The following is a 111,930-nucleotide window of genomic DNA, read 5'->3' on the forward strand; positions in this document are numbered from 1 at the left end:
CCCGTGGAGTAGAGCAGACATGACGATTTCGACGGACGTACTGGTCATCGGCGGCGGCAACGCCGCCCTGTGCGCGGCGCTCGCCGCGCGCGCGCAAGGCGTGTCGGTGATGGTCCTCGAGCGCGCGCCCGAAGACGAGCGCGGCGGCAACAGCCGCTTCACCGAAGGCTCGATGCGCTTCGCGTTCAACGGTCTCGACGATCTCCTGAAAGTCGTGCCCGACCTCACCGACAAGGAGAAAGAGGAGACCGATTTCGGCCGCTATCCCGAAGACGAGTTCTTCGACGACATCGCGCGCTGCACCGATTACCGCAGCGATCCCGACCTGGCGGAGATGCTCGCGAAGAGAAGCTTCGAGACGGTGTGCTGGCTGCGCTCGCTGGGACTGCGCTACGTGCCCAAGTACGGCAAGCAGGCCTACAAGGTCGGCGGGCGCTTCACGTTCTCCGGCGGCGTGGTGGTGGAAGTCGTCGGCGGCGGGGCGGGGCTGGTCGATGCGCTCTACAAGCTCGCGGCCGACCGCGGCATCGACGTGCGCTACGACGCGCGCGCGCTTTCGCTCATCGCCGACGACACCGGCGTGCACGGCGTGACCGCGCGCATCGCCGGCGTGACGCAGGAAGTGCGCAGCCGCGCGGTGATCCTCGCGTGCGGCGGTTTCGAGGCGAACGCCGAGTGGCGGGCGCGCTACCTCGGACCGGGCTGGGATCTCGCCAAGGTGCGCGGATCGCGCTTCAACACCGGAGACGGTCTGCGCATGGCGATCGACGCCGGTGCGCTGCCGTACGGCAACTGGTCGGGCTGTCACGTGGTCGCCGGCGACCTCAACGCGCCCAACTACGGGGATCTCAAGTTCGGCGACGCCTTTCAGAAGCACAGCTATCCGTTCGGCATCCTCGTCAACGCGGAAGGGCGGCGCTACTTCGACGAAGGCTACGACTTTCGCATGTACACGTACGTCGAGTGCGGCCTCGCGCTCGCGCGCCAGCCCAAGCAGCTCGCCTACCAGGTGTTCGACGGCAAGGTGCTCAAGCTCCTGCGCGACGAATACCGCCTGCGCAGCGTGACCAAGGTGCGCGCCGATACGCTCGAGGAGCTCGCCGCGAAGCTCGAAGGCGTGAACGGGCAGCAGTTCCTCGCGACGGTGAAGGAGTTCAACGCCGCCGTCGCCAGGGACACGCCGTTCGATCCGAACAGCAAGGATGGCCGCCGCACGAACGGGCTCGCGGTGGACAAATCGAACTGGGCGAACACCATCGACGAGCCGCCGTTCGAAGCCTATCCCGTGACGACCGGCATCACCTTCACGTTCGGCGGGCTGAAGGTGAATACCGCGGCCGAAGTGCACGACGTCGATTCGCGCGTGATCCCGGGACTCTACGCCGCCGGCGAGATGGTCGGCGGGCTGTTCTACAACAACTATCCGGGCGGCAGCGGGCTCATCTCGGGCGCGGTGTTCGGCCGCGCGGCCGGCACGTCGGCGGGCGAATTCGCGCGTTCGGCCTGACGCGTACGAACCACATCCTAGGAGGAACCATGAGCGCCGTTCTGGAGAAGAAGGAAGCTGCGGTCGATTCGCAATCGGTGTCGGAGCGGCTGGCGCGCCACATCGCCGCAATGGATTACACCGCGCTGCCGGCGAGCACGATCGAGGTGTCGAAGAAGCTCATGCTCGATACGCTCGCGTGCGCATGGGCCGGCCGCGACGCGCCGGGCGCGCCCGAAGCGCATGCGCTGGTCGCCGCCGACGGCGGCACGCCCGAGTGCACTGTCTGGGGTTACGGCGGGAAGCTTCCGGCTTCCGCGGCGGTCTTCGTGAACAGCCTTTTCGGCGCGGCGCTCGACTACGACTCCGTCAACACCGTCCACGCCGACGTGTGCGTGCTGCCCGCGGCGCTCGCGCTGGCGGAGCGCCAGCACGCGAGCGGCAAGGCCTTCCTGACCGCATACGCGCTCGGCGCCGATCTCGCGTGCCGCATGGGCGGCGCCATCACGGGCGCGCACAAAGGCTGGTTCACGACCTCGATCTACGGCGTGTTCGGCGCCGCGGGCGCCGCGGCGAGCCTTCTGGAGCTGGACGCCGCGGCGACCGCGCACGCGTTCGGCATCGCGCTCAGCCAGGCCGCCGGAACGCAGCAGGCCAACATCGAGCAGGCGCTCACCAAGCGGCTCCAGGGCGCGTTCTCGGCGCGCGCAGGCGTGTTTTCCGCGCTCCTCGCGTCCAGAGGCATCACCGCGCCGCGCGAATCGCTCGAAGGCAAGTTCGGCCTGTTCACGCTCTACCAGGAGGGGGATCCGCTCAAGCTCTTCGAAGGTCTCGGCAAGACGTACGAGCAGGAGAAGACGAACCTGAAGAAGTATCCGACGTGCGCCTGCGGCCACGCATCGCTCGACGCCGCGTTCGCCCTGATCCGCCAATACGACCTCAAGCCCGAGGACGTGACCGCGATCGAAGTGAAGCATTCCCCGTTCATGCACCGGCTCGTCGGCGCGCCGTTCGACCCGACGACCAACCCGCAGGTCACCGCGCAGTTCAGCGTCCAGTACGCGCTCGCGAGCGCCCTCATGCGCCGGCGCGTGAGCATCGAGGACATCCAGGACGCCGCGGTGCTCGATCCCGCGATACGCGAGATCACGCGGCGGATCACGATCGTCGTGGACGAATCCAACAGGAGCGGTCGCGCTCCGTCGACGGTGAGCATGGAGACCCGCAAGCACGGGCGCGTCACGCACACCGCCGAGCGCTTCCCCTGGGGCACCGAAGCGCCGCCGACGGCGGAGGAATTTCGCGGCAAGCTCGATGCGTGCTTCGGCTACGGCGCCGAGCCGCTCGAAGCCGCACGGCGCAATCGCCTGATCGAACGTGTACAGTCCATCGAGGCAGTCGAAGACATGTCGAAGTTCTTCGACGGCATCCTGTGAGGCGCTCGACGACAATGCGCGCCGCGTTCTGTGCGACGCTCGCCCTGCTGCCGTTCGCCGCGTGGTCGCAGGCCTATCCCGCGAAGCCCATCCGCCTCGTCGTGCCTTTCGGGCCGGGCGGCACCACCGACATCCTCGGCCGCGTGATCGCGGACCGTCTGGGCGCCCGCCTCGGACAGCAGGTCATCGTGGACAACCGGCCAGGCGCCGGCGGCAACATCGCCGCCGAGGCGGTCGCGCGCTCAGCGCCCGACGGCTACACGCTGTTCCTCGGCTCCATGGGCACGCAGGCGATGAACGGTGCGATCTATCCGAAGCTCGCCTTCGATCCGATCCACGATTTCGCGCCGATCACCCGCCTCGTAAACAGCGCGAACCTGCTCGTCGTTCATCCGTCGATACCGGTGACGAACGTGAAGCAGCTCATCCAGCTCGCGAAATCGAAGCCCGGCCAGCTCAACTATTCGACATCCGGAATCGGCAGCTTCAACCACATGTCGGCCGAGCTCTTCCAGATGATGGCCGGCGTGAAGATGGTGCACGTCGCGTACAAGAGCGGCGGACAGGCGCTCACCGCGGTGCTCGTCGGCGAGAGCCAGCTTCTCTTCCAGACGATTCCGCCGGCCGTGCCCTTCGTCGAGTCGGGAAAGCTGCGCGCGCTGGCGGTGTGCTCCGCGGAGCGCCACCCGCTCTTTCCGAAGCTGCCGACCGCGAGCGAATCCGGGCTGCCTGGATTCGAAGTGAGCACGTGGTACGGCATCCTCGCGCCGGCCGCGGCGCCGCGCGAGCTCGTCACCCGGCTGAACGACGCGCTGGTGCAGGTCGTGAAGGTGCCCGCCACGCAGAAGCGCCTGACCGAGCTCGGACTCGATCCTGCGCCCAATACGCCGGGCGAGTTCGCCGCGCTCATCAAGGCGGACGCGCTGAAGTGGGGAAAGGTCATCAAAGCAGCGCAGCTCAAGGCGGAATGATGGCGGCGCGAGCATACGGCCTCGAAGATCGAGTCGCGTGGGTGATCGGAGGCTCGGGGTCGCTCGGACAGGAGATCGCCGCGGCGCTGACCGAAGCGGATGCTCGTGCGATCGTGTCGTCGCGCAGCGTCGCGGCGCAATGGCGCGAGCGTGACGGCGCCGGTGCATGGCCGCCGAGCGCGGTGAAGGTCGAGCTCGCGTCAGCCGCATCGGTCGACGCCGCCGCGCGCGAGATCCTGGAGCGCTGCGGGCGCATCGACCTGCTCGTCAACTGCAGCGCCGCGCCGATCTTCGGCGATTTCCTCGAGCTGGACGACGCCGGCTGGGACGCCGTCCTGCAGTCGAAGCTCCTCGGGTACATGCGCTCGATGCGCGCGGTGATCCCTTCGATGCTCGAGCGCGGCGAAGGCGCGATCGTCAACGTGAGCGGCCGCGGCGGCCGCCAGCCCACCGCGGCGCACTTGCCCGGGTGCTGTGCGAATGCCGCGGTCAACGTGCTGACCAAAGGGGTCGCCGATCTGTATGCCGGACGCGGCCTGCGCATCAATGCCGTCGCGCCGGGGCCGATCGACACGCCGCGCCATCACGCGATCGACAGCAGCAATGCGGAGCTGAAGTCGGCGGCTGCCAAGAAGCTGCCGCCGATGGGGCGGCTGGGCGCGCCGCGCGACATCGCGGACGCCGTGCTGTTCCTTGCGAGTCCTGCTGCGTCGTACGTGAGCGGCATCACGCTCGCGGTGGACGGCGGCGGTACCGCGACGGTCTGACACTACAAAGAGAAACGAGGAGAAGATCAATGCGCAGGATCCTGTCAGCAGCAGCACTGTGCCTCGCCGCCACCGCGGCTGGCGCTCAGTCGTTTCCCGTCAAGCCTCTGCGTATCGTCGTCGGCTACCAGCCCGGCGGCGCAGCCGACATGGTGACGCGGGTCGTGGCCAAGGGCCTCGGCGAGCGTATGGGCCAGCAGGTCGTCGTGGACAACCGCCCCGGCGCCGGCGGATTCATCGCCAACGAGCTGGTCGCGAACTCGCCGCCCGACGGCTACACGCTGCTCCTCGCGAACTCGTCATTCGCCTACATCCCCGGCATGTTCGCCGGCACCAAGCTCAAGTTCGACACGCGCGCCGACTTCATCCCGGTCGCGCTCGTCGCCACCACGCAGAACGTGTTGGTCGTCCATCCCGCCGTGCCTGCGAAGAGCGTGCGCGAGCTCGTCGCGATCGCACGCGCTCACCCCGGCAAGCTCAGTTACGCGTCGGGCGGTATCGGCGGCTCGACCCATATGGCGACCGAGCTCTTCAAGAGCATGACCAAGACCAACATCCTGCACGTGCCTTACAAGGGTAACGGACCTTCGATCGTCGATCTCATGTCGGGCCAGGTCGACATGACCATCGCGCCGATTCCCGCGATGCTGCCGTTCATCAGCGGCGGCGCGCGCAAGCTGCGCGCCCTCGCTACGACGGGTCTGAAGCGCAGCGCGATGCTGCCCGACCTGCCGACCATCGCCGATTCGGGCGTGCCGGGCTACGACGCGGGCTCGTGGTACGGCTACATGCTGCCGGCCAAGACGCCGGCGGCGATCGTCTCGACGCTCGAGCGCGACATCATGGCGTTCGGCAACTCGCCCCAGTTCGCCGAGCAGCTCAAGAACGGGGTGGGCTGCGAGCCCTCGGTGCTGTCGTCGGAGAAATTCCGCGAGCTCATCGCGGCCGAGACGCAGAAGTGGGGCAAGATCATCAGGGAAGCGGGCATCAAGGGCGAATGAGCGCCCATCTCAAGGACGGCAGGACGGTCAAAGGAGAACGCAATGAGTGACGGCACTGCGGCGAACCGGCCGCGCAACATGTTCGAGAAGATCTGGGATCGCCACGTCATCTCGAAGCGCGACGACGGCGAGTCGCTGATCTACATCGACCGCAACTTCGTGCACGAAGGTCCGTTCTACGCCTTCGATGCGCTGCGCCTCGAGAACCGCCGCATCCATCGGCCGCTGAAGCAGTTCGCCATCGCCGATCATTACGCCCCGTCGCTCAACCGGGCGGCGGGCGTCGCGGCCATACGCGACGTCGACATCCGCCGCATGATCGAGCAGCTCGAGAAGAACACGCTCGATTTCGGCGTTCCGTTCATCGGGATGGACGACCCGCGGCAGGGCATCATGCACGTCGTCGCCGCGGAGCTCGCGGTCGTGCAGCCGGGCATGGTGACCACCGCCGCGGATTCCCACACCACGAGCATCGGCGCGTTCGGCGCGCTCGCGTTCGGCGTGGGCGCATCCGAGATCAAGCACATCCTCGCCACGCAGTCGCTGTGGTTCCGCAAGCCGAAGACGCTGCGCGCCACCGTCAACGGGGACCTGCCTCCCGGCATCACGGCCAAGGACGTGATCCTCGCGATCGTCGGGAAAGTCGGGTTGTCGGGCGGCAACGGGCACGTGATCGAGTATGCGGGCTCGGCGATCCGCGGCATGACCATGGATGAGCGCATGACCGTGTGCAACATGTCGATCGAGATGGGCGCGCGCTCGGGCATGGTCGCGCCCGACGAGACGACCTTCGCGTATCTCAAGGGCCGCCAGTTCGCGCCCGGGCCCGAGCACTGGGAGCGGGCGCTCGCGTTCTGGCGCAAGCTCCCGACCGACGAAGGCGCCGCCTTCGACAAGGAGGTCACGCTCGCCGCGAAAGACATCGCGCCGATGGTGACGTGGGGCAACCTGCCGGAGCATGCGCTGCCGATCACGGCGCGCGTGCCGCACCCGGACGACGCCAAGACCGCCCAGCAGCGCGGCCACATCGAACGCGCGCTCGCTTACATGCAGCTCACGCCGGGACAGGCGCTGACCGAGATCGCGGTCGATCGCGTATTCATCGGCTCGTGCACCAATGCGCGCTACGACGACCTGGTGTCGGCCGCGAAGATCCTGAAAGGACGGCGCGCGGTCGTGCCGGCGATGGTCTCCCCGGGCTCGAGCGACGTGAAGCGGCGCGCCGAGGCGGCGGGGATCGACCGCATCTTCAAGGACGCCGGCTTCGAATGGCGCGACTCGGCGTGCTCGATGTGCGTCGGTTCGAACGGCGACTTCGCGCAGCCGGGCGAGCGCTGCGCGTCGACGTCGCCGCGCAATTACGAGAACCGCCAGGGCCGCTGGGTGCGCACCCACCTGGTGAGCCCCGCGATGGCCGCGGCCGCGGCCGTGACCGGACATCTGACCGACGTACGCACACTCGACTAGGGGCGATTCATGGAACCGTTTACCCGACTCACCGCCGTCGCCGCGCCGCTCGAGCGCGCCGACATCGACACCGACATGCTCATCCCGCAGCGCTACCTGCGCCAGCCCCTGACGGTGGGCTATCGTAATTTTCTCTTCTACAACGACCGCTACGACGCCGACGGCAAGCTCAAGGGCGATTTCCTGCTCGACCGCGAGCCTTACAACCGCGCGAAGATCTTCGTCGCGGGGCCGAACTTCGGCTGCGGCTCGACGCGCGAAGGCGCGGTGTACGCGGTCGTCGATTTCGGCATACGCGCGGTGATCGCGCCGAGCTTCGGGCCGTTCTATGCGAGCAACTGCTACCAGAACGGGCTGCTGCCGGTGGTACTGCCCGAGGACACGGTGCGCGCGATACTGAAGCAGCTTCACGACAAACCCGGCGCCGAGATCACGATCGACCTGCCCGGCCAGACCGTCACCGATCCGGCGGGCGGTCAGCATCGCTTCGAGATCGAGCCCGCGCGCAAGGAGCGTATGCTCGAAGGCATGGACGATATCGCCGCGACGCAGAAGCTCGCCGGGCAGCGGGACGCGCTCGAGCGCAAGCTCGAAGCGGAGACGCCGTGGCTCACCGGCGCGAACATGCAGGTGCTGGTGCGATGAGCGGGGCCGGTCTCACGGCCGTCCTCGGCGAGTTCATCGCATGCACGCGCATCAAAGACGTCCCGGAGGCCGCGCGACGCATTGCGAAGCAGGGCATCGCCGACTGTATCGGTGCGATGCTCGCCGGCTCACGCGAGCCGGCGGTCGCGGCGGTTCAGAAAGCCTTCGAGATCGATGCGCCCGCAGGCGGAGCGGCATCGCTGTATTTCAGCGGCAGGCATACCACCGCGCCGATCGCGGCATGGGTGAACGGCACCGCCGCCCACGTCCTCGATTATGACGACGTGGCGCTCAAGGGCAGCCACCCCAGCGCCGTGCTCGTTCCCGCGATCCTGGCCGAAGCCGAGACGCTCGGCTCGACCGGCGCCGATATGCTCCTCGCGTACATCGCCGGCTACGAGACGTGGGGCGAGCTGATCTCGCGCGAGCGCGGCAACTACCAGCGCAAGGGCTGGCATCCGACCGGCGTGTTCGGGGCGCTCGGCGCGGCCGCGGCCTGCGCTTCGCTGCGAAGGCTCGACGCGGTGAAGGCGAGGAACGCGCTCGGCATCGCCGCTTCGGAAGCGAGCGGCGTCATGGCGAACCTCGGCTTCATGACCAAGCCCATGCATGCGGGCAAGGCCGCGGCCTGCGGCCTGCTCGCCGCGCGCTTCGCGAGCGAAGGCGTGACCGCCGCGGCCGATGCGCTGGAGCACGAGCAGGGTTTTCTTGCCGCGTTGTCCCCCAGGGGCGAGCTGGACCTCAGAGGCGCAGCGGCGCTGCCGCCCTCGCGCTGGCGCATCGTCGACCAGGGTCTCGCGATCAAGCAGTATCCGGTGTGCTATCGCGCGCACCGGGCGATCGATGCGATGCTGGGACTCGCGCGCGAGCACGATCTCGCGGGCGAAGACGTGCACGCGATGACCGTGCGCTTCAGCGCGTCGCACAACGTGATCCTCAAGAACCACCGGCCGCAGAGCGCCATCGACGCGAAGTTCAGCATCGAGTTCGCGCTGGCGTGCGCGCTGCTGAAGCGGCGCGTAGGATTGCGGGACCTCACCGACGAGTTCGTGCAATCCGCGGCCGTGCAGCAGCTCGTCGAGCGCGTGCAGATCGACATCAACCCGGAGGAGATGGCCGGCACGTCCGGCTATTCGCCGTACGACGTGGTGCGCGTCGTCCTCGCCGACGGCCGCGAGCTGGAAAGCGAGCACGTCAGGCACGCCCGCGGAGACGCGGAAGCGCCGCTCGCGCCTTCCGAGCTGTGGGCGAAGTTCGAGGACTGCGCCGCGTGGTCGGGGCTGCCGCTCGATGCGCGCGCGCTCTTCGAATCGATCCAGGCGCTCGAACAGTGTTCCAGCGTGGCGGCGCTCGCCGGCGCCGCGCGTGCGAAGCCCTCGCGGCAAGCCGCCGTCGCAGGTTGATCATCCACACAACGAAGAAGGAGCCCTCATGGCCAAGCTGAGACACATCGCAATTACCGTGGACGACATGGAACAGACCGCCCGGTTCTACGAACAGGCATTCGACATGAAGCGCGTGCGCCAGTCCGACGTGGCCATCATGATGTCCGACGGGGTCATGAGCCTCGCGATCATCCATTCCGAGAACATCAACGCCGAAGGGCGTCGGGGCCTGCACCACATCGGCTTCCAGATCGACGAGATGGAAGACGCCGCGGCGAAGGTGGAGGGCAGCGGCGGCGTGTATCACGGCCAGATCAAGGGCGTAGGCGGCGGGCCGAAGTCGGAGCGCAAGTATCGCGACCCGAACGGCATCCACTTCGACATCGCGACCGCGGAGCACGTGCAGCGGGTGTGGTGCATCCCCGCGGACGTCGAAGAAAAAGTCTAAAGGTCGCAGGCGGCGGAGCGCGCGTCCGCCGCCTCGAAAATCCGCGCGGACTCCGGATAGAGCCGCACCAGCGTTTCGGCCGCCAGGCGCGTCATGATCGGTTGCAGCCATTGCGCGACTTCATTCGGCGACGCCCCGCGGTGTGCGGCGCCCCACGCGTCTTCGAGCGCCTGCGCGTTGCGCGATACCAACCCGGATACGCGCGTCTGCCAGTGGGGCGGATACTCGCCTTCGATCCAGTCGCCGCGGCCGCGGCCGAAATGCGCGATCGCGAGATAGCGCAGCAGCGCCGCCTGCACGCGCTGCGTGAGGAATTTCCCCGACCATCCGACGTGCAGCTCGTCCGCCTCGCGCGCGAGGTTGTAGGCGTGCGCGGCGCCGGCGCCGCCGAAAGCGCCCACGATGCCACCGATGAGCGCGCCGGCGCCGAGCGACATGCCGCCGGCGACGAGGTCGGCCGCAAGCCCGGTGGCGGCGCCGGTGACGAAGCCGCCCAGCACGCCCGTCGCGCCGACGTCGACCGGCTCTTTCACGACAGCCGCGTCTCCGGCGAGACGCTCGAGGATGAGCTTCTCGCTGCGGCCCGACAGCCCGTGCAGCGCGATGAGCTCGTCGGTTGCTTCCTTCACCGACACCGCCAGCCGCTCGCCGAGCGAGTTCATCGCGGCCTCGACCTCGGGCTCGAGCTGCGCCGGTCTCGTGCGCCACTGCTTCAGCCAGCGCGTGAGCCGGTGCGCGAGTCCCGGGGCGCTGCGCGCTTCGCGATCGGTCGCTGCCAGCGCCAGTTGCTTCGCGAGGATCTCCATCGATCGCACGAAGATCGTGAGGTTGCCCGTGCGCCACGTGGTGCGGATGCGATCGAACGCAGCCGCCTTGCCCCCTGCGAGCAGATCCGCCACCGCGGCCAGCAGCCGGTCCTCCTGCACCCAGCAGCGCGCGAATGCGTCCATCGCGACCGGTCCCACCGCAGCGGGATGCCGCGCGATGTGCGCGCGCCACAGCTCCTCTTCCGCCGCTTCCTGGTCGCGAGGCCGCGGCGCGCCCATCTGGTTGAGGAGCACGAGCACCGGCCTCTTCATCCAGTCGAGAATACGCAGCTCGACGTCGACGTAGGCCGCCGAAGCCGGGTCTTCGGCGGCGTTCACCAGGTACAGCACGACGTCGGTGCGCTCGCGGACGTTGCGGATCGCGATCTGGCTGTTGAAGAAAGGGCGATCGGTATAGCGGTCCCAGACTCGCGTGAGGAACCAGCCGATCGGATTGGAGCTCATGCGCAGGCGCTTGAGCAGCCGCACGCTGTCGCCGAAGCCCGGAGTGTCCCACAGGCGCAGCACGTCGCCTTCGGGAGTCTCGACCAGGACGTGCGCGTCGGCACGCGAGGTCACGTGGGCGCGGTCCGCGACTTCTCCGACGTCGCGCCGCACGAGCGTGCGCAGCAGGGTCGTCTTGCCCGCGTTGGTGTGCGACACGAGCGTGATGTCGATCGCGGTCGTCATCGCCGTAACACCGCCGCCTTGAGGCGCTCGGTTTCTTCCGCCGGCGGAGGGTCGTCGGCGAGGTTGATGAAGCACGGCTGCGCTCCATGCCGCTCCACAAACGCTTTCCACGTGCGCCGGCGCTCGTTCATGCGCTCCGCCGCGCCGCCGAGCGCCTGCATGCGCGCCGCGTAAGGCCCTTCGTCGACGAGCACCAGACCACCTCCGGAGGTGTGGTGCGCGAGGCGCGCCTGCAGCCGTCCGATCGCCGCGCCATGGTTCTCCTCTTCGGGCGTCGCCGCGAGATTGACGAGCAGCGCGAGCGCTACGCCGTCGCGCGCCTGCCGCGCGTCACGCAGCAGGCCGTCCTCGTCTCCATAGCGCACGGCGGCTATGCAGTCGATCGCGACGCCTTCGCCGAGCGCGGAGCGCAGCCGCTGCGAGAGCCGCGCCGGCGCATCGCCCGCGGGCTCGTACCCGTACGGCGCGACGGTCACCGCACGAAGGCCCCCGGCCTGTCCTTCGCCGAACGTCCTGGCGAAGTACGCCGCGAGCCCCTGCGGCAACGGAATGTTCAGCGCGTGCCGCCAGACCGCGAGCATGCCCGCGAACGCAAGCACCAGACGCGGCGCCACGACATAGATCGCGACGGATGCGGCGAGCAGATGTATCCAGTAGTCGGCGCGCTCGCCGCCCGCACCGTCGGCCCACCGGATCGCCTCGAGGTGCGGCGCGTCGGGCAGGGCGATTCCGGAGAGCGCGGAAGCCGGGCCGTAGAAGACGGACACGAACGTGCGCACCCGTTCCGCATCCAGCAGAGTGCTTTCCCAGCCTGCCGAATAGTCGATGGTGAGGCCGCGCAGGTAGAGCGCGCCGATGAAGCCGAGCCCCGCGGCCGCCGCGCACAAGTGAAAGAGACGCGTGGCCCGCGCCACCAGCAGCGGCTTTGCGACTTCGGTCCATTGACGCACGAAGCTCTCGAGCGCTCTTGCGAGCGCCGTGTCGTATCGCGCCGAGCGCGCGACCATATGCCGCACCCTGCGCAGCACGCTCTCCGCCGCGAGCGCGCGCAGGACCGGGCGGTTCGCACGGCGCCCGGCGGTCGAGCCCGCGGCGGTTGCGATCACTACTGCGTACACCAGCAGGTTCCACAGGACGAGCGCGAGGAGCGGACGCGACAGGATGTCGATGCGGCGCGTGCCGTCGAGCACCGACAATGCGCCGCCGAGCACCACGCTCGTCAGGACGAGGAGCCAGCCGGCCGTCGCAGACCCGCCGGCGAGGCGCAAGACCGAATCGACGAAACGGTGGTCGCGGAGCACCGGCTCGATCAGAAGCTCCGCTCTCGCGGCGAGCATGGCCTGCGCACGCCGCGTCAGCGCGCCGCCCTCCCGCGCGGCATCGCCGTTCGGCGGGTCGCCGGTGTTTCGGGCGGCTTCGCGCGTAGCGCTCCTGCGCTCGGCCTCGGGGATCAGACGCGCGGTCCCTTCGGCTTCCTCTACGGCTCTGACCAGCAGTACTTTTCGAAGCTGAGCTTCTCGCATCCGCGACGTTCTTGAAATTCGTTGCTCGATTTCAGCAGGCGGCGCGGTGCCCGCGGCCTTCGCTCCTCGCTCCTCGTGTGCCTGATGATACCCGCGCCACGGTCAGCGACGGCGCGTGGCGAAGGACGCTCGCCCGCTCAGTCCGAGCCGGGCCATGCACAGCCGGCATGCCATGAATACGGCACGTCGACCCCGTGACCGAACGGGATCGTGACCTCGCTGCCCGGCGCGATCTCCTTCACCTGTTCCAGCCTGCCGCGCAATCGATACGCTTCGGGCGGCGGAAGGAACGCCATCGGATCGCGGTGACCCAACGCCATCGCGGCATGCACCGGCCAGTTCGGGTTGTACATGAGCTCGCGCGACAGGGCGATGAGGTCGGCGTGCCCATCGCCCAGTATGCGTTCGGCGTGTTCGGGCTCGGTGATGAGCCCGACCACCATCGTCGGCACTTCGCACTTGCGCCGGATCGTGCCCGAGTAGCCGACGTGATAGCCGGGCACGCGCGGTATCGCCGGCAATTCGCTGTCGCCCATGACGCCGCCGGAAGAGATGTCGACGACGTCGACGCCGTGATCCTTCAGCGCCTTCGCGAGCGCGAGCGTGTGCTCCAGCACCCATTCGCCGCCGGCGCCTTCGACCGCGGACGTTCGGAAGAACAGCGGCCGATCGGCGGGCCATGCCGCACGCACCGCGTCGACGATCTCCAGCGCGAAACGCATGCGGCCCTGGAGGTCGCCGCCGTATGCGTCGGTGCGTTTGTTCGACAGCGGCGAGAGAAACTGGTGAATGAGATAACCGTGCGCACCGTGGATCTCGCAGAGATCGAAGCCCGCGTCGGCGCTGCGCCGTGCGGCTTCCTTCCATGCGGCGATGTTCGTGCGGATGTCGTCGAGCGTCATCTCCAGCGGCACTCGCGCACCGGGGCGCGTCGGCACCGCGCTCGCCGAGATGCCGGGCCATGGCGGCCGGCCCGCGCGCGCGTCTTCTTCGGTGAGCGGCTTCCAGTTCTGCATCGCACCGTGAGTGCCGGCGCGACGGCCGCAATGGCCGAGCTGGATCGCGGGCACCGCGCCCATCGCCTTGATGAAGTCGGTGATGCGCACGTATTCGCGCGTGTGCCGGTCGTCGTAGATGCCGGCGCACTCGTAGGTCTTGCGTCCGCGCGCTTCGACCGCGGTCTCTTCGCCGAACACGATGCCGGCGCCGCCCGCGGCGAACTTGCCGAAGTGCACGAGATGCCAGTCGGTCGGGCTGCCGGCGACCGATGCGTACTGGCACATCGGGGATACGACGATGCGGTTGCGTGCGATGATCGAGCGCAGCTTGATCGGCTCGAACAGCTTCGGCGGCGCTGCGCCGGCATCGGTGTGCAGTCGATCGTCGTCGGCCATCGGCGGGTTCCCTTTCGTCGAAAAGCGCAGTTTATTCGATGCGAATACCGGCGGACCTGATTACCGCGGCGAGCTTGTCCCGCTCTCGTCGAACGTATGACGCGAACGCTTCAGGCGACCCCGCCGCGATCTCGGCGCCGTCCGTGGCCAGCCGTCGTCGAGTATCGGCAAGCGACAGTATGCGTGCGATCTCGCCGTTGAGCTTCGCCACGATCGGCTGCGGCGTTCCGGCCGGAACGAAGAAGCCGTTCCAGGTCATGAGCTCATACTGCGGAAGGCTCGACTCCGCCACGGTCGGAACTCGAGGCAGCGTCGCGGAGCGCTGGCTGCTCGTGACCGCCAGAGCCCTGAGCCTGCCGTCCCTGATGAACGGCATGGCCGACAGCATGGTGTCGAAGAACACAGTGACGCGGCCTGCCATGAGGTCGATCTCGGCCGGGGCCGACCCTTTGTAAGGCACGTGCACCAGGTCGAGCTTCGCCATCGCCCTGAACATCTCGCCGGCGATGTGGTTGGGACTGCCGTTGCCTGCCGAGGCGTACAAGAGCTTGCCGGGCTCCCGTCGTGCCGACGCGATCAGGTCGGAGACGGTGTCCATCTTCGAAGTGGGCGGCACGACCAGGACGAGCGGTTGCGTAATCGTCTGGATCACGGGAATGAAGTCCCGGGCCGGATCGTACGGCAGCCTGGCGTAGAGGCTGGGATTCGCCGCCTGTGTGCCGACGTGCCCGAGGAACAGCGTATGACCGTCGGGAACCGCGTGCGCGGCAATCTCGGCGCCGACGATGCCGCCGCCGCTGGCGCGGTTCTCCACGATCACCGGTTGCCCCCATGCCTCGGTGAGCTTCTGACCGATGACCCGGGCCTGGATATCGGAGCTGCCGCCGGGAGCGAACGGAACGATGAAACGGATCGGTTTGGCGGGGTACTGCTGGCTTGCCGCCGGTGCCGCGGCTGCAACCGCAAGAAATATCGTCAGTACCAATCGAATCTTCATGTTTCCTGCCTCGCGGCGCGCGTTGCGGCGGCGCGCGCGTGGCCGCGTGATGCTTCGATCGTAGAGAAGTTACGAGACGCGTCGTCGTGAATTCGGGACGAACCGCGACGACACGCGTACGGTGAAGCTACGCGAGGGAAGGCGGATGCAGAAGACGCGCGAGAGGAGTCACGGCGCGGATTGTAGCGCGAATGCGCTTCGTCATAACCGCTCAGCCACGCACGGTGCGCGCGCGCATAACTCGGTTACGATCGAGAGAGTTACCAAGAGCACATGAATGAAGATGAATGGATTTATCGGACTATTCGTGCTGGCTGCCGCGGCCGCTCTGCCGAGCGCATCGGCCCAGACCTATCCCACCCGACCCGTGCGCTTCGTGGTCCCGCTTTCGCCCGGCGGCGCGGGCGACATCGTGGCGCGGACCGTCGCGGCCAAGGTCTCGGAGCAATGGGGCACCCAGGTCATCATCGACAACCGCAGCGGCGCGAACACGATCATCGGCACCGAGTACGTCGCGAAGTCGAAGCCGGACGGTTATACGTGGCTGCTCGGCGTGCAGGGCAGTCTCGCCATCAACCCGGTCTTCTATACGAAGCTTCCCTACGATCCTCTGACCGATTTCGTGCCGGTCACGCAGATGACGCGCTACGGCTACGTCCTCATCGCGCATCCGGCCTTGCCGGTGAGGCGCGTGAGCGATCTCGTGGCGCTCGCGCGCACCCGGCCGGGCGAGCTCTCTTACGGCACCTCGGGCACCGGCGGCTCGAACCATCTCGCGGGCGAGATGTTCAGGCTGATGGCGAAGGTGAAGATGAGCCATGTGCCCTATAAAGGCAGCGCACCGGCGCTGACGTCGCTCCTGTCGGGCGAGATCCAGCTCATGTTCGACACGCTGATCACGTCGATCCCGCTGGTGAAGAACGGTCGCGTGCGTGCGCTCGGTGTCACGCTCCCGGCGCGATCGCCGTCGCTGCCGGAGGTGCCGACGATCGCGGAGAGCGGCGTGCCCGGCTATCGCTTCGACGCATGGCAGTCGGTCGTGCTGCCGGCAGGCACACCGCGCGAGATCGTCAACCGGGTGCACAACGAGGTGGTGAAGGCGCTCGCCGCCCCCGATGTGCGGCGCGTTCTCACGGAAGGTGCGAACGAGATCGTCGGATCGACGCCGGAGGAGTTCGGAAAACACATCCGCGCCGACATCGAGCGCTACCGCAAGCTCATCGCCGATGCCGGTATCGCGAAGCAGTGAGCGTCATGCTAGTCGTCGTCCCGCGGAAACTGCATGACCAGCGCCTCGAGGCCGTGGCGGCCGGCGCGTATCTCGAATTTGTCTTCGCTGGTGTCGACGTAAAGCATCGACCATTGCGGCAGCGTCTCGCCGTTCAGCTCGAGGCTGCCGTTCGCGACGAAGAGGTAATAGCCGCCGCCGGCTTTCGGGTCGGGACCCATGGCCGACATGCCGCCGCCGAGCCTCACCAACTGAGCCGAGAGCTCGTCGACGATCTTCGAAGGATCGAACACCGGTTCCCACGCGACTTCCCTGCGGTACTGCAGCACCGGCCGCGTCGACAGCGCGATGTGCGACGAGATCCAGTTGCGGCGCTTGCTCGGCTTGAGCTTCTGCGGCTGCGCCGACGCTTCCGCGGTGCTGTAGCGCGGCCCGAAGTAGGACGATCCCCAATGCTCGACGCCGGTTCCGGGCGATTTCACCGGCTGCAGGTTCTCGAGTACTTCGGTTCCGTCTTTCGCATGAATCATCGTGACTGTCTCTGGCGGTATGGGCCGGGATCGTGCTCGTGAAGTCTAATCCACGTTGATCTTCGCGTCCTTGGCGAGCTTCGACCACTTCTGGAGATCGCGGCCGATGAGTGCGTGCAGCTGCTCCGCCGTGCTCGGCGCGGGGTCGTTGCCCTGATTGACGAAGGTGCGCGTGAGCTCGGGATTCTTCAGCGCTTGCTGCAGCGCTGCGTTCAGCTTCGTCACGACGGGAGACGGCAGCTTCGCAGGTCCCATCAGCCCGTAGTACACGCTCGCCTCGTAACCGCGCAGCCCGGCTTCGGACAGCGTGGGCAGGTCGGGCGTCGCTGCGGCACGCTTCGCGCCCGTGACCGCGAGCGCACGCAGCTTCTCGCTCCTGATCTGCGGCAGCATTCCCGACAACCCCGAAAAGGCGAAGTCGATACGCCCGCCGATCGCATCGACCATCATCGGGCCGGCGCCTTTGTACGGCACGTGGAGCAGGTCGACGCCGGCCATGCTGTTGAAGAGCTCGCCCGCGAGGTGCCCGATCGTGCCGCGCCCGGGCGAGCCGTAGGTGTGCTTCTTCGGGTTCGCCCGGGCGAGGTCGACCGCGTCCTTCACCGTGCGCACGTTCAGCGACGGACGCACCGCGAAAGCGTACTGCGAGAAGATGATCTGCCCGACCGACGCGAAGTCGCGCAACGGGTCGTAGGGCAGCCTGGTGAAGATCGGCGCGACGCTCATGCCGCTGCTGCTCGCGAGCAGCAGCGTGTAACCGTCGGGCAGCGCGCCTGCGACGATCTGCCCGCCTACCACGCCGCCGGCGCCGCCGCGGTTGTCGACCACGATCGACTGGCCGAGCCGCTCCGACATGAGCTGTGCCACAGGGCGTGCGACGAGGTCGGAGCTTCCGCCCGGCGCGAATGGGATGATGAGGCGCACCGGCCTTACCGGATAGTCCTGAGTGGTTGCGGCGCCGGCCGTCATGGACGACAGAGCGAGCGCGGAGGCGGCGGCGGCCGCGAATATCATTTTCGACATGGATTTCTTCTCGAGGAGTTTCTCTGGAGCCAGCGGATTATCGCGCAGCTTCAGGCTCTACAATCGGTGAAAAACCTACGCGAGGAGAACCATGCACCGAATGGTACTGTCTACGATCGCAAGCGCGTTCGTGCTTGCGGCTGCGCTGACGAGCCCGATCGCAACGGCGCAAAACTATCCGACGAAACCCGTGCGCATCATCGTTCCCGTCGCCGCGGGCGGCGCGACCGACATCATCGCGCGCACGCTGGCGCAGCGGTTGACGACGACGCTGGGCCAGCAGGTACTCGTCGACAACCGCCCGGGCGGAGGCAGCAACATCGGCTTCGACATCGCGGCGAAGTCGCCTGCGGACGGCCACACGCTCTTACTCGCGCAGCCGGCGTTCACGGTCAACGTGAGCCTCTACAGGAAGCTCGCGTACGACCCGCTGCGCGATTTCGCGCCGATCACCCTTGCAGTCAGCGGCGCGAACGTGCTCGTCGTGCATCCGAGCGTGCCGGTGCGCTCGCTCAAGGAGCTGATCGCGCTGGCGAAGGCGAGCCCCGGCAAGCTCTCCTACGCCTCGTCGGGCAACGGCACCACGCCGCATCTCTCGGGCGAGCTCTTCAAGTCGATGGCCGGCGTCAACATCGTGCACGTGCCGTATCGCGGCGCGTCGCAGTCGGTGACCGATCTCATCGGCGGCCACGTCGACATGGCGTTCGTCAGCCTGTCTTCCGTCGTGCCTCAGCTCAAGGCGCATCGCCTGCGCGGCATCGCGACGACGAGCGCGCAGCGTTCGGCGCTGATGCCCGAGCTTCCGACGTTCGCCGAAGCGGGGCTCAAAGGCTACGAAGTGCTCGGCTGGTACGGCTTTCTCGCGCCGGCGGGCACGCCGCGCGACGTCATCATGAAGCTGCACGGCGAGATCACGCGCGCGCTCGCTCAGCCCGAGGTGCTCCAGGCGCTGCACGGCGTCGGGCTCGAAGCGGTGAAGCCGAACTCGCCGGAAGAGTTCGCGGCTTTTCTCAGGAACGAGATCGGGAAATGGGCGAAGGTGGTCAAGGAATCCGGCGCGAAGGCGGAGTGACACTCCGTCACAGCTCGCGTATCACCCGGCACGGATTCCCCGCGGCGAACACGGCGTCGGGCACGTCGCGCGTCACCACGCTGCCTGCGCCGATCACCGCGCGATCGCCGATGCGCACCCCGGGGAGGATGATCGCGCCGCCGCCGACCCAGACGTCGGAGCCGATCGTCACCGGCTTGCCGTACTCCTGCTTGCGCCGCAGCTCGGCCTCGAAGGGGTGCATCGGCGTGTAGATCTGCACCGCCGGTCCGAACAGGGTGTAGTCGCCGATGGTCACGCGGCAGACGTCGAGCACGACGCAGTTGAAGTTGAAGAAGACGCGCTCGCCGAGCTCGATGTTCGCGCCGTAGTCGCAGAAGAACGGCGGCTGCATCCAGACGCTGTCGCCGCCGGCGCCGAACAGCGCTTTCAGGAGGCGCCGGCGCTCGTCGGCATCCGCTTCGCGCGTGGCGTTGAGGTCCTGGCAAAGATCGCGCGCCCGATTCCGGGCCTGGACCAGCTCCGCATCGAACGGGTCATACAGCTCGCCGGCCAGCATTTTTTCGCGTTCGGTCAAGGTCACTCCCCGGTTTCGATTCCACTCGCAGACGCAAACCGCGGGCCGAGGTCCATAATGGACGCGCAGTCAGAGACAGGAGGGCCGACGATGAATAGCGTCCGGTTTGTTGTCCTGGCAATGCTGACACTCCCGGCCGGCGGCGCGGCCGCGGCGACCGCGCCCACGGGGGAATACCCGAGCCGCCCGATCCGGTGGATCTCGGCGAGCGCCCCCGGCGGCGCGTCGGACCTGATTGCGCGCACCGTAGGCACGGCCATGGCGGACGCCCTCGGCGTCCAGATCGTCGTGGACAACCGGCCCGGCGCCGGCAACACCGTCGGCGCCGAGATCGCGTCCAAGGCGGCGCCCGACGGCTACACGGTCTTCGGCTGCAACATCGCCTCGCTCGCCGTCGCGCCTTCGTTCTACAGGAAGCTCGCGTACGATCCCGATCGCGATTTCGCGGCGATCGGCATGATCGCCAGCAACCCGAACGTGTTCACGATCCACCCGTCGCTGCCGGCGAGGAACATCCAGCAGTTCATCGCGCTCGCCAAGGCGCATCCCGGCAAGCTCAATTACGGATCGGCCGGCCTCGGCAACTCGCCGACGCTGTCGATGGAGCTCTTCCGGATGCAGGCCGACATCCGCATCGTGCTCGTCGCCTACAAGGGCGTGAGCGCGGCCGTGCTGGACCTCATCGCCGGCCGCATCGAGGCGATGACCTCGACCGTGCCGTCGGTGCTGCCCGCGCTGCGCGGCGGCAAAGTGCGGCCGCTCGGCGTGACTTCACTCAAGCGCGATTCGGATGTGCCCGAGGTGCCCACCGTCGCCGAGCAGGGCTTCCCGGGTTTCGAGGTCGTGTCGTGGCAGGGGCTGTGCACGCAGGCGGCGGTGCCTCCCGCGGCGCTCGCGCGCCTGCGCGCGGTGTTCAACGCGGTCGCGGAACACCCGGACATCCGCAAGCGTCTCCAGGACCAGGCGTTCCAGCCTCACTACCTGCCCGCCGACCAGTTCGCCGCGTGGGCGCGCGCCGAGCGGGCGAAGTGGGCGAAGGTGATCAAGGCGATCGGGATAGAGCCGCAGTAGGAACAAACCAGGGTCTGACCCCGATGAAGCCGGGGGTCAGACCCACACATTGCCGCGACCACACCCGCATGAGGCGGCCGCTTGGCGCCCTTGCCCTTCACCTTGGTCTTTTTGCTTTTTGCCGATTAGCTTTTTCTTCGCGTCCTTTCTTTTCCTTTGCGTCCTTGTTCTCCCCCTGCTTTGAAAGCCCCTCACTCGCTTTGCCCTTGCCGGAGTGGTAGCTTCATCGGCGGTTACCTCGACTGCAGGCGAGGGCGCCTGCGCTACAAGAACGACACACGGGAGGAGCGGATATGCTGAAGCTTGTGTTGCGCGCGGCGGCGTTCACGGCTGCGCTTGTCGTCACCCCGCTAGCGTGCGCGGCGGAACCCCGGTCCTATCCCGTCAAACCGGTGCGGCTGCTGGTCGGCTTCGCGCCCGGCGGCGGGGTCGACCAGACCGCGCGGATCCTCTCCGCCAAGCTCAACGAGATCTGGCACCAGCCGCTGGTGATCGATAACCGCTCGGGCGCGGGCGGGACCATCGCGACCGACATCGCGGCCAAGGCCGCGCCCGACGGCTATTCGCTGCTGTTCTGCGGCATCTGGTCCCACGGCGTCGCGCCGGCGCTCTACAAGTCGCTGCCGTACGACCACTACAGGGATTTCGCGCCGGTGACGATGTTCGGCACGACGCCCAACGTGCTCGTGGTCAACCCCACGGTGCCGGCAAAATCGGTGAGCGAGTTTCTCGGCTACCTGAAGACGAACGGCGGCAAGACGACCATCGCCTCGCCCGGCGTCGGCAGCTCGCCGCACATGACGATGGAGCTCTTCCGCCTCACCAGCGGCGCCGAGTTCGTGCACGTGCCCTACAAGGGCAGCGCACCGGCGCTGGTCGATCTCCTCGGCGGCCACATCCCCGCGATGTTCGACAACATGACGACGCAGCTCGCGCTCATGAAGAGCGGCCGCACCCGGCCGCTCGCGGTCACGTCGCCCAAGCGCACCGTCCATCTGCCCGACGTGCCGACGATGCGCGAATCGGGCGTGGCGATCGAGGTCACGGTCTGGTACGGCCTCTGCGCGCCGTCGGCGGTGCCCAAGCCGATACTGGCCAGGCTCAACGCCGATTTCCATCGCGCGCTGAACGCGCCCGACACCCAGAAGAAGCTGGTCGAGATCGGCGTCGACGTGACGCCCACGACGCCCGAGCAGTTCGCCGACTTCATCAGGCGCGAAACCGAGACGTGGAAGCGCGTGGTGCGCGAAGCGAAGGTGCCGCAGCAGACGTTCTAGTCAATCCACGGAGGAGCCATGAAGCGTCTGTCGTGCGTGCTGTCGATGCTCTTCGCAGGTGTTGCTTACGCTCAGGAGTACCCGGCGAAGACGGTGAGGATACTGGTGCCGTTCGCCGCGGGGGGATCCACCGACGTGCTGGCTCGCCTCGTCGCGGATCACTTCAACAAGACGAAGACCGGCTCGTTCATCGTCGACAACCGCCCGGGCGCGACCGGCACCATCGCCGGCGCGATCATCGCGAACAGCGCGCCCGACGGTCACACGCTCATCATGCATTCGGTGAGCACCTACATCGCGGGCTATCTCTATCGCAAGATCGGCTACGACCACGCGCACGCGTTCGCGCCCATCATCAATCTGTCGGTGAACCCGTTCATCCTGGTGTCGGCGTCCAGCCTGCCGGTGAAGAACGTCAAGGAGCTCGTCGCGCTGGCGAAGCGCAGGCCGGGCGAGCTCACCTACGGCACGGTCGGCGTCGGCAGCGGCTCGCATCTCGTCGCCGAGATGATCAACGTGGCCACCGGCATGAAGACGGTCCCGGTTCCTTACAAGGGTTCGTCCCCGACGATGATCGCGCTCGCCACCGGCGAAGTCGTGTTCACCGTCAACAACATTCTCGATACCAAGCCGTTCGTCAATCAGGGGCGGATGCGCGCGCTGGCGGTGACCGGGCCGAAGCGCTCGCCGGCGATGAGCGACGTGCCGACGCTGCTCGAATCGGGCGTGAACGTCGAAGCGAACCTCTGGACCGGTCTCTTCGCGCCGGCCGGCACGCCGCCGGCGATCCTCAACAAGCTCAACGGCGAGATCGCGAAGATGATGGATACGCCGCAGATGAAGGAGTGGCTGCTGACGAGCCTCGGCGGCGAATATCCGCCGAACACGCCGGATCAGTTCGCGGCGTTCGTCGCGACCGACAGCGGGCGCTGGCAGAAGATCGTGAAGGAGCTCAACCTCAAGCTCGACTAGAAATCCGGGTCGGAGTCACATTTCGCCTGATTAATCTGACTCTGACCCGGATTTTCAGGCGCCGTAGGGGCGGGTGATGATCTCGAGCAGGTTGCCTGCCGGGTCCTCGAAGTAGCAGCCGCGGCCGCCGTCGCGCGTGTTGATGCGGCCCGGCTGCGAGCGCATCGGATCGGCCCACCAGGTGAGCCCGCGGTCCTTTACGCGCGCGAAGATCGCGTCGAACTCGTCCTCGCTCACCAGAAACGCGTAGTGCTGCGTCTGGATTTCGTCGTCGGTTTCGAGGAAGGCGAGCGTCACCTCGTTGGCGGTCTCGACGTCGAGAAACGGTCCGAAGGCGACGGGCGCGCCGAGGCCGAACACCTGCGAGAAGAAGTCGGCGGAGGCGCGCTTGTCATGCGCGTGGACGATGGTGTGATTGAGCTTGACGGTCATGATGAGATACCCCGACGACGTTTATCGGGCTAATCTACGCCGTCCGAACAAAAGGGGGGAGTCATGGCATCGATCAGCCGGCAGCTCGCGCAGTGGATCGCGAATCTCAAATACGAGGACCTACCGCCGGCGGTCGTCGACCGCGCCAAGGGCGTAACGCTGCACGGCATCGCGTCGGCGCTCGTGGGCTCGCAGAGCAAGGCCGGCAAGCACGCGGTCGATTTCGTCACCGAGGAAGAATCGACGGCGAAGAACGGCGCGACGCTCCTCGTGTACGGCACCAAGGTCACGCGCGGCGGCGCGGCTTACGCCAACTCCGAGATGCAGATGTCGGGCGGCAAGCTCGACTCGTTCCGCATGCTCACGCATCCCGGCACGAGCATCATCCCCGCCGCGCTCATCGCGGCGGAGACGGCGGGTGCGAACGGCAAGGACACGCTCACCGGCATCGCGGCTGCGTACGAGACGACCGAGCGCCTCGCCGCCGAGTTCATCCCGACCGTCATGGCGCGCGGCTTCCACCCGAGCCCGGTGTTCGGCATCTTCGGCGCGGCGATCGCCGCGGCGAAGGTGATGAAGCTCAATGAAGACCAGATCAACAGCGCGATCGGCCTCTGCGCGAGCCTCGCCGGCAGCAACCCCGAACTGGGCCGCAGCGGCGGCAAGATGCTGCGTGAAGGCGCGGCGGTGCGCAACGCGATGCTCGCGGTGTCGCTCGCACAGCGCGGGCACGACACCGGCGACACCGTGCTCGAAGGCGACGCGGGCTTCTATCACGCGTATGCGGGCAACAACGCCGGAAACCTCACTTACAGCTTCACCGGCGACGTGAAAGCGAGCCTGGCGAAGATCACCGAGGGACTCGGCAAGGACTGGATCTTTCTCGAGACGCTGTATCGCATCTACTCGACCGCGGGCTACAACATCGCGCACGTCGACGTGACGGCGCAGGTGTGCCGCGAGAACGACATCGAGCCGGCGGACATCGACCGCATCGAAGCGGTCGTGAACTGGCTCGAGACGCAGTATCCGAGCCCCGCTTTCCCCGCGCGCAAGGAGACGGGCAAGGCGAGGGCGGGCGGCACCGCGTATTTCACCGCCTACGGGGCGGTCGCGCGCGGCTATCCGGTCGAGCGTCCGCAGACCGCGGACATGTCCGGCCCCGACGTGCCGCGCGAAGTGCTCGACCTCATGAACCGCGTGACGATCATTCCCTCGAACGAGATGACGCTGTTCGGGCCGCGCATCACCGTCTTCACGAAAGACGGCAAGAGCTACACGCGCCAGGGCACGGGACGCGAGTTCGTCTGGGATTTCGACGAAGAGGTGAAGCGCATCCGCGGCGTGCTGCCGGTCATACCGATACCCGCGTCACAGTTCGACCAGATCATCGAGACCTGCCGCACGCTCGACAAAGCCGAGCGGGCGGACAAGCTGGTTCAGCTCACGCTCAGGTAGCCCGTGCGGCACGGGATTGCTTCGTCGCTGGCGCTCCTCGCAATGACTGTCATCGCGAGGAGCGCGAAGCGCGACGTGGCGATCTCGTGGCGCACGATCGTATTCGCCGTCGCGGCGTTCGCGCTGGTCTCGTCCGTACACGCTCAGCCTTTCCCCCAGCGCCCGGTGCGCATCATCGTCGCGTTCACGTCGGGCACCGCCGCCGACATCGTGGCGCGCCAGCTTGCCGAGAAGCTGACCGGCAGCTTCGGCAAGCAGGTGGTGGTCGAGAACCGCGACGGTGCGTCGGGAACGATCGGCGCGGGCCTTGCGGCCGGCGCGACGCCCGACGGTCACACCATGCTCATCGCGTCGACGTCGATCGTGGTGAGCCCGCTCCTCATCAAGAACCTGCCGTACGACGTCTTCCGCGATTTCGCGCCGGTGGCGAGCATCGCGACGTTTCCGACGGTGCTGGTCACCGGCACGCAGGTCGCGGCGTCGTCGCCGTCGGAGCTGATCGCGTACGCCAGGGCGAACCCGCGCAAGCTCAACTACGGCACCGCCGGGCGCGGCTCGGCGAGCCACCTCTCCGCCGAGCTCATGCGCTCGATGGCGAACCTCGAGATCGTCGAAGTGCCGTACCGGGTGACGGCGCAGGCGCTCGGGGACACGATCTCGGGCCAGGTCGCGATGTACTTCCCGAACCTCGCCGCGGCGGTGCCGAACATCAAGGCGGGACGCCTCAAGGCGCTCGCAGTGACGAGCGCCAAACGCACCCAGGCCGCCCCCGACATACCGACCATGGCCGAGACGCTCCCCGGCTACGAAGCGGCCAGCTGGTACGGCCTCATCGTGCCGTCGCGCACGCCGAAGGCCGTCGTCGGCACGCTGAACACCCACGTCGTGAAAGCGCTCCAGCTCCCCGACGTGCAACAGCGCTTTCTCAACCTCGGCGGCGACATCGCGAGCGGTAGCGCGGACGAATTGGCCCGCACGATGAAGAACGGCGCGCAGAAATGGGCGAAGCTCGTGCGCGAGATCGAAACGCAGGGCCGCTGACTTACAATCGACCGAGTCGTTCATCCAAGGAGGGACCCATGGGTAAGCTCCGCCACATCGCGATCGCCGTTCCGGACACCGACGCCGCCGCGAAGTTCTACGAGCAGGCGTTCGGCATGCAGCGCGTGCGCGAGTCGACGAGCGCGATCCTGATGTCCGACGGCGTGATCAGCCTGGCGATACTCGACAACAAGAACAGTCACGAAGCGCTCGGCGCGACCGGCCTGCACCACTTCGGCGTCATCGCCGAGAACGTCGACGACACCGCGGCCAAGGCCGAGGCCGCCGGCGCGATCTACGCGGACAAGGACGAGAACGTCGCCAAGCGCTTCGCGAATCGCGGGCAGGTCCAGCAGAACGGCGAGCTCACCGCCGAAGCGCGCCGGCAGGAGCAGCGCAAATACGTCGATCCGAACGGGGTGAAGTTCGACATCGTCAACGACATGCACGCGCGCAACTCGTGGCGGCTGCCGGTTTGAACGCCACCGCGGATACGGCGCCCCGCAGCCGCTATGTCGACAGCGGCGGATTGCGCCTGCACCACCTCGACTGGGGCGGCAAAGGGCGGCACCCGATCGTGCTCGTCCACGGCAGCCGGCTGCATGCGCACGTCTGGGACGATTTCGGGCGCCGGTTCCGCGACCGCTATCACGTCATCGCGGTCGACCAGCGCGGTCACGGAGACAGTGCGTGGTGCGGGCCGGCCGACTACCAGCTCGAGGCGCTCTATCGCGACCTGCGCTCGGTGGTCGAAGCGCAAGGCCTCACGCGCTACACGCTGATCGGCCATTCGCTCGGCGGCCGGGTGTCCATGCTCTACGCGAGCCGGCACCAGGCGGACATCGAGCGGCTCGTGCTCGTCGACATCACGCCCGGGCGTGCTTCGGTGCCGGCCGCGACGCAGAGCGGCAACGGCGCACAGCCTCGGGACTTCGCGACCGTAGAAGCGGCGGTCGATTATCTCTCGCGTGCGATGTCGCGGGCGCCGCGCAGCCTGGTCGAGGAAAGCGTGAGGCACGGCCTGCGCAGGAACGACGAGGGTCGCCATGTGTGGAAATACGACCCGGTGCTCTTCAGGCAGCGTGTGCCGCTGCCGCCCGGTGTCGACCTGTGGGACGCGATGAGCACCGTGAACGTGCCGACCTTGCTCCAGTACGGCAGCGAGAGCGACGTGGTGAACGCCGAGCTCGCGGAGCGGCTGCGCGCGACGATGCCGCGCTGCACGGTCGAGCGCATCGAAGGGGCGGGACACGGGCTCTTCACCGACCGGCCCGACGCCTTCAGCGAAAGCGTCGAGCGCTTCCTCACGCGCTCGTGACCGGTTCCTCGACGCGGGCCTTGGGCTTCTCGCCGTAGAAGCTGTAGGCGTCGCGCCCCGCGGCCTTGGCGTCGTACATCGCCGCGTCGGCGGCGTTCATGAGCGCCTCCGGTTCGACCGCGTCGCGCGGGTACAGCGCGATGCCGATGCTCGGCGTGACGAACACCGCTTCGCCGTCCGCGACCACGACCGGCGGCATGAAGGCGCTGCGGATCTTTTCCGCGACGGTCTCGACCGACTGCGCGTCGGCTACGTTCTCGACGATGATCGTGAACTCGTCGCCCCCGAGGCGCGCCACGGTGTCGCTCGTGCGCAGCGCGGCGCGCAGCAGCCTGCCCGCGCCGACCAGCACCCTGTCGCCGACTGTGTGTCCGAACGTGTCGTTCACTTCCTTGAAGTTGTCGAGGTCGATGAACATCACCGCCGCCGCCGTCTTGTTGCGCCGGGCGCGGGCCAGCGCCAGCGCGAGGCGGTCCGCGAAGAGCTTGCGGCCCGGAAGGCCGGTGAGCTCGTCGTGCTGCGCGAGATGACGGATGGTGTCGGCGTCGCGCTGGCGCTGGTCGTCCTGCGTCTTGATGACCTTGTCGGCACGCCTCGCCACGAGGAAGAGGATGCCGAACAGCGATATCAGCACCGCCGCGGAGGCGTAGCGCAGCGCGATCTGCGTGTGCCTGATCTGCTCGAAGAAGGGCGTGGCGTCGCTCGACAGGGCGAACACCGCGTCCACCTTGTCCGATCCGGACGCGCGGACCGGCACGTGCGTCGTCAGCACGCTCGGCTCGGCGAGCGCGAGGCCCGTGATGTCGAACGCCGACGGCCGGTCGAGCTGCGTGCTCACGTTGCCTGCCAGCGCATCGATGAAACCGGGCGCGGCCGCTTCGTCGGGGCCCACGTCCGCGTTGCTGGTATAGACCGTGCGGCCCGCCGGGTCGTAGAGGCTGACCTTGACGACGCGGGTGTCGCGCACCGTCTCCCGGACGATCTGCTCAAGCTCTCGCGAGAGGCGCGGCGCGTCCGGCGATTTGCCGGCGATGAGCGGCGCGTAATAGGGCCGGAGCGAGCCGGCCAGCGCGCGTGCGAGGGCGACGTTGTTGTCCTCGCCCATCCGGACGATTTGCTTCAACGCCGTTCCGCGAAAGAAGAGACCGAAGCCCGCGCCCGCGAGCACGACGCCGACGAGGCTTGCGATCGCGAAATAGCGCAGCAGCCTGAAGCGGCCGCCGTCCCCGGGTGTTGTCGTTTTCACGGCGCCGATTGTAACGCTGGCGGAACGTAAGAATGGGTCCCGATCGCGTGTGCTATCGCGCACAGGCCCGGGACGACGACGCCGGGCGCGTCGTCGGCTACTCCGCTCGAATACCCGCCTTGCGTGCGATCGCCGCGATGCGCGCCATCTCGGACGCGATCATGCGGTCGAATTCTTCAGGAGAGCGAGGCGCGGGCTCGGAGCCCATCGCGGCGTAGCGCTGCCGGATGTCCGCCATGGCGAGCGCGGCGTGGATGTGGCGGTTGAGCTTCTCCACGATCGCCCGCGGCGTGCGCGAAGGCGCGAGCATGCCCGCCCACGCATACCACTCGTAGCCGGGGAACCCCGACTCCGACATCGTAGGGACATCTGGATAGGTTGCCGAGCGCTGCTTGCCGGTCACCGCGAGCGCGCGGAGCTTGCCGTCCTTCACCACCGTGCCGAGCGTGGGCGGCGGCGTGACCACGAACTGCGTGCGTCCCGCGATGGTGTCGGTCAGCGCTTCGCCGACGCCTTTGTACGGGATGTGGGCGGCCTGGATCTGCGCGGCCGCGACGAAGACTTCGGCGGCGAGATGCAGCCCGCTGCCCACGCCCGCCGAGGCGAAGTTGAGCTGCCCCGGTTTCGCCTTCGCGGCCGCGACGAGGTCCTGCACCGTCTTCACGCCCAGCGCATTCGACACCACGAGCACGTAAGGCGCGCTCGCGGTCGTCGTGATGCCCGCGAGGTCTCGCTTCGGATCGTACGGAAGCTTCGCGTAGATCGAAGGCGTGATCACGTACGACGAAGACACCGACAGCAGCGTGTGCCCGTCGGGCGTCGCCTCCGCGACGATCTTCGTGCCGATCGTTCCGCCGGCGCCGGGACGGTTCTCGATGACGACCTGCTGGCCGAGCGATTCGGTCAGCTTCACCGCGAGCAGCCGCGCGGTGAGGTCGGGCTGCCCTCCCGGCGTGAAGCCGATGACGAAGCGCACGGGGCGCTGGGGGTAGGTCGCGGCGGAATCGTTACCCTGCGCGGCGATTGCGGCGCTCGCGCCCAGAATCGCCGAGCAAAGAATCGTCATTCCCGACCGGCGGCAGCCGAAGGGATCGGGAATCCATTTTAGAGTCATTGAACATGGGTTCCCGCCGTCGCGGGAACGACGATGCCCTAGATAATCCCTTCGTCTTTCCATCGCGCCAGCTCCTCCTTCGAGTGTCCGAGCATGCCGACGAAGATCTCTTCGTTGTGCTCGCCGGGTACGGGCGCGAGCCGGTCGATGCGGCCCGGCGTTTGCGAGAGCTTCAAAGGCGTCCCGGTGATCGTGAGCTTGCCGTACAGGGGGTGCTCGCGCTCGACGAACATCTCGCGCGCCCGCACCTGCGGGTCGGCGATCATCTCGGCGACGTTGTTGACCGGCGCCGCGGGAACGCCCGCTTCGGACAGCGCCTGGACGACCTGCGATTTGGCGCGCGTGCGGGTCCAGCCCTCGATCACCTCCACCACGCGCTTCTGGTTGTCGCGGCGCGCGGGCACGGTCGCGAAATCGGGATCGCTCGCGAGATCGGGCCTGCCGATCTCCTTGGCGAAGCGCCGCCACACGAGGTCGCTCGTGCTCGCGGCGATCGCGACGTGACCGTCGGTCGTCGGATACACACCCGACGCCGAGCCGCCGAACGACACGTTGCCCGCGCGCGTGAGGAGCTCGCCGCCGACGGTGTAGCGCTCGCCGAGGTTGTCGAGGCAGACGAGCATGCTGTCGAGCAGCGCGATGTCGATGTGCTGGCCCTTGCCGGTGCGGTCGCGGTAGCGCAGGGCCGAGACGATGCTGAACGCACACAGCATCCCGGCGTAGTAATCGGAGATCGACTGCCCCGAGCGGGTCGGCGGGTTGTCGGGGAAGCCGGTGATGCTCATGTAGCCCGACAGCGCCTGCGCGAGCATGTCGTAGCCGCGATGACGGGCATAAGGCCCGTGCTGTCCGAAGGCGGTGATCGAGGCGTAGACGAGGCGCGGGTTCACGCGCTCGAGGTCGTCGTAACCGAGGCCCAGCCGCGCCATCGCGCCGACGCTGAAGTTCTCGCAGAGCACGTCGGCTTTCCTGACGAGCTCTTTCAGGAGCGCGACGCCGGTCGGATGCTTCAGGTCGAGCGTGACGCCGAGCTTGTTGCGCTCCCGGTACTGCGCGGCGTGCACGCGCTCGCGCTTGCCGTCGACCGTGCGCGGAATGCCGATCGACATGCGGTCGGCGCCGCGCTCTCTGGATTCCACCTTGATCACGCGCGCGCCCATGTCGGCGAGGAGCATGGTGCACATCGGCATCGCGATGACCTGGCCCAGGTCGAGCACGGTGATGTCGTCGAGCGCGCCTGGCATGTGCCCCTCCGCAGGTTTACGAAGAGTGTGACACAGGCGCAGAATGTCCGCGCGCGACACGATTACAACGGACCTACAGGAGTTGGCGTCATCATGAGCGTCACCGTCGGTTTCATCGGTCTGGGCAACATGGGCAATCCCATGGCGGGCAACGTGCTGAAGAACGGTTACGCGATGACCGTCTTCGACAAGAACCCGCGCGCGATGGAGAACCTCGTCGCCGCAGGTGCGAAAGGCGCGGCATCCGCGGCCGAAGTGCTCGAGCGCTCGGAAGTAGTGCTCACGTGCCTGCCGGGCTCGCCCGAAGTCGAAGCGCTGTATCTGGGCGGCAACGGGCTGGCAGAGCTTGCGAAAAAGGGTTCTGCGCTGGTCGATCTGTCGAGCGTGCTGCCGTCGACGCCGCGCAAGCTCGAAGCGGTGCTCAAGGCGCGAGGCGTGGACTTCCTCGAAGCGCCGGTGAGCGGCGGCGTCACCGGGGCGCGCGCGGCGACGCTGGCGGTCATGACCGGCGGCGAGGCGGCGGTGCTCGAGCGCGTACGGCCGATCCTCGCGTGCATCGGGCCCAACCTCTATCACGTCGGCCCGGCGGGCGCGGGCAATACCGTGAAAGCGATCAATAACATGATGTCCTCGGTCAACGCGCTGGCGATGATGGAAGGGCTCATCGTCGGCGTGAAAGCCGGCCTGGACCTGAAGACCGTCGCGGACATCGTGAAGACGAGCAGTGGCAACAGCAACGCGCTCGCGCGCGTCGACCGTGCGCTCATCCCGCGCAACTTCGAGCCGGGGTTCAAGGTGCAGCTCATGAACAAAGACCTCGACACCTTCAACACCATCGCGCGCGAGCTGCACGTGCCGGTGAGCTTCGCGAACGTCGCGCAGCGCTACCAGCAGGCGGCGCTCGCGGCGGGGCTGGGGGAGAAGGACACGAGTGTGATATTTACGGTGATCGAAAGGCTGGCGGGACTTTCGAAAAGCTAAAAATGGGTTCCCGCCTTCGCGGGAACGACGCATCCCCCCCACCGTCATTCCCGACGCGCGCCGGCGCGATCGGGAATCCATTTTGACGTTCAACAATGGAGGAGCAATGCAGGTAGTGAAGTTGATCTGCGGCGTGGCATCGGTACTCGCCACAGCGAACGCGTATTCCCAGGCGTACCCGTCCAAACCCATCCGCATCGTCGTGCCCTTCGCGGCGGGCGGGCCGTCGGACATCACCGCGCGCACCATCGGCCCGCGCATGACCGAGCTGCTCGGCGTGCCGATCATCGTCGACAATCGCGGCGGTGCGAACGGCGTGATCGGCGTCGAGAACGCGATCCGGTCGGCCCCTGACGGTTACACCCTGCTCGAATCCACGTCGAGCATCACCGCTATCAACATGGTGACTTACGGCGACAAGCCGCCGTACGACACGCTGCGCGACCTCCAGCCGCTGACCTCGCTCATGTTCACGACCAGCCTGATCGTGCTGCACCCGTCGATGCCGCCGAAGACGCTGAAGGAGCTCGTGGCGCTCGCGAAAGCCCGGCCGGGCCAGATCACGTTCGGCTCGGCGGGCACCGGCGGCACGCTGCACTTCGGCATCGAGATGCTCCAGCGCGAGGCGGGGATCAAGCTCACGCACGTGCCGTTCAAGGGCGCGGGGCCGGCCGTCACCGACCTGGTCGGCGGCCAGATCAACGCCATGTTCGTCGACCTGCCGGTGATCTCGCCGTACGTGAAGTCCGGCAAGGTGAAGGCGCTCGCCGTCACCAGCACCGAGCGCTCGCAATACTTCCCGGACATCCCGACGACGAAGGAAGCCGGTTACCCCGGCGTCGAGATGACCAACTGCTACGGCATGCTCGCGCCGGCGAAGACGCCGAAGGAGATCGTGGCGAAGCTGCACGACGCGCTGGTGAAGACCATCGCGACGCCGAGCGTGCGCGAGCGCTTCATGAGCCTGGGCGCCGATCCCAAGACGATGTCGCCCGACGAGTTCACGCGCTTCATCAGGGCCGACATCGAGAAGTGGGGCAAGCTCGCGAAGTCGGCGGGGATCGTGATCGAACGCTGACGCGTCACGAAGCGCACGGCGCGCGGGGCTGATCCACGCGCTCGGTCACCTTCACCACCGGGTTGTCGATCTCGCCGGTGACATGCAGCGATGCGCGGCGAGTGAGCAGGCCCGGTTTCTTCTGCTCGGGCGTCAGCACCGCGTCGAGCGTCTCCTTGCGCAGGTCGACCGTCGCGGTGCCGTCGACGCGGGTCGCCTCGGTGTCGAGCGTGATGCGGCGCGAGCGCGCGACCCCGCCGCGCACGTCGAACGCCGCGAGCGCGCAGCCGATGGCGAGCTCGCGGTCGCCGCGCAGCTTCACGCCGATTGTCTTGCCGAAGGCCATCGCGAGCTTCGCGTCGCTCGATTCGGCGATCGTGCCGCGATCGAGCCGCGCCTCGAACGTCCCGCCGAGGTTGGCGAGCATCTCCGCGGCGGACTTGCCACGCGAGGAGAGTGCGAGCCTGGCGAAGAAGGAGCCGGAGACACCCCGATCGCGCACGGCCGGCAGCAGCGCCTGCACGCTGGCGCCCTTCATGTCGGCCTGCAGCCAGGCGCCGGCGGCGTCGCGCCGGCCGTCGAATGACGCCGAGCCCGCGACGCGGCCGCCGCCGGCCTTGAGCTCGAAGCTCTCGAGCGCGAGGAGACCGTCGTCGAGCCGCACCTGCACGCGCACGTCCTCCAGCGGCGGCAGCGACTCGACGGCGAGCCGCGCGGCGCGCGCCTCCACGCGTGCGTCGAAGGCGCGCAGCGCCCCTAGATCGAACGGGCCGGGTTTGCCGTCCCGCCGCACGCCGGCGAGCGGTGCGAGATCGGCTGCCTTCGCGTTGCCGAAGGACAGAGAGGCTTCGAGGCGCGGACGCTCGTCGCCGCGGCGGTCGTACACCGCATCGCCGCTCACCGCCGTGGACCCGATCTTCCCGGCGATGTGCGAGAAGCGGTAGACCTCGCCCGCGAGCGTGATCTGGGCCTCGACCGAGTACGGCTTCGACGGCGGCGGCTGCATGCGCACGAACGGATAGACCAGCGCGAGCGACGGGCCGCTCAGCGTCACTTTCGCGTCGGCCGGACCGACGTCGAAGAGGTCGGTGAACAAGCCGTCGAACTCGACGTGCGTGTCGCGCGAGACGAGGTGTCCTCGTGCGGGAAACGAGAGGCCGCTGCCGCGAAAGCTGAACGCGCGCGGCACCGCGGCCTCGCCCGCGAATGCGTGACCTTCGTACTCGCCGCGATACGCGATGCGCGTGGCGAGCCCGTGCGCGAGCGCGTCGGCGTCGTTCGCGTCGAGCGGCGTCGCCGTCGCGGTGAGATCGAGGCCGATCGCGCGGTTGGCGAAACGCAGCCGTGAATCGTGCGCTTCGAGCAACATGACCCGCACGCGGCCGGGTCCGGTATAGCGGGGCTCGGTCAGCCGCCAGTTGCGGCGGCCGTCGGCGAGGCGCTCCATGTCGACTTTCGCTTCGACGAGGGTGAGGTGGCGCACTTCGACGTGGTCGCCCCACAGGCTCGACAGCGCGAACTCGAACGAGATCTCGTGCGCGGCGAGCAGCGGCTCCTTCGACGACGCCCATTCGGCGTTCTGCACGTACACGTCGCGCAGCCGCACCGTCGGCTCCAGCCAGGAATCGAAATCGACGTCGAGATCGGCGATGCGCACCTCGCGGCCCGAGCGTTCGGTGAGATGGCGCTCGACCGCGCCGCGCACCCAGTTCCAGTCGAAGGCGACGACGAACGCGACGAGCGCGAGCGCGGCGGCGCCCAGCGCCGACGCGACGATGCGCCGGCGCCGCGCATTCGTTCCGCGTTCGGGCTGGGGACTCACGGCCCTCTGAAAGGCAAAGCGGGTGCCGGGGCCGCCCGGCCCCGCAGCCGCGCGCTACACGCCGCGCGGCGCGGCGGTGCTTACGACATGCCGGCGAGACCTGCCTTGGAGCACTGCTCGTCCTGATCGCCGGTGACGCCGCTGACGCCGACACCGCCGATCACCTTGCCGCCGCTGAAGATCGGCAGGCCGCCCGGAGACGCCACGACGCCGGGCAGGGTCATCGTCGCCGGGCCGGTCTTCGCGATCGCGTCGACGAACGCGCGCGTCGGACGGCGGTACGTCGCCGCCGCGCTCGCTTTGTCCACCGCGATGCGGGCGCTCGCGGACTGGGTGTTGTTCATGCGCTCGTAGTACACGAGCGAGCCGTGGGTGTTGACGATCGCGACCGCGACGTTCCACTTGTTGCTCGTGCATTCGGCGATGACGCCGGCGGCGATCTTCTTGGCGGCTTCGATGGTGATGTCGGGACCGTACTCCGGCCGCGGCGGCTCGGCGGCCTGGGCGGCGAAACCGACGGACGACAGCATGCAAACGACCTGGGCGATGCGCTTCAGCGTTGCCATGGCTCCTCCCTTGACGTGGTGCGACGGTTATTTCCCGATCAATCCTGCCGATCTGGCGACCTTGGTGAAGACGTCGATCTGCGCGCGCACGATGCGGTCGTACTCCTCGGGCGACGTCGGCGCGGGGTCGAACGACATGCTCGCCATGCGCTCCTTCACGTCCGGAAGCTCGAGCACGCGCGCGACGTCGGCGCTGATTTTCCGGACGAGCGCGTCAGGCGTTCTGGAAGGCGCCATCAGCGCGTGCGCGGCATCGCGCTGGAACTCGGGGAGGATCTCCGCCATCGCGGGCACGTTCGGCAGCAGCGGCGAGCGCCTGGGATTGACCACCGCGAGCGCGAGCAGCCGGCCGTCCTTGAGGAAGGGCATCGCGGGCGCGAGGCCCGGCACGCCGTAATGGATGCGCCCCGCGACCATGTCGACGAGCATCTCGGGCTGTCCGCGGAACGGCACGTGCACGACCTTGATGCCGGCGAGCAGGTTGAAGCGCTCGGCGGTCATGTGCAGGCCGCTGCCGGGCCCCGCGGAGCCGAACAGGAGCTCGCCCGGCTTTTGCTGCGCCAGCGCGATCAGCTCCTTCACCGATTTCACGCCGAGCTGCGGCGCGACCGCGAGCAGCCCGGTCGTCGAGCCGATCTGCGCCACGCCGCGCAAATCCTTCAGCGGATCGTAGGGCAGGTTTTTGGTGATCACCGCGGTGATCGCGAACGAAGCCGAGACGAGCAGCAGCGTATGGCCGTCCGGCGTGGCCTTGGCGACCATCCCCGACGCGAGCGTGCTGCCGGCGCCCGAGCGGTTGTCGACGATCACCGGCTGGCCCCACATCTCCGAGAGTTTGGGCCCGATCATGCGCGCGGTGATGTCGGTCGTGCTGCCCGGCGAGAAACCGACGACGATGCGCACCGGCTTGGAAGGAAACTTCTGCGGCGCCTGCGCCGCCGCAGGCGCGGCGACCCCCATCGCGATCGCGGCGCTCACGGCCGCGACCGCCCCTTGCACTGGGTGCATGCACGTCCCCCTTTTGTCGGTGTTATCGGCGCCGCTTACGCGAGGCCGTAGAACTTCGCCGCGTTGTCGCAGGTGATCTTGCGCACGGTCTCCGGCCGCACTTCGCGGAACTGCTCGGTGATGTACTTCGACGACTCCGGCCACACGCCGTCGGTGTGCGGATAGTCCGAGCCCCACATCAGCGTCTCTTCGCCGAGCTCTTCGATGAGCTTGGCGCCCACCGGATCGAACTGGAACGTCGCCTTGCACTGGCGCTTCCAGTAGTCGCTCGGTTTCATCTTGAGGCCGAGGTCGCGGAAACGGTCCTCCCATTCGAAGTCCATGCGCTCGAGCACGTAGGGGATCCAGCCGATGCCGCTCTCGCCGAACGAGATGCGAACGTTCGGATAGCGCTCGAGCACCGCGGCGCCGATGATGCCGGCGATGATGTTCGAGAGGTTCAGCTGGAAGCCCGACACGCGCGTGAACATCGCGGCGCGCTGGCGCTCCTTGGGCGTCTTCGCGCGCTCTTCCGGCGACTGCGACGGGAAGGTGTGGAAGTGCAGCGGCAGGTTCACTTCGTTGACCGCCTGCCACAGCGGCTCCCACATCGGGTGCCACATCGGCTCCATGTCCCACGAGCACGACAGCTCGACGCCGCGCAGTCCCAGCTTCGCGGCGCGATGGATCTCTTCGATGGCGGCGTCGATGTCGCCGTACGGCAGGCACGCGAGACCGAGCAGGCGATCGGGATACGGCTTGCAGAAGTCGGCGAGCCAGTCGTTGTAGATGCGGAACATCTCGCGCGCGGCTTCCTGGTCGCCGAGGCGCGTCGCGGCGCCGAGGATGCCGAAGATCACTTCGGCGTCCACGCCGTCCATTTCGGCGTCCTTGATCCGCAGCTCGGGCGTCGTGACGCGCCGCACGCCGCGCGTCTTGTAATCGTCGAACAGCCCCGCTTCCGCCATGCGGTCGACGCGGTGGTTCTGTCCGGGCACGAGCTTCGCGCCGGAGGGGCCGACGCCGCAGACCAGCCCGTACGAATAGCCCTTCTTCGAAGTCCAGTGCGGCCCGTCGGGTCCGTCCACGACGTGGGGCATGCGGTCTTTGAGCGCCGCCGAAGCGTTGGACGTGAACAGGTCGGTCGGCAGCCAGGGCAGGTCGATGTGCGTGTCGGCCGAGATGCGGTTGTATTGCATGCTGGTCTCCTCCAGATGAACTCCGCCGGGGACAGTGTAACAAGGCCGCCGTGCTAACGTCGCGCGATGCGATCGAGATTCAGGGATCACAGTACGGACCGTCCGAGCGGCTGGCGCCTGGGCTTCGCGAGCGGTTTCGCCGCCTTCGCCATGCTGCTCATCGGCGCGGCATACGTCGGGTCGCTGATCATTCACGCGCACATGGCGGAGATCGGCCCGCCGCGCGTCGCGGGCACGCCGCTGCGCGTGGCCGCGCCCGACGGCGACGCGGTGTTCGTGATGACCAGCCAGAAGGAGACGCGCATCGTGGGCGGCGCCGGCCGCTGGAGCACGTATCGCGGCTTCGAGACCGTGGTCCATTTCGACCTCTGGCGATTCGACGCCGCTGCCTTGCGGCCCGTGTGGCGCAAGCGCCTGCTGACCGATGCCCGGCCGAATCTCTCGAAAGTCGGCGTGCTCGGCGCGGAGGCGAACCGCGTGTGGCTGTTCCTCGGCGGTCCCGTCGTCGCCTCGACGGCCAGCGGGGAGGTGGTCGGCGGTGCGGCGGCGATCGAGGATCGCAATCCCGCGCTGAAGAACGTGGTGCCGCTCGACGAAGGCCACTATCGCTTCTTTCACGGTTACGGTCTCGTGTTCACGTCGGCAAACGCGCGCGCGTGGCGCGTGGACGCCGCGACGCTGGAAGCGACGCCGTGGGACGCCAAGACCGCGGTGAAGCGCCCGTCCGCGATCGGGCTGCCGCACTACGCGCCGTCTTCGCTCGCCACGTTCCAGAAGCGCGGGCTCACCCTCGAGCAGAACTGGCTCGGCGTGCTGACCGAGGAAGAAGGCGAGGCGATGAATCGCGGTCCGCAGGTTCCGGGCGCGCGCCCCGGCGAACGCCGTCGCGCGATGGCCGAGTTCCTCGAATACACGCACGCGCCGCCGGAGCTGTCGCACACCGGTCCCAAGCGCTATCGCCTCTGGCGGTCGAAAGTGGAGCACGTGTCGGCGGCTCCGGCCGGCTGGCCCAAGACACTGCCGGACCGGTGGGGCAAGCGCCCGCGCTATTCGGCGTTTGCGCCGTTCGAGAAGAGCCCGGAGTTCCTGCAGGCCGGACTGCTGAGCGACGGGCGCTCGCGCCTGCCGATCCTGCTGCGCGATCCGGACAGCGTGCTCGTCCTGCATCGCGATCGCATCGACGACGAAGGCCGGCTGCACGTCACGCGCATCGCGGGGCCCGACGGCCGGACGCTGTGGGACGCCGCGTCGCCGCTGTCGGTGCTGCAATCGGTGATGCCGGGCGCGGGTCCGCTGGTGCTATTCGGTCGCGCCCATGTCGCGCCGAACCGCGACATGGGCGATCCCTATCACGACGCGCACGAGTGGCTGATCTCGCTCGATCTCGCCACGGGCAGCGCGCGCACTTTCGATCTGAGCGCGGCCGGGACTGCGATCACGCGTAGCGACGAAAGCCGAAATCCGGATCCGAATACGTCGCGTTGACGAGGTCGACTTCCCACGTGAGGTACTCGCGGATCGCGGCCTCGCGCTCTTCCGGCGTGCGGTCGAGCGCCTTCCACATCATGTCGTCGGTCGGTCCGGTGGCGCGCTCGAGGCCTTTTTCGAGCGGGAATCCCGCCGCAGTCCACGCAGCGTTTCCGCCTTCGAGCACTGCGATATCGGCGGACGTCAGGGTTTTGGCGTCCTGGGCAGCGAAGCGTGCGAGCGTGTCGCTTTCCGTGGAGGTGAAGACGAGGCGCTGGGCATCGGGAATCTTGCGCAGGTTCTCGGCCAGGCGCGAGCGCACCACGTGCCATGCGCCGGGGATGTGGCCTTCGGCGTAGCGCAGGCTGGTCGCGAGGTCGGCGACTGCGGCTGATCCCGATCGCAGCAGCTCGTGCAGCTCCTTCGCCGACACGAGCGCGACGTCGATGTCGGGCACGCGCTCGCGCACCGGGCCTGGCTCGAGCTTCGTCCCGTCGAAAGCGTTCTCCAGCACGAACACGTCGCGCCAACCCATCTGCGCGAGCCACGCCGCGGTGGTCGTCGCGCGCGAGCCGTCGTCGTCGATCAGCACGACCGCGGCATGTCTCACCGCGAGGAAGGTGTCGGTCGCCTGGATGAGCTGACCGCCGGGTGCTGTACGCGAGCCGGGCAGGTGGCCTTCGAGAAATTCCGAAGGGCTGCGCACGTCGAGCAGATACACGGTGCGCGACGCATCGCTGTGCAGCTTCGCGAGAGCGTCTTTCGAGATCGAGCGGATGCCGTAGCGCCGCGCCACGTGCACCGCGGCCTCGCGCGCGAGGCCGCGTCCGGACTCGGTCGGCAGCGGCGCTTCCTCCGTTCGTCCATGCTCGAGCTGATAACCCGCGAGATGCCAGCCCTGCGTGCCGTCCTTGAGCGCGTACACGCGATGGGGAAAGCGCGCGTTGATCAGCGCCTGCGCGCCGATGATGCTGCGCGTGCGTCCGCCGCAGTTCACGACGACCACGGTGTCGTTCGAGCGCACGAGGTCGTGGGCGCGATACACGAGCTCCGCGCTCGGGCAGTCGATCGCGCCGGGGATGCTGTTGCGGCGGTATTCGTCGAGCGGGCGGCTGTCGAGCACGATCAGGTCGCGCTTCTCCTGCTGCCACGCGTGCAGCTCCTGCGCAGTGACCTCCGGCGGACGGTCCTCGTGCAGGACGTATTCGCCGAACGCCTTGCTCGGCACGTACACGCCGGTGTAGAGGCGGAAGCCCGCGTCGCGCCACGCGCGCGTGCCGCCTTCGAGCACGTGCACGTCGCCGTAGCCGATCTCGGTCAGGCGTTCCGCGGCGCGCTGCGCGAGGACGTCGTCACCGGCGTCGCAGACGACAACGCGCACGTTCTTCCGCGGCAGCAGCGCCGCGGCGCGCATCTCGAGATGGCTCAGCGGCAGGTTCGAGGCGAGCAAAAGATGGCCGTCGCGCGAATAGACGCCTTCTTCGCGAACATCGAGGAGTGCGATCTCGCCGCCATCGTCGAGCATGCGGCGCAGATCGTGTGGTTTGAGCGTTTTCATCGGGATCGACCGTTCAGGTGATTCGTTTAGGCTGGATTGAATCATAAGCCACGAGGGAGGTGGCGATGGCACACGTCAGGCACATCGCGATACAACCGCGGAGGAACGGGCGCTCAAGCGTTCTGCACGTGACCTACTCGCGCAAGCGCTGAAGCATGTCATGGTAGGTGATTTTATCAAGCACTCGGGCGAGGTGAGCCTGAGCGCCGACGAACCGCCGCGCGTTTTCAGGTAACGCGGGTTCGGCGGCTTCCGCTTCCGCTTCCGCTGTGAGCGTGTGAAATGCCGGAAGAAACTTGCGCACCATTGCGGAAAGAATGCGCCGCGCAATTCGTTCAGGTACGCCGAGAACAGCTGCAGCCTCCAAAATCGTGGCGGGCGTTACCTGCTCGAAGTGCGTTGCGCCCGGCAGCGCGAAAGCCATCTTCACATTCGGCCAAGTTGCTTTTTCACTGGCGATTGCTCGAGTGTAGTAAGCGCCCGTGCTTAACAGGTCGTAATGTGGCGCTAGTGCAATCGCGTCTGCGCTGACATGGAATGATAAGTTTTTCAGATGGCAGTCGTCGTTGCCGGTCAGCACATTAAAGACGAGCCAACTAAACAAACGTAGCCGTGTGCTGATCTTATTCGTAGTGGCATCGATGATTCGTGCGAGAGTCTCCAGAGTCGCGCCCGTATGCTTGAAGCTGCGAGCCTTGTTTAGAAGTTGGCATGCGTCGATGACATGCAACCGCCGTACATCGCCGCCATCCTCGTTTGATACGATGCGATCAAAACGCTCGACGATATACACCGGCTGTGGCACGTACATCAGGCTAACCGGCGGGACCTGCAGATCAAGCGCGGATGCCAAACGCATGGTCACATATTCATTGAACACGGACGCCGGATATGTGTTGGCGTCTGGATGGTTAGGCTTCAAGACGTGGGTAGAGGGTGTGGCACCTTCAGGCTCAAACAGCTGGTCACCTTTAACTACTACGAGCAGCTTATGTTGAGCTCCAGCGAGCGACATACGCTTTGGTGCGTTGCTGACCAGGGTATTGCGCGGCAGATTGTCGATCCGCTCGCTCAGTTGTGGCGCAGATAATGGGTGCAGTCGGCCGACCTTTGGCAATTCCTGTGAGGGGGGCAGCAGTGTGAGCGAGCCAGCCGATTCGGCACCCAAGTACTCGAGCAACGCAAAAGCGTCGTCGCCTTTAATGCCAGCTTCGCGTTCAATGGCGCTACGCAGCAGTTCTTCGGGCAGCAGGTTATCGAAATACCATTGCACCGGTCGGTTCGTACCGCCGTCGTCATGTCGTAACTGAGCGCGTGGCAACGCAGGCGACAAGTCAAAGCTGTCACTCGCGCTGGCCCATGCCGAGTCGTACTCGAAGGCCCACAGATCGTCCGTTTCGAACAGAGTCCCGACGCGGCGCTGCTCGATATAGACGACAAGGCTGCGCATGTTCAAGTCGTTCGGGTGGAGCGCTGCTTCGACTGCAGCTTGTGCAGCACTGGTGCGACAGCGTCTGGAATGTCCACGCTCAGGCCAATCCCCATTTCTTTCAGTAGCTTGAATACGAGCCCCATCTGCACCGTGGGCTTCCCCCGTTCCACGTCGGCGGTGAATTGCTTGCTGACACCTGCGGTTGCGGCGAGGTCGTCTTGGCGGACCCGTGAAGCCTTTCGGACCGCACGAAGAACTATGCCCAGGTCAGCGACGGAATGAATGGATTGTTTCATAGCTTCTTGGAGTACCTAAGATCATAGGTATTTTATCGTTATCATGCGACTGAGTCAACGAAATGCCTATGATCATAGGAACTACCGTGTTATTGACGCGTGAGAATGGTTGAAAATCCTGCGTACGTAGGATTTCTATAGTATGTGGCGACTGCGCAAGCAGATGCACCTGCGATTCTAGGTAATCGCCGAGACCTGGATGTCCGCCTGCTTCGCCCGAGGATTTCCATGCGCCTGCGAATCGTGCGGTGGCCCTCCCCCGGCCTGGAACGCGACCTCTCGAACCGATTGCCTGAAGTCGCTCTTCCACGTCGGCCACGTCGAGTGTGCGCGACGTCGGCGCTGATCTGCTTGACGATGCGTTAGGCGTGCGCGCCGGTGCGATGAGAACGTGCACCGAGTCGCGCGAAGGTCGGGGGTATCTCCGCGATCGCCGGCACGTTCGGCCGGAGCGGCGAACGTTTCGGGTTCACGAGGGCCATCTCGTTCACTCGTCTTCCCCGATCCGTTGCTCCCGCCCAATTTCTGATGCGCTGCCATGGGGTTGGTGAGCAGTAGTGTGGCAACGGCTACGGCGAGCGATCTCGGCGCCGCATCCATCCAAAGCGCCTCCGCCAGGAGCCGACGAATCGCATGTCGACCCCGTTGCGCTTGGCCGCGTAGCTGCGCGCGGCGAGCTCGAGGCCGGTCGTGTCGATGTTCATCAGCGCTTCGATCTCTTCGGATGAGAGCCCCGCAGCGTGCGCGCACGCCCGCGGATCGGCGGCGAAGCGCCGCCGCAGGTCGTCGTCGACATAGAGGCTCGCGAGGAAGCGCTCGAAGCGCGCAGTCGTCATGCGGCCAGCGTGGCGATGTGCCGGCGAGCGCGGCCGCGCGCGATCGCCGCGCGCGCGAGGTCGATCTCGTCGAGCAGCCTTTGGATCGGCGGATAGTTGCCGTCGCGCTCGATGATGACGGTGAGCGGCTCCGGCGCGAGCGCAGCGACCTGTTCGAGCAGCGCGTAGACCGGCGCCGGCACGTCGTGCAGATGGTCGTCGAGGAGCCGCCGCTCGCCGTTCGACGCGGCGATCCATTTGCTGCCGCCCAGGTGTATCGCGCAGATCGCGTGCATCGGCAGCCGCGCGACGAACGCGGAAGCGTCGCCGCCGAAGTTCAAGCAGTTGGCGTAGGCGTTGTGCAGATCGAGCAGGAGTCCCGCGCCGCTCGCGGCGATGACGCGCGAGATCCAGTCGGCTTCGCCGAGATCGCTTGCCGGCGGATCGATCAGCGTCGCGATGTTCTCGAGCCCGGGGCGCGTGCCGACCACGCGACGGGCGCGGTCCACGTTGCGCGCCGTCGCGTCGACCAGCGCCGCGTTGCGAGGCGGCGCCGCGAGGTGACCGATCTCGATGCCGCCGGCGCGCACGAAAGCGAGATGCTCCGACCAGAACTCGGGCTCGGCGATATCCACCACTCGTGCCATCGCATCGAGGCGCTTCGCGTCCGGCGCGCTCGTGGACGCGAGGCCGAGACCTACGCCGTGCAGCACCAGCGGCACCTGCGCGTGCAGGGTGCGCAGCTCGCGCGCGTTGCGGCCGAAGTAATCGTCGGCGATCACTTCGACGAGGTCGATGCGGTCGAGGTTCGACAGAATGCCGGCGGCGAGCTCGGGGCGCCAGCCCAGGCCGACGCGATCAGTCGCCGCCGCCACCGCAGCCTCCGCATCCTCCTCCGCCGCCTCCGCACGACGATCCGCTCGAAGAGCCGCACGACGAGCCGCATCCGCCGCCGCCGCTGCTGTCCGAGCTCTTCGATTTGCGGAAGAGCCGGTGCGCATACGCGAAGCCGGTGGACGGCAGCGCGGTGACCCCGAACACCGCCGCGAGCATGACCGCGTCCGCATTCGCACCGCCGGGCACGAGCGAGAGCGCACGGGTCTTCAAGCGCGCGAACAGACTCTGCAAATCCTGCATCGTTTCGTCGCCGCGGCGCGTCCGGCGGCGGTTCACCACATTCCAGCAGACGATCGTGAGCACGATCGCGAAGACGATCAGGAAGACGATGTCGGTCCGGCCGCGCGCGAGCGCGACCGCGATCTTGATCGCCGCGACGCCGAGCAGCACCGCGAGCGCCATCAGGAAAAGCCGGCGGCGCTGCGCGCGGACATCCGCGTTCGGGAGGCAGCCTCGGCGGGTGAGGTGATCCTCGAACTCGCGGCACGCGTCCTCGATCTCGCGGTCGTTGAACATCGCGCCGACCGCTGCGGGATGCGCGAACACGCGCAGCAGCGCTTTCTCGATCGGCCGGCGAACCATGCCGCTGCCGCCGACCGCCCACAGCTTGTCGTCGCCTTCCTCCTTCAGGAGACCGCGATCGACGAGCGACACCGCGGCGACGCGCGCGGCTTCGTTCTTGCCCCCGCGCAGGTAGGCGATGAGATAGGGGTCGCTCGTATCGATGCGCGGCGCCGGGCCTTCCTCGTTGCGCCGGCGGGACGTGCGCAGCGCGAGCGCGACGGCCACGCCGAGGCAGGCATAGAACAAGAGGAACGCGGGACCGTGAAGATCGAAGGGATTGAACATCGCCGTGCCGCTCAGCGCAGCTCGCGCGCGCGGGCGCGCATGCGCTCGGCGAGATCGATGAGGCGCACCAGGGTGCGCTCCGCGACGCCCGGCGCGAGCGCCTCGCCGGTGCGCGCGCGCGTGATGTCCGCGAGCGTCCCGCTCCAATCTTCGCCCAGGCGCTGCGTGAGTTGCTCCAGCGCCGCCTTGGGCGACGCCACCGAACCGCCTTCGAGCGCGAGCAGGTTGGCCGCGCAGGTGCGCAGCGGCCCGGCCGAGTCCGCGATGACGTGCGCGAGCTGCTCTTCGCGCAAGCCGCGTTCGACGTATGCGGCCCGCAGCCGCAGCGTGAGATTGAGCAGCACCTGGTGCAGGCGCCTGATCAGTGCGTCGCGCGGGACGGCGAGGGTCGCGAAAGGATCGTCGCCGTAGAGCACGCGATGCCGCCGCCCGATGTCGGCGAACTTCTGAGCGAAGGCTTCCGCGGCCGCCGGCACTTCGTCGCGCAGGAGATACATCGCGGCGAGGTTCGCCGCGGCGTGGGCGGTGCGAGCGGCGCCGCGCAACCCGGCCGCCTTGCGCGGATCGAACGCCGACAGCACGACCACGACGTTGACGTCGGAGGTCGGCCGCAGCGCGCCTTCGGCGCCGCTGCCGAAGAGCACGACCGAGTCGAGGTCGCCGCCGAAGGCATCGCGCGCCGCCAGCACGAAATCGTCGAGCGCCTGCGCGACTTCGCGCGGCAGGTCGGTGGTCTGCTCCGTCGCCATGCGTCCCCCTTTTTGCGCACGTCATGTGATCATACCGCCCATGACGACGAACAACCGCTGCGCATGGGCGCAAAACGATCCGCTGCTCGCGGACTATCACGACACCGAGTGGGGCGTGCCTGAATACGACAGCCGCGCCCTGTGGGAAAAGCTCATCCTCGACGGTTTCCAGGCGGGCCTCGCGTGGATCACCATCCTCAGGAAGCGCGACGCTTTCCGAAAGGCATTCAAAGGCTTCGACCCCGCGCGCATCGCCCGCTACGGTGAGCGCGACGTCGAGCGGCTGATCAAGGATGCGGGCATCATCCGCTCGCGCTCCAAGATCGAGGCGACGGTGGGAAACGCCCGCGCTTACCTGGCGATGCAGGAGGCGGGGGAGGACTTTTCGACCTTCGTATGGAGCTTTGCCGGTGGAAAGCCGATCGTCAAAAGAAGGCGCACCGCGCGCGACGTGCCTGCGCAAACGCCGCTCTCGGAGGAGATCTCGGCGGCGCTCAAGGCGCGGGGTTTCAAGTTCGTCGGACCGGTCATCGTGTATGCGTGGATGCAGGCCACCGGCATCGTCGACGATCATATCGACGCGTGCTTCCGGCGTGCAAGGTGAGCCGCACCGTCCGCGCCTACTTCGTCACCATCCAGATGTATTGCAGCAGCTCGATGCCGCCGAAGCCGCTCAGCGGGAGCAGCACGGCTTTCCACAGGGGTTGCTGAGCGAGCGACATGAAGGCCCCGCGCTGCATCGTCTTCACCTGCTCGAGCATGAGGCCGAGCTGCATCATCAGATGCTCGTTCTTGCGGTCTTCTGCGGCCCTGCGCGCATTGAGGCCGGCCCAGACCTGCAGGTCGTCGGCCGGCACGTCGATCGCCTCGGCGACGCGGCCGCGGATGCCCACGAGCAGTCGGGTCATGCTGTCCACCGCCGTGGAGCGCGCGCGTTCAGCCGTCTTGCGCAGCCTGAGCGTGGCGAAAGCCGTGTACAGCGCGCCCAGCAGGAAGATGATCGCAAGCGAAGGGGGTGTATACCACGCGTCGAACAGCTGGCTGCGGCCTATGAGCCAGATCGCCAGGATTACGAATGGAAAGTACACCAGCGATATCGTCGATTCGGTCTGCTCGGCGAAGAGCTTGATGTCGAGCCAATCGGCCAGGTACCGATCGACGAGCGGGTCCTCGCGCAGGTTGAGCTCGGCCCGGAAGGTCTGCAGGGTCGCGGGCGCGTACTTCGTGTCCGCGACCATGAGCTTTTCGACGAACGCGTCGAAGAGCCGCACGGCGTCCACGACGGCGAACAGCAGGAACGAGTAGGCCGCTATGTAGATCACGAGCAGCGTGAGAGAGAACGCGCGCGTGCCCGCGCCGCGTACGGGATTGCCGGGTTCGTCCCAGAGCAGCACCAGCGACATACCGAAGATAACGTAGCAGGAGACGACGGGCCACAGGCGGTCCCACCTGCGCTCGGCGCTTGCCAGCACGAGATAATCCCGGGTCACTTCCACCGCGTTGACCGGTCCTTCCGGTCGCTGCCTTGCCCACCGGAGGATGGACCAGTCGATTCTTCGCAGGTAAGAACCGTCCGACAGCAGTTGCCTCGCTCTCGTCAGCCACCACGGCACCGCCGTCGTGTCCTTCGTGTCCGGCTCTGTCGGCAGACCGAACTTTCCGAGGACCTCGATCATGTGCTTGTGGTCCTTGACCACCGCATAGAGAAACCACACCGACAGCAGCGCGGCGAGATAGCGCAGCATCAGACTCGGCCACGCGCTGTAGCCTTCGGCCCAGCGGAACGGCTCGCGAACGATGCTGTCGTTCCACGCCAGCACCAATCCCCACAGCGCGAGGGCGACGAAGGACGCGACGATCATCGCCAGCACCGGATTGCGGATGCGCGCGTAGGCGTCGCCGAACTTGTCTCGCGCGAAGCGGCTCGTCGTGTATACCAGGCCTGCGGCGCCGAGCAATATCAAGGCCGCGCAGAGCAGGCTGCGCACCCCTTCGAGCTGCACGAACCGGGAAACCTTCGGATACAGCGTGCGGCACTTCTGAACGTTGAAAGCCGAGCAGTCGTCGTCCTGGACTTCCGCAACGTGATTGGCGCTGACTGCCGGGCCGTAGTCGAAGAACTCGCGCGTACCGACTTCGTATGCCCGCGGGGCCACGCGCTCCGCCAGCAGGGTGCTCGCCTCTACGGCATGGATGATGCCGTCGCGGTCCGACGGCCGCTGTGACGCAGGATGCTGCTGCCGCATGTTGACGGCGAGCAGAGTCGAGAGGAAGGCGGAGGTCTGATAGGCGTCCCGGAACGGACCGATGCCGCCCTGCAGCGACGGGTGCAGTGACAGGCCGAGTCCCGAGAATACCAGGAGGTTGCGTGACCAGCGTGTCTGGTTCTCGTCGGTCATCCGGGCGTCGAGATCGGTGGTGAAGAAGACCGCCTGCGGCATCTCCTTCTTCAGTGCCTGCAGCAGGAGCGACTTGTCGTAGAAATCGGTGCCGAGTATGCCGATGGCGCCGATTTTCGAGCCGAGGCTGCGCAGCTCGTTATGCCGCTCCCGCACGGCAGCCGCGATGCGCCGGGCGTAGTCGAGCTGTGCCAGGCCGCTCGAGGTTTCTCCACGCTCGCTCGCTTTGCGCTTCTCGTCCTTCTCGCTGCGGGCCTGCGCACCCTGTGCCGCCGCGAATGCGGTTTCCCCGTCGAGCCCGCGGAAATAGTTGAAGCCGAGCACGAGATCGCCTTCCTTCACCTGCTGCGGCCGATCTGCTACCGCGCGCGCGCTGATCAACACTTCTTTCTTGATCAGCGATGTGAGCTGACGCCCGTAAGAGGTTTCCGACTCGGAGACGAGCGCGATGGGATCGCGGCCGAGCACGACGCCGCGTTGCTCGAGCTCCGGCTTGATTCGCCTGATCACTGACAGATCGTCGGCGGCCGCGCGCACGATGCTGATGCCGTTGTTTGCGAATTGCAGAGCGGCCGGCCGATCGGCGCTGCCCTTGATTTCGTCCGGCGGCGTCGTCGCGCCCCACACGAAGATCTCGAGCGGCGCGCCGTAAGTCCACAGCGGCTCGCGGCGCGTGCCGCGCGAAGATTCAGTGTCGGCGCCGCCGTTGCCATTCGCGCCGCTACCGTCCCGGGGTGCATAAGCGGCGCGTACGAAGGCCGCGGCGATGTCCATGGGCGCCGCGGGTTTGGGCTGCTCGTACCGGTTGAGCTCGGACACCATTTCTTCCAGCGTCCGGGAGCCGGCCGGTCCGATCAGGCGCACGCGGTCGATGTCCGCGCTGTAGCGCGCGAACTTCTCCGTAATGCTCATGATTTTCCGAAGCGGCGATTCGAACAGATTGTCTTCATCCAGCCACAGCAGCAATACCCTCTCCTTGTGCTCGCACGATTCGAGACGGCGCCATGCCTGGTTCGGCGCATCGGCCGCTTTGCGCTCGAACCATTCGAAAGGAATGACCTGCGACAGCACTTCGGGTCCGTCCCCGGGGTCGTTGCCGATGCGAACGTAGCCGAGGTGATCCTCGTCCAGGGCCGAGAAACCCGAGCGCAGCAGCCCCGAAACGACGGCGTGCCGCGTACGTCGACGTACTTCGGAGTACTCGCCGAACGGTCCGCCGAACACCGTCACCGGCATGATGGAGACGCACTGTGCTTTTCGGCCGAGTTTTTCGATTTCGCTGCTGACATCGGTCAGCAGCGTTTCGCGCGGGCGAGCTTTGCCTGCGGACTGTTCGCCGCCGCGTCGCGTCTGGCCCGCGATGGCGTCGAAAGGGTCTTCCCACAGCCGGGCCGGCACTTTCTGCAGCGTGGGGTAGCCTTCCCGCAGCACGTGTGACGGGGACGGCCGTGTCACTTCCAGCGGGAGTTGCTGGACCGCGACGCCAAGCGCGAGCAGCAGCACGGCGGCCAGCCCGGTGAACGGAAACCCGCTGCCTTCCTTGCCCGCCTGGGACATGATCGCCTCCCTTTTTCGCGTCGAGTATGCGTAGCGAAGGGGGACGCGACATCGCCCAAATGGCGGAGCGTTACAATGCTGCCTTTCTCATGCGCGCCAGGAGTCCAGAAAATGGAATTTCGCGACGATCAATACCTCTATTTCACGCAGCCGGGATGAAGCTCCTGCCTTAGAACGAAAGAGTTTCTTTCGAAAACCGGTCTGGACTTCACCGTCATCGACGTCCTGAACACCCCCGGCGCCCGCGAGTACATGGTCGAGAAGTACGGCATCCGCAAGGTGCCGGTGCTCGCCAAAGGCAAGGACTACGCGTTCGGCCAGATGCTCGATCCGTTCGCGCAGTTCATCGGCATCGATCCGAAGACGCTCGAGCGCCTGTCGCCCGAAGCGCTGTACAAGAAGCAGCAGACGATCTTCGAGGCGGCGCAGCGCTTGACGAGGCAGTTCCCGCTGGAGCGCTTCCGCGAGCAGGTCATTCCCAATCGCGAGCGCCCGATCCGCACGATGTGCTATCACATCTTCCGCATCGGAGAAGCGTTCCTCGAGACGTGGGACGGCGCGGAGTATTCCGTGAAGATTGCCGACAACGAGCCGCCCGGGGAGATGGTGACGCCGGACGACGTCGCGCGCTTCGGCGAGAGCATCCAGAAACGCTACCAGCAATGGTGGGCGAATCTCGACGACAAGGCGTTGTCGAAAGTGCTGAACACCTACTACGGCGACACCGGCGGCCACCGTGTGTACGAGCGCATCACGTGGCACTCGGCGCAGCACTGCCGCCAGCTTGCCGCAGTGCTCGAGCGCATGGGCATCACGCCCGACCGGCCGCTCACCGCGCAGGACCTCGCCGGGCTGCCGCTCCCCGAGCGGTTGTGGGAATGAGCGCGTAATCGCGCACGGCGGCGGCGTCTGCGCCGCCGCCGTGCTGCATCGCAGCGCGCACGGGCCGCGCACGTTTCTTGCGCGCGCTCTTGGGTTTCACGCCCGCAGAATGCAAATGCCGAACGACTATCACGCCCATGGCGAGGTCGCCGACACTTCCGAAGGCGACCGTACCGGGCTCAACAAGGAAGCGCTGAAGCGCGCTTTTCTCGACGCCCTGTTCTACATGCAGGGCAAGTTTCCGGCCCTCGCCACCCAGCGCGACTGCTATCTGGCGCTCGCGTACGTGGTGCGCGACCGCCTGCTCCAGCGCTGGGTCAGCACCGCGGCGGAGTACACCGAGGAGAAATCGCGCACCGTGGCGTATCTCTCGGCCGAATTCCTGATCGGGCCGCACCTCGGCAACAACCTGGTCAACCTCGGCATCTACGCCGAAGTGCAGCAGGCGATGACCGAGCTCGGGCTGGATTTCGACACGCTGCTCGAGCAGGAGGAAGAGCCGGGGCTGGGCAACGGCGGCCTGGGCCGCCTCGCCGCGTGCTTCCTCGATTCGCTCGCGACGCTCGAGATTCCCGCGCTCGGCTACGGCATCCGCTACGAGTACGGCATCTTCGAGCAGGAGATCGTCGACGGCTGGCAGGTCGAGCGCACCGACAAGTGGCTGCGCTACGGCACGCCGTGGGACGTCGCGCGTCCCGAGTGGGCGGTCGAGGTGCGCTTCGGCGGCCACACCGAGCGCTGGACCGACGAGACGGGGCGCTGGCGCGTGCGCTGGATGCCCGAGCGCGTCGTCGTCGGCGTGCCGTACGACACGCCGATCCTCGGCTATCACAACAACACCGCCAACACGCTGCGGCTGTGGCGCGCCGAGGCCGTCGAGTCGTTCGACTTCGAAGTGTTCAACCGCGGCGATTACTACGGTGCGGTGAGCGCGAAGGTCGTCTCGGAGAACCTCACCAAGGTGCTCTATCCCAACGACGACGCGGTGCGCGGCAAGGAGCTGAGGCTCGAGCAGCAGTTCTTCTTCGTCTCGTGCTCGCTGCAGGACATGCTGCGCATCATGCGCGGCCAGCGCATACCGATCGAGCGGTTCCACGAGAAGTTCGCGGTGCAGTTGAACGACACGCATCCGGCGATCGCGGTCGCCGAGCTCATGCGGCTCCTCGTCGACGAGAACGGCGTCGAGTGGGACGACGCGTGGGCGATCGTCCGGAAGAGCTTCGGCTACACCAACCACACGCTGCTGCCCGAGGCGCTCGAGTGCTGGCCGCTGCCGCTGTTCGCCCGCCTTTTGCCGCGGCACCTCGAGATCATCTACGACATCAACGCGCGCTTCCTGGACGAGGCGCGCGAGCGCTTCCCCTACGACGAGGAGCGCATGAGCCGCATGTCGCTCATCGACGAGAGCGGCGAGCGCTACGTGCGCATGGCGCACCTGGCGTGCGTGGGCTCGCACGCGATCAACGGCGTCGCCGAGCTGCATTCGGAGCTGCTCACGCAGGACGTCTTGAGCGATTTCCACCAGCTATGGCCGCACAAGTTCAGGAACAAGACCAACGGCGTCACGCCGCGACGCTGGATCGCGCTCGCGAACCCGCGGTTGTCGCAGCTCATCGCCGACACGGTCGGCGAGGACTGGGTGCGCGACCTCGACCAGCTCATCGGGCTCGAGGGCTTCGCGGACGATCCTGCCTTCCGCGAGCGCTGGCGCACGGTCAAGCGCGCGAACAAGGAAGAGTTCGCGGCGTACGTGCGCGCACGCACCGGCATGCCCATCGATCCGAAGTCGCTGTTCGACGTGCAGGTGAAGCGCATCCACGAATACAAGCGGCAGCATCTCGCGATCCTGCGCATCGTCGCCGAATACATCCGCGTGAAGTCCGGCGTGCACACCGACGTGCCGCCGCGCACCTACGTCTTCGGCGGCAAGGCCGCACCCGGCTACGCCTTCGCCAAGCTCGTCATCAAGCTCATCAACTCGGTCGCGGACGCGATCGCACGCGACCCGATCGCCCGCGAGCACCTGCGCGTGGTGTTCCTGCCGAACTACAACGTGAGCAGCGGCCAGCGCGTCTACCCCGCGGCCGATCTGTCGGAGCAGATCTCCACGGCGGGCAAGGAAGCGTCGGGAACGGGCAACATGAAGTTCGCGCTCAACGGCGCGCTCACGATCGGCACGCTCGACGGCGCGAACATCGAGATCCGCGACGAAGTCGGCGCGGACAACTTCTTTCTGTTCGGGCTCACGGCGACCGAGGTCGCCGCGCTCAAGAAGCAGGGCTATCACCCGGGTGAGCGCTATACCTCGAATACGATCCTGCGCGATGCGATCGATCTCGTCGCCAACGGCTTCTTCTCACGCGGCGATTCGAGCCTGTTCAGGCCGATCGTCGACAACCTGCTCTACCACGACCCGTACATGGTGCTCGCGGATTTCGAGGCCTACGACCGCGCGCAGGACGAAGTCTCGGCGGCGTACGTCGACTTCGAGCGCTGGACGCGCATGTCCATCCTCAACGCCGCGCGCTGCGGTAAGTTCTCGTCGGACCGCACGATCCGGCAGTACTGCGAGGACATCTGGAAGGTCGAGGCGGTGCCCGTGCGATTGTTATCGCACGAAGACGTGAAGGGCGGGTTTCTCCAGTAGGACGTGCGCCACGGGATCGCCACGTCGCGCTGACGCGCTCCTCGCGATGACGTCATTGCGAGGAGCGACAGCGACGAAGCAATTCCGGAGCGTCCGTTACCCAGCCTCGCCGACGTACGCGTACCCCGCGTCTTCGAGACTGCCGGCGCCGGTGTAGACGCCGATGATCTCCAGGGGCTCGGCGCCGGTGTTGGTCACGTAACGCTCCACGCCTTTGCCGACGAAGCCGACATGGCCGGCGCGGACGTCGGCACGCTCGGCACCCGCACCGGCGATGCCGCGGCCGCTGACGACGTAGTACAGCTCTTCGGCGTTGTCGAGGCGGTGCTTGTGGTGCGACTCACCGGGCTGGAGCTTCGCCCAGTACAGCGCGGCATCGCTGCCGTTGTGGCGGCCGATGGGCAGGCGGAAATCCTTCAGGTTCGGCGCATTCTTGCCTGAGGCGGCCAACGGCTTCACGTCTGCGACGTTCAGCAGAATCCCTTGCCCGAGCCCCTTGCGCCGCGGCATCTCGAGGTCCGCTTGCTCCACCGCGCCCGCGAACGCGTAGCCGGTGTCCTTCACGTCCTTCGCGCCGACGTACCAGCCGATGACGAGACCGTCCTCGTCCTTGGTCTCGTTGTGGAAGAAGTGCGCCGAGCCCTTGGGCATCATGCGGCACGCGCCGGGGCCGACCTCGGTGCGCTCGTCGGACTGCCCGACGATGCCGTGACCCTTGAGATACACCGCGATCTCGTCGCAGCGGCTGTGCAGGTGCTTGTTGTGCGTCGAGCCGGGACGGAAGATCGAATGGAACAGCGTCGTCGCGCTGCCGTCGGCGCCGGTGATCGGCAGGCGGAACTCGGAGATCGCCCAGCCTTCGCCTTTCTTCATGTTCTCGGGAGTGACGTCCTCGACGTGCACGAGCTTGTGGTTCAGCGACATCGGTAACCTCGGTCTGATGGGTAGCCCGAGTTTACGAGATTAACCCCTAGTCGCTGCGCCCCGCACCCCCGCCGCCGAACAGTCCGCCCAGGCCCACTTTCACCACCGCGATGAGCCCCACGCGCGCGGCGATGCCGAGGATGACGGCGAGCGAGCCTCCGCCCGCCGCGGCCTGCACGAGCTGGTTCTGCGCATCCTCGCCGCCCACGGCGAGGAAGAGCGCCAGCAGCGCGAACGGCAGCGCGACCAGCAGCGCGAGGCTGTAGAACACCAGCGACAGCCGCCGGCCGCGCCAGCGGTGGCCGAGCTCCTCGCGGCTGCCCAGATACAGCCCGACGGCGGTCAGCGCGGTGACGAGCCCCGCCGTCGAGAACGCGAGCCGCGAAGGATCCGGGGTAAACGCCCCCATCGCCGTCCAAGTCAGCGCCAGCACGAATACGAACTGCATCAGGCTGCGCAGCAGGATCATCAGGTATTCCGCGGGCTTGCCGGGGAAGAGGAAGACCGCGACACCGATCGAGAGCAGGCCTGAGAAGAACAGCCCCGGCCACCACATCTCGCCGGCCATCATCAGGCCGCCGCCGACGAAGATGCTGATGACGGTGAAGAAGATCAGGACCGCGAAGAAGTTGCCGAAGTGCTTCACCCCGCGCAGCCATGCCGGCAGCTCGAGGTTGTCCCAGTGGTTGAGCATCCACATGAGCGGCAGCGGGAAGGCGGCTGCAGCGGCGACGATCCCGCTGTGCAGGCCTTGCAGCGACAACGCCGCGCCGCCCATGAAGCATGCGAAGAGAAACGCCGACGGTATGCCGCCCCAACGCCCGAAGAACAGCGGGAAGATCGCGAACGGCGAGAACACGATGAGCACGAACGGAAGCTTCCACTCGGGGTGCTCGTCCAGTATGAATCCTTCGCGTTTCGCCTCGGCCGCCGGCAGCGCCCCGTCGATCTCGTCGAGCAGGCGATTCAAGCCCGTCGCGATCCGGTCTGCGCGTATCGCGGGCAACAGCTCGTCGATCCATTGCGAAGCGCGCGCGTCGGGTATGGCGCCTTCCAGGCCGTAGCCCACTTCGAGCCGCGCGCCGGCGGGCGAGGGCACGATGAGGATGAGCAGGCCGTCGTCGCGGCCGGCGCGGCCGATCTTCCAGCTCTCGGCGACGCGCAGCGCGTAATCGGAGAGCGGGGCGCCGCCGACGTCCTTCGCGATGAGCACCGCGATCTGCGCGCGCCCGGATTTCTGGATGGCGGTCAGCCGGTCCGTCAGCGCTTGACGCTGGTCCTCGGTCAGCACGTCCGCCTGATCGACGACGAGGCCCGTCGCTTCCGGAATTTGCGCAGCGGCGCAAACGCTCATCGTCGCCGCAAGGACGAAGAAATACAACCACGCGATCGCGGATCGATGCGGCATGTCGGCTCCCCCTTTTTACGGCCCCTATATTCGCGCCGAGCGAGGTATAGTGAAAGCACCTCACGCACTGCCGGAGGCCACATTGTGAAGTTTCTGTGGCACCACGCACTCTGGCTGTTGTTGGCGCTGCCGGTGCTCGCCGGCGGGTATCTGTGGCGGCTGCGCCGCAGGATGCTCCCGGGCGCGCGCTACCCGACGTTTGCGCTGGTGCGCGAAGCGACCACGCGCGCGTCGCTGCTCAAGCCTCACGTGCCGCCGATGGTATTCCTCGCCGGGCTCGCGGCATTGATCCTCTCGATCTCACGTCCCGCGCTGCTCGCGCCTTCGACTTCGGCCGACACCACGATCGTGCTGCTGATGGACGTATCGCTGAGCATGGCCGCCTCCGACGTGCGTCCGACCCGGCTGGAAGCCGCGCGCGAAGCCGCGAAGCAGTTCGTGCGCATGCAGCCGGCGGGCGTGAAGATCGCGGTCGTCGCGTTCGGCGGGCACGCTCACCTGGTGCAGGCGCCGACGTCGCATCGCGAGAGCGTCATGACCGCGCTCGACCGGCTCGAGCTCCAGCGCTTCACCGCGCTCGGCAACGGCCTCATGGGCGCGCTGCTCACCATCGTTCCCGACGCCGACGTGCCGCAGGGTTACGACATCTTCGGCGCCGGCACGCCGCCCGAAGGCTCGACGACGGCGGTGCGGCGGCGCACGCCGAACGCGCGATCGCTCTCGGCCGCGATCATCCTGGTCAGCGACGGCCGCGGCACCATGGGCGTCCCGGCGACCGAAGCGGCGAAGCTGATCGCCGCCTTCGGCATCCGCGTCTACACCATCGGCGTCGGTACGCTCTACGGCGGTGTCGCGAACGTCGAGGGCTGGCCCGCGATCCACGCCGAATTCGAGGAAGACACGCTGAAGGACATCGCCGACATCACCGACGGCGAATACTTCCTCGCGCGCAACGCGAAGAAGGTGCACAAGGTCTACGAGCGCCTCGGCCACCGCGCGATCCGCGAGACCGGGACGCGCGAGCTCACCGGCCTCCTCGCCGCGATCGGGGCGGTGCTCACGTTCGCCGCCGCCGCTCTGTCGGTCCTGTGGTCCACGCCACAACCGAGGCTCGCGTAAGGCAGAATGACGGTCGGATCGATAACAGGGAGATACGAATGAAAATCCGCTACGCGCTCGCCGCGCTCGCCATCGCATGTCCGGCCGCCGCATCGGCGCAGTCGATGAAACCCGGCCTGTGGGAGATCACGCACAAGAACCAGGGCGCCGCCGGCAGCCAGGCGGCCGAGGCGCAGGCGAAGATGCAGGCCCAGATGGCCAACATGTCGCCCGAGCAGAAAAAGATGATGCAGGAGATGATGGCCAAGCACGGCGTGCAGATGGGCGGGGCAGGCGGCGGGATGAGCATCAAGACCTGCATGACCAGGGAGATGATCGACAGGCACGAGATGCCGCAACAGAAAGGCGACTGCAGGCAGACCTCGCAGTCGAAGAGCGGCAACACGATGAAGTTCACCGTGCAATGCACCAACCCGCCCTCGACCGCGGAAGGGCAGATCACCTATCAGGGATCCGAGGCCTACACCATGAAGATGGTGGTCAACAGCAAGGTCGAGGGCAGGCCGCAGACGATGAACATGGAGTCGAGCGGGAAGTGGCTGTCGGCGGACTGCGGCGCGATCAAGCCGCCGGTCTCGGGGATGAAGAAGTAATTCGAGCGCCCGAGATTGCTTCGTCGCGGCCGCTCCTCGCAATGACGTCATCGCGAGGAGCGCGTCAGCGCGACGCGGCGATCCCGTGTCGCACAGTTCGGCGCTACGTCATTCCATCTCGAAAGCCTTGCCGTTGACCTCCACCGTGCCGTTCAACGGCACCGCCTGCGTGATCAGTCCTTCCGCGAAGCAGCCCGCCTTGGCGTTCCTGATGAGGTGAGCGAGCTTGTCGGCCGGCTCGTCGCTTTCGAGCGATAGGTGCGTGTCGACGCCGTCCCAGCGGTTGTAGACGGTCCCTTTGATCACCGAGCCGCCGAGAAACTTCCGAAATCTCACTTTGCAGCTCGCCTTGCTCACCTTCATCTTCATCATGTGCGCGTACCGCGCAACCTGGGTGAGCAGTCAGAAGCCGACCCCCATCGCCATGTAAGTCATCGGCGACGGGTGCTTGCCGCTGCCGCCGATGCGCGCGGCCTCGTCGCTGAAGACCTCGAAGTCGCCGAACGTCCCGCGCTTGAGTTGCCCTTCCATCGCGACGAACTCGGTGTAGACCTCGTTGTCGGTGGTCACGCCCTGCGTCGGCAGCTCGGGTTTGTCGATGATGCGATTGCCGACCTCGCTCGGCAGGTTGTTGCCGTCGACCGGTTTGTCCATCGTCTTGCTCCTTTACTGGGTGGGTGCGGGCGGCGTCGTCGGCGCCTGGCCCTTGGGTCGCTCCGGCGTGTTGCGCGTCGGAACATAAACGACCGACGGACGCTGCGTGTCCGCCTGGGGATAGAGGTCCATGAGTTGGTAGACCTTGAGCGGCATCTCGGTGCTCACGTTGAGCCCCATCTGCCGCGCCATCTGGACCGGAATCGGGAAATCGTGGGTCCAGCGCCCCTCGCTGAGCGCGATGGCGGTCTGCTCCGCTTTGTCCTGGGGGAAGTGCTTGGCGAGAATCTGCGCGACGAAGGTGGCGACCTGCACCCGCGCCTTGGACGCGATGTCGGCGAGGATGATGGTCGAATCGTCGATGTCCTCGGGCTTCTTCACTTCGAGCACGCGCAGGATCGATGCGGCGGGGGCGTCGCCGATCTGCGGATCGACCGGTCCGAGCACCGCGTTCGCGTCCATCACGATCTCGTCCGCAGCGAGCGCGATCAGCGTGCCGCCGCTCATCGCGTAGTGCGGGATGAACACCGTCACTTTCGCCTTGCGCTCCGCGAGCGCCTTGGCGATCTGCTCGGCCGCGAGCACGAGGCCGCCCGGCGTGTGCAGGATGAGGTCGATCGGCTGGTCGGGCGGCGTGAGCCGGATCGCACGCAGCACCGCCTCCGAGTCCTCGATGTCGATGTGGCTCGCGAGCGGCACGCCGAGCACGCTCGCGCTCTCCTGCCGGTGGATCATCGCGATGACGCGCGTCTTGCGCTCGGCCTGGAATTCCTCGAGCAAGGCGTTGCGCGCGCCCTGCAGATCCGCGGAGCGCCCGAAGATCACCATGACGACGACGAAGACGAGCAGCGCCCAGAACAGGAAACGCGCGATGTTCGCCAGGGTGAACCAGATGCTGTGGAGGCGTTCGGACGCCATTCAGGACTCCCGAGGGTTATACCGGCCGGTCGCCCGCGAGCGTGACTCGGTGCATGACGCGTTTGTAGCCGTGATAGTCGTTGACGGGGTTGTGCTGCGCGCAGCGGTTGTCCCAGAACGCGAGCGAGCCGGGCCGCCACTGGAAGCGGCAGGTGAGCTCGGGCCTGACCTGGTGCGCGTGCAGGTAATCGAGCAGCGGCGCGCTTTCCGCTTCGCTCCAGCCTTTGAAGTGGCTGGTGTGCGCCACGTTGACGTAGAGCGCACGGCGCCCGGTCTCGGGATGCGTGCGCACCACCGGGTGCTCGCTGCTCAGCGCTTTCAGGGTCGCGCCCGCGTCGCGCAGCCGGTCTTCGCGCGTCCTAGAGACTTCCGCCCTGGTCGACGTGCTGACGCCGATCAGGCGATCGAGCGTGGCTTGCAATCCTTCGGACAGGGTCTCGTAGGCGAGGTACTGGTTGGCGAACAGCGTGTCGCCGCCGTGCGGCGGCGTCTCCACCGCGTAGAGCATGCTCGCCATCGGCGGTCTTTCGAGATAGGTCGTGTCCGAATGCCACACGCCGCCGAAGTTCACGCGCTCGTGCGGGAGCTTGATCACCGGCGTGACCAAAGGACACTCGGCGAGACCCTTGAGCTGCGGGTATTCCATCGGCTCGCCGAACGCGCGCGCGAACGCGACGAGCGCCTGGGGCGTGAGCTGCTGGTCGCGCAGAAAGATCACGAGGTGGTCCAGCCACGCCCGGCGTATCTCGGCGGTCACCTCCGGCGCGAGCGGCCTGGCCGCGTCGACACCTTCGATCTCCGCGCCGAGCGCACCGGCGATCGGCCGTGCCTCGATGTAGCGGTAACCCATCGCGCCATTGTAGACGCGGGGCGCTAGGTTTTCCCTATCGCTCCAATGACGACATTCAATTGGTCACGCGCAAGACGCGTCTGTATCTTGCACGTCATCGCAAGATGCTCACTCCACAAAGGAATAGACCGATGCTCCCCACCGCACAACAGCTCGAAGGCAAACGCGTCCCGACCGTCACGTTCAAGACGCGCGACAACGACCAGTGGAAAGAAGTCACGACCGACAGCCTCTTCAAGGGCAGGACCGTGGCGGTGTTCTCGCTGCCGGGCGCTTACACCCCGACGTGCTCGAGCACGCACCTTCCGCGCTACAACGAGCTCGCCTCGACGCTCAAGGCCAAAGGGGTGGACGAGATCGTCTGCATCTCGGTCAACGATGCGTTCGTGATGAACTCGTGGAAGCGCGACCAGGAAGCGGAGAACATCACCGTGATCCCCGACGGCAACGGCGAGTTCACCGAAGGCATGGGCATGCTCGTGGACAAGGCCGACCTCGGTTTCGGCAAGCGCTCGTGGCGCTACTCGATGCTGGTGAAGGACGGTGTGATCGACAAGATGTTCATCGAGCCGCAGAAGCCGGGCGACCCGTTCGAAGTGTCGGACGCCGACACGATGCTCAACTACATCGACCCGAAAGCGAAGGCGCCCGAGCCCGTCGTGATCTTCGCCAAGCCGGGCTGCCCGCACTGCGCGCGCGCCAAGTCGGTGCTCGACGCGAACGGCATACAGTACGACGAGATCACGCTCGGCGGCAGCGTCACCTCGAAGACGCTGCGCGGCGTGACCGGCGCGGGCACGTGGCCGCAGGTGTTCGTCGGCGGCAAGCTGATCGGCACGGCGGACGACGTGCAGAAGTATTTCGAAAAATCGAAAGCGGCGTAAATGAAAACCCTCGAAGTTGACGTTGCAGTCGTCGGCGCCGGCACCGCCGGCCTCGCCGCGTATCGCGCGGCGAAGGCCGCGGGCGCGAGCGTCGTGATCATCGAAAGCGGGCAATACGGTACGACGTGCGCGCGCGTCGGCTGCATGCCGAGCAAGCTGCTGATCGCGGCGGCCGAAGCGGTGCACCACGCCGGGCTCGCCGAAGGCTTCGGCGTGCATACGGGCGAGGTGCGCGTCGACGGGCGTGCGGTGATGGCGCGCGTGCGCAGCGAGCGCGACCGCTTCGTCGGTTTCGTGACGCGGGACATCGAGAAGATCCCGGCGTCCGACCGCCTTCGCGGCCACGCACGATTCGAGAACGACCGCACCCTGGTCGTCGACGACCGCACCCGCATCACCGCCAAAAGCGTCGTGATCGCGACGGGCTCGCGCGCCTCCTATCCGGCGGCATTCGCGAAGCTCGGGGATCGTCTGATCATCAACGACGACGTCTTCGACTGGAGCGATCTGCCGAAATCGGTGGCGGTGATCGGCCCCGGCGTCATCGGGCTGGAGCTCGGGCAGGCGCTGCACCGTCTCGGCGTGCGCGTCGCCATCCTCGGGCGCGGCGGCCGCGTCGGTCCGGTGAACGATCCGGAGATCCGCGACTACACGATCCGGGCGCTCGCGCAGGAAGTGGTGCTCGAGCCGGACGCGCACTTCGTCTCGATGGAGCGCGTCGGCGATGACGTCGCGATCGTGCGCAGGAACGCGCACGGCGTCGAATTCGAGGAGCGGTTCGAGTATGTCCTCGCCGCGACGGGGCGGGTGCCGAACGTGGAGAAGCTGGGCTTGGAGAACACCACGATCGATCGCGATGCCGCCGGCGTGCCGGTGTTCGACGCGACGACGACTCAGGCCGTGAGCGCGAAGGGCGACAGCACGATCTTCGTCGCGGGCGACGTGTCCAACTTCATCCCGCTGTTGCACGAAGCGGCGGACGAAGGGCGCATCGCGGGCGAGAACGCGGCGCGTGTCGCGTCGGGCAAGCCGGTGAGCCGCGGGTTCAGGCGCGCGCAGCTCGGCGTCGTGTTCAGCGACCCGCAGATCGCGATCGTCGGCGGCGGCTACGAGGCGCTCGAGCCGGGGCGTTACGCGACGGGGCAGGTGAGCTTCGAAGACCAGGGGCGCTCGCGCATCCTCTTCCGGAACAAGGGGCTGCTCAACGTCTACGCCGACATCGAGACCGGGCGCCTCCTCGGCGCCGAGATGATCGGCCCGGCGGCGGAGCACATCGGCCACTTGCTCGCCTGGTCGCTCCAGAACGGCAACACCGTCGAAGAGATGCTGCGCATGCCGTTCTACCACCCGGTGATCGAAGAGGGCTTGCGCACCGCGCTGCGCGACCTCGATGCGAAGCTGAAGGCGGCGCGGATCGCGGCCGCCAAGGCCGCGTAGCGGCGACCGTCATTCCCGCCTTCGCGGGATTGACGGCCCCAAAATGGATTCCCGCCGTCGCGGGAATGACGGTCCGAAAATGGATTCCCGCCTTCGCGGGAATGACGGTCTACTGCTCCACCGGGATCTTCGCGAGCTTCACGATCTTTCCCCACTTCTGCTTTTCTTCTTTCACCTGGGCCGCGAATTGCTCGGGTGTATTGCCTTCGGGCTCTATCCCCAGCGCGGTCATGCGCTCGACGATCTGCGGTTTCCGGGTCATCGCCACGAGCTCTTTGTTCAGCCGCATGACGATTGCGTTCGGCGTCTTCGCCGGCGTGAAGATGCCGTACCACGCGAGCACTTCGTAACCCTTGATCGTCTCCGCGATCGTCGGAATGTCCGGCGCCGCCGCGAGCCGCTTGGTGCCGGTCACGCCGAGCGCGCGCAGCCTGCCCGACTTGATGTGCGGCACCGCGCCCGAGTAGCCGGTGATGAGCATCTGCACCTGGCCGCTGATGAGATCGGTGAGCGCGGGGCCGGCACCTTTGTAGGGCACGTGCACGATGTCGATGCCCGCCATGTGCTTGAAGAGCTCGGACGACAGATGCGCCGTGGAGCCCGTCCCCGACGACGCGAAGTTGATCGTGCCCGGCTTCGCTTTCGCGAGCGCGACGAGCTCGGCGGTCGATTTCGCCGCGACGCCCGGGTTCACCAGCAGCACGAGCTGGGCGGTGCCGATGCGGCTCACCGCGATGAAGTCTTTCGTCGGGTCGTACGGCATCTTCGTCGTGAGGTTGGGACCGATCGCCATCTCCCCGCCGGAGCCGAGCGCGATGGTGTAGCCGTCGGGCGCCGCGCGCGAGAGCATCGTTCCCGACAGCATGCCGTTGGCGCCGGGGCGATTGTCGACGATCACCTGCTGGCCGAGGGTCTCGGTGAGATGCTGCGCGGCGATGCGCGCGGTGAGATCGGTCGGTCCCGCGGGGGTGTAGCCGACGAGCATGCGGATGGGCTTGGTGGGGTAGTTCGATTGGGCGTGAGCCGGCGCGTGAACGCCGGCGACGCCGACCATCAATGCGAATGCATGAGCTTTCGGTGTGTTACGGGAGATCATCGTGCGTCTTCGTATCTCGTGTGTGTTGTGATGGCGCCCGGCGCTTGGCGCGCACGTGCATGCCCGGCCCGATTATCCGGCAAAAGCTTGAACCGCAAAGGACGCGAAGCAAAACGTCATTCAAGCGGAATCCAGTGTCAATGCTCCAGGCATGGAATGGATTCCCGCCTTCGAGGGAATGCTTTGAATCCTCTGCGCGCCTCCGTGCGCCTTGGTGTCCTTTGTGGTCGAAAACGTCTTGGCGGTAGACTCGACCCATAACGACCGCCCACCGGAGGACTCATGATCACCGAGAAACTCGCCCGCTTCGTCGTCGAGACGCCGCTCGACACCATCCCCGCAGAAGTGCTCGACGGCGCGCGCGACGCGCTGATCGACACCATCGGCGTCGCGATCGCGGGCACGCTCGAGCCGATCGCCGACATCGCGGTGCAGTGGATCGCCGACGTCGGGGCGAAGCCGCAGTCCACGTTCTGGGGCCAGCCGCTCGCGACTTCGCCTGCCGAGGCGGCGTTCGTCAACGGCATGTGCGCGCACGCGCTCGACTTCGACGACAGCCTGCCGAGCCTGCGCGGGCATCCGAGCCCGACGATGGTGCCGGCCGCGCTCGCCGTCGCCGAAGCGGTCGGCGCATCGGGCGCCGAAGTGCTCGCCGCGCACGCGCTCGGGCTCGAAGTCGCGGGCAAGATCGGCCGCGCACTGGGCCACGGTCACTACAGCCGGGGATGGCATTCGACCGCGACGGGCGGAGCGTTCTCGTGCACCGCCGCGGCGGGGAGAGTGTGGAAGCTCGACGTCAAACAGATGCGCAACGCGTTCGGCCTCGCGGCGTCGCAGATGAGCGGGCTCATTCGCAACTTCGGCACGATGACCAAACCGTTCCATGCCGGCCACGCGGCGCGCGTGGGTGTGCTCTCGGCGTGGATGGCGAAACACGGCTTCACCGCCGACGAATCGATCTTCGACGGGAAGAACAACGTGATCGACACCTACGGCAGCGCCGGCGTGCCGCTCGCCGAAGTCGTCGACAAGCTGGGCAAGCCGTGGGAGATGACCGATCCGGGCATCTACGTGAAACGCTGGGCGTGCTGCTACTGCAACCACCGCCCGATCGGCGGCATGCTCGAGCTCATCGCGAAGCACGGCATCAAACCCGATGAAGTGACCGCCATCGAGATCGGTTTCCCGCCGGGCGCCGATACCGCGCTGGTCAGCACCAACCCCACGACGGGCCTCGAAGGCAAGTTCAGCATCGAGTACGTCGCCGCGGCGACGGTGCTCGACGGCAAGCTCGGCCTCGAAACGTTCACCGACGCGATGGTGCAGCGTCCCGAGGCGCGCGCGATGATGGCGAAGGCGCGGCGCTATCGCATCGAAGATCCGAGCGGCGTGTTCTCCGGAGTCGTCGGCTACAACGACGTCGCGATCGACACCAAGCGCGGCCGCTTCGAGATGCGCGTGGACAAGGTGCCGGGGTCGCCCGCCGCGCCGATGACGCGCGAAGACCGCGTCGAGAAGTTTCTCGATTGTGCGGGCCGCGTCCTCGGCGAGCCGGGCGCGAAAAAGCTGCTCGCGCTGCTCGAGCGCTGCCGCGATCTGCCGGACGCGCGCGAGCTCGTGCGGGCGACGGTGCCGGCCGAGCGCGCCCGGACCGCTTCGAGGTCGCCCGCGACCGCCTGAAATCGCAGGTCAGGCGCTACTGCCGATAGGGCACGAAGCCGTGCTTCTCGTCCAGATCGGCGACCGCGCCCGACGTCGCATAGTCGATCAGCCGCTTGTGCATGCCCGAGGGCATGCCGGTCGTGAGCAGGATCAGGGGTCGCGCGAGCGCATAGGTGTGGTCGCTCAGGGTGCGGCGGGATGCCGGGACGCCGTCGTATGCGAGAAGCTTTACCGACGTTCCCGATTTCGCGAGGCTCTCGGCGACACCCAGCGATGCGAACGTGATCGCGCCGGGGTTCGCCGCCGCATACTGCAATGCGTCCGTGCTCTCGAAGAACACCGCGTGGCTGCGGATCTGGCTGCTCCTGAGCTTCAGGCTCTGGAGCAGCACGTCGGTCGTTCCCGCGCCCTCGGTGCGCCACGCTACGCGGATCGGGCCTGATCGTCCCCCGACGTGCTTCCAGTCGGTGATGTCGCCGGTCAGAACCCCGACGAGCTGTCGCTGGGTCAGGGCGCGCACCGGATTCTCGCGCTGCACGATGATCGCGACACCGTCGCGCGCAATCGGGAATGCGTAAAGACCTTTCTCGCGCTGCCCGACCGGCCGGGCGATCATGGCGACGTCGCACCGTCGCGCGCGCAGCTCCTCGACGCCGGCGCCGGAGCTCAACGCCCGGATTTCGACCGTAACGCCGGGATTGGCCGCTTCGAATCGTCGCGCGATATCGGCCATCAGCGGGGCGAGCGTGGGCGAGCCGGCCACGACGAGCGTATTCGGCGTGGCCGCGCGTGCGAGACGATATCCCGATGTCGCTGCGAGCAGCGCCGCCAGCGCGAGCATCCCCGCGGCGACGGCGTTTCGTGCGAGTCGCATGGTATTTTCTATAACACACGCCCGCGCCCCGGACATCTCGGGCAGGATGAAATTTCGCAGTGTCGCCATTCGAAAAAATTCACAACCCGGAGGGCATGATGAAAATCGCGCTGCTCGACGACTACCAGCAGATCGGGAAGACCTCGGCGGACTGGAGCTCGCTTCCCGCCGGGACGCAGGTCGATTCGTTCGGGGACACGCTGGCCGATCCTGCCGCGCTGCAACGGCGGCTCGAGCCTTATGACGTCGTCGTGGCGATGCGCGAGCGCACGCGCTTTCCCCGCGAGTTGCTCGAGGCGCTGCCGAACCTGAAGCTGCTCATCAGCACCGGCGGGCGCAATCCGAGCATCGACGCCGAGGCGTGCGCGGCGCGCAAGATCGCGCTGTGCAGCGCCCCGGGCGATCCGGCGACCGGCCACGGCTCAACCGCCGAAGTCGCCTGGGCGCTCGTCCTCGCGCTGGTCAAACGCATCCCGCAGTCGCAGGAGGCGATGCGCGGCGGCGGCTGGCAGGAGCACGTGATGACCGAATCCCTGCACGGCAAGACGCTGGGGGTGCTCGGGCTGGGACGCCTCGGCAAGCTCGTCGCGCGCTACGGCCAGGCGTTCGACATGAACGTGATCGCCTGGAGCCCCAACCTCACCGACGAGCGCGCTGCCGAAGCGTCGGTGAAACGCGTGTCGAAAGAGCAGCTCTTCGCCGAGTCGGACGTGATCTCGCTGCACCTCGTGTCGAACGCGTCGACGCGGGGCATCGTCGGCGCGAAGGAGATCGGCGCGATGAAGAAGACCGCCTACCTCGTAAACACCTCGCGGGGGCCGCTCATCGACGAGCCGGCGCTGATGTCCGCGCTGAAGGAAAAGCGGATCGCCGGCGCCGGCCTCGACGTGTTCTGGACCGAGCCGCTCCAGCCCGATCACCCGATCCGCAAGCTCGACAACGTCGTCATGACGCCGCACCTGGGGTACGTCGTCGACATCAACATGAAGCGGTTCTACGAGAACGCGCTGAAGAACATCAGGAGCTTCATCGCGGGCGAGCCGCTGACGCCGATGGGGCGCTAGGCGCCTTGACGGTACGCGAGCGGCGGAAGCACACTCCTGCCGATAACAAGCCGCTGCACGCCGAGGGGGACTTCGCAAGTGAAGCAGCCGTACTTCGAGACGCCGCCCAAGATCACGGTCTCGATCACCGCCACGTGCAATCTCGATTGCGAGACGTGCTACGCCGACTGCAACCGGCGGCCGAAGCGCAAGGAGCTCACGACGCAGGAGTGGCTGGCCTTCATCGAGTACCTCGTCGAGAACGGCTTCATCCAGATCTATTTCGAAGGCGGCGAGCCGCTGCACCGCCCCGATTTCGACACCCTCCTCCAAAGCTGCTGCCGCCGCATGATGACGCTCGTGCGCACGCACGGGACGCTGATCGACCGTGCGCGCGCACGCAAGCTCAAACGCCTCGGCGTGGGACGGCTCTTCGTCGATCTCATGGGCGCGAGCGCGGGCGTGCACGACGCCGCCGCGCGCACGCCGGGAAGCTTCGCCAGGTCGTGCGCGGGGGTGAGAAACGCGGTGGAGGCGGGCCTGCCGACCGACGTGGTCCTCATCCTCACGCGCCACAACGTCGACGAGCTCCAGGCGTATCTCGAGCTCGCCCACGCGCTCGGCGCGCAGCGCGCCGGCATCCTGAGGCTGTATCCGCTCGGACGCGCCAGGCACCGCTGGAGCGAGCTCGCGCTGTCCCTGGAAGAGCAGGAAGAAGCGCTCGCGGCCGTGCGCCCGCCGCCGGGCCTCGCCGTCATGCGATCGTGGCATCCGAACGACGCGAACTGCTGCTGGCAGGCCGCCGCGGTCGATCCGTTCGGACGATCGATCGGCTGCATGTATCTGCGCGAGTACGTCGATTTCGGCGACGTGCGCGAAACCCCGTTTCTCGAAACCTGGCACGGCAACGCCCTGTACAAGGCGCTGCGTGCCGGCACCGTGGAGAGCTCGTGTGAGCATTGCGAAAGCAACGAAGGCACGCGCGGCGGCTGCCGCTCGACGGCGTATGCGTTCACCGGTCGCTGGACTGCGCCCGACCCGTTCTGCAGCCACAGCAACGGCGGCATCGACTTACGCGTTCTCCCGAAGCGGCTGCTACGCGGAGACGCCGAACCTGAAGCACCGCCCGATCCCGGAGATGGATCAGTACGCGGTGTTCACGCCCGATGAGCCGAACATCCATTTCCTGAACGACGCCGCGCGCCTGGTGCTCCTGCTCTGCGACGGCCGCAGCGGGCGCGAGCTGGAGCAAGGCTATTGCGCGGCCATGGGGCCGCTGATCGGCCGCGCCGCTGCCGCGGCGGAGCTGCGGCGCACGCTGGAAGACCTGCACCGCAAAGGGATCGTCCGCAACACCCAACGCAACTGACATCGACACTCAGGGGAGATCGTACGACATGGCGACCAAGACCCGAACGAACGAGCGCGCGAACGGCTACGCGACGGCGCACGAGCCCGCGAGCGTGGAAACGTTTCTGCCGGAAATTCGCTCCGACGTGAAATGGCGGATGACGAAAGGCGCGAAAAAACCGTTCGCCGTACCGAACACCGTAGCGCCGGTGCTCGCAGTGTGGAATTTCGGCGTGCCGTTCGGCGAGATGGACAGCCTGCACCTGTGGCTGCGTGCGAACGAGATCGCGCTCGCCGGCCAGCTCACCGATGCGATGAAAGGCGCCAAGGACAAGGTTTACTACCGCGGCACGTACCTGAACGTCGACGCCGGCTCGCCCATGTACCAGACGTGGTGGGAGTACAGCTCCGACGAGGCGCTGGAGACCGAATCGCCGTGGACGAAGAACAAGATTCCGCGCAACCTGCGCGATCTGATCGTGCAGCTCCGCGCGTTCTGGGTGAGGGACCCCGGGCGCTCCGAGTCGCGGTTCGGCCTCGCCTCGAATTACGCCAACCTGAAGGACATGAAGGAGAACCCGTTCATGCTCCAGGTGACGGTCGACGCGGCGGCGGCCGTCGCGAAGCGGCGCGGCTGAGAGCGCGCCGCTACACCATGGCGGGCTTCCGGATCGAGTGGGATTTCCACAAGCTCGGGCTGTCGGACGACGAGCTCGACCTGCGCTTCGGCGATGCCGCGAGGCGCTGGTCGAACCTCATCACCGGTTTTCCGAAGAACGATCGCGGCAAACCGGCGTTGAAGTCGCTGAAGATCCGCGTCGAGATGGCGGATCTCAACGCGGGCAGGAAGAAAAAGGACGACCTGACGCTCGGCCACACCGAGGTGACCGAGTCGCTGCCCAAGGCCGCCGGCCGCGCGGCGGGCATTCCGACCCGCGCGCTCATGCAGCTCGACAGGAAGCAGTTCCGCACCGCGGTCGAGGATCGTCCCGAGGTCGTGCGCGACCTCATCGCCCACGAGGTCGGTCACGCGCTCGGTTTCGGCTCGTGCGCGCCGTGCACGCGCCTCATCGAGGATCGGGGACGCAACCGGTTCTTCTTCATCGGCCGCTACGCGATGAAAGAATACGCGGCGATCGGGGGCAAAGGCGCGGTGCCCCTGGAATCGAGCGGAAACTCGGCGACCGTCGGCAAGCACTGGGACGAGAGCACGCGCGACAAGAGCCGTCTCGGCCGGATCATGGTGTACGAGCTGATGTCCGGAAACTTCGACTCGGGCGACAACCGGCTCACGCGGCTCACCGCCGCGGCGATGCGCGACCTGGGCTACGAAGTCGACATGGACGGCGCGGACAGCTATCGCGACGCCGATTAGTCGTACTGTGTCATCGCGAGGCTCGCACAGCGAGCCGTGGCGGATCGCGTGGCGCACGAGCCGTCCCGAGCCCTCGGGATTGCTTCGTCGCCGCGCGAGCGGCTCCTCGCAATGACACAGTAGGATTAGTCAGCGCAGCGCCAGCAGCCGCATCGCGTTCTTCACGTCGGGCGTCTCCAAACCCTGATCGAATCCGCTGAGCGCATCCTGCACGAGGCCGCGGCATTCGTCGTGACGCCCCTGCCGCTGTCGTAGCTCGGCGAGGCTCACCGCCGAGCGCAGCGCCAGCGACTGCGCGCCCTGTCTCTTCGCGATCGCGAGCGCTTCCGAGAAGCACGCGGCGGCCGCGGCTTCGTCGGCGTCGCGCGCGAGCACGAGCTCGCCCTTGAGGCGATGGATCTCGGCGGCGCAGAAATAGCCGTCGCCGAGCTGCGGGCTCTCCAGCGCGCGCAGCGTGCAGTCGAGCGCTTCCTTCGTTCTGCCCGCTCTGGAATAAGTCTCGCCGAGCAGCGCCAGCGACGACGGCACGAAGAGGAGCGCGCCGGTATCGCGGTACATGTCGAGCCCCGCCTGCATCTTCGCCACGCCGTCTTCGAGCGCCCCACCCGCGGCGAGCGCCCAGCCTTCGAGCACCGAGCCCCAGGCGATCCAGTACGGGAAGTCGTGCTCGTGGGCGAGCGCCACGACCTCGGTCGCCAGCGCGAGCGTCGGCTCGCGCTCGCCGCGGCACTGGTGCACCGCCGCCGACATGCACAGCGCGTAGGCGAGCGTGAGCGGCCAGCCGAGCGCGCGCGCCTCCCTGAGACTGGCGCGGCTGTGCTCGATCGCGTCGTCGGGCGCGCCGGCGTACCACTCCACCAGCGCGCTGTTCACCGCGCCGATCACCCACGGATGCGCGCCATGGACGCGGGCATGCTCGTGGGCTGGGAGCTGCTGCGCCAGCGCGAGCGCCTGCGCGAGATGGCGCCGGCCGCCCGCGAGCTCGCCCTGGCAGAAGAGACACCAGCCGAGCCTGCGGTGCGCCTGCGACAGCCACACGCGATCGTCGCGGCGCTGCGCGAGATCGAGCAGGCGCTGAGAGAGACCGCGCGCGGTCGCGAGCGGCCCGCGCACCTGGTAGAACGACGCGAGCCCGGAGAGCGCGGTGAAGAGACCGCCTTCGTCGCCGCTCTCCTCGCACAGCGCGACGGCGCGGTCGTAGGTCTGCTCGACCTCGGTGGACGCGTAGCCGCGCGTCGCGCTGAGCGCCGGACCGAGCGAGAGCAGGCATTCCGCCTCGCGTCCGGCGCGATCGGCGCCCGGCGGCAGCGCCGCGATCTGCGACAGCGCGCGCTGAAGGTGCGCCACCGCTTCGGTGTCGGCCGACGCATCGAGCGCGCGCTTGCCCGCTTGCTGCCAGTAACGGATCGCCTGTTCGACCAGGCCGCCCTGCTCGCAGTGCTGCGCGGCGAGCTCGGGATGGGCGCGCACGATCTCGGGAAAGCCGTCGATGAGCGCGCTCGCGGTCGCACGGTGGTACTCGGCGCGCTTGGTTCGCAGCAGCGACTGGTACGCGGCGTCCTGGATGAGCGCGTGCTTGAAGCTGTAGCTCGCATTCGGCGCCGCGCCGCGCTGATACAGGAGCTCGGCGTCGACGAGGCCGCGCAGCGCCTCCTTGAGCTCCGCCTCGCCGAGCTGCGAGACCGTCTGCACCAGCCGATAGCTGAACTCGCGCCCGATCACCGCAGCGAGCTGTGCGACCGCCTTCGCCGGGCCGAGGCGGTCGAGGCGCGCGACGAGCGAGCCGCGCAGCGTCGCCGGTATCGATCCGGTCGGCAGGGCTTCGACCGCCTGCTGCTGCGCGAGCGTGCCGGCTTCGACGACCATCTTGGTCAGCTCTTCGAGGAAGAGCGGCACGCCGTCGGTGCGCGCGATCACCTGGTCGAGCAGTTGCGGCGGAAGCTCGCGGCGCTGCACGAGGTGGCGGACGAGCTCGCGCGCATCGGCGCCCGACAGCCGCGTGAGCGTCATGTGATTGACGAGCGAGCGGTTCGACCACGGCGGCGCGAAGCCGGGGCGGAAGGTCGCGAGCAGCAGCATCGGTACCGACGGCAGCTGGTCGACGATCATCGTGATGAGCTCGAGCGTCGACGCGTCGGCCCAGTGCAGGTCCTCGACGATGAGCGCGAGCGGTCGTGCGCTCGCCTCGGCGAGCAGCCATGCGAGCAGGCACTCGAGCAGCCGGTCGCGCTGCTGGCGTGGCGTGAGATCCGGTTTCGGCGTGTCGGGCGCCGCGAGCGACATGAGCGACGCGAGCAGCGGCAACGCGTCGGGATCGCCGAGGGCGCGCGTCGCGAACGCCTGCTCGAGCTTGCGCAGCCCGGCACGTGCGTCCGCCGGGTTCAGCCGAAGCTCGCGCTGGAGCAGGTCGGTGACGGGATACAGCGCGGTGTTCGAGAACTGCGGCATGCAGTGCGTGACCAGCGTCGTCCCGCCGGCTTCGGCGATGCCGGTGAGGAACGCGTGCAGCAGCCGCGATTTGCCGATGCCGGGATCGCCGCTGATGAGCTGGGCGCGGCCGGGGCCGTCCTGCACGCCGTCCCACTGCTTCGACAGGAAAGCGAGCTCTTCGGCGCGGCCGAGCAGCGGCGATCCGCTGCGCGTCTGGAAGAGCGCTGCGTGGCGCCAGTCCCGGCGCTCGCCGATCACCCGGAAGACGGTGAGCGGCTCCTCGATGCCCTTCGCCGCGATCTCCCGTCCGGGCTCGCAGTCGAAGACGTGATCGACGAGGTCGTGGGTGACGCGGCCGATCAGGACCTCGCCGGGACCGGCCGCGTCGCGGATGCGCGCGGCGATGTTCGGCGCTTCCCCGGTGACCGCGGACTCGCGCGCGGCATGCTCGCCGAGCTCGCCGATGACCACTTCGCCGGTCGCGATGCCGATGTGCACTTCGATCGTGGGCCCGAGGCGCTTCTCGACCGCTTCGGACACCTGCGCGGTTGCGTCGAGCACGGCGAGGCCCGCGCTGACCGCGCGCACCGCGTCGTCCTCGTGCGCGTTCGGATAGCCGAAGTAGGCGAGCAGGCCGTCGCCGAGCAGCCGCGCGACGCAGCCTTCGACGCGCTCGATCTCCTTTGTCCACAGCGCGAAGCAGTGGTCGACGATCTCGCGCAGGTCTTCCGCGTCCACGCGCCGCGACAGCGCGGTCGAGCCGACGAGATCGCAGTACATGATGGCGATCTGGCGGCGCTCGGGCTGCGGCGCAGTCGTGTAAGAAGAAGTGGGTTGGAGCGCCGCTGCCGGAGGCGGCTCAGTCGCGATGAGCGCCGTGCCGCACCCGCCGCAGTAGCGATGGCCGGGCGGATTGACGAAGCCGCAAGGGCAGGTGATCCCGAGCGCCTTGCCGCAGCCGCCGCAGAACTTCGCATCTCGTGCCGCGATCTCGAATCCGCAATACGGACAGTGCATGCCGCGCCAATAGCCTGAAGCGTCGGGCGATGATAACGCTATATGACGGGCCCGGTTCCGAAGAGCGCCGGGTGCACGCGCATCGTCACGTACGCGAGCGCGACACCGCCGGCGATCGCCATGACGTCGTACTTCCACGCGGGGACGAAGGCTTTGACGGCACGACGCCGGATCGCCGAGGCGAGCGCGACGACCGAATACGCGGCGAAGCTGCCGAAGAGCACCGTGCCGGTGAGATCGCCGTTCGCCAGCAGATGGGTGAGCGACCAGATCAGCAGCCCGAGCAGCATCGGGTGCCTGAGCCCGCTGCGCACGTGGCCCCGCATGTTGGCTGCGGCGAAGAGAACGAAAGCGAGGGTGACCGCGAGCGGCGCCGCGCTGCGTGCCGTGGCCCACGGTGTGAAGATCTGCACGCGGTCGGGACGCAGGTGATAGCCGACCATGATGAGGATGAGGCCGACCGCCGCGACGGCCGCGAACAGGCCGCGATAAGGCTTGTCGCCGAGGCGCGCGACGAGCCGCGCGCGCAAAGCCGTCGCCACCGGCACCAGGTGTATGCCGATGAAAAGCACCAGGCCGACGATCATGAGGGTCATACGGGTGTCCTCAGGCGTTGTGAATTCCGGCGCACACGCCGTATGGTAGCGCGGTGAAAACCGTCCGATCGGTGTTCGTGCTGGCGACGCTGCTGCAATCGTGCGCTTACGCGGCGACGGCCTCGCGCGAGCTCGTGCATCCGTTTCCGCCGGGCGGCCCGGCGGAAGTCGTCGGCGCGACGCGGGCGAGCCGTACGCTGCGTGCGATGCAGCGCTACGCCGCACCCGCGTTCACCGACGTGCTCGCGATGCACGTCGCGCAAACGCTGCGGGAGGACCGTTCCGAGCCGGTTACGGTGACGCGGCAGCACAGGCGCGGCGGCAGCGCGGCGGCTCTGGCCGTCGCCAGCTCGCCGCCGGACGGCCGCACTCTGCTGCTCGCGACGGTGCCGGCGACGCCGGTGCGCGCTCAGGCGGGCATACCGGAGCGGGTGGAGCGGATCGCGGCCGTCGGCCGGATGCCGTATGTGTGGGTGTCGCAGAGCGGGACGCACGATCTCGCGGGGTTGCTGCGTGGAGGCACGACGCGATTGCTCGTCGGCCATCCGGGGGAGCGCACGGCCGCGTACCGGCCCCTCGCGCGCCTGCGCTCGGATCCGGTGATCGCGCTCGAGCCCGTCGCCTACAACGGCGGCATCGCCGCGCTCAATGCGCTCGCGGGGGCACAGGTGGCCGCGGCGCTGGTGCCGCTCCCGGCGGTGCTGCCTTATGCGTCGGGACAGATCCGCTTCCTCGCGATCGCCGACCGGGAGCGCTATGCGAGCCTCCCCGACGTACCGACGACGCGCGAAGCGGGTCTACAGGATGCGGAAGCGGTCGTCGCTTTCGCGGTATTCGCGCCGCCGGCCACGCCGGCGGCGCTCGTACGTCCCGTCGCCGCCGCGTTGTCACGCGTGGCCGAAACGCCGGGGGCGCGAGCGCTCTTTCTCGATTACGGCGTGCGCCTGGAATACAGCGCAGCCGGCCGTTAGCCCATGGCGGCCGTGCGCTCGCGCTCGTTGAACGCGGCGCCGGGCGTGGTGGAAAAGTCCAGCGGGCGCACTTCGATCGTGCCGCCGACCGGCAGCGTCGGGATGCGCGCGGCGAGCGCCAGCGCTTCGTCGAGGTCCTGGCACTCGACGACGTGATAGCCGCCGAGCTGCTCGCGCGTCTCGGCGTAAGGCCCGTCGGTGATGAACGGCTTGCCGTTCTTCACCCGCACGGTGGTCGAAGCCGCGCTGGGCTTGAGCTTGCCCCCGGCGAGGTACTGGCCTTGGGCGGTCAGGGCGTCCACCCACGCGCCGTAGTCGCGCATGACGCGATCGCGCGCCTCGCCCGGAATCGCGTTCCACGCCTGCTCTTCGAAACAGCACATGAAGAGGTATTGCATCGCGATCTCCTTATTTTCCGCTCGACTCGACGATGACCATCCACATCACGCCGAACTTGTCGGTCACCATGCCGAAGCTCGAGGCGAAGAAGGTCTTGATCAGCGGCTGCATCACCTGGCCGCCTTGCGACAGCGCGGAGAAGAGCGTCTGCGCCTCGGCGTCGGTCCCGGGCGAGAGCGACAGCGCGAAGCCCTTGAAATCGGGCTTGCCGCTGCACATGCCGTCGGAGGCCATCACGAGCGTCTCGCCGACGCGGAACGAGGAGTGCATGACCTTGTCGCCGGAATTGGGCGGCGTGCAGCCTTCCTTCGGCGGCTCGGGGCTGTCCTTGTAGCGCATGAGCATCTGCACCTCGGCGCCGATCGCCTGCTTGTAGAACTCGAGCGCTTCCTCTGTGCGCCCTTCGAAAAAAAGGTAGGACTCTACTTTCATCGCGGTCTCCTGAATTCGTCATCGCGAGGCGCCGAAGGCGCCGTGGCGATCCCGCATTGCGTTACGAGCGTCTCGGGATTGCTTCGTCGCTGCCGCTCCTCGCAATGACCGTTGGTCATTTGTTCGAGATCTTCGCGCGCAGGCGCTCTTCCTGCTCGCGCAGCTCGGGCGTGAACTCGGCGCCGAAGTCATCGGCCTCGAAAACCTGCCTGAGCTCGATCTCGGATTCGCCGGGCATCGGGTTCGGGCAGCGTTTCAGCCACTCGATCGCCTCTTCCTTCGACTTCACCTGCCACAGCCAGAATCCCGCGATGAGCTCCTTGGTCTCGGGGAACGGGCCGTCGATGACGGTGCGCTTGTCCCCCGAGAAACGCACGCGCGCGCCCTTGGAGCTCGGGTGCAGCCCCTCGCCGGCGAGCATGATGCCGGCGTTGACCAGCTCTTCATTGTACTGGCCCATCGCGGCGAGGAGCTTCTCGTCGGGCATCACGCCCGCTTCGGAATCCTTCGTCGCTTTCACGATCACCATGAACCGCATCTTCGTCTCCTTGTTTGTGCGAGGCTGTTGCTCACTCACCAGTCGAACGGCGCCGCGCAATTTCGACATATTCCTGCAGAGGGCGAATCGCGCGCACTTCGATCGAACCCACACGAGCGGGCGGAATGCGTTCCGCGATACGAATCGCGTCGTTGAGGTCGCGTGCGTCGACGAGGAAGAAGCCGCCGAGCTGCTCCTTGGTCTCGGCGAAAGGCCCGTCGGTCGTCGTCGCTTTGCCGTTGCGCACCCGCACCGTGACCGCGGTATTCACCGGGTGCAGCGGCTCGGCGGCGATGTAGTGGTTCGAGCGCTTGAGCTCTTCGATGTATTCGACGCTGTCGTTCACGAGCTCCGAGAATTCGGCGGCCGGCAGCGCGTCCCGCTTCGTTTCCTCGATGTAGACCAGGCACAGATATTTCACACCGCTCCTCCGCTTCGCTTCGGGCGCAAAGGCCCGCTTATGCGCCTGCCGGCGCTACGTCCTATTCGAAGCGCACCGCGTTGATCGGCGGGAAGTGCGCCGAGACGCACTGCCACGAATCACCGCGGTTCTCCGAGATCCACAGGCCGCCGGTCGTCGAGCCGATCGCGACGCGCTCGCCCGATTCGTCGACGTCGAGGCCGTGGCGGTAGACCAGATCGTACGCCGGCACGGCCGGCAGCCCTTCCCGCAGCGCTTCGAACGTGCGGCCGCCGTCGCGCGTGCGCGTCACCGCGAACTCGCCGCGGACCGGCACGCGCTGCTCGTCCTTGATCGCCGGCACGAACCACGCGGTGTCGCCGTCCTTCGGGTCCACTGCGACCGCGAAGCCGAACTTCGAGAGCGCGGGCTTCTCGATCGTCTCCCAGTTCAAAGCGCCGTCGGTCGAGCGGAACATCGCGTTGTGGTGCTGTATCCACATCCGGTCGGGGTCGGCTGCGCACGCGACCATGCGGTGCACGTCCTGCATGATCGGGTCTTCGCGCCGGTCCGGCGGCATGTACTCCGCGAACAAACCCTTGGAGCGCACCGCCCACGTCTCCCCGCGGTCGCGCGATTCCCAGACGCCGCCGGTCGATACCGCGATGAGGATGCGGCGGCTGTCGCGCGGGTCGACGACGATCGAATGGATGCCCGGCGAATCGTAGCCGCCGCCCATCCATTCCAGGCGCTGCGGCATGTCCCACAGCGATCTGACCAGCGACCACGAGTGGCCGCGGTCGGCCGAGCGAAAGAGTCCGCCGGGAATCGTTCCCGCCCAGAGCACGCCGGGCTCGTCGCCGCCGGCCGGTTCGAGCGTCCACACCAGGTGCAGCTTCCACGCCGGTCCCGGCGCGTTCTCGGGCTGCGCCGGATAGGCGGGCGTCGCCTGCTCTTCCCACGTCTTGCCGCCGTCCACCGAGCGGCGCATCTTCACGCCGAAGTGCCCGAGATTGAGCGAGGCGTACAGCGTGCCGTCGCGGCGGTCGTGCAGCACCGCGGTCACCGGGTCGCCGAGAAAAGCCGGCTCGCCGAACGACCAGCGGCCGCCGCGCTTCTCGATGGTGAAGAGGCCTTTACGCGTGCCTACGTACAGTCTGTCGCTCATGGGTTCTCCTGGGATGTTCAGCCGCCGGACAGCGCCTGCAGCACGCAGATCTCGCTGTCGGCGCTCACCGGGTCGCCGAGCGTGCGCCGGTGACCGTCGACGTAGATGTGGACGTGCTTGCGGACGTGGCCCTGCTCGTCGAGCACGTAGTCGCGCACCTGCGGCTGCGCTTTGAATACGGCGGCCAGCGCCTGGGCGACGGTCGAGCCGGCGACTTCCGACTCGGGGACCGCGACGTAGCGCTGCAGGTTGGATGTGAAAAGTACTCGGGGCATGTCTCGAAGTCTCGCTTACCTCCTAGTCGAACGGCGCCCGGCCGATTCGACAGGGCCGCATAAAAAATTGCGGCGCTAGCCGCTTTTGGGGTGTTTTTGCGCCCGGAGCGCAGCGGAGGAGCGGTGTAGATCTTTTTCCAGGCTTTGCAGGCGGCCCTGCAGGAACTGCCGCTCCGGCGCCAGGCGCGTGAGCTCCAGCGCCCGCCGGTAGGAGGCGCGCGCATCCTCGGTCTTGCCGAGGCGCCGGCAGAGGTCGGCGCGGGCGGAGTGGGCGAGGTGATAGCCGTCGAGCTCGCCCTGTTCGAGCAGGGCGTCGACGAGTTCGAGGCCCGCCGCCGGTCCGTCCCGCATCGCGACAGCGACCGCGCGGTTGAGCTCGACGACCGGGGAGGGCGTCATGCGGGCGAGCACGTCGTACAGCGCCACGATCTGCCTCCAGTCGGTCGCGCTCGGCGTCGGCGCTTCCGCATGGACCGCCGCGATCGCCGCCTGGATCGCATACGGCCCGAAGCCGCGCGTGCCCAGCGCGCGCTCGATCAGTGCGATGCCTTCGCGGATGTACTCGCGATTCCACAGCGAACGGTCCTGCTCGTCGAGCAGGACGATCTCGCCGGACGCCGTGGTGCGCGCCGCGCGCCGCGATTCCTGGATCAGCATGAGCGCGAGCAGCCCCATGACCTCGGGCTCGGGCAGGAGCTCGAGGAGGAGACGCCCGAGACGGATCGCTTCGGCCGACAGGTCGTGGCGCGTGAGCTCTTCGCCGGAGGACGCCGAGTAGCCTTCGTTGAAGACGAGGTAGACCACGCGCAGCACCGATTCGATGCGGTCGGGCAGGTCCTCTTTCGCCGGCACCTGATAGGGGATCCTGGCGTCGCGGATCTTCGCCTTGGCGCGCACGATGCGCTGCGCGATCGTGCTCGGGCTCGCGAGGAAAGCGCGCGCGATCTCTTCGGTGGCGAGGCCGCAGATCTCGCGCAGCGTCAGCGCGACCTGCGCGTCGGGCTGGATCGCGGGGTGGCAGCACGTGAAGATCAGCCGCAGGCGGTCGTCCTCGACGCCGTCGGCGTCGGTCTCGGGCGCGATCTCGTCCTCGGGGCCGAGCTCGCGCGCCATCTCGGCGACGCTCTCGTCGAACTTCGCGCGGCGGCGGATGCGGTCGATCGCCTTGAAGCGTCCCGCGGAGACGAGCCACGCGCGAGGATTGTCCGGCACCCCGTCGCGCGCCCACTGCTCGACGGCCGCGGTGAACGCGTCGTGCAGCGCTTCCTCGGCGAGGTCGAAGCCGCCGAGCAGGCGGATCAGCGTCGCGAGCACGCGGCGCGATTCGGCGCGGTAGATCGCGTCGACAGTTTTCTGGATGTCGCTCATGTAAAAGTCAAAAGCATTAACCGCAAAGGACGCAAAGGACGCAAAGGACGCAAAGGAAAACCGAAGCAACATTCCCTCCCCCTCAGGGGAGGGTTAGGGTGGGGGCGGTTTGTTACGGAATGACGGGCAGCATTATGTATGACTGCTGCTCCGCCCCGAAGTGCAGCGTCGTTTTCCCGCCGAAGATCGCGGCGGGACGATCCCGCGGATCGTCGTGCAGGAACGGCCCGCAACCCCTCAGCTCGTTCTTGAAGTTGGAGAGCCGCGCGCCGGTGGATTTCGCGAACTCGTAGTCGCGGCCGCGCACCGTGAGCGCGACGCGGTGACCGGCGGGCACGACGATGGACGTCGGCCACAGCTCGACGTCGAGCTGCACGATCTCGCCGGGTTTCAGCGGCTGCCGTTCGTCGTGCGTGTGATACGGCCGCCACGGCTGCGAGAGGTTTTCGTCGAGCTTGCGGTGCGACGCGCGCAGCCAGCCTTGCGCGATGGGGGTGTGCGGATCGATCGCACCCATGAACACCACTTCGCGAAGATCGGGCGTGAACACGCGAAAGACGGCGAAGACATCGGCGTCTTCGGTCGTCGAAGACACGAAGAGCCGAGCGGCAAGCGGACCGGTGATCTCGGTTTGTTGTTCGAGCGGCGGCGACAGGAACGTGACTCCGTCACCCATCGCGTCGAAGGTGACGGGGTCTGACCCCGGTTTTTGCGTTTGGGGCCTGACCCCGGTTTGCTCGAGTGTCAGCTCGCCGCTGGATGCAAGGTACATCTTGCTCCACTGCGTCCGCGCGATCGGCCATTCGTTCTCGTGCCGTTCGGCGAACCGGTCGAGATGGCGCACCTGCAACTGCACGCGCGGCTGCTTGTCCCAGCCCTTGCGCTCGCCTTTGAGGAAGTGGCCGAAGAAGCGCTTCTGCAGCGCGACGCCGTAATCGGTATAGAAGTGCGTCCAGTGCTCCAGGCCGTGCGCTTCGAGCCACTTGTCTTTCGACGCGGCGCGCACGAACCCTTCGAAGTTGCCGCGCGGGTGCAGGCCCTGTCCGCCCCAGTTCGCCGCGGAGAGCACAGGCACGGCGATCTTGTCCCACTGCGGCGAGCGCGCGCGGTGATACTCGTCGTCGAGCGGGTGGGCGAGGATGGTGTCGCCGAAGTCGACGCGATTCGCGGCGAGCTGACTGTCCGACAGCGTCTCGTCGCCGCACACGAGCGCGCCGGTCGCGCGGCTCTTCGGGCCGCGCTCGCCGAGGCCGTACTGCACCGTCTTCACCTGCATGTCGAACCAGTTCGCCCAGAAGGTGTTGACGATACCGCCGTGGTGCGTCATGTCGCGGTACCAGTCCGCCGCGCCTTCCCAGACGCACATCGCTTTGAGATGCGGCGGCTGCATCGATGCGACGTGCCACTGGTTGATGCCGAAGTACGAGACGCCGTTCAGTCCCACCTTGCCGTTCGACCACGGCTGCCCGCCGGCCCACTCGATGCACTGATAGAAGTCTGCGGTCTCGCGCGGCGAGAACGGGTCGATGACGCCCGGCGAGCGTCCCGCGCCGCGCGAATCGACGCGCACGCACGCGTAGCCGTCGGGCACCCACTTCTCGGGATCGACGACTTCCCAGCTCTGATACCGGTTCGTCGAGCCGTACGCGACGTCGGGATGCTCGGCGATCATGCGCTGCCACGCGCCCGGATAGCCGTCCTGGAAAGCGAGTCCCTTGGCGTAAGGACCGTAACTGAGTATGACTGGATAGCGGCCTTCCGCGATCGGCCTGAACACATCGGCGCGCAACGTCAGATCGTCGTCCATGACGATCGGCACATCCCAGTCGATGCGCATGCCGTCGCGGATCCCGCTCGCTTCCGCCATCCTCGTGAGCCTGTGGTCTCGTTCGTTGCTGTTATATTAAATGATCGACTTCAGGAGGAAGCTTTGAGAATCGGAATAGCGGGCACCGGAAGGATGGGCGCGGCGATGGCGCAGCGCTTGATGAGCGTCGGTCACGAAGTGAGCGTGTGGAACCGCTCGCAAGAGAAGACGAAGCCGCTGGTCGACCGGGGTGCGAAGCTCGCCGCCAGCCCGCGCGAGCTCGTGCAAAGCGTCGACCTCGTCATCACGATACTCACCGACGCGCACGCGATCGATGCGACGTACCGCGGCGACGACGGACTGCTCGCGGGCGATGTCGCCGGCAAGCTCTTCGTCGAGATGAGCACGGTACGTCCGGCGATCGAAGAGCAGCTCGCGCAGGACGTTCGCAAGCAAGGCGGGGCGATCGTCGATTGTCCCGTCGGCGGCACGGTCGGACCGGCGCTCGACGGCAAGCTCCTCGGCTTCGTCGGCGGCGAGGCGGCTGACGTCGCGCGCGCCAAGCCGGTGCTCGATCAGCTCTGCCGCCGCGTCGAGCACGTCGGCGGCATCGGCGCCGGCGCGCGCATGAAGCTCGCGATCAACCTTCCGCTCCTCGTGTACTGGCAGGCGCTGGGCGAAGCGCTGCTCATCATCAAGTCGCTCGGTCTCGACCCGAAACGCACGATGGACATCCTTGCGGATACGTCAGGCGGCCCCAATCTGCTGAAAGCGCGCGGCTTCGCCATCGCGCAGGCGCTGAGCGGCGAGGACGTCGCTCCGGTGACGTTCGACGTCGATTCGATCCGCAAGGACCTGCGCACCATGATCGAAGAAGGCCGCGCCCTGGGCGCCGATCTCCCGGTCACCGCACGCGCGCTGGCGTGCTTCGACCAGGCGTCGCTCGACGGCCTGGGCGCGAAAGACGCGGCCACACTGCCGGCGCGGTTTATAAAAGGCGTTTAACCGCAAAGGACGCAAAGGACGCAAAGGAAACCAAAAACGTCATTCCCGACCCGCGGCAGCGGAGGGGATCGGGAATCCATTTTGACGTTTGGAGTCTTTCGACAGGGATTCCCGCCTGCGCGGGAACGACGATGCGTTCCGCGCGCCTCTGTAGTTAAAAAGCGCCTTTGACCTTCCTTTGCGTCCTTGGCGTCCTTGGCGGTCAATAACGCCCTTGAAATCCTGATCGTCGCCCCCATGTAGCATCGCCTCCGTACGCCTTCCCGGCGTGCCCATTGCTTTAAATCCTCCTCAGCATCCCCATATACCGATCACGGCGCCGTCCCGCGGCCGGAATTCTCGGCAGCGGGCGGCGCGTTTCAGTACCCGACGACCATGCCCAAACGCGACCCCATCGCCGTCATGTGGACCGAAGCCTGTCAGATGATCCAGGAGGCGGAACGCATGCACCGGCAGTTTTTCCGGCCGAGCGCGCCGCGCGGCACCCGCACTGCGTGGGAGCCGCCGGTCAACGTGTTCGAAGACGACGAGCGCTACGTGATCATGGTCGCGCTGCCGGGCGTGTCGCCGGATTGCGTCGAAGTCCTCGTCGACTCGGCCAGCCTCATCGTTCGCGCGAGCTGCGATGTGCCTTTCAACGCCGGCGCGAGCAACATCCGGCGCCTCGAGATTCCCTACGGCTATTTCGAGCGCCGCATCCAGCTGCCCGCGATGGCTTTCGAAGTGGTCCGGAAGGACCTTCAGAACGGGTGCCTGATACTCAATCTGCGCAAGGTGATCTCACGATAATGAACAGCCACGCACAAGACCAGGAAAAGACTCTCCGCGCCGACGCCGCTCAACAGGAAGCGTCGCCATCGCCTTCGGGCGAGGGCGAGCGCCGTACGTCGCGCCCGCTGCCCGACGACGCGCTCATCATCCTGCCGACGCGCAATCTCGTGATGTTCCCCGGCGTCGTGCTGCCGATCACCATCGGCCGCGCGAAGTCGCGCCGCGCTGCGCAGGAAGCCGCGCGCCAGCAGAAGCCGATCGGCGTGCTGCTCCAGACCCATCCGGAGATCGAAGATCCGCGTCCCGAGGACATGCACTGGGTCGGCACGACCGCGAACGTGCTCCGCTACGTGACCGCCCCGGACGGCACCCATCACGTCGTCGCGCAGGGTGAAGAGCGCTTCCGCGTGCTCCAGTTCCTCGAAGGCTGGGATTTCCCGGTCGCACGCGTGCAGCGCGTTCCCGAGACCGAAGCGGAGGACTCCGAGGTCGAAGCTCGCGCGCTGTCGCTCAAGTCGCGTGCGATCGAGATCCTGCGACTCCTCCCGCAAGTGCCGGAAGAGATGGTCGTCGCCGTTCAGAACGTGGAGGGCGCGGCGCAGCTCGCCGATCTCGTGTCGGGCCTGATGGACGCCTCCAGCGAGGACAAGCAGCAGCTCCTCGAGACGTTCGACCTGCAAGCGCGTCTCGACAAGCTCCTCGAAGCGCTCTCCAAGCGCGTCGAAGTGCTCAAGCTTTCCAAGGAGATCGACGAGCGCACCAAGGAATCGATCGATGCGCGCAACCGCGAGCACATCCTGCGCGAGCGCATGTCGGCCATCCAGAAGGAGCTCGGCGAGGACGATTCCGAGAAAGCGGAGCTCGAGGAGCTCGCGAAGAAGATCTCTGATGCGGGCATGCCCGAGGATGTAGAGAAGCAGGCTCGCAAAGAGCTGAAGCGCCTCGAGCGCATGCCGGACTCGTCGGGCGAATCGTCCATGGTGCGCACGTACCTGGAGCTCCTGGTCGAGCTGCCGTGGAAGGACGATGCCAAAGACGCGATAGACATCTCGGACGCGCGGCGCATCCTCGACGCGGACCATTACGGGCTCGAGAAGATCAAGAAGCGGATCCTCGAGTACCTCGCGGTGCGGAAGCTCAACCCGCAGGGCAAGAGCCCGATCGTGTGCTTCGTCGGGCCTCCGGGCGTCGGCAAGACCTCGCTCGGCCAGTCGATCGCGCGCGCGACCGGACGCGAGTTCGTCCGCGTGTCCCTGGGCGGCGTGCACGACGAAGCGGAGATCCGCGGACACCGCCGCACGTACATCGGCGCGCTTCCGGGCAACATCATCCAGGGCATCAAGAAAGCCGGGACCCGGCACGCGCTGATGATGCTCGACGAGATCGACAAGCTCGGCGGGGGCGCTTTTCACGGCGATCCGTCGTCGGCCTTGCTCGAAGTGCTGGATCCGGAGCAGAACTCGACGTTCCGCGACAACTACCTCGCGGTGCCTTACGACCTGTCGAAGGTGATGTTCATCTGCACGGCGAACCAGCTCGACACGATCCCGGGCCCGCTGCGCGACCGCATGGAGATCATCCAGCTCGCCGGCTACACCGAGCAGGAGAAGCTCGAGATCGCCAAGCGCTATCTCGTCGATCGCCAGCTTTCGGCGAACGGCCTGACGGCGCAGCAGGCGAAGATCGCCGAAGACGCGTTGCGCTCGATCGTCACGGACTACACCCGTGAGGCGGGCGTCCGCAACCTCGAGCGCGAGATCGGCGCGGTGCTGCGCAACGTCGCGGTGCGGATCGCCGAAGGTCAGGCCACCGAAGTCACGGTCGGCGCGGACGACCTGCACGCGATCCTCGGACCGAAGAAGTTCGAGTCCGAAGCGGCGATGCGCACCAGCGTGCCGGGTGTGGCGACGGGGATGGCGTGGACGCCGGTGGGCGGCGACATCCTCTTCATCGAGGCGACGCGCATGGCCGGCAATGGAAAATTGATCCTGACCGGCCAGCTCGGCGACGTGATGAAGGAGAGCGCGCAGGCGGCGTTGTCGCTGGTGAAGGCGCGCGCTGCCAAGCTCGGCATCGAGGCGACATTGCTCGAGAAGTCGGACGTTCACGTGCACGTGCCCGCGGGCGCGACGCCGAAGGACGGTCCGTCGGCGGGTGTGGCGATGTTCCTCGCGCTGACCTCGCTGCTGACCCAGCGTCCGGTGCGCAGCGACACGTCGATGACGGGCGAGATCTCGCTGCGCGGCCTCGTGCTGCCGATCGGCGGCGTGAAGGAGAAGGTGCTCGCCGCAATGCGCGCCGGCATCACGCGCGTCATGCTGCCGTCGCGCAACAAGCGGGATTTCGAAGACGTGCCCGCCGAAGCGCGCGAGAAGCTCGAGTTCATCTGGCTCGAGACGGTGGACGATGCGGTCAACGCGGCGCTGGAAGACGCGGCGGTGTCCGAGCTCGTCGCGTGAAGAAAGCGTGAAGGTGATGCGGTGATGAAGTGATGAAGTGATGGTGGTGAGGCCGGCGGTAATCGCGCTATCCTGCGCTTGACCGATGCCGGACATCACTTCATCACATGTTTTTCCTGGGGCTAGGCACCGCGACACCTCTCACGCGCTACACGCAGGCGCAGTGCTACGCGGCGCTCGAAGGCTCGCCGCAGTTCCGCAAGCTCGACAGCCGCAGCCGCGCGCTGCTGCGCGGCGTGCTCACCACCGATAACGGCATCGCGACCCGGGCGCTCGCGCTCGATCCGTTGTCCGATGCCTTAGACGCGCGTCCCGACGTGCTGCATGCGCGTTTCGTCGAGCATGCCCCCGGACTTGCGCACGAAGCGGCGCAGCGTGCCTTGGCCGACGCCGGCTGCGCGGCGCGTGACATCGACGGCGTGATCGTCAGCACCTGCACGGGCTATCTCTGTCCCGGTCTCACCAGTTACGTCATCGAAAGCCTCGGCCTCGCGCACGACACTGTCGCCCTCGACCTCGTCGGGCAGGGCTGCGGCGCCGCGCTGCCCAATCTGTCGACGGCGCAAGCGCTGCTCGCCGCTCGCCGCTGCGATCGCGTGCTCTCCGTCTGCGTCGAAGTCTGCAGCGCCGCCGTCTACGTCGACGACGATCCCGGCGTGCTGGTGAGCGCCTGTCTCTTCAGCGACGGCGCGGGCGCCGCGGTGCTGGGACGCGAGCCCGCGAGCTCGCGGCGCTCGGTGCAGTGGAAGACGATGTCTTCGTCGACCGATCCTTTGCAGCGCGACCTGCTGCGCTTCGAGCAGCGCGGCGGCATGCTGCGCAACATCCTCACGCGCGAAGTGCCCGAGCGCGCCGGCGAGGCTGCCGCGCGGATGCTGGGCGGCGTGCTCGGCCGCGCGCATCTCACACAGAGCGACATCGCGACGTGGATCTGGCATTCGGGCGGCCGCACGGTGTTGGAAGCGTTGCAGCGCGAGATCGGGCTCGATGCGCAGGACATCCGCTGGAGCGCGCAGGTGCTGCGCGACTACGGCAACGTCAGCAGCGCGTGCGTGTACTTCGTGCTCGAGGCGGCGCTGCGCGGCGGCGCCGCGCCGGGGTGGTGGTGGATGTCGTCGTTCGGCGCAGGCTTCAGTTGTCACGGTGCGCTGCTTCACGTGAGCAACGCGTAACCATCCGTAGGGTGCGTGGTAACGCACCGGCAAAGGCGCGGTGCGCTCGCGCGCACCCTACGAAGAACAAAGAGCGCGTGAATCCTTTACTACGTCGCGTCGACCCGGAGTGGTTGGACGAGCTTCCCGCCGACGACCCGCGCGCGGTGCGCAGCCGCCGCGACCTGCGGCTGATGAATCGCATCATGGGGCACGGCGGGACCCTGCGGCGCGCGCTGACGCCGCATGTGCCCGGCGATCCGCTCGTCGCCGAGCTCGGCGCGGGAGACGGCACCCTGCTGCTGCAGGTGTTGCCGCCGGCGAATAGAGGGCGACTCGTGTTCGTCGATCGCCAGCCGGTCGTCAGCGAAGAGACGAGCGCTCGATACGCGCGGCTCGGCTTCTCGACGGCGATCGAGGCCGCCGACGTCTTCGATTGGCTCCGCGCCGGCGGCTCGCGCGTGGACTGCGTCGTCGCCAACCTTTTCCTCCATCATTTCGAGGCGCCGCGGCTGCGCGAGTTGTTCGCGCTGGCGGCAAAGCGCACCGATCTGTTCGTTGCCTGCGAGCCCCGGCGCGCGCGCGTGCCGCTCGCCGGCAGCCGCCTGCTCGGCCTCATCGGCTGCAACGACGTCACGCGCCACGACGCGCACGCCTCGGTGCGCGCCGGTTTTCACGGCGACGAGCTCACGCGGCTGTGGCCGCAAGGCGCAGAATGGTCGTGCGAAGAACGCAAAGCCGGATTGTTCAGCCATCTCTTCATGGCGCGCAGATGCGATACGACGCGGTCGTGATCGGCGCAGGACCCGCAGGCGCGATGTGCGCGCTCGCGCTCGCTCGCGCCGGCTGGCGCGTCGCGATCGTGGAGAAGGCGGAGTTTCCGCGGCGCAAGGTCTGCGGCGAGTTCATATCGGCGCCCGCGCTCGCGCTGCTCCGGCACGCGGGGCTGAACGACGTCATGCACGATGCGGGTCCGGAGATCAGCGAAGTCGCGATATTCGCCGGCGAGCGCATCGTCTCGACGTCGATGCCGGCCGGCGAGGGCCCTTTTCGATACGGGCGCGCGCTCGCGCGCGATCGACTCGACAGCCGCCTCCTCGACGCGGCGCGCCGCGCGGGCGCCGAGGTGTGGCAGCCGTGGCGCGTGAAACGCTACGTCCAAGCCGGGGGGCGCTACGTCTGCTCGATCGAGCGCAAGGTCCCGTACGAGCGCAAGGACCTCGAAGCGCGCGTCGTCGTCGCGGCGCACGGCTCGTGGGACACCGGTCGCATCGAGCCGGCGCCGCGCGAGCGCAAGCCCGCTGCCGGCGATCTCTTCGCGTTCAAGGCGCGCTTCAGCGGCGGTACGCTGCGGCGCCGCGTCATGCCGCTCGTCGCTTTTCCCGGCGGTTACGGCGGCCTCGTCACGGCGGATTCGAACGAGACGAGCTTTTCATGCTGCATCACGCGTGCAGCGATCAAGGCGTGCCGCGGCGAAGTGGCGGCAACGACGGCGGGCGCCGCCGTGCTCGCACACGTCTTCGGCGCGTGCCTGGGCATGCGCGAAGTGCTGGGCGGAGCCGCACGCGAAGGCGCGTGGCTCGCCGCGGGCCCGCTGCGGCCGGGTTATCACGCAAGCTGCGGCGACGGCGTGTTCGCCGTCGGCAATGCGATGGCGGACGCGCATCCCATCGTCGCCGAAGGCATCAGCATGGCGATCCAGTCGGCGGCGCTGCTCGGCGAGCGGCTCATCGCCGCGACGCCTGCATGCGAGGATTGGGAGGCGGTGGCTCGCAGCTACGAAGCGGCGTATCGGAGGAACTTCGGAGTGCGCATCGCGGCGTCCGCCGCGTTCGCTCAGGTTGCGATGCGCCCTGCGGCCGCGGGCGCAGCCGCGAGTGTGTTGCAACGCGTGCCGGCGCTCCTCGCGCTTGGGGCGAGCTGGGCCGGCAAGGCCTCGCCGTTCAACGCCTCCACATGACCGGCCTTGAAAGAAAGGGAGGTCTCGGAGGGAAACCTTGGTTCCCCTCCGAGGCGTTTACCGGCGCGGAAGCGTAGCGCCCGCCAGCGGGCGTTACCGGCGCGCCGCCCGAGCGCCCGCTGGCGGCCGCTCGCGCCGCGTGAGGACCGGGCCGCCGCGATAGCCGTGCAGGCGTGCGTGCGCTATGCAATCGAGCAGGAAACGAAACGTCTCGGGAGGCGTGACGACCGTGCCGTCGGTGTCGCGGCGCTGCCAGGCCCACAAGAAGGGCGGCTCGTCCACTCCCGTACCGGGAATACGGTAGAACTCCCACTCTCCCATGGTCGACCTCGTTGGTAACTTTTAATACCCGGCGTTCAACGCATGAGGCATGCCAAATACGGCACCGCGTGAAGTTTGCCGGCTAATCGTCATCGCCGGTTCAGGAAATTCCCGACAGCTTCTTTCGGACCGGCGCGCGGGCTTTCTGTAAGAACTACAAACGGCCGCTCTTGCACGGCAAATCGTACTCCAAAACTTGCCGAGCGGACACCGCGAGCGTACCTCCGCGCGCATGGTTGCGACCGTGAAATTTTCAACGGTTGCACCGCGTTACCGAACGCCGACGCGGCGCTGCACTGCAAGGCTGCACGTCGGCACGCGCCTTGCGGGATACGCGCCGTTGTTCTCCCGGAGGCGGGGAAAAATGGCGCGACACGACGCAGCGGCGATGGATCGTTGGTTCTTCTACCAGGACGTGGCGAGCCTGTGGAAGTGGGCTCGCATCGACGTCTTCGGTACCGTGCTGTCGTATTCGGGCGCGGCGTTCGCGACGCGCGAGGAATGCGTCGACGATGCCCGCCGCAGCGGCTACGCCGACGACAGGATGCGCGAGCCGGCCGCTCACGCCCGCGCTTCCGATCGCACGCCGTCGCGCCTGCGCGTCGTTCCGACTCAGCGTTACCGGGCGTAGCACCCGGCGCATCGCGCGCCGGCTCCTTCCGCGCCCGGTTGCGGCGCATCTCGCTTATCCTCTAGCATCAGCCCCTTTCGCGCGAGCACGCTGCATCGCCGCAGCGGCCTTCGCGCGCACGTGAAGGGCTGGAGGAGAATGAACAAAGAGCTTTCGATCGCCATCGTCGGCGCGGGCATGGGCGGCATGGCCGTCGCCGGCACGCTGCGCCGCGCGGGCTTCACCAACGTCGCCGTCTACGAGCAGGCCGGCCGCTTCGCGCGCATCGGCGCGGGCATCCAGATGATGCCGAACTCGATGAAGGTCCTGCGCGGGATCGGCGTCGAAGAGCGGCTGCGCGATGTGGCTTTCGCGCCGTACTCGCACCTTAATCGCGACGCGTATACCGGAGAGGTCAAGGGCGAGCTTCCGATGCCCGAAAGCCTGTTCGGCGCGCCGTATCTGTGCATGCACCGGGCGGACCTCCATGACGCGCTCGCCTCGGTAGTGCCGCCGGAGATCGTGCACCTCGACAGGAAGCTGACCGGGCTCGCGCAGGAAGGCAAGCGCGTTCGGCTCTCGTTCGCCGACGGCAGCGACGCCACCGCCGACGTGGTGATCGGCGCCGACGGCGTGCACTCCATCGTGCGCGACCTCATCGTCGGCCCCGAGAAGCCGTACAACCGGGGGCGCGTCGCCTACCGCGCGGTGTTTCCGTCGTCGCTGATGAAAGGCCGCGACATCGGTCCGTCGCGCACCAAGTGGTGGGGCACGGACCGGCACATCGTCATCTACTACACCAAAAAGGACCGCAGCGAGATCTACTTCGTGACCAGCGTTCCCGAGCCGGTCGAATGGATGACGCGCGAATCGTGGTCGGCCAAGGGCGACGTGCGCGAGCTGCGCGAGGCGTACAGGGATTTTCACGCGGACGTGCGTGCCGTGCTCGACGCGTGTCCCGACTGCCACAAGTGGGCGATCCTCGAGCGCGATCCGCTCCCGACGTGGAGCAAGGGCCGCGTGGTGCTGCTCGGCGACGCGTGCCACCCGATGACGCCGTACATGGCGCAGGGCGCGGCGACCTCGATCGAGGACGCGGCGGTGCTCGCGCGATGTCTCGAAGCCGCGGACGATTCGAATATCGAGGCGGCGCTGAAGCGCTACGAAGCGCACCGCAAGCCGCGCACCTCGCGCATCCAGGCCATCTCCAGCGCCAACACGTGGCTGCAGAAAGGCGAGCAGGCGCAGGATACCTCGTGGCTGTACGGCTACGACGCGTGGAACGTCCCTCTCGATTCGTGACGTCCGATACGTCATTCCCGCGAAGGCGGGAATCCATTGTTACTTCTAACGGCGTTTAACATGGGTCCCCGCCTTCGCGGGGACGACGAGGTGCGCTACTGCCACACGATGCTGTCGTCGACGGCGTAGAGCCTGCAAGGCTCTCTCGAGCGGCGCTGGCAATTGTTGACCGCGCGTTTCTTCGGGTCCTCGCCGCCGTATGCATAGCCGCAGCGCCCGTCCGGCGAGATTGCGTAGGCGCGCGGGTAGTCGTAGTCGAGGAAGAGGGCGTAGCCCTTCACGCAGCTCTCGTTGACGTGGGGGATTCTGGACACGTCGGAGAGCGCGGCAAGCGCCGGGTCTTCGGGCGCGGTGCGCGGCAGCACCGCCGTCGGCATGCCCACGGCCTGCAGAAAGCGCTCGGCTTCGGGCAGCCAGAGCGGCAGCCCGTCGCGATCCCCGAAGAGGCTGTGCGCATCGGTCTTGAACGGACCGTACGCGACGAGCTGTGCTTTGCCCCCGGCGGCGGTGTAAGCCGCGTGCATGCGCTTCACCAAGTCGATCTCGAAATAGCTGTCGTTGTCGCCGTAGAACCAGATCGTCGGAAAGCGCGCGCTCGAACCGAGCTCGCGGAAGGCGCGCACGAGGTTGTCCTGCCAGTCGAAGCAGTTGCTGCCGGTGAGCCTCAGGCCGCCCGCGAAGTTGAAGACGCCGCGCACCCCTTCGTAAGGCTCGGTCGCGAACGCCATCGAGGTGAGGCCGCCGTGCGACTGGCCCATCACGACGATGCGCGTGCGGTCGACGTAGGGCTGCTTCGTCATGTAATCGAGCGCCGTGCGCACGTAGGTCGCCTGGTGCCTGGCGTTGCCCGCGATGTTGCAGCCGCCTTCGATGTAGAGGCCGGAGGAATTGGAGAACCCGGCGCGCATCGGGATCGCCACGACATAACCGCGGCGAACGAGCTCGCGCGCGGCGACGATGAAGCGCGAGCGAGCCTGGAAGCGCGGATTGCCCAGGCTCTTGCCGTGATTGATGACGGCGAGCGGAAACGGTCCCGCGCCGTCGGGCTTGAAGATCGTCGTCTCCAGCTCGACGCCGAAGCCGTGCCGGATCATCACGACGCTTTCGTTGAGCGCGCTGTTGAGCGGCCGCTCCTGCGCGCGGCCGCCGGCCGCTGCGCAGGCGAACAGCACGAGGAGCACGGCTGCGGAGCGGATCTTCATGGGCGTTGTTCTTCGGCGAGCCGGTGGCATACGATAGCCGCAATTCACCTCTTGCGGGACGACGGATGAACAAACCCGAGCCGGTGGCCGCGCGCGGTTACGCCGATCTCCACGAGCACCTCGATACGCTGCGCAAGCAAGGCCTGCTGCTGGCGATCGACCGGCCCGTCGACAAGGACGCCGAGATCCATCCGCTCGTCCGCTGGCAGTACGTCGGCGGGATCGAAGAGCACGAGCGCAGGGCGTTCCTCTTCACCAACGTCGTCGACGCGAAAGGCCGGCGTTACGAGTTTCCGGTCGTCGTCGGCGCGCTCGCGGGCAACCGTGCGATCTACTGCCTCGGCATGAGTGCTGCGCCCGACGAAGTCCAGCCGCGCTGGGAGCGCGCGCTGGCGAACCCGATACCGCCGCGCGTGGTCGAGAGCGCGGCGTGCCAGGAGGTCGTCATCACCGGCGATGCGCTGCGAGGCGAGGGCAACGGGCTCGATGCGCTGCCGATTCCGGTGTCGACGCCCGGCTTCGACAGCGCGCCGACGCTCACCGCGACGAACGTGGTCACCAAGGATCCCGAGACCGGCATCCACAACCACGGCACGTATCGCGCGGGCCTGAAGGCGCCCGATCGCCTGGTCGTGCGCATGGCGACGCGCGTCGGCGGCGCGGGCGGTTACCGGCATTACGTCAAGCACCAGCAGCGCGGCGACAAGACCATGCCGTGCGCGATCGTGCTCGGCGCGCCGCCGTATGTCGCGTTCGTCGCGCCGCAGAAGCTGCCGATCGATCTCGACGAGATCGGCGTCGCGGGCGGCCTCGCCGGCGAGCCGATCCGGGTCGTGCGCGCGAAGACGGTCGATCTCATGGTGCCGGCCGAAGCCGAGATCGTGATCGAAGGATTGATCGACACCACCGTGCTCGAGCCCGAAGGACCGTTCGGCGAGTCGCACGGCCACATCGCGCTCGAGGAGTTCAACATGCCGATGCGCGTCACCGCGATCACGCATCGCAGAGACGCGGTGGTGGCGTCGTATCTGTCGCAGGTGACGCCGTCCGAGTCGAGCGCGATCAAGCGCGTCGCCTACGAGCCGATGTTCCTCGCGCATCTCAACCGCACGCTCGGCATCAAGGGCGTGAAACGCGTGACGCTGCACGAGCGCATGACGGCCTTGCGGCGCATCACCCTCATCACGTTCGAGAAGGGCACGCCCAAGACCGAGGTGTGGCGCGCGCTGTACGGGGCGACGTCGTTCAAGGCCGACTGCGGCAAGATCTGCATCGCGGTCGACCAGGACATCGATCCCGAGAACTCCGACGCGCTGTTCTGGGCGATGGCGTTCCGCATGAACCCGTCGGAAGACCTGCAGGTGCTGCGGCATCGCAGCCCCGGCCACGGTCCGGAGCGCGAGCACGAGACCGACAGCGAGGATTCGACGCTGCTCATCGACGCCACGGCCAAGGAAGATCTGCCGCCGCTCGCGCTGCCCAAGCGCCAGTACATGGAGCGCGCGAAGGCGCTGTGGGAAGAGCTGGGGCTGCCGAAGCTGCGGCCGCAGTCGCCGTGGTTCGGCGCGCCCGACGGCGACTGGCTCCCGCAATGGGACGCCGCCGCCCAGCGCGCCGCGACGGGCGATTACCTGGAGAACGGGCGGATCAGCGAGCGGCAGCAGCGCGGGGGGATGAAGCCGGAAACGCGGTTTCGGCCGGATGAAAAAGACTGAAAATGGATTCCCGATAGTCCCGCTACCGCGGTTCGGGAACGACGGATTAGACGCCATTCCCGCGAAGGCGGGAATCCAATTTGCATAAGGGGCCGGAAAACATGAAAAGGAACCCGCCATGAACGCCGTCAAAATCGTCGCCATCCTGCTGATCGTCGCCGGGGCGCTCGGCCTCGTCTACCAGCAGTTCAGCTTCACGCGCGAGACTACGCAGGCCAAGCTCGGGCCGCTCGAGCTGTCGGTCAAGGAAAAGGAAACGGTCAACATCCCCCTCTGGGTCAGCATCGGCGCGATCGGCGTCGGCGTGGTGCTCCTGGTCAGCGGCCGCAAGAAGTAGGCGGCCGATGGCGATCCGGGTGGTGCGCTTCGGCAGCGCCCGGGAGCCGGGTGAGGGCGTGCGGCTCGGCACGGTACGCCGGCCGCCGCGGGGGGTGAAGAAGGAGGACTACGCGAAGCTCGACTATTTCGACGTGTGGCTGCCCGAGCTCGCGCCGAGCGCGCCGCTGGTCGATTTCGCGCTGTCGGAGCCTTTCACGCTCAAGCGCTGGGCCGAATACGACAAACGCTACCGCGCCGAGATGAAAAAACCCGCGGTCCAGCACATCATCGCGACACTGGCGGCGCTTTCGGCGAACAGCGACTTCTCGGTGGGGTGCTACTGCGAGAACCCGCACTACTGCCACCGCTCGATCCTCAAGGAGCTGCTCACCGACGCGGGCGCCGTCGTCGTCGATGAGGGCTGACGCACGTGAACACGATACCGAAGCTGTTTGTCGATCCGAGCTGGTCCGCGATCATGGCGCTCTCCGCCGGGGAGCAGATCGAGCTCGCGATGTTCGCGCTGGTATCGCTCCTGTGGATCGGCGGGCTGATCTGGGGTGGGTACCGGATGATGAACAGGAAGGGGCGGAGCGGGGAATAGGTTTGAAAATGGGTTCCCGCCTGTGCGGGAACGACGACGCCACGTCATTCCCGAACCCGCGCGAGCGGGGGCTGTCGGGAATCCATTTTGACCTTACTGCGGCTTGATCCCCGCCGCCTTCACCACCTTCTTCCACTTCGCCACTTCCTGCTTCACCACCGCCGCGAACTGCGCAGGCGTATCGCCGACCGGCTCGAGGCCTTCGCGCAGGAAGGTGCTCTTCACCTCCGCCGTGTGGACGATCTTCACCGATTCGCCGTTGAGCTTCGCGATGACGGGCGCGGGGGTTTTCGCCGGCGCGAGCAGTCCGACCCACGACGCGTGCTCGTAACCGGGCACGCCCGCTTCGGCGATCGTCGGGTATTCCGGCGCGACGACCGAGCGCTTGGCGGTGGTCACCGCGAGCGCGCGGATCTTTCCCGATTTCACGTGGGGCAGCGCGGTCGAGATCGTCGCGAAGTAGAGCTGCACCTGTCCGCTCAGCAATCCCACCATGCCCGGCGCGCCGCCCTTGAAAGGCACCTGCACCATGTCGATCCCGGTCATGTGCTTGAAGAGCTCGGTCGCGAGATGCGTGCTGGTCGCCACGCCGCTCGACGCGTAGTTGAGCTCGCCGGGCCTGGCCTTGGCGAGCGCGATGAGCTCCTTCACCGATTTCACCGGCAGCGTCGGGTGCACGACGAGGATGTGGGGCAGCGCTGCGAAGCGCGTGATCGGCAGGAAATCGCGGATGGGATCGAAAGGCAGCCGGTCGTGCAGGCTCGGGTTGATCGTGAACGAAGCCGCCACCGCGAGCAGCGTGTAGCCGTCCGGCTGCGCTTTCGCGACGGTCTCGGTGCCGTTGAGACTGCCCGCGCCGGGGCGGTTGTCGACGACGATCGTCTGTCCCAGCGCATCGCCGAGGCGCTGCGTCACGACCCGCGCGGCGAGATCGGTCGAGCCGCCGGCGCTCTGCGGGACGATGATGCGGATGGGTTTGTCGGGGTATGCGCTTGTTACTGCGTGTGCTGCGCCGTTGACGCACAAGGATAGGCCGAACGCTAAAACCCACCCCCACCCTAACCCTCCCCCTGAGGGGGAGGGAACCGTTTTTTCCTTCACCGCTTCACCCGTCACCGCTTCACCCGTCACCGTTTCACGTTACCGCCTCACCTCACCGTTTCTCGTCACGCCCTAATCCGCGTCGTACCCCGGCGCCACCCGCGCATCGATCACGCACACCTTGCCCGACCGCACGTCGTCGACCGCACGGCGCATCGTGTCGTGCATCGCGCCGAGCGTCTCGATCGGCCCGTAAGCGACCGCACCCTGCGAGCGCGCCATGCCCGCGATGTCGATGTCGGGCTCCGAGATGCGCTGGCCGATCCACGCGTTCTGCGGCGGACGGCCGCGGCCCTCGGCGACGTGCTCCTGATGGCGCTCATCGTTGTAGTACGAGCGGTTGTTGCAGACGATCATGAGGCACGGGATGCCGTAGTGCACCGCGGTCCATACCGCGGTGTTGCCCATCAGGAAATCGCCGTCGCCGCAGAGCCCGATCGCAATGCGTCCGCTGCCTTTGAGCGCGAGCGCGGCGCCGACGGTGATGCCCGGCCCCGCGCCGACACCCGCGCCGCCGTCGAAGCCGATGTAGTCGAGCGGATGGCGGAAGTGCGAGTACGCGCCGTGCCAGCCGAGCGGCAGGCGGCTGATGCAGGTGTCCACACCTTCCGTCGCTTTCGTCAGCGCCGCGCCGACGCCCGCGAGCGTGAGCTCTTCCTGCGGCTGCGGCGGCGCCTTCGGCTTGGGCAGGGGGGATGCGCTCGCCGCACGCGGCTGCACCGCTTCGAGGAGCAGCGGCACCGCCGCATCGGCCTCGCACATGAGGAAGAGATCGGCCGGCGGCAGCACGTGGTAATCCATGCTCCAGCCGCGATGGTTGTGCTGGTCGCACGACACCTGGACGACCTTCGCGCCGACGGGTTTGTCGCCGAACGCCTGTTTGAGCGCGCCGCCCAGATCGAGCCAGTCGAGCGAGAGGACGACGTCGGCGTCTTCGATCAGCTTCTTCGCGACGCCCGACAGGCGATTGCCCGGCGGCGCCGCGTGCAGCCGATGATCGGTCGGAAACGAGCACGCGACCTTGATGTTGGTGAGCACCGGGATCTCGAGCTTTTCCGCGAGCGCGACGCGGGCCTTCCACGCATCGATGCTGCGCGAGCAGCGGCCGGCGAGCATCACCGGTCTCTTCGCGTTCGACAGCAGCTTCGCCGCCTGCGCGATCAGCTCGCGCGAAGGCTCGGCCGGTCGCGGCGCCGGATAGCGCGAGACGTCGGGCAGCGGCGGCAGCGCGTCGAGCTTCTGCTCCTGGATCGAGACGTCGAAGTTGACGTACACCGGCCCGCGCGGCGCGGTCTGCGCGATCTGCGACGCGCGGATGAGCGCCTCCGCGCACGCGGCGACCGAGCCCGGCTGGTTGTCCCACTTGGTGTAGTTGCGGATGAGCTGCGCCTGGTCGGAGCAGGTGTGTATCCATTCGATCCACGGCCTGCGCTTCGCGGCATCCCACGCCCCGGTCGCGCCGAGGACGAGCACCGGCGTCCTGTCGCACCACGAGTTGAAGATCGGCATCGTCGCGTGCATGAGGCCGACGTTCGAGTGCAGCGCCGCCGCCATCATGCGATCCGACGCCTTGCAGTAACCCTGGGCGATCGACACCGCGTGCTCGTCGTGCAGGCACAGGATCATCTGCGGCGTCTTGTTGCCGAGATAGTTGACGAGGCTGTCGTGCAGTCCGCGATAGCTCGCGCCGGGATTGAGCGCGACGTACGGGATGTCGAGCGCGCGGATCACCGACGCGATGTAGTCGCTGCCGTAGACCTGGTCGCGCGGCGTGACGTCGATCGGCGCGTCGTGGTGGATGGTCGAGGTTGTGTCGTTCATGGAGTTAGTCCGCTGTGGCCCCCGATGCCTTGATCACCTTCGCCCACTTCGCATACTCGTCCGCGAGGTGTTTGGCGAAAGCTTCGCGCGTGCTGCCGACCGCGAGGCTGCCGCTGTCGGCCATTTGCTTCTGCATGTCGGGCGTGTGCATGATCTTCATGACCTGAGCGTTGAGCGCGTTCAGGATATCGGGGGGCGTGCCCGCCGGTGCGAGCATGCCGTACCACTGGCTCGATTCGTAGCCCTTGAGGCCCGCCTCGTCGACCGTCGGCAGGTTCTTCAGCGCCGGCAGCCGCTGCCGGCTCGTCACCGCGATGCCGCGCACGCGGCCGTTGGAGATGAGCGGCACCGCGGTGAGCGCAGGCATGAACATCGTCGGCACTTCGCCGCTCAGCAAGCCGGTGATCGCCGGCCCGGTGCCGCGATACGGGATGTGCAGCATCTCGGTGTGCGTGAGCGACTTGAAGAGCTCGCCCGCGAGGTGCGGCGTGCTGCCGCTGCCCGAGCCCGCGAAGTTGATCTCACGCGGACGCGCCTTGGCCAGCGCGATCAGCTCTTTCACCGTGCGCGCCGGCACCGACGGGTGCACCACGAGCACGTTCGGCGCGAACGCGAGCAGGCTGATCGGCTCGAAGTTCCTGATCGGATCGTAGAGCGGCCGGGCGTACAGGCTCGGCGAAGTCACGAAATTGGCGCCGTTGACCATCAGGGTGTAGCCGTCCTTGGGCGCTTTCGCGACGATGTCGCTGCCGACCATCCCGTTCGCGCCGCCGCGGTTCTCCACGATGAACTGCTTGCCGAAGGCCTCGGTCAGCTTCTGCGCGACGATGCGTCCCATGCTGTCGTTGCCGCCGCCCGCGGGGAAGGGGACGACGACTTTGACGGGACCGGTGGGGTAGGTTTGTGCGACCGCAGTTGTGGTCATTGCGAGGAGCGACAGCGACGAAGCAATCGCGGAACGTCCGCGTCGTGGGTCACGGGATCGCTTCGTCACTTCGTTCCTCGCGATGACAGTTCTTGTGCTTTCACGCTTTTCCTTTGCGTCCTTTGCGTCCCTGGCGGTCGATCGCTTTTGACCTTCAACCGTCACGCTTGAGCACTTCCTGGATCTTATCCGCCGGCACCTTGATCTCCACCCCGGCGCGCTCTTCCTGAAGAAGCATCGGCACGCGCGAATCGCGGTGCGCCCAGCCGCGGTTGAGCGCCTCGCTCATCTCGGCGTGGGTCAGATTCGCGATGCGCATCGGCACGCCGATCTCGCGCCCGAGCTCGGTCGCCAGCGTCACGTCCTTGAACGCGAGCTGGAGCGCGAAGTCGGGCGGATCGAACGAGCCCTGCAGGAACTGGCGCCCGAGCCGGTCGAAGCTGCGCTGGCGTCCGAGCGAGCACTGCCGCACCGCCGCCCACAGGTCGAGCGGGTCGACACCGGCTTTGACGCCCATGGTGAACACTTCGGCCAGCGCGGTCTGGATCATGTAACCCGCGCAGTTGTGGACGAGCTTGGCGACCGAGCCCGCGCCGATTCCGCCGATGTAGATCACCTGGTCGCCGATCGCATCGAGCACTGTCTTGTATTTGTCGAACACCGCCTTGTCGCCGCCGATCAGGAGCGCGAGCTTCCCCGACGCGGCGCCGTGCGGTCCGCCGCTCACCGGCGCGTCGAGCATCGCGATGCCTTTAGCCGCGTACTGCGCGTGGATGCGACGCACGACCGTGGGCGAGTTGGTGGAAAGGTCGAACCACGCCGAGCCCTGCTTCATCGCGTCGAGCATCTCGTTGCCGACCGCTTCGGCTTCCTTCGGCCCGGGCAGCGACGTGAACACCACGTCCGATGCGGCCGCGACTTCGCGCGCGGTGGCCACCCACTTCGCGCCCGCTTCGAGATGCGGCCCAGCGGCGTCGCGCCGGATGTCGTTGACGACCATCTCGTAGCCTGCCTTGCGCACGTTCATCGCCATGGACGCGCCCATGGTGCCGAGACCTATGAATCCCACTTTCATCGTTCTCCCTCCTCCTGACGTTTACGCGTGATAAATTAACCCGAAACGCACGAGCGCCGCGAGATTTCATCACGAAGACGGCGCCCCACCATCCGACCAGAGGATCCCCGCATGGACACGCCCGACAAAGCCGCGCACGTCTCCAGGCCGCGCGATTGGAAGCTCGTCGTCGAGAAGGACGTGAAGGTGCCGATGCGCGACGGCAGCGTGCTCTATGCCGACATCTTCACGCCCGACACGACCGAGAAAGTCCCGGTGATCCTCAATATCGGCGTTTACCAGAAGGACAAGCTGTGGGTGCCGCCGGCCGACCTCGAAGAGGCCGCGAACCCGTACATGAACTGGGAGACGGTCAACCCCGAGTGGTGGTGCCCCCGCGGCTACGCGGCGATGCGCGTCGATTCGCGCGGCTCGGGACGCTCGATCGGCAAGTCCGAGCCGAGCTCGTACCAGGAAGCGGTCGACACCTACGACGCGATCGAATGGGTCGCGAAGCGCGGCTGGTGCTCGGGCAACGTCGGCATGCTGGGCATCTCGTATCACGCGTCCTCGCAGTGGCGCGCGGCGAACCTGCAGCCGCCTTCGCTCAAGGCGATCATGCCGTGGGAAGGCCGCGCCGATCAGTATCGCGACCAGGCGTATCACGGCGGCATCTTCGCGATGGGCTTCATCGGCAACTGGTGGCTCACGCACACCGCCCACCACCTGCTCGGCCGGCCGCGCAGCCACAATCCCGAGGCGTTCCACAACGACATGATGTGGAACTACATGCGCAACGACCTCGACGGCGAATTCTGGCGCGCGAGCAGCGCACAGTGGGATCGCATCACCTGCCCGGTATACAGCGTGGGCAACTGGGGCGGTTTCTCCATGCACCTGCGCGGCAACACCGAAGGCTTCATGCGCGCGGCGTCCAGGCACAAGAAGCTGCGCGTCCACACCGGCACGCACTTCCATCCATTTCACTCGGAAGAGGGGAGGATGGACCAGCTTCGATGGTTCGATCACTGGCTCAAAGGCCTCGACACCGGGATCATGGAAGATCCGCCGGTGAAGCTCGAGATCAGGACCGGCGGCAGCCCGAAGCCGTATGCCTTCCGCTACGAGAACGAGTGGCCGCTCGCGCGCACGCAGTGGACCAAGACCTACCTGCGCATCGATCGCGACATCTCGGACGGCGCGACGGCGGCCGAGGGCGAGCTCACGTGCGAGATCCCGGCGAAGGAATCGAAGCTCACCTATTCGGCGTCGGGCGCGACCAAGGCCGGCATCGCGTCGGGCTCTTCGCTCGCGAGGACGCACGGCAACACCGGCCGCACCGGCGTGTCGTTCGAATCCGGCCCGATGCCCGAGGACACCGAAGTCACCGGGCCGATGATGCTCAACCTCTGGGTATCGAGCACCTCCGAAGACATGGACATCTTCGTCTCGATCCGCAACATCGGCCCCGACGGCAAGGACGTGTGCGAGGTCGGCCAGCACGGCCAGCCGGTGCCGTGCGTGACGAAAGGGTGGCTGCGCGCGTCGCACCGCAAGCTCGACAAAGACAAGTCGCTGCCGTACCGGCCGTATCACTCGCACGACGAACGCTGGTGGCTGGAGGCCGGCGAGCCGGTCGAATGTCAGATCGAGATCTGGCCGACGTCGATGGTGTTCGCGAAAGGCCACAGGATGCGCATCGACATCCAGCCGCGCGACGGCAGCGGCAGCGCGCCGTATACGCACTACCACGCGGATTACAACGCGGGGGCGGAGAACACGATTTATTCGGGCGGCGACAAGCTTTCCTACCTGCTGGTGCCCCTCATCCCCGCGAAGTAACGCGTTTCATCGTAGGGTGCGCGCGAGCGCACCGCGCCTTTAGCGGTGCGTTACCACGCACCCTACGATTCGATCAAACCACGTTCTTTGAATACTTCGACGGCGATCCGCGTCGAGGTATTCGACGCCGGCCACCCCAGGTAGGCCGCGGCCTGCAGGAACACCTCCACGATCTCGTCCGGCGTCGCGCCGTTGTTGAGCGCGCCGTTGATGTGTCCCTTGAGCTCGTCGGCGCGGTTGAGCGCGGTGAGCATGGCGATCACGACCAGGCTGCGCGTCTTCAGCGGCAGCACCTCGCGCGACCAGATCATCCCCCACGCCCCGGCGGTACAGAGCTCGTTCTGCTGCTGCGTGAAGCGGTCGGGGCTCGCCTGCCGCTTCGAGATGTGCTTGTCGCCGAGCACCGTGCGGCGGGTTTCCATGCCTTTCTCGTACAGCTCCTTGTGCATCGCTCCTCCAAATAAAAAGGGTCAGACCCCGGCTTTTAGGGGTCTGACCCTGGTTTGTGCGCTGTCTTATTGAAGCGGCGAGAACGCCGACGGCACGACGATCTTGTTCTCCTGCGAGATCAGGTTGTAATCGCGGCCGCCTTCCTTGGCGGCCTTGACGCCCGCGGGCCACAGGCCGGTCGCGTGCGCTTTCTTGCGGATCTCTTCGCGCTGGTCGAGGCTGGAGTACGGCCAGATGTGCTGGAAGGTGTTCACCTTGCCGAACTCGGTGTGCCATACCGCGCAGACCGGGCCGAACTGGAGGCGCACCTCGATCGCGTTCTCCCAGTTCTTCTTGATGATCGGCAGCTCGCCGCCGGCGAAGTGATAGGTGCGGATCTCGAAGAAAGGACCCATCTTTCCGGGCTGGATCGGCTTCATGAACGAGAAGGGGATCATGATCGCCGACTGCTGGCTCACGATGAACTCGCTGATCTTCGGCGGCCACGCGCCGTCTTTCACCGCCGCCTCGCGGACTTTCGCGCGCTCTTCGAGGTCCTTGTAGCCCCAGACGTGGATGATCTGGTTGAGCGGCCCGATCTCGGTGTGCCAGAACGCCGCGAGCTCGGAATATTTCTTGCGCTTTTCATACGCTTCGCCGAAGCGCTTCTCGACTTCGCCGAGCGAGCGCGGCTTCAGGTCGTAGGTTCTCATCTCGTAGATCATGGCGGCTCCTTGGGTGGTTGTTACGGACAGTGCGGGTGTAGTGTAACGCCGTGACGGGACCGCTCAGGCGCGGGTTTTGCAACGGTCCCGCGTCTCACAAAAACTCCGGGAAGACAAATGCATACGAACGAGCCGACCCCGATCAAGGACCGCGCGGGCGTCGTCGTGGGCAGCATCGAAGTGCTGCCGAACGGGGACCAGGTGCTGCGGGACACCGAAAACAAGATCCGCGGTTATTACGAAGCGCAGGGCGACCACACACGCGACGCCGAGCAGAACATCGTCGCGAAGGGGAACAAGCTCAGATCGATGATTTGTTGACGCCCGTCATCGCGACGAGCGGCAGCGACGACGCAATCCCGGAACGTCCGCTCCGCGCGCCGCGGGATCGCCGCGTCGCTATCGCTCCTCGCGATGACGGTGAATGCGGCTATTCCCCGAGCGTCTCCCGAGCCCACTCCAGCACGATCGCCAGCCGCGGCGGCAGCAGGTCTTCGGCCTCGTCGAACGTGACCCAGCGGAACTCGTGGTGCTCGGGCCGGCCGAGCTCGTGCGAGATCGGCAGGTGCACGGTCTCGTCGCCGGTCTCGGCGAGGTAATAGCGGGCGATCTTGCCGTTCGCGTAGGGCAGCGTCTCGCGATAGCTCGTCTCGCCGAGAAAGTGGAGCTCGGTGAGGCCGGTCTCCTCGGTGCACTCGCGCTTGGCGGCGTCGAGCGCCTCCTCGCCGGGCTCGATCTTGCCTTTCGGGAAATCCCAGTTCTTGTACGCGCGCAGCACCAGCATGCGCCAGCCGTGCGCCGTGCGCTTGAGCGGAATGACTCCTGCGGATATGACCTTCGCCATTCAGACCTCTTCCCAGAGCAGCGCCGCGCCGCGCACCCCGCTCGAATCGCCGTGGAAGTTCGGCACCAGACGGTTGCGCACGACGTCGGAAAAAACCCAGCGTTTCCACAGCCGCGGCACGCTCGCGTACAGCCGCTCGATGTTGGACACCCCGCCGCCGAGCACGATCACGTCGGGATCGAGCAGGTTGACCACCGAAGCGAGCGCGCGCGCGAGCCGTTCCTCGTAACGCGCGAGTGAGGCTTCCGCTTCGCTCGCCCCGCCCGCAGCACGGGCGACGATCTCCTCGGGAGCAAGTTTTTCGCCTGTTTGCCGCTCGTGATCGGCGGCAAGGCCGACGCCCGACAGAAACGTCTCTATGCAGCCCGTCCTGCCGCAATAGCACGCCGGGCCCGGCCGCTCGTGCGGCTCGGGCCACGGCAGCGGATTGTGCCCCCATTCCCCGGCGATCGAGTTCGCGCCCTGGAGCACGCGGCCGTGCACGACGATGCCGCCGCCGACGCCGGTGCCGAGGATCACGCCGAAAGCGGTCCGCGCGTTGCGCGCCGCGCCGTCGACCGCTTCCGACAGCGCGAAGCAGTTCGCGTCGTTGGCGATGCGGATCTCGCGGCCGATCGCCCGCTCGAGGTCCTGCTTGAGCGGCTTACCGTTGAGGCAGGTCGAGTTGGAGTTGCGGATGAGCCCGGTGGCCGGGGAGAGCGCGCCCGGCGTGCCGATGCCGATGCTCGCTCGCTTGTGAAGCTCGATCTCGGCCTCGCGCACGAGCTTCGCGACCAGCGCGACCGTCGCGTCGTAATCGCCGGCAGGCGTCGCCTCGCGGCGGCGCAGGAGCTCGTTATGGCGATCGTCGAGCGCGATGATCTCGGTCTTGGTGCCGCCGAGATCGATGCCGATGCGCAGCACGCACGCGCGCTACGGCATCTGGATCTTGCCGCCTCCGCCGAGTCCGCCCGGTCCGAGGCCGCCCATGCCGCCCTGCGGCACGACGATCGACGATGCCTGCTGGCGGCGCAGCTCCTGGAGCTCGCGAACGGTGCGCTCGATCGCTTCCTTCGCGGCGTCGCCGAACTTGTCGACGGCTTCGGCGAGCGTCGCCGCCTCGATCTCGAAGCTGATCGGCAGCGGGCCCGCGCCGGTCATGATCTGCGCCTCGCCCATATAGAGCACGGGGCGCGTGCTGTCGGTGGTGTTGTCGGCCGACAGCGGCGTCAGCACCCGGATGGTGCCGACTTTGCGGTCGGTGATGATGTCTTCGCGGTACAGCGACGCCGGATCCATTCTCGGATCGGCTTCAGCCCTCTGCGCCATGATGTCCTCGCAAGCCTTACGTGATCGCCGAAGGGTACCAGAACTAGGGTCGCGGCGGGCGCGGGCGTGCGGTCCTGGGCCCGGTCGGAGCCGGCTTGGATGCGCGGGCACCCTTGGTGTCCGGCACGACGGTCGCGACGACGCGCTTGAGCACGAGCTGAGGCGGCGTGCCGTGGAGCCTGATCGAATACTGGTCGAAGGACTGGATGAGCCCGGCGAGCCGGATGCCGTTGACGAGGAACACCGACACCGGCACTCGCTGCTTGCGCAGCGTGTTCAGAAACTCGTTCTGCAGCAGTTGCGTCTGGTCGTTCATGCGTAGGTTAGCGGACGGTGTCGTCGAAAAAACTCCGATTGTGCCACCAAATGACACTGCCGCCGCGCCATGGAGTGCGGAGTAAGATCAAGACCTTGCAACGGGCACGGCACTTGCGGCCGCAAACCGGTGTACACACATTCCACACATTCGAAGGTGCACCATGGCCGACATCACCGTCGATCGCTCCGTCGACGCGCCCGCGCAGAACCTCATCACGATCACGCACGTCATGTATGCGCTGCACGGATTCAGCGCGCTGATGGGCGTGCTGAGCGCGGCGACCGTCATCACCGCGTTCCTGTTCGGCTGGCCGTCGATCATCGCCGTCATCATCAACTACGTGAAGCGCGACGAGGTGCGCGGCACGTGGCTGGATTCCCATTTCTCGTGGCAGTTGCGCACTTTCTGGTATGCGGTGCTGTGGGCGGTGGTCGCGTTCGTGCTCGCGATCACGCTCGTCGGCATCGTCCTCGCCGTGCCGGTCGCCTTCGCGCTCACGATCTGGATCGTGTATCGCGTGATCCGCGGCTGGATGACGCTGTCTCAGGGGAAACCGATCGTTCTGAAGAAGTGAGGCCGTGACGAAGGACGAATCCAATGTCCGCATCGACAAATGGCTGTGGGCCGCGCGCTTCTTCAAGACGCGCTCGGCGGCGCAAGCCGCGATCGAAGGCGGCAAGGTCAAGCTGAACGGCGAGCGCACCAAGCCTGCCAAAGAGCTCAAGACCGGCGACCGCCTTTCGATCCACATCGGGCTCTACGACTGGGACGTCACCGTCCTCAAGCTCTCTTCGCAGCGCGGCTCGGCGCCGGTCGCGCGCCTGCTGTACGAGGAAGACGAAGCGAGCCGCCTCGCGCGCGAGGACGCGATCGCGAAGCGCCGCGTCACGTTCGAGCCCGCGCTGGCGCGTAAAGGCGAAGGCCGCCCGACCAAGCGCGACCGGCGCGACCTCGACCGTTGGAACGATCCGGAATAAAACCAGGGTCTGACCCCGTACGGGGTCAGACCCTCGGTTTTTACGCGCGGTGCGCGCCCGGCCTGCCGTCTTCCACCGCGAACGTCGCGAGCGTGTGTATGGGTGCGTCCGGTTCCTTGACCGTGCCGACGGTCCTCAGCCGCGCGACGCAGCGCGCGGGCGTGATATCCAGCGTCGCATAGCCGCGCCGCGCGCCGTTGGCGAAGCGGAAGTGGGGATTCTCCTTGAGCAGCGCTTCGACGCGCGCGACCGACGGACCCTGCGAGGTGATCGACGGCCCGCAGATCTCGGTCGCGACGACGGGCGAGCGCGCGTCGTCGAAATTCGCCTTGAGATCGCACACCGCCGACATGTGCACGTCGCCGCTGATCACCAGGGGATTGCGTAACGCACGCTGCGCGACCGCCGCGAGCAGGCGCTCGCGCGCGCGCGGATAGCCGTCCCAGCCGTCGGTCCAGAAGTCCCCGCCGGGTCCCGCCCGGCGGTCGGCCTGCGCCATCAGGGTCTGCTGCGCGACGATGTTCCACGCGGCGCGCGAGCGCCCGAAGCTCTCGTCCAGCCACTGCTCCTGCGCGCTGCCGAGCATCGTCAGCGAGCGGTCGAGCCTCTGGCGGCAGTCCTCTTCCTTCACCACGGTGCTGCCGCCGCGTCCTTCCGGCGGACACGCCTGATGCGACCGGTACTGACGGTCGTCGAGCACGTAGAAGCTCGCGAGCCGCCCGTAGTCGAGCGCGGTGTGCAGGCGCATCGCGGGGCCGCGCGGCCGCGCCCACGCCGGCAGCGGCATGTGCTCGTAATAGGCCTGGTAGGCCGCGGCGCGCCGCGCGAGGAACGCCTCGGGAGAATCCAGGACCTGCGATCGGTCGTTGGCGTAGTCGTTCTGCACTTCGTGGTCGTCCCACGTGACGATCCACGGGAACGCGGCGTGCGCCGCGCGCAGGTCGTCGTCGAGCTTGTAGAGCGCGTGGCGCGTGCGGTACTCGGCGAGCGTGTACGGCTGGTCGGAGCCGTGCGAGCGCACGAGGTTGCGGCCCCACGACGACTCGTAGATGTAGTCGCCGAGGTGCACGACGAGGTCGAGGTCCTCGCGCGCCATGTGGCGGTACGCGGTGAACCAGCCCTGCTCGTACTGCTGGCACGACGCGAACGCGAGCCTCAGGCGCGAAGGCGCCGCCTCGGCGGCGGGCGCGGTGCTCGTGCGTCCGACGGGGCTCGTCGCCTCGCCGGCGTGGAAGCGATACCAGTAAGGCCTCCCCGGCTCGAGGCCTTTGACGTCGACGTGCACCGAATGCGCCCACTCGGCCGCGGCGGTCGTGCGGCCGTTCGCGGCGATCGTGCGGAAGGCCTCGTCGCTCGCGACTTCCCAGCGCACCTCGACCGCGGCCGGGCGCATGCCGCCGCCTTCCAGCGGCCGCGGCGCGAGCCGCGTCCACAGCGTCATGCCGCCCGGATGCGGATAGCCCGATGCGACGCCGAGCGCGAACGGATCGCGCTCGAACGCTCTCGCGATCACGCGCACGGGCGAGGCCGCGTATGCGGCACCCAGCGCGGCGGCGCGCAGCAGGAAAGCTCTGCGAGTGGGGAGCATGGTCCGACTATAACGCTCGAGGTTTGCGCGGCGGTGACACGGCGCGCGGTATGATCGTTCGATGGCGACGCTCAACGTGATCGGCGCGGGCCGCGTGGGCCGCACGCTCGCCGCGCTCTTTGCCCGCTCGGGAATCTTCGAGACGGGCGACGTGCTCAGCTCGACACCGGCGAGCACGCGCGAGGCCGTCGGGTTCATCGGCGCCGGGAACGCGGCGGACGCGCCGGAGCGCATGCACGCGGCCGACGTGTGGCTCATCGCCACGCCCGACCGGGCGATACGTACCACGTGCGAGCGGCTGGCGGCGACGTCGCTGCTGCGGCCGGGCGACATCGTCTTCCATTGCAGCGGTGCGCTGTCGTCCACCGAGCTCGGCGGCGCGGCTGCAGGCGGCGCGCAGGTCGCGAGCGTGCACCCGCTGAAGACTTTCGCGTCGCCGTCCGAGGCCGTGCAGACGTTCGCCGGAACACCGTGCGTGGCCGAAGGCGACGGCGCCGCGCTGCGCGTGCTCGAGCCCGCTTTCGAGCGCATCGGCGCGCGCCTGCTGCACATCGACGGCGATGGGAAGACGCTCTACCACGCCGCGAGCGTCGTGGTGTGCAACTACCTCGTCGCGCTGCTCGACACCGGCCTGCGCTGCTACGAACAGGCGGGCCTGTCGCGCGACACGGCCGCGAAGCTGATCGAGCCCATCGTCCGCGAGACCGTCGAGCACGTCTTCAGCGTCGGTCCCGCACGCTCGCTGACCGGCCCGATCTCGCGCGGCGACGATGCCGTGATCGCCCGGCATCTCGAGGCGCTACGCTCGATGGATTCGACGGTGAGCGCGATCTATCGCGCGCTCGGCACGGCGACGGTCGATCTCGCGCGCGAGCAGGGCATGGCGCGGCCCGACGCGCTTGCGCGCATCGCGGCGCTGCTGCGCGGCTGAGCTACGAGCCTGCGATTCACTTCGTAACCGGTGCCAGCAGGTTCGCGTCACGCGCGAGCAGCCACTTGCCGTTCTGCTTGTTGAGTATCGTCAGCGTGTGGCCCGCACGAGTCATCGCCTGGCCGCCGGGCGGGGTCACGACGACCGTAAGCCGGGTCCACATGAAAGCCCAGTCGCCGATCACCCGGATCTCCTGGATCTCGCTCTGCCCGTCGATTTGCGGTGCGCCGCCGCCGGCTTGCGCCTGCGCCGCCGCCGCGAAGTCGGCCTTGCGCATGAGCTTGCCGCCGGGCAGCAGGAACACCGCGTCGTCCGCCATCAGCGAGAGCACCGTGCCGACGTCGCCGGCTTTCGTCGCGTCCATCCACGTCGCGACCAGCGCCCGGATCTGTCTTTCGTCGTCGCTCACGATTGCGGCACCCGGCCCAGTCGCACGCCCAGCATCACCGCTCCCGCGGTCAGCAGCGTGAGCAGGGCGTTCTGTATGGGGGTGTAAGCGTCCCAGCTCAGCCCGAAGCCGATCAGCGCCGCAAGCGCCGCGAGGATCGCGCCGACGCGATACTCGTCGCGGCGCGCGATGCGCGCAGCGACGAAACCGCCGAGCAAGGACAGCGCGCCGCCCGCGAGCGAGCCGACGATGAAGATCGCCGGATCGTCGGGCGCTTTCGCCAGCGCGGCGGCGATCTCGTCGTCGCTCATGCCGCGGCTCGCGAGCGATCCGGCGTAGAGGATCGTCATCAGGACGCCGACGAGCAGCGACCCGCCGACGTCGATGGCGAGACCGGCGAGCACGGCCTTGACGGGAGAGCCCGGCTTGCGGGGCGGGTCCTCGACAGGGGCTTCGGGCGTGGCGTAGGGGTTCGCGGACATGTCAGACGCCGACCTCCATCACGCTGTCTGCTCGAGCGCGCGTTCGTCGCTGCGCTGCTCGCCCTCGGGATAGTGGTACCACGCTTCGTGCGGCGACAGAACCCCGCATTGCGGGCATTGCGTCTTCGGCCACCGGAAGCCGCAGCCGGGACACACGCCGCGGGTCCAGAACGTATGCCAGGTGGTGCCGCAGCTCGGCACGCATTGCCAGCGATCCTCGGCGCGCGGGCGGTACTCGCAGGCGGGGCAGTAGATCTGCGCTTCCTTGCTCATGCGTCGTCGCTCGTCGTCCATTGCGGATTCCACGCGACTTCCCACAGGTGCTCGTCCGGATCCATGAAATAGCCGGCATAGCCGCCCCAGACCGTGTCGTGCGCGGGTTTGACGATCGTTGCACCCGCGCGCGCCGCCTGCTCCATGACCGCGTCGACTTCCGCCTTCGACGAAACATTGTGCCCGATCGTGAGGTCCACGGGATTCGGCCGGCCCGAGTGAATGCCGGTATCGTGTGCGATGCTGGCGCGGGGCCACAGCGCGAGCTTCAGCCCCGCCTGCAGCTCGAAGAAAGCCACCGCGCCGTGCTCGAATTCGGTGCCGACGACGCCGTCGGTGGCGAGGCCGAGCCCGTCGCGGTAGAAGCGCACCGCGCGGTCCAGGTCGTCGACGCCGAGCGTCAGCAGGGTGATTCGGGGCTTCATGGCTTGCTGTGCGCTAGCCGCCGCGCGCGACTTCGGCCGCCAGCCGCGACAGGTTCTGCTCGTTCGCGTTGATGACGAACGGCGCGACGTGATCGCGGTGTTCCGCGGTGTCGAACACCTGCCGCCAGCCGACCCGCGTGCCGGCGCCTACGCGCTCTAGCGCGATCGTCAGGATGAAGTGATGGTCTTTGGCAATGTGCTCCACCACCACGCGCTGCGCCGGCACGATCTCGACGAAGCGGTTCTCGTTGGGATAATCGGCGCCGTCGGGGCCGTGCATCACGAAACGCCACTGACCGCCCGGCCGGAAGTCGAACGCTTCGAACGTGCTCGAGAATCCGTCCGGCCCCCACCAGCGCGCGAGGCGGGCAGGGTCGGCGACAGCCGCGAAGACGCGCTCGGGCGTCGCTTCGATCAGCTTCGAGTGGACGCATTCGCGGTCGGCGGTGGAGAGGGGAGTGCTCATCGGTTCGGCTCTGGCGTTCGCGCCGATCGTAGCGTACGCGGCGACCGGCGTGCGGCGCTGCTGCCCGACGGCATCGGCGAAAGCGCGGTCGCGTCGGCTCGAGCTCGAGTCAGCCGGGCCCCTTTGCCGCCTGCTCGTAGTGGAACACGCTCGGAAACGGATCGTAGAAGTGGTGCAGCAACGTGCGCCACTGCTGGTATTCCGGCGACTTCCGGAAACCCTCTTCGTGCGCCGCGACGCTGTCCCAGCGCACCAGGAGCAGATACTGGCCTTCGCGCTCGAGACAGCGTTGGAGCTCGTGAGAACGATAGCCCGGCATCGCGGAAATAATGAGCTGCGCCTCGCGAAACGCGGCTTCGAACGCGGCCGACTCGCCAGACCGTACTTGCAAAAGCGCTGCCTCGAGAATCATGCGGGCCAGTCAACGCCATGTGGGGCGGCGATCAGCGAGCCGCCGGCTTCGGCGGCGGCATCGCTTGCGACAAACCGAGGTTGCCTAAAGTCCGAAAATGCGAAGAGGCCGCGTGGATGCGCCTTGCCGGAGGGGTACTCCAGCTCTATGGAGCGCCTGTCGCGGCCGAAGCGATACTGCAAGTACCCTGTCGCTGCCGACAAATCCCTCGAGGCGCATACCGACAATAGTTTCTTCCCGACCGTACAGGTGTATATGACGCGCTCGGCCGGCTTGCACAACGAGGCGGATTGCGGTGGGCGCTCCGCGGCGTGCGCAGCGTTGATGAGTGCGGAGAGTAACGATGCCGCCTGCAACGCGGTGCTACGCCGCAAGCGGCTTGCGCGCAGCGATGATTGGCTGGAAAAAGACATCGTCTATCCGGCGCACCCGCTCGAAACCGGCCTCGAGCATCAGTTCGGTGAGACGCTCGATCGACACGGCATAGTAGGACGAGCGAAAAACGTGCGTCGTGCACGGACTCGGCCCGTCCTCGACGAAATAGAAGAGTAGATCGTAGATCTCACCGCGCCACTCCCACAGCTGGAACAGCAACCAGCGCTTGCCATTCTCGATCCGCACGCCGTGCGGCTTTAGCTGGACCCCGCCACGTTCCGAGGCTGCGTAGTCCCTGACGGAGATCAGACACAGTCCGCCGGGCCGTAGAGTCTCGAGGAACTGGTGTATGGCTTCACCGATGGCTTCGTCGCTCAGCAGATGCGGCAATGAATTGTCCGCACAAAGCACCACATCGAAGTCGCCTTCCGTCCCGGCGAGTGCGGCGCGCATATCGGCCACACTGAAGTCAATGGGCAGGTTTCGAGAGGCGGCCTCCCGGCGCGCGCGTTGCACGGCGCCGGCGGACAAGTCCGAAGCGGTGACTCGATGCCAGAGCCGCTAACCCGAGGGATTGCGTTCCGATACCGCAGGCACATCGCGAATGCGATGCTGCGCCTCACCGAGAGCCGAGCGGATGATCGAATCCAGGGCGGTTGCCTGGCGCTTGACGCTCGCCTCCCAATCTTCGTAGACCAGGTGGTACAGTGGAGCAAGGTCGTCGTAGAAGTTCGCAGGGCACACGTTTCGTCAGGGTTCCTAACGATTGCGATTTGCGCACTCAGGCGCCGTGATCGTCGCGGCCATATTTGCGCGTAAAGTCCCGGTCATGCCTCGACTCCCATCACCGGCCGCCATAGCCAACTAAGAGCGTGAGCGGAATCAGCGTCATCAACACCAACAATCCGACATAATTGAACTGGACGCCCCACCCGGTGAAGTACGCCGCTCAACTTGACTGCAGTCGCCTTGAATTGATCGCCGTATCTTTCGACTTTACGCGGTCCTGCTTTTGCCGTTTTTCCCTCGAGCTGTTAGCCCAAGGTGTCAACGTTTTCGGGGGACTTACCGTGTCCGCCGCAGCAGTGAGTTGGGCGTCATCTTAGTCCCTCAGATTGGACGAACAACGTTCAGCGGTGCGGGCATCCTGGCCAACAGCACGGTCTCCGCATGCCTCCGCGCAATTTGTCTATGCCGACCTCGATGCGGCGCTTCCTCGTCTCTTCTTTCTTAGCCGATGTGACCCAACAGATCCACTCGTTTCGCGCGAGTGGCGTGATGTCGGTCCAAAGGTGTTTTGCGGCGGCGTCAGATTCAATAGCTTTCCGCAAATCGGCTGGAAGCTTGTGCACCGTACCGTGCGCGAGCTTTGGAGAAGTCATATGTCGAACCGTACCTTTGATGCCCAACGCCATGTTCAGCGGCGCGCGTCGGCGGCAATGCCGCCGACTTCACGTCCGCTGCAACTGAATATAGAGAGT

112 protein-coding genes and 2 pseudogenes (1 of these 114 only partly in view) are annotated in these 111,930 nt (G+C 67.3%); 54 read left to right on the top strand and 60 right to left on the bottom strand.

Translation table 11 applies throughout. The features are described from left to right. The 10 genes in view from VHP37_02050 to VHP37_02095 are tightly spaced (at most 42 nt apart) and all read left to right on the top strand, a layout consistent with a single transcriptional unit that may run on beyond the window. Positions 1–12, top strand: the 3' end of a protein-coding gene (locus tag VHP37_02050; GenBank protein ID HEX2825105.1) for a rhodanese-like domain-containing protein. The gene continues 1,590 nt to the left of window position 1, outside the view; only the last 12 of its 1,602 coding nucleotides appear in the window; the start codon falls outside the window, past its left edge; it ends in the stop codon at positions 10–12. Positions 13–19: 7 nt separating this feature from the next. Next, positions 20–1,507 carry an FAD-dependent tricarballylate dehydrogenase TcuA gene (gene tcuA, locus VHP37_02055; GenBank protein ID HEX2825106.1) on the top strand — a complete coding sequence of 496 codons (1,488 nt, stop codon included), beginning with the start codon at positions 20–22 and terminating at the stop codon, positions 1,505–1,507. Positions 1,508–1,536: 29 nt separating this feature from the next. Beyond that, complete coding sequence (locus tag VHP37_02060; GenBank protein HEX2825107.1) at positions 1,537–2,922, top strand: MmgE/PrpD family protein; 1,386 nt, start codon at positions 1,537–1,539, stop codon at positions 2,920–2,922. A 14-nt stretch (positions 2,923–2,936) separates the two neighbouring features. Next, positions 2,937–3,893, top strand: coding sequence for a tripartite tricarboxylate transporter substrate binding protein (locus VHP37_02065; protein HEX2825108.1), 957 nt, complete (start codon positions 2,937–2,939; stop codon positions 3,891–3,893). Then, on the top strand, positions 3,893–4,660 hold the full coding sequence (locus VHP37_02070; GenBank protein HEX2825109.1) for an SDR family oxidoreductase: 768 nt from the start codon (positions 3,893–3,895) through the stop codon (positions 4,658–4,660). Before VHP37_02065 ends, VHP37_02070 begins: the two co-directional genes overlap by 1 nt. Before the next feature lie 29 nt (positions 4,661–4,689). Beyond that, on the top strand, positions 4,690–5,661 hold the full coding sequence (locus VHP37_02075; GenBank protein ID HEX2825110.1) for a tripartite tricarboxylate transporter substrate binding protein: 972 nt from the start codon (positions 4,690–4,692) through the stop codon (positions 5,659–5,661). Positions 5,662–5,703: 42 nt separating this feature from the next. Further along, entirely contained in the window at positions 5,704–7,128 is a 1,425-nt protein-coding gene (gene leuC / locus VHP37_02080; GenBank protein HEX2825111.1) for a 3-isopropylmalate dehydratase large subunit, read from the top strand. Between the two features lie 9 nt (positions 7,129–7,137). Continuing rightward, positions 7,138–7,773 carry a 3-isopropylmalate dehydratase small subunit gene (gene leuD / locus VHP37_02085; GenBank protein HEX2825112.1) on the top strand — a complete coding sequence of 212 codons (636 nt, stop codon included), beginning with the start codon at positions 7,138–7,140 and terminating at the stop codon, positions 7,771–7,773. Then, a complete protein-coding gene (locus VHP37_02090) occupies positions 7,770–9,176 on the top strand; it encodes an MmgE/PrpD family protein (protein HEX2825113.1) in 1,407 nt (468 codons plus the stop codon). The genes leuD and VHP37_02090 overlap by 4 nt, the downstream gene beginning before the upstream one ends. Positions 9,177–9,204: 28 nt before the next feature. Further along, positions 9,205–9,606 (top strand): VOC family protein, encoded by a 402-nt coding sequence (locus VHP37_02095; GenBank protein ID HEX2825114.1) that lies wholly within the window; start codon positions 9,205–9,207, stop codon positions 9,604–9,606. On the opposite strand, the gene VHP37_02100 is transcribed toward VHP37_02095, so the two are convergent. From VHP37_02100 to VHP37_02115, 4 genes are all read right to left on the bottom strand, one after another. Next, positions 9,603–11,102 carry a DUF3482 domain-containing protein gene (locus VHP37_02100; protein ID HEX2825115.1) on the bottom strand — a complete coding sequence of 500 codons (1,500 nt, stop codon included), beginning with the start codon at positions 11,100–11,102 and terminating at the stop codon, positions 9,603–9,605. The two genes, VHP37_02095 and VHP37_02100, sit on opposite strands and share 4 nt — an antisense overlap. Next, positions 11,099–12,625, bottom strand: a complete 1,527-nt coding sequence (locus VHP37_02105) for a DUF2868 domain-containing protein (GenBank protein ID HEX2825116.1) — start codon at positions 12,623–12,625, stop codon at positions 11,099–11,101. Before VHP37_02105 ends, VHP37_02100 begins: the two co-directional genes overlap by 4 nt. A gap of 137 nt (positions 12,626–12,762) precedes the next feature. After that, positions 12,763–14,019: an NADH:flavin oxidoreductase/NADH oxidase gene (locus tag VHP37_02110; GenBank protein ID HEX2825117.1), complete on the bottom strand. Its 1,257-nt coding sequence runs from the start codon at positions 14,017–14,019 to the stop codon at positions 12,763–12,765. Between the two features lie 31 nt (positions 14,020–14,050). Further along, positions 14,051–15,016 (bottom strand): tripartite tricarboxylate transporter substrate binding protein, encoded by a 966-nt coding sequence (locus tag VHP37_02115; protein HEX2825118.1) that lies wholly within the window; start codon positions 15,014–15,016, stop codon positions 14,051–14,053. A gap of 283 nt (positions 15,017–15,299) precedes the next feature. Here VHP37_02115 and VHP37_02120 point away from each other — a divergent pair, with 283 nt between their 5' ends. Beyond that, complete coding sequence (locus VHP37_02120) at positions 15,300–16,265, top strand: tripartite tricarboxylate transporter substrate binding protein (GenBank protein HEX2825119.1); 966 nt, start codon at positions 15,300–15,302, stop codon at positions 16,263–16,265. Between the two features lie 8 nt (positions 16,266–16,273). Here VHP37_02120 and VHP37_02125 read toward each other — a convergent pair whose 3' ends face one another. Together VHP37_02125 and VHP37_02130 are read right to left on the bottom strand one after the other, a co-directional pair. Further along, positions 16,274–16,774: a hypothetical protein gene (locus VHP37_02125; protein HEX2825120.1), complete on the bottom strand. Its 501-nt coding sequence runs from the start codon at positions 16,772–16,774 to the stop codon at positions 16,274–16,276. Between the two features lie 45 nt (positions 16,775–16,819). Further along, a complete protein-coding gene (locus tag VHP37_02130) occupies positions 16,820–17,797 on the bottom strand; it encodes a tripartite tricarboxylate transporter substrate binding protein (protein HEX2825121.1) in 978 nt (325 codons plus the stop codon). A 91-nt stretch (positions 17,798–17,888) separates the two neighbouring features. Here VHP37_02130 and VHP37_02135 point away from each other — a divergent pair, with 91 nt between their 5' ends. After that, positions 17,889–18,869, top strand: a complete 981-nt coding sequence (locus VHP37_02135) for a tripartite tricarboxylate transporter substrate binding protein (GenBank protein HEX2825122.1) — start codon at positions 17,889–17,891, stop codon at positions 18,867–18,869. Positions 18,870–18,876: 7 nt separating this feature from the next. On the opposite strand, the gene VHP37_02140 is transcribed toward VHP37_02135, so the two are convergent. Further along, positions 18,877–19,431 (bottom strand): sugar O-acetyltransferase, encoded by a 555-nt coding sequence (locus VHP37_02140; GenBank protein ID HEX2825123.1) that lies wholly within the window; start codon positions 19,429–19,431, stop codon positions 18,877–18,879. Between the two features lie 114 nt (positions 19,432–19,545). On the opposite strand from VHP37_02140, the gene VHP37_02145 reads away from it, so the two are divergent. The 3 genes from VHP37_02145 to VHP37_02155 all read left to right on the top strand — a co-directional run bounded on the left by VHP37_02145 (position 19,546) and on the right by VHP37_02155 (position 22,745). Continuing rightward, a complete protein-coding gene (locus VHP37_02145) occupies positions 19,546–20,496 on the top strand; it encodes a tripartite tricarboxylate transporter substrate binding protein (GenBank protein HEX2825124.1) in 951 nt (316 codons plus the stop codon). 293 nt (positions 20,497–20,789) lie between these two features. After that, positions 20,790–21,773, top strand: coding sequence for a tripartite tricarboxylate transporter substrate binding protein (locus VHP37_02150; GenBank protein ID HEX2825125.1), 984 nt, complete (start codon positions 20,790–20,792; stop codon positions 21,771–21,773). Between the two features lie 18 nt (positions 21,774–21,791). Beyond that, positions 21,792–22,745, top strand: a complete 954-nt coding sequence (locus VHP37_02155) for a tripartite tricarboxylate transporter substrate binding protein (protein HEX2825126.1) — start codon at positions 21,792–21,794, stop codon at positions 22,743–22,745. Between the two features lie 54 nt (positions 22,746–22,799). On the opposite strand, the gene VHP37_02160 is transcribed toward VHP37_02155, so the two are convergent. Beyond that, positions 22,800–23,177: a VOC family protein gene (locus VHP37_02160; protein HEX2825127.1), complete on the bottom strand. Its 378-nt coding sequence runs from the start codon at positions 23,175–23,177 to the stop codon at positions 22,800–22,802. 63 nt (positions 23,178–23,240) lie between these two features. Between VHP37_02160 and VHP37_02165 the strand changes: the two genes are divergently transcribed. Genes VHP37_02165 through VHP37_02180 form a run of 4 tightly spaced genes read left to right on the top strand, consistent with a single transcriptional unit; the run spans position 23,241 to position 26,994 of the window. Then, the gene (locus VHP37_02165; GenBank protein ID HEX2825128.1) at positions 23,241–24,635 is read left to right on the top strand and encodes an MmgE/PrpD family protein; all 1,395 of its coding nucleotides are present in this window, start codon (positions 23,241–23,243) and stop codon (positions 24,633–24,635) included. 42 nt (positions 24,636–24,677) lie between these two features. Then, on the top strand, positions 24,678–25,676 hold the full coding sequence (locus tag VHP37_02170) for a tripartite tricarboxylate transporter substrate binding protein (GenBank protein ID HEX2825129.1): 999 nt from the start codon (positions 24,678–24,680) through the stop codon (positions 25,674–25,676). A 38-nt stretch (positions 25,677–25,714) separates the two neighbouring features. After that, positions 25,715–26,155, top strand: a complete 441-nt coding sequence (locus VHP37_02175) for a VOC family protein (GenBank protein HEX2825130.1) — start codon at positions 25,715–25,717, stop codon at positions 26,153–26,155. Then, on the top strand, positions 26,152–26,994 hold the full coding sequence (locus VHP37_02180; protein HEX2825131.1) for an alpha/beta hydrolase: 843 nt from the start codon (positions 26,152–26,154) through the stop codon (positions 26,992–26,994). Before VHP37_02175 ends, VHP37_02180 begins: the two co-directional genes overlap by 4 nt. Here VHP37_02180 and VHP37_02185 read toward each other — a convergent pair. The 3 genes from VHP37_02185 to VHP37_02195 form a co-directional block, all read right to left on the bottom strand. After that, positions 26,981–28,240 carry a GGDEF domain-containing protein gene (locus VHP37_02185; GenBank protein ID HEX2825132.1) on the bottom strand — a complete coding sequence of 420 codons (1,260 nt, stop codon included), beginning with the start codon at positions 28,238–28,240 and terminating at the stop codon, positions 26,981–26,983. The genes VHP37_02180 and VHP37_02185 overlap by 14 nt on opposite strands. Before the next feature lie 97 nt (positions 28,241–28,337). Further along, positions 28,338–29,354, bottom strand: coding sequence for a tripartite tricarboxylate transporter substrate binding protein (locus tag VHP37_02190; GenBank protein HEX2825133.1), 1,017 nt, complete (start codon positions 29,352–29,354; stop codon positions 28,338–28,340). 38 nt (positions 29,355–29,392) lie between these two features. Continuing rightward, positions 29,393–30,598, bottom strand: coding sequence for a CoA transferase (locus tag VHP37_02195; GenBank protein HEX2825134.1), 1,206 nt, complete (start codon positions 30,596–30,598; stop codon positions 29,393–29,395). Positions 30,599–30,691: 93 nt separating this feature from the next. Between VHP37_02195 and VHP37_02200 the strand changes: the two genes are divergently transcribed. Together VHP37_02200 and VHP37_02205 are read left to right on the top strand one after the other, a co-directional pair. Next, the gene (locus VHP37_02200; protein ID HEX2825135.1) at positions 30,692–31,579 is read left to right on the top strand and encodes an NAD(P)-dependent oxidoreductase; all 888 of its coding nucleotides are present in this window, start codon (positions 30,692–30,694) and stop codon (positions 31,577–31,579) included. A gap of 106 nt (positions 31,580–31,685) precedes the next feature. Beyond that, positions 31,686–32,657, top strand: a complete 972-nt coding sequence (locus VHP37_02205) for a tripartite tricarboxylate transporter substrate binding protein (protein ID HEX2825136.1) — start codon at positions 31,686–31,688, stop codon at positions 32,655–32,657. Between the two features lie 4 nt (positions 32,658–32,661). Here VHP37_02205 and VHP37_02210 read toward each other — a convergent pair whose 3' ends face one another. The 4 genes from VHP37_02210 to VHP37_02225 form a co-directional block, all read right to left on the bottom strand. After that, the gene (locus tag VHP37_02210; GenBank protein ID HEX2825137.1) at positions 32,662–34,458 is read right to left on the bottom strand and encodes an AsmA family protein; all 1,797 of its coding nucleotides are present in this window, start codon (positions 34,456–34,458) and stop codon (positions 32,662–32,664) included. A gap of 80 nt (positions 34,459–34,538) precedes the next feature. Further along, on the bottom strand, positions 34,539–35,024 hold the full coding sequence (locus VHP37_02215) for a heme-binding protein (protein HEX2825138.1): 486 nt from the start codon (positions 35,022–35,024) through the stop codon (positions 34,539–34,541). Between the two features lie 27 nt (positions 35,025–35,051). Then, a complete protein-coding gene (locus tag VHP37_02220; protein HEX2825139.1) occupies positions 35,052–36,032 on the bottom strand; it encodes a tripartite tricarboxylate transporter substrate binding protein in 981 nt (326 codons plus the stop codon). A 35-nt stretch (positions 36,033–36,067) separates the two neighbouring features. Beyond that, positions 36,068–37,210 carry an amidohydrolase family protein gene (locus VHP37_02225; protein ID HEX2825140.1) on the bottom strand — a complete coding sequence of 381 codons (1,143 nt, stop codon included), beginning with the start codon at positions 37,208–37,210 and terminating at the stop codon, positions 36,068–36,070. Between the two features lie 66 nt (positions 37,211–37,276). Between VHP37_02225 and VHP37_02230 the strand changes: the two genes are divergently transcribed. Then, a complete protein-coding gene (locus VHP37_02230; protein HEX2825141.1) occupies positions 37,277–38,695 on the top strand; it encodes a PA2928 family protein in 1,419 nt (472 codons plus the stop codon). On the opposite strand, the gene VHP37_02235 is transcribed toward VHP37_02230, so the two are convergent. The 7 genes from VHP37_02235 to VHP37_02265 all read right to left on the bottom strand — a co-directional run bounded on the left by VHP37_02235 (position 38,646) and on the right by VHP37_02265 (position 45,273). Next, positions 38,646–40,235: a rhodanese-like domain-containing protein gene (locus VHP37_02235; GenBank protein ID HEX2825142.1), complete on the bottom strand. Its 1,590-nt coding sequence runs from the start codon at positions 40,233–40,235 to the stop codon at positions 38,646–38,648. The genes VHP37_02230 and VHP37_02235 overlap by 50 nt on opposite strands. Positions 40,236–40,368: 133 nt before the next feature. Next, positions 40,369–41,685, bottom strand: coding sequence for a HipA domain-containing protein (locus VHP37_02240; GenBank protein HEX2825143.1), 1,317 nt, complete (start codon positions 41,683–41,685; stop codon positions 40,369–40,371). Between the two features lie 2 nt (positions 41,686–41,687). Then, a complete protein-coding gene (locus VHP37_02245) occupies positions 41,688–41,963 on the bottom strand; it encodes a helix-turn-helix domain-containing protein (GenBank protein ID HEX2825144.1) in 276 nt (91 codons plus the stop codon). A gap of 569 nt (positions 41,964–42,532) precedes the next feature. Next, on the bottom strand, positions 42,533–42,799 hold the full coding sequence (locus VHP37_02250) for a hypothetical protein (protein HEX2825145.1): 267 nt from the start codon (positions 42,797–42,799) through the stop codon (positions 42,533–42,535). Beyond that, positions 42,796–43,653, bottom strand: a complete 858-nt coding sequence (locus VHP37_02255; GenBank protein ID HEX2825146.1) for a DUF692 domain-containing protein — start codon at positions 43,651–43,653, stop codon at positions 42,796–42,798. The genes VHP37_02250 and VHP37_02255 overlap by 4 nt, the downstream gene beginning before the upstream one ends. Then, complete coding sequence (locus tag VHP37_02260; GenBank protein ID HEX2825147.1) at positions 43,637–44,524, bottom strand: TIGR04222 domain-containing membrane protein; 888 nt, start codon at positions 44,522–44,524, stop codon at positions 43,637–43,639. Before VHP37_02260 ends, VHP37_02255 begins: the two co-directional genes overlap by 17 nt. An 11-nt stretch (positions 44,525–44,535) precedes the next feature. Next, entirely contained in the window at positions 44,536–45,273 is a 738-nt protein-coding gene (locus VHP37_02265; protein HEX2825148.1) for a hypothetical protein, read from the bottom strand. A gap of 40 nt (positions 45,274–45,313) precedes the next feature. Here VHP37_02265 and VHP37_02270 point away from each other — a divergent pair, with 40 nt between their 5' ends. Then, positions 45,314–45,877 (top strand): DNA-3-methyladenine glycosylase I, encoded by a 564-nt coding sequence (locus VHP37_02270; protein HEX2825149.1) that lies wholly within the window; start codon positions 45,314–45,316, stop codon positions 45,875–45,877. Positions 45,878–45,893: 16 nt separating this feature from the next. Here the strand turns inward: VHP37_02270 and VHP37_02275 are convergent, their stop codons facing one another. After that, the gene (locus VHP37_02275; GenBank protein ID HEX2825150.1) at positions 45,894–49,175 is read right to left on the bottom strand and encodes a hypothetical protein; all 3,282 of its coding nucleotides are present in this window, start codon (positions 49,173–49,175) and stop codon (positions 45,894–45,896) included. Positions 49,176–49,406: 231 nt separating this feature from the next. On the opposite strand from VHP37_02275, the pseudogene VHP37_02280 reads away from it, so the two are divergent. The 3 genes and pseudogenes from VHP37_02280 (at position 49,407) to VHP37_02290 (ending at position 52,758) form a co-directional block, all read left to right on the top strand. Next, a pseudogene (locus tag VHP37_02280) lies at positions 49,407–49,511 on the top strand (glutaredoxin domain-containing protein). Between the two features lie 39 nt (positions 49,512–49,550). Next, entirely contained in the window at positions 49,551–50,111 is a 561-nt protein-coding gene (locus tag VHP37_02285; protein ID HEX2825151.1) for a DinB family protein, read from the top strand. Between the two features lie 115 nt (positions 50,112–50,226). Next, the gene (locus VHP37_02290) at positions 50,227–52,758 is read left to right on the top strand and encodes a glycogen/starch/alpha-glucan phosphorylase (protein HEX2825152.1); all 2,532 of its coding nucleotides are present in this window, start codon (positions 50,227–50,229) and stop codon (positions 52,756–52,758) included. A 96-nt stretch (positions 52,759–52,854) separates the two neighbouring features. On the opposite strand, the gene VHP37_02295 is transcribed toward VHP37_02290, so the two are convergent. Next, positions 52,855–53,682, bottom strand: coding sequence for a cupin domain-containing protein (locus VHP37_02295; protein HEX2825153.1), 828 nt, complete (start codon positions 53,680–53,682; stop codon positions 52,855–52,857). A gap of 46 nt (positions 53,683–53,728) precedes the next feature. Further along, positions 53,729–55,090, bottom strand: coding sequence for a TPM domain-containing protein (locus tag VHP37_02300; GenBank protein ID HEX2825154.1), 1,362 nt, complete (start codon positions 55,088–55,090; stop codon positions 53,729–53,731). 84 nt (positions 55,091–55,174) lie between these two features. Here VHP37_02300 and VHP37_02305 point away from each other — a divergent pair, with 84 nt between their 5' ends. Both VHP37_02305 and VHP37_02310 read left to right on the top strand, forming a co-directional pair. Next, positions 55,175–56,209, top strand: a complete 1,035-nt coding sequence (locus VHP37_02305; GenBank protein HEX2825155.1) for a VWA domain-containing protein — start codon at positions 55,175–55,177, stop codon at positions 56,207–56,209. 38 nt (positions 56,210–56,247) lie between these two features. Further along, the gene (locus VHP37_02310; GenBank protein HEX2825156.1) at positions 56,248–56,802 is read left to right on the top strand and encodes a DUF3617 domain-containing protein; all 555 of its coding nucleotides are present in this window, start codon (positions 56,248–56,250) and stop codon (positions 56,800–56,802) included. 108 nt (positions 56,803–56,910) lie between these two features. On the opposite strand, the gene VHP37_02315 is transcribed toward VHP37_02310, so the two are convergent. From VHP37_02315 to VHP37_02325, 3 genes are read right to left on the bottom strand one after another with little or no spacing between them, the layout of a single operon-like run. Continuing rightward, positions 56,911–57,456, bottom strand: a complete 546-nt coding sequence (locus VHP37_02315) for an OsmC family protein (protein HEX2825157.1) — start codon at positions 57,454–57,456, stop codon at positions 56,911–56,913. A gap of 12 nt (positions 57,457–57,468) precedes the next feature. Further along, positions 57,469–58,374 (bottom strand): ATP-dependent Clp protease proteolytic subunit, encoded by a 906-nt coding sequence (locus VHP37_02320; GenBank protein HEX2825158.1) that lies wholly within the window; start codon positions 58,372–58,374, stop codon positions 57,469–57,471. Positions 58,375–58,390: 16 nt separating this feature from the next. Next, on the bottom strand, positions 58,391–59,224 hold the full coding sequence (locus tag VHP37_02325; protein ID HEX2825159.1) for a TauD/TfdA family dioxygenase: 834 nt from the start codon (positions 59,222–59,224) through the stop codon (positions 58,391–58,393). Positions 59,225–59,355: 131 nt separating this feature from the next. Between VHP37_02325 and VHP37_02330 the strand changes: the two genes are divergently transcribed. Both VHP37_02330 and VHP37_02335 read left to right on the top strand, forming a co-directional pair. Further along, on the top strand, positions 59,356–60,108 hold the full coding sequence (locus VHP37_02330) for a glutathione peroxidase (protein ID HEX2825160.1): 753 nt from the start codon (positions 59,356–59,358) through the stop codon (positions 60,106–60,108). Beyond that, positions 60,109–61,545 carry a dihydrolipoyl dehydrogenase gene (locus tag VHP37_02335; protein HEX2825161.1) on the top strand — a complete coding sequence of 479 codons (1,437 nt, stop codon included), beginning with the start codon at positions 60,109–60,111 and terminating at the stop codon, positions 61,543–61,545. It abuts the gene before it with no gap. Between the two features lie 109 nt (positions 61,546–61,654). On the opposite strand, the gene VHP37_02340 is transcribed toward VHP37_02335, so the two are convergent. Further along, complete coding sequence (locus tag VHP37_02340; GenBank protein HEX2825162.1) at positions 61,655–62,641, bottom strand: tripartite tricarboxylate transporter substrate binding protein; 987 nt, start codon at positions 62,639–62,641, stop codon at positions 61,655–61,657. A gap of 282 nt (positions 62,642–62,923) precedes the next feature. On the opposite strand from VHP37_02340, the gene VHP37_02345 reads away from it, so the two are divergent. Further along, positions 62,924–64,321: an MmgE/PrpD family protein gene (locus VHP37_02345; protein ID HEX2825163.1), complete on the top strand. Its 1,398-nt coding sequence runs from the start codon at positions 62,924–62,926 to the stop codon at positions 64,319–64,321. Between the two features lie 16 nt (positions 64,322–64,337). Here VHP37_02345 and VHP37_02350 read toward each other — a convergent pair whose 3' ends face one another. Next, on the bottom strand, positions 64,338–65,177 hold the full coding sequence (locus VHP37_02350) for a phosphate ABC transporter substrate-binding protein (GenBank protein HEX2825164.1): 840 nt from the start codon (positions 65,175–65,177) through the stop codon (positions 64,338–64,340). Positions 65,178–65,275: 98 nt separating this feature from the next. On the opposite strand from VHP37_02350, the gene VHP37_02355 reads away from it, so the two are divergent. The 5 genes from VHP37_02355 (at position 65,276) to VHP37_02375 (ending at position 68,945) form a co-directional block, all read left to right on the top strand. After that, on the top strand, positions 65,276–66,241 hold the full coding sequence (locus tag VHP37_02355) for a D-2-hydroxyacid dehydrogenase family protein (protein ID HEX2825165.1): 966 nt from the start codon (positions 65,276–65,278) through the stop codon (positions 66,239–66,241). 78 nt (positions 66,242–66,319) lie between these two features. Further along, positions 66,320–67,390, top strand: a complete 1,071-nt coding sequence (locus tag VHP37_02360) for a radical SAM protein (GenBank protein ID HEX2825166.1) — start codon at positions 66,320–66,322, stop codon at positions 67,388–67,390. Further along, positions 67,359–67,589, top strand: coding sequence for a hypothetical protein (locus VHP37_02365; protein HEX2825167.1), 231 nt, complete (start codon positions 67,359–67,361; stop codon positions 67,587–67,589). Before VHP37_02360 ends, VHP37_02365 begins: the two co-directional genes overlap by 32 nt. Before the next feature lie 28 nt (positions 67,590–67,617). Further along, positions 67,618–68,208 (top strand): hypothetical protein, encoded by a 591-nt coding sequence (locus VHP37_02370; GenBank protein HEX2825168.1) that lies wholly within the window; start codon positions 67,618–67,620, stop codon positions 68,206–68,208. Between the two features lie 17 nt (positions 68,209–68,225). Next, positions 68,226–68,945, top strand: coding sequence for a hypothetical protein (locus tag VHP37_02375; GenBank protein ID HEX2825169.1), 720 nt, complete (start codon positions 68,226–68,228; stop codon positions 68,943–68,945). Between the two features lie 129 nt (positions 68,946–69,074). Here VHP37_02375 and VHP37_02380 read toward each other — a convergent pair whose 3' ends face one another. After that, positions 69,075–72,392: an AAA family ATPase gene (locus tag VHP37_02380; protein HEX2825170.1), complete on the bottom strand. Its 3,318-nt coding sequence runs from the start codon at positions 72,390–72,392 to the stop codon at positions 69,075–69,077. Positions 72,393–72,430: 38 nt separating this feature from the next. Further along, positions 72,431–72,988, bottom strand: coding sequence for an NnrU family protein (locus VHP37_02385; protein HEX2825171.1), 558 nt, complete (start codon positions 72,986–72,988; stop codon positions 72,431–72,433). Between the two features lie 53 nt (positions 72,989–73,041). On the opposite strand from VHP37_02385, the gene VHP37_02390 reads away from it, so the two are divergent. Continuing rightward, entirely contained in the window at positions 73,042–73,959 is a 918-nt protein-coding gene (locus VHP37_02390; protein HEX2825172.1) for a tripartite tricarboxylate transporter substrate-binding protein, read from the top strand. On the opposite strand, the gene VHP37_02395 is transcribed toward VHP37_02390, so the two are convergent. From VHP37_02395 to VHP37_02430, 8 genes are all read right to left on the bottom strand, one after another. Further along, positions 73,956–74,357 carry a YciI family protein gene (locus VHP37_02395; GenBank protein HEX2825173.1) on the bottom strand — a complete coding sequence of 134 codons (402 nt, stop codon included), beginning with the start codon at positions 74,355–74,357 and terminating at the stop codon, positions 73,956–73,958. The genes VHP37_02390 and VHP37_02395 overlap by 4 nt on opposite strands. 10 nt (positions 74,358–74,367) lie before the next feature. Next, a complete protein-coding gene (locus tag VHP37_02400; protein ID HEX2825174.1) occupies positions 74,368–74,790 on the bottom strand; it encodes a VOC family protein in 423 nt (140 codons plus the stop codon). 115 nt (positions 74,791–74,905) lie between these two features. Then, on the bottom strand, positions 74,906–75,328 hold the full coding sequence (locus tag VHP37_02405; GenBank protein ID HEX2825175.1) for a YciI family protein: 423 nt from the start codon (positions 75,326–75,328) through the stop codon (positions 74,906–74,908). A 31-nt stretch (positions 75,329–75,359) separates the two neighbouring features. Then, positions 75,360–75,749 carry a YciI family protein gene (locus VHP37_02410; protein ID HEX2825176.1) on the bottom strand — a complete coding sequence of 130 codons (390 nt, stop codon included), beginning with the start codon at positions 75,747–75,749 and terminating at the stop codon, positions 75,360–75,362. 61 nt (positions 75,750–75,810) lie between these two features. Beyond that, positions 75,811–76,896, bottom strand: a complete 1,086-nt coding sequence (locus tag VHP37_02415) for an exo-alpha-sialidase (GenBank protein HEX2825177.1) — start codon at positions 76,894–76,896, stop codon at positions 75,811–75,813. A 17-nt stretch (positions 76,897–76,913) separates the two neighbouring features. Continuing rightward, positions 76,914–77,171: a MoaD/ThiS family protein gene (locus VHP37_02420; protein ID HEX2825178.1), complete on the bottom strand. Its 258-nt coding sequence runs from the start codon at positions 77,169–77,171 to the stop codon at positions 76,914–76,916. Positions 77,172–77,246: 75 nt separating this feature from the next. After that, positions 77,247–78,539 carry an RNA polymerase sigma factor gene (locus tag VHP37_02425; protein HEX2825179.1) on the bottom strand — a complete coding sequence of 431 codons (1,293 nt, stop codon included), beginning with the start codon at positions 78,537–78,539 and terminating at the stop codon, positions 77,247–77,249. A gap of 112 nt (positions 78,540–78,651) precedes the next feature. Continuing rightward, positions 78,652–80,406 (bottom strand): CocE/NonD family hydrolase, encoded by a 1,755-nt coding sequence (locus VHP37_02430; protein HEX2825180.1) that lies wholly within the window; start codon positions 80,404–80,406, stop codon positions 78,652–78,654. A 63-nt stretch (positions 80,407–80,469) separates the two neighbouring features. On the opposite strand from VHP37_02430, the gene VHP37_02435 reads away from it, so the two are divergent. From VHP37_02435 to VHP37_02460, 6 genes are all read left to right on the top strand, one after another. After that, positions 80,470–81,351 (top strand): NAD(P)-dependent oxidoreductase, encoded by an 882-nt coding sequence (locus VHP37_02435; protein ID HEX2825181.1) that lies wholly within the window; start codon positions 80,470–80,472, stop codon positions 81,349–81,351. A gap of 375 nt (positions 81,352–81,726) precedes the next feature. Then, on the top strand, positions 81,727–82,140 hold the full coding sequence (locus VHP37_02440) for an Hsp20/alpha crystallin family protein (protein HEX2825182.1): 414 nt from the start codon (positions 81,727–81,729) through the stop codon (positions 82,138–82,140). Next, entirely contained in the window at positions 82,140–84,581 is a 2,442-nt protein-coding gene (gene lon, locus VHP37_02445) for an endopeptidase La (GenBank protein ID HEX2825183.1), read from the top strand. Before VHP37_02440 ends, lon begins: the two co-directional genes overlap by 1 nt. A gap of 107 nt (positions 84,582–84,688) precedes the next feature. Further along, complete coding sequence (locus tag VHP37_02450) at positions 84,689–85,753, top strand: 3-oxoacyl-[acyl-carrier-protein] synthase III C-terminal domain-containing protein (protein HEX2825184.1); 1,065 nt, start codon at positions 84,689–84,691, stop codon at positions 85,751–85,753. A gap of 113 nt (positions 85,754–85,866) precedes the next feature. Next, a complete protein-coding gene (locus VHP37_02455) occupies positions 85,867–86,526 on the top strand; it encodes a methyltransferase domain-containing protein (protein ID HEX2825185.1) in 660 nt (219 codons plus the stop codon). Continuing rightward, the gene (locus tag VHP37_02460) at positions 86,505–87,692 is read left to right on the top strand and encodes an NAD(P)/FAD-dependent oxidoreductase (protein ID HEX2825186.1); all 1,188 of its coding nucleotides are present in this window, start codon (positions 86,505–86,507) and stop codon (positions 87,690–87,692) included. The genes VHP37_02455 and VHP37_02460 overlap by 22 nt, the downstream gene beginning before the upstream one ends. Before the next feature lie 93 nt (positions 87,693–87,785). Here the strand turns inward: VHP37_02460 and VHP37_02465 are convergent, their stop codons facing one another. Continuing rightward, positions 87,786–87,956: a hypothetical protein gene (locus tag VHP37_02465; protein HEX2825187.1), complete on the bottom strand. Its 171-nt coding sequence runs from the start codon at positions 87,954–87,956 to the stop codon at positions 87,786–87,788. A 421-nt stretch (positions 87,957–88,377) separates the two neighbouring features. Between VHP37_02465 and VHP37_02470 the strand changes: the two genes are divergently transcribed. Together VHP37_02470 and VHP37_02475 are read left to right on the top strand one after the other, a co-directional pair. Continuing rightward, entirely contained in the window at positions 88,378–88,644 is a 267-nt protein-coding gene (locus VHP37_02470; protein HEX2825188.1) for a hypothetical protein, read from the top strand. Positions 88,645–88,782: 138 nt separating this feature from the next. Beyond that, a complete protein-coding gene (locus VHP37_02475) occupies positions 88,783–89,925 on the top strand; it encodes an FAD-dependent monooxygenase (GenBank protein ID HEX2825189.1) in 1,143 nt (380 codons plus the stop codon). A gap of 95 nt (positions 89,926–90,020) precedes the next feature. Here VHP37_02475 and VHP37_02480 read toward each other — a convergent pair whose 3' ends face one another. Then, positions 90,021–91,127 (bottom strand): CocE/NonD family hydrolase, encoded by a 1,107-nt coding sequence (locus VHP37_02480; protein ID HEX2825190.1) that lies wholly within the window; start codon positions 91,125–91,127, stop codon positions 90,021–90,023. Between the two features lie 65 nt (positions 91,128–91,192). On the opposite strand from VHP37_02480, the gene VHP37_02485 reads away from it, so the two are divergent. The 4 genes from VHP37_02485 to VHP37_02500 all read left to right on the top strand — a co-directional run bounded on the left by VHP37_02485 (position 91,193) and on the right by VHP37_02500 (position 93,764). Next, a complete protein-coding gene (locus tag VHP37_02485) occupies positions 91,193–92,842 on the top strand; it encodes a UbiD family decarboxylase (GenBank protein ID HEX2825191.1) in 1,650 nt (549 codons plus the stop codon). Positions 92,843–92,960: 118 nt separating this feature from the next. Next, on the top strand, positions 92,961–93,179 hold the full coding sequence (locus VHP37_02490) for a hypothetical protein (protein ID HEX2825192.1): 219 nt from the start codon (positions 92,961–92,963) through the stop codon (positions 93,177–93,179). Positions 93,180–93,186: 7 nt separating this feature from the next. Next, positions 93,187–93,585 (top strand): DUF488 family protein, encoded by a 399-nt coding sequence (locus VHP37_02495; GenBank protein ID HEX2825193.1) that lies wholly within the window; start codon positions 93,187–93,189, stop codon positions 93,583–93,585. 5 nt (positions 93,586–93,590) lie between these two features. Beyond that, the gene (locus tag VHP37_02500) at positions 93,591–93,764 is read left to right on the top strand and encodes a hypothetical protein (GenBank protein HEX2825194.1); all 174 of its coding nucleotides are present in this window, start codon (positions 93,591–93,593) and stop codon (positions 93,762–93,764) included. A 93-nt stretch (positions 93,765–93,857) separates the two neighbouring features. On the opposite strand, the gene VHP37_02505 is transcribed toward VHP37_02500, so the two are convergent. From VHP37_02505 to VHP37_02520, 4 genes are all read right to left on the bottom strand, one after another. Then, positions 93,858–94,790 carry a tripartite tricarboxylate transporter substrate binding protein gene (locus VHP37_02505; protein HEX2825195.1) on the bottom strand — a complete coding sequence of 311 codons (933 nt, stop codon included), beginning with the start codon at positions 94,788–94,790 and terminating at the stop codon, positions 93,858–93,860. 147 nt (positions 94,791–94,937) lie between these two features. Continuing rightward, entirely contained in the window at positions 94,938–96,686 is a 1,749-nt protein-coding gene (locus tag VHP37_02510) for a thiamine pyrophosphate-dependent enzyme (GenBank protein ID HEX2825196.1), read from the bottom strand. A 4-nt stretch (positions 96,687–96,690) separates the two neighbouring features. After that, positions 96,691–97,611, bottom strand: coding sequence for a tripartite tricarboxylate transporter substrate binding protein (locus VHP37_02515; GenBank protein ID HEX2825197.1), 921 nt, complete (start codon positions 97,609–97,611; stop codon positions 96,691–96,693). Between the two features lie 154 nt (positions 97,612–97,765). Next, positions 97,766–98,686: an NAD(P)-dependent oxidoreductase gene (locus VHP37_02520; protein HEX2825198.1), complete on the bottom strand. Its 921-nt coding sequence runs from the start codon at positions 98,684–98,686 to the stop codon at positions 97,766–97,768. Positions 98,687–98,797: 111 nt separating this feature from the next. Between VHP37_02520 and VHP37_02525 the strand changes: the two genes are divergently transcribed. Beyond that, positions 98,798–100,507 carry a CocE/NonD family hydrolase gene (locus tag VHP37_02525; GenBank protein HEX2825199.1) on the top strand — a complete coding sequence of 570 codons (1,710 nt, stop codon included), beginning with the start codon at positions 98,798–98,800 and terminating at the stop codon, positions 100,505–100,507. A 62-nt stretch (positions 100,508–100,569) separates the two neighbouring features. Here VHP37_02525 and VHP37_02530 read toward each other — a convergent pair whose 3' ends face one another. Both VHP37_02530 and VHP37_02535 read right to left on the bottom strand, forming a co-directional pair. Next, the gene (locus VHP37_02530) at positions 100,570–100,956 is read right to left on the bottom strand and encodes a carboxymuconolactone decarboxylase family protein (protein ID HEX2825200.1); all 387 of its coding nucleotides are present in this window, start codon (positions 100,954–100,956) and stop codon (positions 100,570–100,572) included. A gap of 66 nt (positions 100,957–101,022) precedes the next feature. Next, a complete protein-coding gene (locus VHP37_02535; GenBank protein ID HEX2825201.1) occupies positions 101,023–101,661 on the bottom strand; it encodes an NIPSNAP family protein in 639 nt (212 codons plus the stop codon). Between the two features lie 117 nt (positions 101,662–101,778). On the opposite strand from VHP37_02535, the gene VHP37_02540 reads away from it, so the two are divergent. After that, positions 101,779–101,982: a hypothetical protein gene (locus VHP37_02540; protein ID HEX2825202.1), complete on the top strand. Its 204-nt coding sequence runs from the start codon at positions 101,779–101,781 to the stop codon at positions 101,980–101,982. 109 nt (positions 101,983–102,091) lie between these two features. On the opposite strand, the gene VHP37_02545 is transcribed toward VHP37_02540, so the two are convergent. The 4 genes from VHP37_02545 to hfq are packed head-to-tail and all read right to left on the bottom strand — an operon-like array spanning position 102,092 to position 104,129. After that, positions 102,092–102,505: an NUDIX domain-containing protein gene (locus VHP37_02545; GenBank protein ID HEX2825203.1), complete on the bottom strand. Its 414-nt coding sequence runs from the start codon at positions 102,503–102,505 to the stop codon at positions 102,092–102,094. After that, positions 102,506–103,408, bottom strand: coding sequence for an ROK family protein (locus VHP37_02550; GenBank protein HEX2825204.1), 903 nt, complete (start codon positions 103,406–103,408; stop codon positions 102,506–102,508). A 9-nt stretch (positions 103,409–103,417) separates the two neighbouring features. Continuing rightward, positions 103,418–103,813, bottom strand: coding sequence for a hypothetical protein (locus tag VHP37_02555; protein ID HEX2825205.1), 396 nt, complete (start codon positions 103,811–103,813; stop codon positions 103,418–103,420). Between the two features lie 43 nt (positions 103,814–103,856). Beyond that, on the bottom strand, positions 103,857–104,129 hold the full coding sequence (hfq, locus tag VHP37_02560; GenBank protein ID HEX2825206.1) for an RNA chaperone Hfq: 273 nt from the start codon (positions 104,127–104,129) through the stop codon (positions 103,857–103,859). Between the two features lie 163 nt (positions 104,130–104,292). Here hfq and VHP37_02565 point away from each other — a divergent pair, with 163 nt between their 5' ends. Together VHP37_02565 and VHP37_02570 are read left to right on the top strand one after the other, a co-directional pair. Continuing rightward, on the top strand, positions 104,293–104,706 hold the full coding sequence (locus VHP37_02565; protein ID HEX2825207.1) for a hypothetical protein: 414 nt from the start codon (positions 104,293–104,295) through the stop codon (positions 104,704–104,706). A gap of 4 nt (positions 104,707–104,710) precedes the next feature. Further along, positions 104,711–105,109 (top strand): RNA-binding S4 domain-containing protein, encoded by a 399-nt coding sequence (locus VHP37_02570; GenBank protein ID HEX2825208.1) that lies wholly within the window; start codon positions 104,711–104,713, stop codon positions 105,107–105,109. Between the two features lie 40 nt (positions 105,110–105,149). Here the strand turns inward: VHP37_02570 and VHP37_02575 are convergent, their stop codons facing one another. Further along, positions 105,150–106,697: an alkaline phosphatase D family protein gene (locus tag VHP37_02575; protein ID HEX2825209.1), complete on the bottom strand. Its 1,548-nt coding sequence runs from the start codon at positions 106,695–106,697 to the stop codon at positions 105,150–105,152. Between the two features lie 61 nt (positions 106,698–106,758). Here VHP37_02575 and VHP37_02580 point away from each other — a divergent pair, with 61 nt between their 5' ends. Beyond that, a complete protein-coding gene (locus VHP37_02580; GenBank protein HEX2825210.1) occupies positions 106,759–107,628 on the top strand; it encodes a Rossmann-like and DUF2520 domain-containing protein in 870 nt (289 codons plus the stop codon). Between the two features lie 16 nt (positions 107,629–107,644). On the opposite strand, the gene VHP37_02585 is transcribed toward VHP37_02580, so the two are convergent. The 7 genes and pseudogenes from VHP37_02585 to VHP37_02615 all read right to left on the bottom strand — a co-directional run bounded on the left by VHP37_02585 (position 107,645) and on the right by VHP37_02615 (position 110,989). Beyond that, entirely contained in the window at positions 107,645–108,037 is a 393-nt protein-coding gene (locus VHP37_02585) for an SgcJ/EcaC family oxidoreductase (GenBank protein HEX2825211.1), read from the bottom strand. Further along, positions 108,034–108,498, bottom strand: a complete 465-nt coding sequence (locus VHP37_02590) for a hypothetical protein (GenBank protein HEX2825212.1) — start codon at positions 108,496–108,498, stop codon at positions 108,034–108,036. The genes VHP37_02585 and VHP37_02590 overlap by 4 nt, the downstream gene beginning before the upstream one ends. An 18-nt stretch (positions 108,499–108,516) precedes the next feature. Then, positions 108,517–108,771 carry a hypothetical protein gene (locus tag VHP37_02595; protein ID HEX2825213.1) on the bottom strand — a complete coding sequence of 85 codons (255 nt, stop codon included), beginning with the start codon at positions 108,769–108,771 and terminating at the stop codon, positions 108,517–108,519. Then, a complete protein-coding gene (locus VHP37_02600; GenBank protein HEX2825214.1) occupies positions 108,768–109,196 on the bottom strand; it encodes a VOC family protein in 429 nt (142 codons plus the stop codon). Before VHP37_02600 ends, VHP37_02595 begins: the two co-directional genes overlap by 4 nt. A 13-nt stretch (positions 109,197–109,209) precedes the next feature. Next, positions 109,210–109,662, bottom strand: a complete 453-nt coding sequence (locus tag VHP37_02605; protein ID HEX2825215.1) for an SRPBCC family protein — start codon at positions 109,660–109,662, stop codon at positions 109,210–109,212. A gap of 109 nt (positions 109,663–109,771) precedes the next feature. Next, positions 109,772–110,074, bottom strand: coding sequence for an antibiotic biosynthesis monooxygenase (locus VHP37_02610; GenBank protein ID HEX2825216.1), 303 nt, complete (start codon positions 110,072–110,074; stop codon positions 109,772–109,774). A gap of 363 nt (positions 110,075–110,437) precedes the next feature. Then, a pseudogene (locus VHP37_02615) lies at positions 110,438–110,989 on the bottom strand (class I SAM-dependent methyltransferase). Positions 110,990–111,930: the final 941 nt, after the last annotated feature.

This window comes from Burkholderiales bacterium (genome assembly GCA_036262035.1).
Classification (GTDB): domain Bacteria; phylum Pseudomonadota; class Gammaproteobacteria; order Burkholderiales; family SG8-41; genus JAQGMV01.

Excerpts from the sequence above, each read along its gene's own strand:
- VHP37_02595 (HEX2825213.1), bottom strand. The coding sequence starts at position 108,771 with ATGAGCAAGGAAGCGCAGATCTACTGCCCCGCCTGCGAGTACCGCCCG.
- VHP37_02530 (HEX2825200.1), bottom strand. The coding sequence starts at position 100,956 with ATGCACAAGGAGCTGTACGAGAAAGGCATGGAAACCCGCCGCACGGTG.
- VHP37_02245 (HEX2825144.1), bottom strand. The coding sequence starts at position 41,963 with ATGAAACAATCCATTCATTCCGTCGCTGACCTGGGCATAGTTCTTCGT.
- VHP37_02405 (HEX2825175.1), bottom strand. The coding sequence starts at position 75,328 with ATGCGGTTCATGGTGATCGTGAAAGCGACGAAGGATTCCGAAGCGGGC.
- VHP37_02605 (HEX2825215.1), bottom strand. The coding sequence starts at position 109,662 with ATGAGCACTCCCCTCTCCACCGCCGACCGCGAATGCGTCCACTCGAAG.
- VHP37_02450 (HEX2825184.1), top strand. The coding sequence starts at position 84,689 with ATGTTTTTCCTGGGGCTAGGCACCGCGACACCTCTCACGCGCTACACG.
- VHP37_02490 (HEX2825192.1), top strand. The coding sequence starts at position 92,961 with ATGAACGCCGTCAAAATCGTCGCCATCCTGCTGATCGTCGCCGGGGCG.
- VHP37_02525 (HEX2825199.1), top strand. The coding sequence starts at position 98,798 with ATGGACACGCCCGACAAAGCCGCGCACGTCTCCAGGCCGCGCGATTGG.
- VHP37_02375 (HEX2825169.1), top strand. The coding sequence starts at position 68,226 with ATGGCGGGCTTCCGGATCGAGTGGGATTTCCACAAGCTCGGGCTGTCG.
- VHP37_02220 (HEX2825139.1), bottom strand. The coding sequence starts at position 36,032 with ATGCACCCAGTGCAAGGGGCGGTCGCGGCCGTGAGCGCCGCGATCGCG.
- VHP37_02395 (HEX2825173.1), bottom strand. The coding sequence starts at position 74,357 with ATGCAATACCTCTTCATGTGCTGTTTCGAAGAGCAGGCGTGGAACGCG.
- VHP37_02430 (HEX2825180.1), bottom strand. The coding sequence starts at position 80,406 with ATGGCGGAAGCGAGCGGGATCCGCGACGGCATGCGCATCGACTGGGAT.
- VHP37_02340 (HEX2825162.1), bottom strand. The coding sequence starts at position 62,641 with ATGATCTCCCGTAACACACCGAAAGCTCATGCATTCGCATTGATGGTC.
- VHP37_02135 (HEX2825122.1), top strand. The coding sequence starts at position 17,889 with ATGCACCGAATGGTACTGTCTACGATCGCAAGCGCGTTCGTGCTTGCG.
- VHP37_02270 (HEX2825149.1), top strand. The coding sequence starts at position 45,314 with ATGACGACGAACAACCGCTGCGCATGGGCGCAAAACGATCCGCTGCTC.
- lon (HEX2825183.1), top strand. The coding sequence starts at position 82,140 with ATGAACAGCCACGCACAAGACCAGGAAAAGACTCTCCGCGCCGACGCC.
- VHP37_02130 (HEX2825121.1), bottom strand. The coding sequence starts at position 17,797 with ATGTCGAAAATGATATTCGCGGCCGCCGCCGCCTCCGCGCTCGCTCTG.
- VHP37_02115 (HEX2825118.1), bottom strand. The coding sequence starts at position 15,016 with ATGAAGATTCGATTGGTACTGACGATATTTCTTGCGGTTGCAGCCGCG.
- VHP37_02400 (HEX2825174.1), bottom strand. The coding sequence starts at position 74,790 with ATGAAAGTAGAGTCCTACCTTTTTTTCGAAGGGCGCACAGAGGAAGCG.
- VHP37_02120 (HEX2825119.1), top strand. The coding sequence starts at position 15,300 with ATGAATGGATTTATCGGACTATTCGTGCTGGCTGCCGCGGCCGCTCTG.
- VHP37_02145 (HEX2825124.1), top strand. The coding sequence starts at position 19,546 with ATGCTGACACTCCCGGCCGGCGGCGCGGCCGCGGCGACCGCGCCCACG.
- VHP37_02345 (HEX2825163.1), top strand. The coding sequence starts at position 62,924 with ATGATCACCGAGAAACTCGCCCGCTTCGTCGTCGAGACGCCGCTCGAC.
- VHP37_02065 (HEX2825108.1), top strand. The coding sequence starts at position 2,937 with ATGCGCGCCGCGTTCTGTGCGACGCTCGCCCTGCTGCCGTTCGCCGCG.
- VHP37_02200 (HEX2825135.1), top strand. The coding sequence starts at position 30,692 with ATGAGCGTCACCGTCGGTTTCATCGGTCTGGGCAACATGGGCAATCCC.
- leuD (HEX2825112.1), top strand. The coding sequence starts at position 7,138 with ATGGAACCGTTTACCCGACTCACCGCCGTCGCCGCGCCGCTCGAGCGC.
- VHP37_02100 (HEX2825115.1), bottom strand. The coding sequence starts at position 11,102 with ATGACGACCGCGATCGACATCACGCTCGTGTCGCACACCAACGCGGGC.
- VHP37_02425 (HEX2825179.1), bottom strand. The coding sequence starts at position 78,539 with ATGAGCGACATCCAGAAAACTGTCGACGCGATCTACCGCGCCGAATCG.
- VHP37_02260 (HEX2825147.1), bottom strand. The coding sequence starts at position 44,524 with ATGTTCAATCCCTTCGATCTTCACGGTCCCGCGTTCCTCTTGTTCTAT.
- leuC (HEX2825111.1), top strand. The coding sequence starts at position 5,704 with ATGAGTGACGGCACTGCGGCGAACCGGCCGCGCAACATGTTCGAGAAG.
- VHP37_02205 (HEX2825136.1), top strand. The coding sequence starts at position 31,686 with ATGCAGGTAGTGAAGTTGATCTGCGGCGTGGCATCGGTACTCGCCACA.
- VHP37_02610 (HEX2825216.1), bottom strand. The coding sequence starts at position 110,074 with ATGATTCTCGAGGCAGCGCTTTTGCAAGTACGGTCTGGCGAGTCGGCC.
- VHP37_02485 (HEX2825191.1), top strand. The coding sequence starts at position 91,193 with ATGAACAAACCCGAGCCGGTGGCCGCGCGCGGTTACGCCGATCTCCAC.
- VHP37_02420 (HEX2825178.1), bottom strand. The coding sequence starts at position 77,171 with ATGCCCCGAGTACTTTTCACATCCAACCTGCAGCGCTACGTCGCGGTC.
- VHP37_02265 (HEX2825148.1), bottom strand. The coding sequence starts at position 45,273 with ATGGCGACGGAGCAGACCACCGACCTGCCGCGCGAAGTCGCGCAGGCG.
- VHP37_02365 (HEX2825167.1), top strand. The coding sequence starts at position 67,359 with ATGGATCAGTACGCGGTGTTCACGCCCGATGAGCCGAACATCCATTTC.
- VHP37_02350 (HEX2825164.1), bottom strand. The coding sequence starts at position 65,177 with ATGCGACTCGCACGAAACGCCGTCGCCGCGGGGATGCTCGCGCTGGCG.
- VHP37_02125 (HEX2825120.1), bottom strand. The coding sequence starts at position 16,774 with ATGATTCATGCGAAAGACGGAACCGAAGTACTCGAGAACCTGCAGCCG.
- VHP37_02535 (HEX2825201.1), bottom strand. The coding sequence starts at position 101,661 with ATGATCTACGAGATGAGAACCTACGACCTGAAGCCGCGCTCGCTCGGC.
- VHP37_02540 (HEX2825202.1), top strand. The coding sequence starts at position 101,779 with ATGCATACGAACGAGCCGACCCCGATCAAGGACCGCGCGGGCGTCGTC.
- VHP37_02330 (HEX2825160.1), top strand. The coding sequence starts at position 59,356 with ATGCTCCCCACCGCACAACAGCTCGAAGGCAAACGCGTCCCGACCGTC.
- VHP37_02600 (HEX2825214.1), bottom strand. The coding sequence starts at position 109,196 with ATGAAGCCCCGAATCACCCTGCTGACGCTCGGCGTCGACGACCTGGAC.
- VHP37_02460 (HEX2825186.1), top strand. The coding sequence starts at position 86,505 with ATGCGATACGACGCGGTCGTGATCGGCGCAGGACCCGCAGGCGCGATG.
- VHP37_02290 (HEX2825152.1), top strand. The coding sequence starts at position 50,227 with ATGCCGAACGACTATCACGCCCATGGCGAGGTCGCCGACACTTCCGAA.
- VHP37_02380 (HEX2825170.1), bottom strand. The coding sequence starts at position 72,392 with ATGCACTGTCCGTATTGCGGATTCGAGATCGCGGCACGAGATGCGAAG.
- VHP37_02475 (HEX2825189.1), top strand. The coding sequence starts at position 88,783 with ATGAACAAAGAGCTTTCGATCGCCATCGTCGGCGCGGGCATGGGCGGC.
- VHP37_02515 (HEX2825197.1), bottom strand. The coding sequence starts at position 97,611 with ATGACCACAACTGCGGTCGCACAAACCTACCCCACCGGTCCCGTCAAA.
- VHP37_02335 (HEX2825161.1), top strand. The coding sequence starts at position 60,109 with ATGAAAACCCTCGAAGTTGACGTTGCAGTCGTCGGCGCCGGCACCGCC.
- VHP37_02310 (HEX2825156.1), top strand. The coding sequence starts at position 56,248 with ATGAAAATCCGCTACGCGCTCGCCGCGCTCGCCATCGCATGTCCGGCC.
- VHP37_02590 (HEX2825212.1), bottom strand. The coding sequence starts at position 108,498 with ATGTCCGCGAACCCCTACGCCACGCCCGAAGCCCCTGTCGAGGACCCG.
- VHP37_02480 (HEX2825190.1), bottom strand. The coding sequence starts at position 91,127 with ATGAAGATCCGCTCCGCAGCCGTGCTCCTCGTGCTGTTCGCCTGCGCA.
- VHP37_02195 (HEX2825134.1), bottom strand. The coding sequence starts at position 30,598 with ATGCCAGGCGCGCTCGACGACATCACCGTGCTCGACCTGGGCCAGGTC.
- VHP37_02075 (HEX2825110.1), top strand. The coding sequence starts at position 4,690 with ATGCGCAGGATCCTGTCAGCAGCAGCACTGTGCCTCGCCGCCACCGCG.
- VHP37_02575 (HEX2825209.1), bottom strand. The coding sequence starts at position 106,697 with ATGCTCCCCACTCGCAGAGCTTTCCTGCTGCGCGCCGCCGCGCTGGGT.
- VHP37_02320 (HEX2825158.1), bottom strand. The coding sequence starts at position 58,374 with ATGGCGTCCGAACGCCTCCACAGCATCTGGTTCACCCTGGCGAACATC.
- VHP37_02415 (HEX2825177.1), bottom strand. The coding sequence starts at position 76,896 with ATGAGCGACAGACTGTACGTAGGCACGCGTAAAGGCCTCTTCACCATC.
- VHP37_02545 (HEX2825203.1), bottom strand. The coding sequence starts at position 102,505 with ATGGCGAAGGTCATATCCGCAGGAGTCATTCCGCTCAAGCGCACGGCG.
- VHP37_02295 (HEX2825153.1), bottom strand. The coding sequence starts at position 53,682 with ATGTCGCTGAACCACAAGCTCGTGCACGTCGAGGACGTCACTCCCGAG.
- VHP37_02235 (HEX2825142.1), bottom strand. The coding sequence starts at position 40,235 with ATGAAAACGCTCAAACCACACGATCTGCGCCGCATGCTCGACGATGGC.
- VHP37_02565 (HEX2825207.1), top strand. The coding sequence starts at position 104,293 with ATGGCCGACATCACCGTCGATCGCTCCGTCGACGCGCCCGCGCAGAAC.
- VHP37_02520 (HEX2825198.1), bottom strand. The coding sequence starts at position 98,686 with ATGAAAGTGGGATTCATAGGTCTCGGCACCATGGGCGCGTCCATGGCG.
- VHP37_02385 (HEX2825171.1), bottom strand. The coding sequence starts at position 72,988 with ATGACCCTCATGATCGTCGGCCTGGTGCTTTTCATCGGCATACACCTG.
- VHP37_02175 (HEX2825130.1), top strand. The coding sequence starts at position 25,715 with ATGGGTAAGCTCCGCCACATCGCGATCGCCGTTCCGGACACCGACGCC.
- VHP37_02095 (HEX2825114.1), top strand. The coding sequence starts at position 9,205 with ATGGCCAAGCTGAGACACATCGCAATTACCGTGGACGACATGGAACAG.
- VHP37_02325 (HEX2825159.1), bottom strand. The coding sequence starts at position 59,224 with ATGGGTTACCGCTACATCGAGGCACGGCCGATCGCCGGTGCGCTCGGC.
- VHP37_02555 (HEX2825205.1), bottom strand. The coding sequence starts at position 103,813 with ATGGCGCAGAGGGCTGAAGCCGATCCGAGAATGGATCCGGCGTCGCTG.
- VHP37_02300 (HEX2825154.1), bottom strand. The coding sequence starts at position 55,090 with ATGCCGCATCGATCCGCGATCGCGTGGTTGTATTTCTTCGTCCTTGCG.
- VHP37_02510 (HEX2825196.1), bottom strand. The coding sequence starts at position 96,686 with ATGAACGACACAACCTCGACCATCCACCACGACGCGCCGATCGACGTC.
- VHP37_02070 (HEX2825109.1), top strand. The coding sequence starts at position 3,893 with ATGGCGGCGCGAGCATACGGCCTCGAAGATCGAGTCGCGTGGGTGATC.
- VHP37_02215 (HEX2825138.1), bottom strand. The coding sequence starts at position 35,024 with ATGGCAACGCTGAAGCGCATCGCCCAGGTCGTTTGCATGCTGTCGTCC.
- VHP37_02110 (HEX2825117.1), bottom strand. The coding sequence starts at position 14,019 with ATGGCCGACGACGATCGACTGCACACCGATGCCGGCGCAGCGCCGCCG.
- VHP37_02250 (HEX2825145.1), bottom strand. The coding sequence starts at position 42,799 with ATGACGACTGCGCGCTTCGAGCGCTTCCTCGCGAGCCTCTATGTCGAC.
- VHP37_02580 (HEX2825210.1), top strand. The coding sequence starts at position 106,759 with ATGGCGACGCTCAACGTGATCGGCGCGGGCCGCGTGGGCCGCACGCTC.
- tcuA (HEX2825106.1), top strand. The coding sequence starts at position 20 with ATGACGATTTCGACGGACGTACTGGTCATCGGCGGCGGCAACGCCGCC.
- VHP37_02105 (HEX2825116.1), bottom strand. The coding sequence starts at position 12,625 with ATGCGAGAAGCTCAGCTTCGAAAAGTACTGCTGGTCAGAGCCGTAGAG.
- VHP37_02190 (HEX2825133.1), bottom strand. The coding sequence starts at position 29,354 with ATGACTCTAAAATGGATTCCCGATCCCTTCGGCTGCCGCCGGTCGGGA.
- VHP37_02090 (HEX2825113.1), top strand. The coding sequence starts at position 7,770 with ATGAGCGGGGCCGGTCTCACGGCCGTCCTCGGCGAGTTCATCGCATGC.
- VHP37_02230 (HEX2825141.1), top strand. The coding sequence starts at position 37,277 with ATGCGATCGAGATTCAGGGATCACAGTACGGACCGTCCGAGCGGCTGG.
- VHP37_02170 (HEX2825129.1), top strand. The coding sequence starts at position 24,678 with ATGACTGTCATCGCGAGGAGCGCGAAGCGCGACGTGGCGATCTCGTGG.
- VHP37_02225 (HEX2825140.1), bottom strand. The coding sequence starts at position 37,210 with ATGCAATACAACCGCATCTCGGCCGACACGCACATCGACCTGCCCTGG.
- VHP37_02470 (HEX2825188.1), top strand. The coding sequence starts at position 88,378 with ATGGCGCGACACGACGCAGCGGCGATGGATCGTTGGTTCTTCTACCAG.
- VHP37_02155 (HEX2825126.1), top strand. The coding sequence starts at position 21,792 with ATGAAGCGTCTGTCGTGCGTGCTGTCGATGCTCTTCGCAGGTGTTGCT.
- VHP37_02495 (HEX2825193.1), top strand. The coding sequence starts at position 93,187 with ATGGCGATCCGGGTGGTGCGCTTCGGCAGCGCCCGGGAGCCGGGTGAG.
- VHP37_02160 (HEX2825127.1), bottom strand. The coding sequence starts at position 23,177 with ATGACCGTCAAGCTCAATCACACCATCGTCCACGCGCATGACAAGCGC.
- VHP37_02440 (HEX2825182.1), top strand. The coding sequence starts at position 81,727 with ATGCCCAAACGCGACCCCATCGCCGTCATGTGGACCGAAGCCTGTCAG.
- VHP37_02150 (HEX2825125.1), top strand. The coding sequence starts at position 20,790 with ATGCTGAAGCTTGTGTTGCGCGCGGCGGCGTTCACGGCTGCGCTTGTC.
- VHP37_02060 (HEX2825107.1), top strand. The coding sequence starts at position 1,537 with ATGAGCGCCGTTCTGGAGAAGAAGGAAGCTGCGGTCGATTCGCAATCG.
- VHP37_02165 (HEX2825128.1), top strand. The coding sequence starts at position 23,241 with ATGGCATCGATCAGCCGGCAGCTCGCGCAGTGGATCGCGAATCTCAAA.
- hfq (HEX2825206.1), bottom strand. The coding sequence starts at position 104,129 with ATGAACGACCAGACGCAACTGCTGCAGAACGAGTTTCTGAACACGCTG.
- VHP37_02370 (HEX2825168.1), top strand. The coding sequence starts at position 67,618 with ATGGCGACCAAGACCCGAACGAACGAGCGCGCGAACGGCTACGCGACG.
- VHP37_02355 (HEX2825165.1), top strand. The coding sequence starts at position 65,276 with ATGAAAATCGCGCTGCTCGACGACTACCAGCAGATCGGGAAGACCTCG.
- VHP37_02240 (HEX2825143.1), bottom strand. The coding sequence starts at position 41,685 with ATGCGCAGCCTTGTCGTCTATATCGAGCAGCGCCGCGTCGGGACTCTG.
- VHP37_02285 (HEX2825151.1), top strand. The coding sequence starts at position 49,551 with ATGCTCGATCCGTTCGCGCAGTTCATCGGCATCGATCCGAAGACGCTC.